This is a genomic window from Arthrobacter oryzae (assembly GCF_030812315.1).
GTDB classification, from domain to species: Bacteria; Actinomycetota; Actinomycetes; order Actinomycetales; family Micrococcaceae; genus Arthrobacter; species Arthrobacter oryzae_B.
Map to the genome: position 1 here is coordinate 1 of NZ_JAUSSM010000005.1, position 115,343 is coordinate 115,343.

General features: G+C 66.1%; 85 protein-coding genes and 1 tRNA gene (1 of these 86 running past the window's edge). 46 read left to right on the top strand and 40 right to left on the bottom strand.

Annotated features, from left to right (window positions below):
* Window positions 1-154: 154 nt before the first annotated feature.
* Both J2S97_RS11250 and J2S97_RS11255 read right to left on the bottom strand, forming a co-directional pair.
* A complete protein-coding gene (locus J2S97_RS11250; protein ID WP_307049385.1) occupies window positions 155-799 on the bottom strand; it encodes a GNAT family N-acetyltransferase in 645 nt (214 codons plus the stop codon).
* Window positions 800-826: 27 nt separating this feature from the next.
* Window positions 827-1,624, bottom strand: a complete 798-nt coding sequence (locus J2S97_RS11255; RefSeq protein WP_307049387.1) for a hypothetical protein — start codon at window positions 1,622-1,624, stop codon at window positions 827-829.
* 58 nt (window positions 1,625-1,682) lie between these two features.
* On the opposite strand from J2S97_RS11255, the gene J2S97_RS11260 reads away from it, so the two are divergent.
* Window positions 1,683-2,243, top strand: coding sequence for a prepilin peptidase (locus J2S97_RS11260; RefSeq protein ID WP_307049389.1), 561 nt, complete (start codon window positions 1,683-1,685; stop codon window positions 2,241-2,243).
* A gap of 37 nt (window positions 2,244-2,280) precedes the next feature.
* Window positions 2,281-2,751, top strand: coding sequence for an NUDIX hydrolase (locus tag J2S97_RS11265; RefSeq protein WP_307049391.1), 471 nt, complete (start codon window positions 2,281-2,283; stop codon window positions 2,749-2,751).
* Window positions 2,752-2,784: 33 nt separating this feature from the next.
* On the opposite strand, the gene J2S97_RS11270 is transcribed toward J2S97_RS11265, so the two are convergent.
* The 5 genes from J2S97_RS11270 to J2S97_RS11290 form a co-directional block, all read right to left on the bottom strand.
* On the bottom strand, window positions 2,785-4,416 hold the full coding sequence (locus J2S97_RS11270) for an MDR family MFS transporter (protein ID WP_307049393.1): 1,632 nt from the start codon (window positions 4,414-4,416) through the stop codon (window positions 2,785-2,787).
* Window positions 4,413-5,090, bottom strand: a complete 678-nt coding sequence (locus tag J2S97_RS11275) for a TetR/AcrR family transcriptional regulator (protein WP_307049395.1) — start codon at window positions 5,088-5,090, stop codon at window positions 4,413-4,415. Before J2S97_RS11275 ends, J2S97_RS11270 begins: the two co-directional genes overlap by 4 nt.
* Before the next feature lie 185 nt (window positions 5,091-5,275).
* Window positions 5,276-6,697, bottom strand: coding sequence for a class II fumarate hydratase (locus tag J2S97_RS11280; protein WP_307049396.1), 1,422 nt, complete (start codon window positions 6,695-6,697; stop codon window positions 5,276-5,278).
* A gap of 86 nt (window positions 6,698-6,783) precedes the next feature.
* The gene (locus tag J2S97_RS11285) at window positions 6,784-7,398 is read right to left on the bottom strand and encodes a carbonic anhydrase (protein WP_307049398.1); all 615 of its coding nucleotides are present in this window, start codon (window positions 7,396-7,398) and stop codon (window positions 6,784-6,786) included.
* A 9-nt stretch (window positions 7,399-7,407) separates the two neighbouring features.
* Window positions 7,408-8,115, bottom strand: a complete 708-nt coding sequence (locus J2S97_RS11290; protein WP_307049400.1) for a DUF4245 domain-containing protein — start codon at window positions 8,113-8,115, stop codon at window positions 7,408-7,410.
* A 194-nt stretch (window positions 8,116-8,309) separates the two neighbouring features.
* On the opposite strand from J2S97_RS11290, the gene glpX reads away from it, so the two are divergent.
* Entirely contained in the window at window positions 8,310-9,332 is a 1,023-nt protein-coding gene (gene glpX / locus J2S97_RS11295; protein WP_175417425.1) for a class II fructose-bisphosphatase, read from the top strand.
* Between the two features lie 76 nt (window positions 9,333-9,408).
* On the opposite strand, the gene J2S97_RS11300 is transcribed toward glpX, so the two are convergent.
* From J2S97_RS11300 to J2S97_RS11325, 6 genes are all read right to left on the bottom strand, one after another.
* Window positions 9,409-10,359 carry an endonuclease domain-containing protein gene (locus J2S97_RS11300; protein WP_307049402.1) on the bottom strand — a complete coding sequence of 317 codons (951 nt, stop codon included), beginning with the start codon at window positions 10,357-10,359 and terminating at the stop codon, window positions 9,409-9,411.
* A 190-nt stretch (window positions 10,360-10,549) separates the two neighbouring features.
* Window positions 10,550-11,497 carry a lipid II:glycine glycyltransferase FemX gene (locus J2S97_RS11305; RefSeq protein WP_307049403.1) on the bottom strand — a complete coding sequence of 316 codons (948 nt, stop codon included), beginning with the start codon at window positions 11,495-11,497 and terminating at the stop codon, window positions 10,550-10,552.
* A 4-nt stretch (window positions 11,498-11,501) separates the two neighbouring features.
* Window positions 11,502-12,752: a mannose-6-phosphate isomerase, class I gene (gene manA / locus J2S97_RS11310; protein ID WP_307049405.1), complete on the bottom strand. Its 1,251-nt coding sequence runs from the start codon at window positions 12,750-12,752 to the stop codon at window positions 11,502-11,504.
* 97 nt (window positions 12,753-12,849) lie between these two features.
* Entirely contained in the window at window positions 12,850-14,493 is a 1,644-nt protein-coding gene (locus J2S97_RS11315) for an LCP family protein (RefSeq protein WP_307049406.1), read from the bottom strand.
* 10 nt (window positions 14,494-14,503) lie between these two features.
* Window positions 14,504-15,097, bottom strand: coding sequence for a 5-(carboxyamino)imidazole ribonucleotide mutase (purE, locus tag J2S97_RS11320; protein ID WP_307049409.1), 594 nt, complete (start codon window positions 15,095-15,097; stop codon window positions 14,504-14,506).
* Window positions 15,094-16,287, bottom strand: coding sequence for a 5-(carboxyamino)imidazole ribonucleotide synthase (locus J2S97_RS11325; RefSeq protein ID WP_307049410.1), 1,194 nt, complete (start codon window positions 16,285-16,287; stop codon window positions 15,094-15,096). The genes purE and J2S97_RS11325 overlap by 4 nt, the downstream gene beginning before the upstream one ends.
* A gap of 184 nt (window positions 16,288-16,471) precedes the next feature.
* On the opposite strand from J2S97_RS11325, the gene J2S97_RS11330 reads away from it, so the two are divergent.
* Complete coding sequence (locus tag J2S97_RS11330; protein ID WP_307049412.1) at window positions 16,472-17,056, top strand: GtrA family protein; 585 nt, start codon at window positions 16,472-16,474, stop codon at window positions 17,054-17,056.
* A 6-nt stretch (window positions 17,057-17,062) separates the two neighbouring features.
* Here J2S97_RS11330 and J2S97_RS11335 read toward each other — a convergent pair whose 3' ends face one another.
* Entirely contained in the window at window positions 17,063-17,767 is a 705-nt protein-coding gene (locus J2S97_RS11335; protein ID WP_307049414.1) for a TIGR03089 family protein, read from the bottom strand.
* Window positions 17,768-18,182: 415 nt separating this feature from the next.
* Between J2S97_RS11335 and J2S97_RS11340 the strand changes: the two genes are divergently transcribed.
* From J2S97_RS11340 to J2S97_RS11350, 3 genes are read left to right on the top strand one after another with little or no spacing between them, the layout of a single operon-like run.
* Window positions 18,183-18,728: a WhiB family transcriptional regulator gene (locus J2S97_RS11340; RefSeq protein ID WP_307049416.1), complete on the top strand. Its 546-nt coding sequence runs from the start codon at window positions 18,183-18,185 to the stop codon at window positions 18,726-18,728.
* 29 nt (window positions 18,729-18,757) lie between these two features.
* Window positions 18,758-22,087: a glycosyltransferase gene (locus J2S97_RS11345; protein WP_373460546.1), complete on the top strand. Its 3,330-nt coding sequence runs from the start codon at window positions 18,758-18,760 to the stop codon at window positions 22,085-22,087.
* Window positions 22,080-23,870, top strand: coding sequence for a DUF5719 family protein (locus J2S97_RS11350; RefSeq protein WP_307049418.1), 1,791 nt, complete (start codon window positions 22,080-22,082; stop codon window positions 23,868-23,870). The genes J2S97_RS11345 and J2S97_RS11350 overlap by 8 nt, the downstream gene beginning before the upstream one ends.
* A gap of 7 nt (window positions 23,871-23,877) precedes the next feature.
* Here J2S97_RS11350 and J2S97_RS11355 read toward each other — a convergent pair whose 3' ends face one another.
* On the bottom strand, window positions 23,878-24,405 hold the full coding sequence (locus J2S97_RS11355) for a metallopeptidase family protein (protein ID WP_307049419.1): 528 nt from the start codon (window positions 24,403-24,405) through the stop codon (window positions 23,878-23,880).
* Between the two features lie 142 nt (window positions 24,406-24,547).
* Between J2S97_RS11355 and J2S97_RS11360 the strand changes: the two genes are divergently transcribed.
* The 4 genes from J2S97_RS11360 (at window position 24,548) to J2S97_RS11375 (ending at window position 28,401) form a co-directional block, all read left to right on the top strand.
* On the top strand, window positions 24,548-24,937 hold the full coding sequence (locus J2S97_RS11360) for a DUF3499 domain-containing protein (protein ID WP_307049420.1): 390 nt from the start codon (window positions 24,548-24,550) through the stop codon (window positions 24,935-24,937).
* Window positions 24,938-25,045: 108 nt separating this feature from the next.
* Window positions 25,046-25,342, top strand: a complete 297-nt coding sequence (locus J2S97_RS11365; protein ID WP_307049421.1) for a Trm112 family protein — start codon at window positions 25,046-25,048, stop codon at window positions 25,340-25,342.
* A 113-nt stretch (window positions 25,343-25,455) separates the two neighbouring features.
* Window positions 25,456-26,943, top strand: a complete 1,488-nt coding sequence (gene ahcY / locus J2S97_RS11370; RefSeq protein WP_307049423.1) for an adenosylhomocysteinase — start codon at window positions 25,456-25,458, stop codon at window positions 26,941-26,943.
* Between the two features lie 228 nt (window positions 26,944-27,171).
* Entirely contained in the window at window positions 27,172-28,401 is a 1,230-nt protein-coding gene (locus J2S97_RS11375) for a L,D-transpeptidase (RefSeq protein ID WP_307049425.1), read from the top strand.
* Between the two features lie 10 nt (window positions 28,402-28,411).
* Here J2S97_RS11375 and J2S97_RS11380 read toward each other — a convergent pair whose 3' ends face one another.
* Window positions 28,412-29,221, bottom strand: coding sequence for an RDD family protein (locus J2S97_RS11380; protein WP_307049427.1), 810 nt, complete (start codon window positions 29,219-29,221; stop codon window positions 28,412-28,414).
* A gap of 70 nt (window positions 29,222-29,291) precedes the next feature.
* On the opposite strand from J2S97_RS11380, the gene J2S97_RS11385 reads away from it, so the two are divergent.
* On the top strand, window positions 29,292-30,284 hold the full coding sequence (locus J2S97_RS11385; RefSeq protein ID WP_307049429.1) for a stage II sporulation protein M: 993 nt from the start codon (window positions 29,292-29,294) through the stop codon (window positions 30,282-30,284).
* Between the two features lie 151 nt (window positions 30,285-30,435).
* Window positions 30,436-31,701: a TIGR01906 family membrane protein gene (locus tag J2S97_RS11390; protein ID WP_307049431.1), complete on the top strand. Its 1,266-nt coding sequence runs from the start codon at window positions 30,436-30,438 to the stop codon at window positions 31,699-31,701.
* Window positions 31,702-31,812: 111 nt separating this feature from the next.
* Here the strand turns inward: J2S97_RS11390 and J2S97_RS11395 are convergent, their stop codons facing one another.
* Window positions 31,813-33,642 (bottom strand): AMP-dependent synthetase/ligase, encoded by a 1,830-nt coding sequence (locus J2S97_RS11395; RefSeq protein WP_307049433.1) that lies wholly within the window; start codon window positions 33,640-33,642, stop codon window positions 31,813-31,815.
* A 94-nt stretch (window positions 33,643-33,736) separates the two neighbouring features.
* Complete coding sequence (locus tag J2S97_RS11400) at window positions 33,737-35,443, bottom strand: dolichyl-phosphate-mannose--protein mannosyltransferase (protein WP_373460547.1); 1,707 nt, start codon at window positions 35,441-35,443, stop codon at window positions 33,737-33,739.
* A 174-nt stretch (window positions 35,444-35,617) separates the two neighbouring features.
* On the opposite strand from J2S97_RS11400, the gene rsmI reads away from it, so the two are divergent.
* Window positions 35,618-36,493 carry a 16S rRNA (cytidine(1402)-2'-O)-methyltransferase gene (gene rsmI, locus J2S97_RS11405; RefSeq protein WP_307049986.1) on the top strand — a complete coding sequence of 292 codons (876 nt, stop codon included), beginning with the start codon at window positions 35,618-35,620 and terminating at the stop codon, window positions 36,491-36,493.
* A 155-nt stretch (window positions 36,494-36,648) separates the two neighbouring features.
* Window positions 36,649-38,148 carry an NAD-dependent succinate-semialdehyde dehydrogenase gene (locus J2S97_RS11410; protein WP_307049435.1) on the top strand — a complete coding sequence of 500 codons (1,500 nt, stop codon included), beginning with the start codon at window positions 36,649-36,651 and terminating at the stop codon, window positions 38,146-38,148.
* A gap of 33 nt (window positions 38,149-38,181) precedes the next feature.
* On the opposite strand, the gene J2S97_RS11415 is transcribed toward J2S97_RS11410, so the two are convergent.
* The 3 genes from J2S97_RS11415 to J2S97_RS11425 are packed head-to-tail and all read right to left on the bottom strand — an operon-like array spanning window position 38,182 to window position 43,228.
* Window positions 38,182-40,710, bottom strand: a complete 2,529-nt coding sequence (locus J2S97_RS11415) for a DUF3488 and transglutaminase-like domain-containing protein (RefSeq protein WP_307049438.1) — start codon at window positions 40,708-40,710, stop codon at window positions 38,182-38,184.
* A complete protein-coding gene (locus J2S97_RS11420) occupies window positions 40,707-42,098 on the bottom strand; it encodes a DUF58 domain-containing protein (protein ID WP_307049440.1) in 1,392 nt (463 codons plus the stop codon). The genes J2S97_RS11415 and J2S97_RS11420 overlap by 4 nt, the downstream gene beginning before the upstream one ends.
* Before the next feature lie 14 nt (window positions 42,099-42,112).
* A complete protein-coding gene (locus J2S97_RS11425; protein WP_307049442.1) occupies window positions 42,113-43,228 on the bottom strand; it encodes an AAA family ATPase in 1,116 nt (371 codons plus the stop codon).
* Between the two features lie 177 nt (window positions 43,229-43,405).
* Here J2S97_RS11425 and J2S97_RS11430 point away from each other — a divergent pair, with 177 nt between their 5' ends.
* The 5 genes from J2S97_RS11430 to J2S97_RS11450 all read left to right on the top strand — a co-directional run bounded on the left by J2S97_RS11430 (window position 43,406) and on the right by J2S97_RS11450 (window position 49,768).
* Complete coding sequence (locus tag J2S97_RS11430) at window positions 43,406-44,293, top strand: TatD family hydrolase (protein ID WP_307049444.1); 888 nt, start codon at window positions 43,406-43,408, stop codon at window positions 44,291-44,293.
* 271 nt (window positions 44,294-44,564) lie between these two features.
* On the top strand, window positions 44,565-45,743 hold the full coding sequence (locus J2S97_RS11435) for a resuscitation-promoting factor (protein ID WP_307049446.1): 1,179 nt from the start codon (window positions 44,565-44,567) through the stop codon (window positions 45,741-45,743).
* A gap of 181 nt (window positions 45,744-45,924) precedes the next feature.
* Window positions 45,925-46,812: a 16S rRNA (adenine(1518)-N(6)/adenine(1519)-N(6))-dimethyltransferase RsmA gene (rsmA, locus tag J2S97_RS11440; RefSeq protein WP_307049448.1), complete on the top strand. Its 888-nt coding sequence runs from the start codon at window positions 45,925-45,927 to the stop codon at window positions 46,810-46,812.
* A gap of 82 nt (window positions 46,813-46,894) precedes the next feature.
* A complete protein-coding gene (locus J2S97_RS11445; RefSeq protein WP_307049450.1) occupies window positions 46,895-47,857 on the top strand; it encodes a 4-(cytidine 5'-diphospho)-2-C-methyl-D-erythritol kinase in 963 nt (320 codons plus the stop codon).
* Between the two features lie 84 nt (window positions 47,858-47,941).
* Window positions 47,942-49,768 carry an ABC-F family ATP-binding cassette domain-containing protein gene (locus J2S97_RS11450; RefSeq protein ID WP_307049452.1) on the top strand — a complete coding sequence of 609 codons (1,827 nt, stop codon included), beginning with the start codon at window positions 47,942-47,944 and terminating at the stop codon, window positions 49,766-49,768.
* Window positions 49,769-50,098: 330 nt separating this feature from the next.
* Here the strand turns inward: J2S97_RS11450 and J2S97_RS11455 are convergent, their stop codons facing one another.
* Window positions 50,099-50,698, bottom strand: coding sequence for a TetR/AcrR family transcriptional regulator (locus J2S97_RS11455; protein ID WP_307049988.1), 600 nt, complete (start codon window positions 50,696-50,698; stop codon window positions 50,099-50,101).
* Window positions 50,699-50,898: 200 nt separating this feature from the next.
* On the opposite strand from J2S97_RS11455, the gene J2S97_RS11460 reads away from it, so the two are divergent.
* The 13 genes from J2S97_RS11460 to J2S97_RS11520 all read left to right on the top strand — a co-directional run bounded on the left by J2S97_RS11460 (window position 50,899) and on the right by J2S97_RS11520 (window position 72,563).
* Window positions 50,899-50,970, top strand: a tRNA-Gln gene (locus J2S97_RS11460).
* 90 nt (window positions 50,971-51,060) lie between these two features.
* Window positions 51,061-52,587, top strand: a complete 1,527-nt coding sequence (glmU, locus tag J2S97_RS11465) for a bifunctional UDP-N-acetylglucosamine diphosphorylase/glucosamine-1-phosphate N-acetyltransferase GlmU (RefSeq protein WP_307049454.1) — start codon at window positions 51,061-51,063, stop codon at window positions 52,585-52,587.
* Entirely contained in the window at window positions 52,584-53,564 is a 981-nt protein-coding gene (locus J2S97_RS11470; protein ID WP_028270407.1) for a ribose-phosphate diphosphokinase, read from the top strand. Before glmU ends, J2S97_RS11470 begins: the two co-directional genes overlap by 4 nt.
* A gap of 219 nt (window positions 53,565-53,783) precedes the next feature.
* A complete protein-coding gene (locus J2S97_RS11475) occupies window positions 53,784-54,377 on the top strand; it encodes a 50S ribosomal protein L25/general stress protein Ctc (RefSeq protein WP_307049456.1) in 594 nt (197 codons plus the stop codon).
* A gap of 156 nt (window positions 54,378-54,533) precedes the next feature.
* On the top strand, window positions 54,534-55,118 hold the full coding sequence (gene pth, locus J2S97_RS11480; RefSeq protein WP_307049460.1) for an aminoacyl-tRNA hydrolase: 585 nt from the start codon (window positions 54,534-54,536) through the stop codon (window positions 55,116-55,118).
* Window positions 55,119-55,354: 236 nt separating this feature from the next.
* Window positions 55,355-58,087, top strand: coding sequence for a helix-turn-helix transcriptional regulator (locus J2S97_RS11485; protein WP_307049461.1), 2,733 nt, complete (start codon window positions 55,355-55,357; stop codon window positions 58,085-58,087).
* A 76-nt stretch (window positions 58,088-58,163) separates the two neighbouring features.
* The gene (locus tag J2S97_RS11490) at window positions 58,164-60,845 is read left to right on the top strand and encodes a helix-turn-helix transcriptional regulator (protein WP_307049463.1); all 2,682 of its coding nucleotides are present in this window, start codon (window positions 58,164-58,166) and stop codon (window positions 60,843-60,845) included.
* Between the two features lie 338 nt (window positions 60,846-61,183).
* Window positions 61,184-63,856 (top strand): helix-turn-helix transcriptional regulator, encoded by a 2,673-nt coding sequence (locus J2S97_RS11495; RefSeq protein WP_307049466.1) that lies wholly within the window; start codon window positions 61,184-61,186, stop codon window positions 63,854-63,856.
* A gap of 2 nt (window positions 63,857-63,858) precedes the next feature.
* Window positions 63,859-66,558, top strand: a complete 2,700-nt coding sequence (locus tag J2S97_RS11500; RefSeq protein WP_307049467.1) for a helix-turn-helix transcriptional regulator — start codon at window positions 63,859-63,861, stop codon at window positions 66,556-66,558.
* A gap of 564 nt (window positions 66,559-67,122) precedes the next feature.
* Window positions 67,123-68,556 carry a nucleotide sugar dehydrogenase gene (locus J2S97_RS11505; protein ID WP_307049469.1) on the top strand — a complete coding sequence of 478 codons (1,434 nt, stop codon included), beginning with the start codon at window positions 67,123-67,125 and terminating at the stop codon, window positions 68,554-68,556.
* A gap of 40 nt (window positions 68,557-68,596) precedes the next feature.
* Window positions 68,597-69,604, top strand: a complete 1,008-nt coding sequence (locus J2S97_RS11510) for a dTDP-glucose 4,6-dehydratase (RefSeq protein WP_307049471.1) — start codon at window positions 68,597-68,599, stop codon at window positions 69,602-69,604.
* Between the two features lie 80 nt (window positions 69,605-69,684).
* On the top strand, window positions 69,685-71,655 hold the full coding sequence (locus J2S97_RS11515) for an S-layer homology domain-containing protein (protein WP_307049473.1): 1,971 nt from the start codon (window positions 69,685-69,687) through the stop codon (window positions 71,653-71,655).
* Between the two features lie 146 nt (window positions 71,656-71,801).
* Window positions 71,802-72,563: a hypothetical protein gene (locus J2S97_RS11520; protein ID WP_307049475.1), complete on the top strand. Its 762-nt coding sequence runs from the start codon at window positions 71,802-71,804 to the stop codon at window positions 72,561-72,563.
* 11 nt (window positions 72,564-72,574) lie between these two features.
* Here J2S97_RS11520 and J2S97_RS11525 read toward each other — a convergent pair whose 3' ends face one another.
* Window positions 72,575-73,756, bottom strand: a complete 1,182-nt coding sequence (locus tag J2S97_RS11525) for a chitinase (protein ID WP_307049477.1) — start codon at window positions 73,754-73,756, stop codon at window positions 72,575-72,577.
* 647 nt (window positions 73,757-74,403) lie between these two features.
* Between J2S97_RS11525 and J2S97_RS11530 the strand changes: the two genes are divergently transcribed.
* From J2S97_RS11530 to J2S97_RS11540, 3 genes are all read left to right on the top strand, one after another.
* Window positions 74,404-75,798, top strand: coding sequence for a polysaccharide deacetylase family protein (locus J2S97_RS11530; protein ID WP_307049479.1), 1,395 nt, complete (start codon window positions 74,404-74,406; stop codon window positions 75,796-75,798).
* Window positions 75,799-75,862: 64 nt separating this feature from the next.
* Window positions 75,863-77,761 carry a polysaccharide deacetylase family protein gene (locus J2S97_RS11535; RefSeq protein ID WP_307049481.1) on the top strand — a complete coding sequence of 633 codons (1,899 nt, stop codon included), beginning with the start codon at window positions 75,863-75,865 and terminating at the stop codon, window positions 77,759-77,761.
* On the top strand, window positions 77,758-79,203 hold the full coding sequence (locus J2S97_RS11540; protein ID WP_307049483.1) for a glycosyltransferase family 2 protein: 1,446 nt from the start codon (window positions 77,758-77,760) through the stop codon (window positions 79,201-79,203). The genes J2S97_RS11535 and J2S97_RS11540 overlap by 4 nt, the downstream gene beginning before the upstream one ends.
* A 102-nt stretch (window positions 79,204-79,305) precedes the next feature.
* Here J2S97_RS11540 and J2S97_RS11545 read toward each other — a convergent pair whose 3' ends face one another.
* On the bottom strand, window positions 79,306-80,355 hold the full coding sequence (locus J2S97_RS11545; protein WP_307049485.1) for a hypothetical protein: 1,050 nt from the start codon (window positions 80,353-80,355) through the stop codon (window positions 79,306-79,308).
* 341 nt (window positions 80,356-80,696) lie between these two features.
* Between J2S97_RS11545 and J2S97_RS11550 the strand changes: the two genes are divergently transcribed.
* From J2S97_RS11550 to sufU, 3 genes are all read left to right on the top strand, one after another.
* Window positions 80,697-83,444 carry a helix-turn-helix domain-containing protein gene (locus tag J2S97_RS11550; protein ID WP_307049487.1) on the top strand — a complete coding sequence of 916 codons (2,748 nt, stop codon included), beginning with the start codon at window positions 80,697-80,699 and terminating at the stop codon, window positions 83,442-83,444.
* Window positions 83,445-83,567: 123 nt separating this feature from the next.
* Window positions 83,568-84,899 carry a SufS family cysteine desulfurase gene (locus tag J2S97_RS11555; RefSeq protein ID WP_307049489.1) on the top strand — a complete coding sequence of 444 codons (1,332 nt, stop codon included), beginning with the start codon at window positions 83,568-83,570 and terminating at the stop codon, window positions 84,897-84,899.
* Window positions 84,896-85,381: a Fe-S cluster assembly sulfur transfer protein SufU gene (gene sufU, locus J2S97_RS11560; protein ID WP_307049491.1), complete on the top strand. Its 486-nt coding sequence runs from the start codon at window positions 84,896-84,898 to the stop codon at window positions 85,379-85,381. Before J2S97_RS11555 ends, sufU begins: the two co-directional genes overlap by 4 nt.
* Here the strand turns inward: sufU and J2S97_RS11565 are convergent.
* A complete protein-coding gene (locus J2S97_RS11565) occupies window positions 85,378-85,602 on the bottom strand; it encodes a helix-turn-helix domain-containing protein (RefSeq protein WP_307049493.1) in 225 nt (74 codons plus the stop codon). The genes sufU and J2S97_RS11565 overlap by 4 nt on opposite strands.
* 197 nt (window positions 85,603-85,799) lie before the next feature.
* Here J2S97_RS11565 and J2S97_RS11570 point away from each other — a divergent pair, with 197 nt between their 5' ends.
* From J2S97_RS11570 to J2S97_RS11580, 3 genes are all read left to right on the top strand, one after another.
* A complete protein-coding gene (locus J2S97_RS11570; protein ID WP_307049495.1) occupies window positions 85,800-85,937 on the top strand; it encodes a hypothetical protein in 138 nt (45 codons plus the stop codon).
* Window positions 85,938-86,411: 474 nt separating this feature from the next.
* Window positions 86,412-87,917, top strand: coding sequence for a polysaccharide pyruvyl transferase family protein (locus J2S97_RS11575; protein WP_307049497.1), 1,506 nt, complete (start codon window positions 86,412-86,414; stop codon window positions 87,915-87,917).
* The gene (locus J2S97_RS11580) at window positions 87,917-88,900 is read left to right on the top strand and encodes a glycosyltransferase family 2 protein (protein WP_307049499.1); all 984 of its coding nucleotides are present in this window, start codon (window positions 87,917-87,919) and stop codon (window positions 88,898-88,900) included. Before J2S97_RS11575 ends, J2S97_RS11580 begins: the two co-directional genes overlap by 1 nt.
* A 54-nt stretch (window positions 88,901-88,954) precedes the next feature.
* Here the strand turns inward: J2S97_RS11580 and J2S97_RS11585 are convergent, their stop codons facing one another.
* The 3 genes from J2S97_RS11585 to J2S97_RS11595 form a co-directional block, all read right to left on the bottom strand.
* Window positions 88,955-89,176 carry an SCO4848 family membrane protein gene (locus J2S97_RS11585; RefSeq protein WP_307049501.1) on the bottom strand — a complete coding sequence of 74 codons (222 nt, stop codon included), beginning with the start codon at window positions 89,174-89,176 and terminating at the stop codon, window positions 88,955-88,957.
* Between the two features lie 5 nt (window positions 89,177-89,181).
* Entirely contained in the window at window positions 89,182-89,679 is a 498-nt protein-coding gene (locus tag J2S97_RS11590; RefSeq protein ID WP_307049503.1) for a DUF2505 domain-containing protein, read from the bottom strand.
* A gap of 68 nt (window positions 89,680-89,747) precedes the next feature.
* Window positions 89,748-91,226 carry an SDR family oxidoreductase gene (locus tag J2S97_RS11595; RefSeq protein ID WP_307049504.1) on the bottom strand — a complete coding sequence of 493 codons (1,479 nt, stop codon included), beginning with the start codon at window positions 91,224-91,226 and terminating at the stop codon, window positions 89,748-89,750.
* 191 nt (window positions 91,227-91,417) lie between these two features.
* Between J2S97_RS11595 and J2S97_RS11600 the strand changes: the two genes are divergently transcribed.
* The 4 genes from J2S97_RS11600 to J2S97_RS11615 all read left to right on the top strand — a co-directional run bounded on the left by J2S97_RS11600 (window position 91,418) and on the right by J2S97_RS11615 (window position 102,170).
* Entirely contained in the window at window positions 91,418-96,256 is a 4,839-nt protein-coding gene (locus J2S97_RS11600) for a peroxidase family protein (RefSeq protein WP_307049506.1), read from the top strand.
* Between the two features lie 493 nt (window positions 96,257-96,749).
* Complete coding sequence (locus tag J2S97_RS11605; RefSeq protein WP_307049508.1) at window positions 96,750-97,556, top strand: AfsR/SARP family transcriptional regulator; 807 nt, start codon at window positions 96,750-96,752, stop codon at window positions 97,554-97,556.
* Window positions 97,557-97,663: 107 nt separating this feature from the next.
* Window positions 97,664-101,341, top strand: coding sequence for a transcription-repair coupling factor (gene mfd / locus J2S97_RS11610; protein ID WP_307049510.1), 3,678 nt, complete (start codon window positions 97,664-97,666; stop codon window positions 101,339-101,341).
* A gap of 4 nt (window positions 101,342-101,345) precedes the next feature.
* Window positions 101,346-102,170, top strand: coding sequence for a metal-dependent hydrolase (locus J2S97_RS11615; RefSeq protein WP_307049511.1), 825 nt, complete (start codon window positions 101,346-101,348; stop codon window positions 102,168-102,170).
* Window positions 102,171-102,245: 75 nt separating this feature from the next.
* Here the strand turns inward: J2S97_RS11615 and J2S97_RS11620 are convergent, their stop codons facing one another.
* The 12 genes from J2S97_RS11620 to cobA form a co-directional block, all read right to left on the bottom strand.
* Complete coding sequence (locus tag J2S97_RS11620; RefSeq protein WP_307049512.1) at window positions 102,246-102,476, bottom strand: hypothetical protein; 231 nt, start codon at window positions 102,474-102,476, stop codon at window positions 102,246-102,248.
* Window positions 102,477-102,547: 71 nt separating this feature from the next.
* Window positions 102,548-103,279, bottom strand: coding sequence for a deoxyribose-phosphate aldolase (gene deoC / locus J2S97_RS11625; protein ID WP_307049514.1), 732 nt, complete (start codon window positions 103,277-103,279; stop codon window positions 102,548-102,550).
* A 92-nt stretch (window positions 103,280-103,371) separates the two neighbouring features.
* Window positions 103,372-104,271: an FAD-dependent oxidoreductase gene (locus J2S97_RS11630; protein WP_307049516.1), complete on the bottom strand. Its 900-nt coding sequence runs from the start codon at window positions 104,269-104,271 to the stop codon at window positions 103,372-103,374.
* A 161-nt stretch (window positions 104,272-104,432) separates the two neighbouring features.
* A complete protein-coding gene (locus J2S97_RS11635; RefSeq protein WP_307049519.1) occupies window positions 104,433-105,803 on the bottom strand; it encodes a patatin-like phospholipase family protein in 1,371 nt (456 codons plus the stop codon).
* Window positions 105,800-106,276, bottom strand: a complete 477-nt coding sequence (locus tag J2S97_RS11640; RefSeq protein WP_307049522.1) for a hypothetical protein — start codon at window positions 106,274-106,276, stop codon at window positions 105,800-105,802. Before J2S97_RS11640 ends, J2S97_RS11635 begins: the two co-directional genes overlap by 4 nt.
* Window positions 106,273-106,755, bottom strand: a complete 483-nt coding sequence (locus tag J2S97_RS11645) for a hypothetical protein (protein WP_307049524.1) — start codon at window positions 106,753-106,755, stop codon at window positions 106,273-106,275. The genes J2S97_RS11640 and J2S97_RS11645 overlap by 4 nt, the downstream gene beginning before the upstream one ends.
* Complete coding sequence (locus J2S97_RS11650; RefSeq protein WP_307049526.1) at window positions 106,752-107,750, bottom strand: acetoacetate decarboxylase family protein; 999 nt, start codon at window positions 107,748-107,750, stop codon at window positions 106,752-106,754. Before J2S97_RS11650 ends, J2S97_RS11645 begins: the two co-directional genes overlap by 4 nt.
* Window positions 107,747-108,811 (bottom strand): alpha/beta fold hydrolase, encoded by a 1,065-nt coding sequence (locus tag J2S97_RS11655; protein ID WP_307049528.1) that lies wholly within the window; start codon window positions 108,809-108,811, stop codon window positions 107,747-107,749. Before J2S97_RS11655 ends, J2S97_RS11650 begins: the two co-directional genes overlap by 4 nt.
* On the bottom strand, window positions 108,808-110,817 hold the full coding sequence (locus J2S97_RS11660; protein ID WP_307049530.1) for a hypothetical protein: 2,010 nt from the start codon (window positions 110,815-110,817) through the stop codon (window positions 108,808-108,810). The genes J2S97_RS11655 and J2S97_RS11660 overlap by 4 nt, the downstream gene beginning before the upstream one ends.
* Before the next feature lie 13 nt (window positions 110,818-110,830).
* A complete protein-coding gene (locus tag J2S97_RS11665) occupies window positions 110,831-113,593 on the bottom strand; it encodes a GMC family oxidoreductase (RefSeq protein WP_307049532.1) in 2,763 nt (920 codons plus the stop codon).
* 165 nt (window positions 113,594-113,758) lie between these two features.
* Complete coding sequence (locus tag J2S97_RS11670; protein ID WP_307049534.1) at window positions 113,759-114,931, bottom strand: uroporphyrinogen-III synthase; 1,173 nt, start codon at window positions 114,929-114,931, stop codon at window positions 113,759-113,761.
* 10 nt (window positions 114,932-114,941) lie between these two features.
* On the bottom strand, window positions 114,942-115,343 hold the final stretch of the coding sequence (cobA, locus tag J2S97_RS11675) for a uroporphyrinogen-III C-methyltransferase (RefSeq protein WP_307049537.1). 633 nt of this gene lie beyond the right edge of the window; 402 of the gene's 1,035 nt are visible here — the last part of the coding sequence; its start codon lies beyond the right edge, outside the window; the stop codon is at window positions 114,942-114,944.

The following is a 115,343-nucleotide window of genomic DNA, read 5'->3' on the forward strand; positions in this document are numbered from 1 at the left end:
TCGTCCCCCCAACCCCCCCCCGGGGCGGCGCCGGGCCGCCCGTGCGGGTTCCTCTTCTATAGGGTTGTTTTGGTGCTCATCATGGCGGGGTGTGGGGGGGGGGGGGGGGGGGGGCCCCCCCCCCCCCCCCCGGCCCCTTCGCCGTCGTCCGCTGCTAGAGCCCCAAGTACTTGGCAGTCGCTTCGTGGCCTTCCACCTTCAGGGTCCAGTCGGGGCGCTTGAATGATTCCGGGGTGACTCGGACCATTTGGACGTCCTGCCTGATGCCAGCCCAGGACCTGCGGGCCACACCGTTGAGTTCGTAACCGAGGGACCGGGAGACGCCCAGGGATTTTTCGTTCCAGGCGGCTGCCTCGGACTCTGCGACCTCCGCTTTCAGGTAGTCGAAGGCGTAGCTGACGACGGCGGCCCGCATTTCCTTGCCCATGCCCCGGCCGTGCACGGACTTCCTGAGCCAGGAGCCCGTCGTGACCGTGCGCAGGATTCCGAAATCCTTGGCCTCAATGTCCTGGCAGCCGATGATCTGGCCGTCGTGCCAGACGCCCAGGAGCATCGTCCAGGCTTCGGGAGTAACCCCGGCACGGCAGCGCCAGTACCACTGCGCCATGTTGGGGGCCAGTTTCTCGGCGGGAAATTCGTTCCACGGCGTGCTGAAGGGGCTGCGGCCTGGTTCGCTGATGCCCGAGAGCGCAGCTTCGACGGCCGCAGGGATGTCGTCGTCCCGGATCGGCCTCATTACCAGCCGGGGTGTCGTCAGGGTGAGGCCCAGGGGCGGCCAGATGTCGGAGAGGTCGGTCATCAGGGAAGCTTAGCCTCTGTGCAGCGCTCAACCAGTCACACGCCGCGGGGAGATGTCCCAGCTGATGTGGCGGCGGACGTCGGTCAGGTTCATGGATTCCGCGAGGAAGAGGTCATCCAGCATGTACTCGTCCACGGCCAGGATCCGGAGCCAGTGGCCGAAGTCCTTCCGTTCGTCCTCCAGGGAGCGGCTTGAAACGCACACTCCGGTGGCGAGGTCGATCCGGACGAGGTTGCGGCCCGGCCGGCACAGCGGCGCTTCGTGGTCTGACGGGGTGTAGGCGGCATTGGGAACCACGATGGTTTCCAGTGCGGGGCGCCCCTCATGGTCCACGGCGGTGATGGTGCCGAGTTCCACCGCGTTGGTGTTCGGAAATTCGATGGGAACCGGGGCGTTGCCGGCCAGTTCCACCGGATCCAGCGCCGCGGCGAAGTGTCCGTTACCGAAGCAGGGCTCGCCGTAGGCGGCTTCCGGGCGGCGCCGGACCAGGCCGCCGTCGTCGTACACGGGGGTGACCAACTGCGGGGGCAACAGCCACGACTTCCGGGTGGAACTGACGTAGAACCCGTCCTTTGAGTCATTGATTCCCGTGGTGCTGTGCAGCACCACACCGGCCGCGGACTCCAACCTGAGGGCGCCGGGCCGGCGCAGCCACGCACGCACGGTGTTGTCCGGGTCAGGGTCAGGGCCGTCGACGTACTCGAATCGGAGGGTTTGCCACTTCCAGGGCGAGGAACGGCAGAGGTTCCGGAACTTCATGGCCATGTCTGCGGGCCCATTCTGCTGACCGGTTTCCCCCTGGCGCCTCGCGTCCCATGTCGACATATCCACAGTTTACGCGCGGGCTCAGCGGCGGGGCGGGAAAATCCAGTAGCATCCGAGGGTGATCCAACGACTGGGCGAACTTTGGGAATCCACCCCGCTGGCCTTTTGGCTGGTGCTGGCGGCCTGCGCCTACTTCGGCGTGATGGCCGTGCGGCTTACCGTCATCGACGTCAGGCACCACCTGCTGCCCAACAGGATTGTGTTCCCGTCCTACGCCGTGGGAGGCGTGCTGCTGCTGGCAGCGGCGGCCACGGTGCTGGTATCCGGCGCCGACGTCGAGGCTGTGCCCGACGGCGCCGCCCGGCTTTTCGGGCTCCCCGGGGTTCGGATCCTGGCCGGGGGAGCGGTGCTGTGGCTTTTCTACTTCATCCTGCGAATGGTCTATCCGCCCGGGATGGGGTTCGGCGACGTGAAACTCGCAGGGGTGCTGGGCATGTACCTCGGCTACCTCGGCTGGGGGCACGTGTTCGCCGGGACCTTCGCCGCGTTCCTTCTGGGCGGCCTCTGGAGCCTTGGCCTGCTCGCCGCCCGCCGCGGAACGCTCAAATCGGACATCCCGTTCGGCCCCTTTATGCTGGCCGGTACGGCCGCCGCGATGCTGCTGCTGCCTGCGGGCTGAGAGTCTGGGCGATCCCTGCTGAGGTTAGGCTGAACGTATGCCAGCACCTGATTTCGTCCTCAGACTCCGCGAAAAAATAGGCCATGACCCGCTGTGGGTTCCCGCCGTGCGGGGAGTAGTTTTCAACGACGACGGCCACGTCCTGCTGGGCCAGCGCTCGGACAACGGCAGGTGGGCCCTGATCTCCGGAATGCTGGAACCCGGCGAGCACCCCGCGCCCGGCCTGGTGCGGGAGATCTTCGAGGAGACCGCCGTCGTGGCCGAAACGGAGCGTCTGGTGTCGGTGGGCGTTGTGGGCCCCGTGACCTTCCCCAACGGCGACGTGTGCGACTTCCTGGACATCGTGTTCCGCTGCCGCCACGTCTCCGGCGAAGCGCGCGTTAACGACGACGAATCCCTGGCCGTGGGCTGGTTTCCACTGGACGGGCTGCCGGAGCTCAGGCCCGGAGACCGGGAATGCATCCGACGGGCGATGCTGCCGGAGGACTCGGTCCACTACGAACCCTGAGCCTCCGGCAGCGCACTCCTGGCCGTTGGTGCTCTAAACGGTGGCGGACTGCCTGTCAGCTTCGACGCGTTCGGCTTCGAGGCGCTCAGCTTCTTCGCCGCCCACAGCCTCGCCGCGGGCCACCATGCCGGCCGTGTCAGAGAGGGGGATCTGCTTCAGGGTCAGGGCCAGCACCAGCGCGATGCCCAGGAACGGCAGCAGGTACCAGAACACCGGTGCCAGCGAGTCCGCGTATGCGTTCACGATGGCGTCCCGGAGCTGTTCCGGTAGCTGGCTCAGGGCCTGCGGGTCCAGCGTCTGGGTGGACTGCGCGGCCTGGTCGGCGGAAGCGCCGGCCCCGGTGAAGGCGTTGGTCAGGGACTCGGCGAGCCGTGAAGTGAAGATGGAGCCGAACACGGCCACGCCGAGGGAGGCGCCCACTTCGCGGAAGTAGTTGTTGGTGCTGGTGGCCGTGCCGATCTGTTCCGCAGGTACGGAGTTCTGCACCACCAGGACGATGACCTGCATGATGGAGCCCAGGCCGGCGCCGAACACGAAGAGCTGGACGCAGATCACCCAGATGGGGGTGTCGGCCGTCAGGGTGGTCAGCCACAGCATGGCGGCCATCGTGAGGGCAGCGCCCATGATGGGGAACATCTTGTACTTGCCGGTCTTGGAGATCCGGATGCCTGAGTAGATGGCCATGCCCATGAGGCCCGCCATCATGGGCAGCATGAGCAGCCCGGATTCGGCGGCGGAGGTCCCGGAGGACATCTGCAGGAACGTCGGGACGAACGCGATGGCGGCGAACATGCCAAGGCCCAGGGTGAAGCCGATGGCGGTGGAGTTCACGAAGATCCGGTTCTTGAACAGGCCCAGCGGGATGATGGGATCTTCGGCCCGGCGTTCCACCATGACGAAGGCGGCAGCTGCCACCACCAGGCCGGCACCGAACGCCCAGGTCAGCGGCGAATCCCAGCCTTCGTCCTTCTTGCCGCCGAAGTCGGTGAAGAAGATGAGGCACGTGGTGGCCGCGGAAAGCAGCAGGACGCCGAGGATATCGATCCGCTTCTCGGCCTTCTTGTTCGGCAGGGTCAGGGTGAACCACGCGATGGCGAACGCGGCGATGCCGATGGGGATGTTGATGTAGAAGGCCCACTCCCACGTCAGGTGGTCTACGAAGTAGCCGCCCAGCAGGGGGCCGGCGACGGCGGAGAGGCCGAAGATGGCCCCAAGCGGGCCCATGTACTTGCCGCGGTCCTTGGCCGGAACGATGTCTGCGATGATGGCCTGCGAGAGGATCATCAGGCCGCCGCCGCCGAGGCCCTGGATGGCGCGGAAAATCACGAAGCCCCAGAAATCGGTGGCGAAGGCGCAGCCCACCGAGGCGAGGGTGAACAGCGCGATGGCTACCAGGAACAGGTTGCGGCGGCCCAGGACGTCACCGAACTTGCCGTAGATGGGCATCACGATGGTGGTGGCCAGCAGGTAGGCGGTGGTGATCCAGGCCTGGTGTTCCACGCCGCCGAGCTTGCCCACGATGGTGGGCATCGCGGTGGAGACGATGGTCTGGTCCAGGCTGGAGAGCAGCATCCCGGCGATCAGGGCCGAGAAGGTGATCCAGATGCGTTTCTGGGTCAGCAGCAGCGGCTCGGCTGCAGCCTTGGGACTGACGGCGGTGCTCATTGGGGTCCTTCTGCGGAGGGTTGTTCTGGGGTGTTGAGGGGCTGCGAGAAGAGCAGCCGCGCCGAGGAGATGTTTTCCAGCAGCAGGTCCTGGTAGGACCGGGCGTTGCCTTCGGAGAAGTAGGCCATGCTGGTGTGCCGGGCAATGCTGCCCATGGCCACGACAGCCATCCGTACCACCGGATGGTCCGGGGCCACACCTTCGCGGGCGGCGAGGACGCGGGCAAAGTGGGCTTCGCGTTCCTCCGTGGCTCCGATGATTTTGAGCATCAGCTGGGGCTCTTTCTTGATGACGCCGATCAGCTGCCGCGTCTCCTCTTCGGAGGAACTCATCCGTTCGGACATCTTCAGGGCCAACTCGACCAGGTCCTGGAGGAGGGTGGGTGAGATCATGCCGGAACCGGAACCGGAGCCGGCGCCGCCGCGGATGAAGTCGGTGAAGATCTCCTCGGGGAGCTCGTCGTCGACGTGGCCGAGGATGGCGTCCTCCTTCGACGGGAAGTAGTTGAAGAACGTCCGGCGGGAGATGCCGGCCTGTTCACACACTTCCTCGACGGTGTAGCCGTTGAGGCCCCGTTCGGCCGTCAGCGACCGGGCGATGGCGCTGATGGAACCGCGCGTGGCTGCCCGCTTGCGCTCCCGCAGCCCGCCGTCACTAGTTGCACTATTATTCACAAAGTAAAGTTTTGCACTCATTCAGAATGAGTGCAAATTTAGGTTTTCCTGCTTAGAGTTTTTGTCCAGATAATGGGGGCTCGTGGGCCTCTAAGTCCCTTCGTTTGGACAAAAACTGCAGAGAACGACGGCGGCCGCCCGCCTTCGCTGGGAAGGTGGGCGGCCGCCGTCGTACTTCTGGGAAACTAGGCCTTGTGCGGCGGGCGGGTCATGGACATGACGTCAAGGGCGGTGTCCAGCTGCTCTTCGGTCAGCTCGCCGCGCTCCAGGAAGCCCATGGCCACGACGGTCTCACGGATGGTGAGGCCCTCGGCCACGGCCTTCTTGGCGATCTTGGCGGCGTTTTCGTAGCCGATGAACTTGTTCAGCGGCGTGACGATGGACGGCGAGGCCTCGGCGAGGAAGCGTGCGCGCTCCACATTGGCGGTGATGCCGTCGATCATCTTGTCGGCCATGACGCGGCTGGTGTTGGCCAGCAGGCGCACCGACTCGAGCAGGTTGGCTGCCATCACGGGGATGCCCACGTTCAGTTCGAAGGCGCCGTTGGTTCCGGACCAGGCAATGGCGGTGTCGTTGCCGATGACCTGGGCGCAGACCATGATGGACGCCTCGCAGATGACGGGGTTGACCTTGCCCGGCATGATCGAGGAGCCCGGCTGGAGGTCCGGGATGGCGATTTCGCCGAGGCCGGTGTTGGGACCGGAGCCCATCCAGCGGAGGTCGTTGTTGATCTTCATGAAGGAGATCGCGATGTTGCGCAGCTGGCTGGAGGCTTCGATGAGGCCGTCGCGGTTGGCCTGGGCCTCGAAGTGGTCGCGTGCTTCGGTCAGCGGCAGGCCGGTATCGGTGGCGAGCAGTTCGATGACGCGCTCGGGGAACCCGGCAGGAGTGTTGATGCCGGTGCCCACGGCGGTTCCGCCGAGGGGAACTTCAGCGACGCGGGGGAGGGAGGCGTTGATGCGCTCGATGCCGTAGCGGACCTGGGCGGCGTAGCCGCCGAACTCCTGGCCCAGCGTCACCGGGGTGGCATCCATGAGGTGCGTACGGCCGGACTTCACAACGTCCTTGAACTCCACGGCCTTGCGCTCCAGCGACTCGGCGAGGTAGCCGAGGGCCGGGATGAGGTCGTTGATCAGGGCCGATGTGGCTGCAACGTGCACCGACGTCGGGAAGACGTCGTTGGAGGACTGCGAGGCGTTGACGTGGTCGTTGGGGTGGACCACCTTGTCGCTTCCGGCGGCCTTGAGGGCACGGGTGGCAAGTTCAGCGAGGACCTCGTTGGTGTTCATGTTGGAGGACGTGCCGGAGCCGGTTTGGAAGACGTCGATGGGGAAATCGCCGTCGTACTTCCCGGCGGCAACCTCATCGGCGGCATCCGCGATCGCCTTGGCCAGCTCGCCGTCGAGCACTCCAAGTTCTGCGTTGGCCTGGGCGGCAGCCTTCTTGACCCGGGCGAGGGCCTCGATGTGTGCGCGTTCCAGGGTCTTGCCGGAAATGGGGAAGTTTTCAACTGCACGCTGCGTCTGTGCACGGTACAGGGCGTTCACGGGGACGCGGACTTCGCCCATCGTGTCATGTTCAATGCGGAATTCTTCAGTGGAAGTCATGGGGCTAGCTTAGGGCGATTGGCGGCCGGGACTAAAACCGTGAAGGGCTTGCGTCGGCGCCGGAAGGCGCCGACGGCGGTAGTCCCTTAGAGGTCGCCGATTCCCGAAACGAGGTCCGCCCGGCCCTCCGCGAGGCTGTAAGACAGGCCGATGACTGCGGCGCGCCCGGTCTCAATTGCGGTGGAAATCACACGCGAGCTGTCGACCAGCCGCTGCGAAGTCTGCTTGACGTGCTCCACCACCATGTCGTTGACCTCGGTCTCGTTGTTGCGGAGGGAGGTCAGGACGGACGGTGTGATCCGCTCGACGAGGTCGCGTATGAAGCCGACCGGCATCTTGCCCGTTTCAACGGCCGTCTTTGTGGCGCTGACGGCGCCGCAGCTGTCGTGTCCGAGGACCACGATCAGCGGAACGCCGAGCACGCCGATGCTGTATTCAAGCGAGCCCAGCACGGCGTCGTCAATCACCTGGCCGGCGGTGCGGACCACGAAGGCGTCCCCCAGGCCGAGGTCAAAGATGATTTCCGCCGCAAGCCGGGAGTCCGAGCAGCCGAAGATAACAGCGAATGGGTGCTGATTCTCAACGAGTGAGGAACGCCGGGACGCGTCCTGGTTGGGATGGGAGGATTCGCCGGCGACGAAGCGTTCATTTCCTTCGCGCAGTCGCCGCCAAGCCAGCGCGGGAGTCAGGTAAGTAGCCACGGGGCCACTTTACGGTGAAGGGGAGGCCGAGGGTGAAACCGTTGCGGCCGGGTTACTTTCCAGCGACTTCACGACGGCGTCCGCCAGGACCGCGAACTCGTCCAGTTGCGCCGTGCCTGTCAGGACGACGGTGGTGCCCTTGTGCTCGAGCACCATGCTCTTCTCGCCTTTGCCTGTATCCCGGAGTTCCCAATCGAGGCCCCCGGCGTTGCGGCTTCCCGTGACCGGGGCATTCTTCGTCTGCTGCAGAAGCCAGGTGGGATTAGCCCGCGCGGTCTGGACGAGGCCGATGAAGGATTCCTTGGGCGTGAGGTAGCCAACCTCCCACACGGGCACCCCGCTGCCCGTTCCGGACTCCCAGCGCGCGTAATTCGGACTGAATGTGTCGCCGGCTTCGGGCGCCACAGGTGTGAATCCCGCCACACCTGCGGCGTTCTGGGCGACGGCGCTGACGTTGACGTTGGGCCGGTAACCGTCGGACTTCGGCGAAGGGTTCATCAAGACGATGGGGAGAAATGCGGCGACACTCACGACCAGGGCGATGATCATCCCGATGACCGAGGCGTTGGCCCTTTTCGCCGCCGCAGCGCGGATAACGGGCTTAACCACGGGTGCATCGGCAGCGCCGGCGGTGCCCGCGGGGGAGCCGGTGCTGGGCGTCTGGGACTCGGGGGTGGACTTGTCCTGCGTTTCGCTCACGCTTCTATAGTCGCCCATGTGAACGCTGTTCTCACATTCGTGCCATTCCGCCGGTGAGGAAACGCCGCGTTTCACGGGGTGGTCATCCCATGACCTTCGGATGCTCCCGCGACTATGATCAGTACCAGAGGAATCACCGTGACGGACTGATACCGGCCGCACGGGTTCAATGATCGCCACTCGAAGAAGAGGTTCACGTGTCACCAGCGCCTATGACCCAGCAGTATTCCACGATTTCCCCGTCGCTTGCCGTTGGCATTGACGAGCCGGACCGAAACCTTGCCCTGGAACTTGTCCGCGTCACCGAAGCCGCGGCAATCGCCGGTGGCCACTGGGTAGGCTTCGGCGACAAGAACAAGGCTGACGGCGCAGCAGTCGACGCCATGCGTTCCTTCCTCCAGACCGTCCACTTCAATGGTGTTGTGGTCATCGGTGAAGGCGAGAAGGACGAAGCTCCCATGCTTTTCAATGGCGAGCACGTAGGCGACGGCACCGGCCCCGAGTGCGATGTCGCCGTCGACCCCATCGACGGAACCCGCCTGACTGCCCTGGGCATCAACAACGCCCTCGCCGTCCTGGCCGTCGCCGAGCGCGGCTCCATGTTCGACCCCTCCGCCGTGTTCTACATGGAGAAGCTCGTCACGGGCCCGGAAGCGGCGGACATGGTCGACCTGCGGCTCCCCGTCAAGCAGAACCTGCACTTGATCGCCAAGGCGAAGGGCGTCAAGGTCAACCAGCTGAACGTCATGATCCTGGACCGGGACCGCCACCGTCCCCTCGTGGAGGAAATCCGCGAAGCCGGTGCCCGGACCAAGTTCATTATGGACGGCGACGTCGCCGGCGCCATCGCTGCAGCCCGCTCCGGCACCGGCGTTGACGCGCTCATGGGCATCGGCGGAACGCCGGAAGGCATCGTGGCGGCCTGCGCCATCAAGTCCCTCGGCGGCGTCATCCAGGGCCGCCTCTGGCCCACGAGCGATGACGAGAAGCAGAAGGCCATCGACGCCGGCCACGACCTCGAGCGTGTGCTTTCCACCAACGACCTCGTCTCCAGCGACAACTGCTACTTCGCGGCCACGGGCATCACCGACGGCGACCTCCTCAAGGGCGTGCGTTACTCCAAGGACAAGGTCCTCACGCAGTCGATCGTCATGCGGTCCAAGTCCGGCACCATCCGCTTCGTGGACGGCGAGCACCAGGCCAGCAAGTGGGAAGGCTACGCCCGCAAGAGCTAGTCCCTCCGTTTTACGGAACGTCCGTCGTTGAGCGCGAACGGACACTTGAGGCCCTGAATCCTGGCGATTCGGGGCCTCAGGTGCCTGTCGGCGTCGATGATTGCCGTTCATCCCGAAACCTGATCGCTGCCTTGACCTTTTCGACCAGAAACGGTTTGTCGCCGTCGAGATCCTCCTTGAAGACCCTGACTTCCCGCCAGCCCAGTTGCTCAGTTACGCCCTGCCGGCGCGCGTCGCTGCGGGCTTGCCCCGGGTCGGCGTGGTGCGCGCCGTCGTACTGCAACGCGATCCGTTGCTGTGGATAGGCCGCATCAGGCCAAACGGCTGGCTGCCCCCAGCCATTCATGATGACGTAATTGAGCGTGGGTTCACCCAGCCGGGAACCGGCCAGGATCATCCTCATCCGGGTTTCCTGTGGGGAGTCGGCACCCACGCGGATTTCAGGCAGCGCGAGGCGTGCCGTCTTCATCCCTCGCATTCCCGGGTGCGCAGCCACCATCCTGCGTAGTTCTTCAATGCTGCAAAGTGCCGTTTTCGGCCTTGGAAAGTTCGGGCCGTGTGCACAGACCAATGAGTCACCGGCCGCGACCAGTTCGTCGACGGTCATGAGCGAGGCGAGGTCAAGCCACGTCCTTGCCGGCGAGGTGACCCGGACGCCGTCGTGCATTACAACTTCTCCTGCCTTGAACGTCATCCGGTGACCGACAACGTTGCGGCGCCGCGGCTTGCTGCCCTCCCGTTCCCGGGCAACGTGGATGCGCCAATCCTCCTGCATCCAGGCCGGAAGTCCGCACCCCCAAACACGGGCGCCCGAATGATGCGTCAGTACTGACGCGCCGTCCAGTTCTGTGTAGGCACGGAGGTTGGCTGCGGGGCCACCGGTTCCGGTCAAAGGGATGCGGATACCGCGCGACGGGATGACGACGTCGGGATGCCGCTGCCGCTTCCGGGTGACGCCGAGGTCCCTGGCAGCGTGAACAGTGAAGGAACCGCTAAGCAGTTCCTGCGGCAGAGGTGTTCTGGGCACACTCCAGTCTGCAACGGCCAAACGTGCTCGAAGGCGTTATCCACAGGGGGACTTCTTGGAGAAGCGCGAACGGACACTTGAGGCCCGGCCCGCCGTGCTCCGAAGGACTCAAGTGTCCGTTCGCGCTGGCAGCGAGGTCCTCAAGTGTCCGTTCGCGCTGGGGGAAAGGAGCGGGGCAGCGAGGGCCGGGTCAGTTGCGGAGGGCGCGCAGCTTTTCGCGGGCCTTCCTTGCCAGTTGGTAGGCGCCGTAGCGGACCTTCTTCACGGGCAGGTCCCAGGTGCCCGGGTAGGCGATCTCCCGCCCTCCGAATGACTTCTTGAACGCCGTGAACCCGGCCCATTTGTGGTTCGGCTGGTCCTCCGGGGCAACACCCCATAGGTCCACGTATTTCAGGCCCTTTTCCTTGGCGTCCGCCATGAGGGTGACCAGGAGCGGTATGCCGGCACTGAGCTTCCGGTGTGAGTCGTCCAGGGCCGCGTGGGCGTAGGTACGCGTGTCGGCGGAATCGTAGGCAAGGGCAGCGGCGATGGGGCCGCCGTGGCGTTCGGCGATGAACAGCGTCGCCGCTCCCGCAGGCATGAGGGAACGGGCCACCTGGCTCAGGTACTCATCACTCTGCGGCTTGAACCCGCTCCTTTTGGCCGTCATGTGCAGGAAGTTCAGCAGCACGCGGATATCCTCCGGATCCTGCGACGACCGGAAAGTCACGTCCTTCTTGTGAATGTTCCGGTAGAGGTTCCGGTTCACGGGTTTCATGGCGGCCAGAATGTCCTTGAAGTCCTGTTCGAGGTCCACGATCCAGCTCAGTTCCGGCTGCTGGCTGACCGGAGCGGGCTGCAGGCCGCGGCTCCGCAGCACGGTTTCGGACGCAGCAGTATCGATTCCGGCACTGACAGGTTCAATCCGGACAAACGCTGCCCTGCTCTTTCGGGCCACGGCCACGAGGGCCGCCAGCGCGTCGTCGAACGCTTCCAGGGAAGCCGCTACCGGACCGTACGGGGCGTAGAGGACCTTGCCCGCAGGATTCCTCTCCTCGACCGCCAGAAAGCTCCAACCCGGCCCCGATTGTTCGTGTACCGTGCGCCCGAGGGAACGCTGGAAATCCGCCCACTGCGGGGTCTGCAGGAAGTATTCCACCGGATCAGGACCCGACGGCCGTGGTCACGGCAAAGGCGACTGCGCCCTCGCTGGTGCCGGCAACCGGGTGTACGTTGATTGGAGCCTCCGCGGCGGGGAGGAAGGCGCTGGCCCCGCGGTCCAGGTGGAGGTCGCCCTTGGGGGAGTCCAGCAGGACCGAGCCCGACACCACGATGATGACGGCGGCACCGGACTGCGCCAGCGGAACGGCGCCGCCGTCCGGCTCCAGCACGATGCGCTGCAGCTGGAATTCGCGGAACGGCGGCCGGTAGAGTTCCTGGCCCAGCGCAGACACCTCAGGGTCCAGCATCGGCACTCCCACCGACTCGAACTCGACGGTGGCCAAGAGCTCGGGAACGTCCACGAACTTCGGCGTGAGGCCGCCGCGGAGCACGTTGTCCGACGAAGCCATAACCTCGATTCCGAGCCCGTGCAGGTATGCATGGATATTGCCCGCCGGCAGGTAGACGGCCTCGCCGGGGGACAGCGAGATCCTGTTCAGCAGCAGCGAGATGAGCACCCCGGGATCGCCGGGGTAGTGGCCGTGCAGGCTGACAACCGTCGACAGCTCGGTCTGGTACGGGGTCATCGTCAGCCCTGCCTTGAGGGCCGCCACGAGCTCGCGCACCGCATGCGAAACGGCGTGGCCCCCACCGATGAGCCTGGTGAAAGCAGCTTTCAGGGCATCGTGCTCAACCGGGGCAGAGAGGTCCTCGACAACCTCCAGGAACACCTGCGGAACGTCAACGGACATTTCGCGCATGGATGCCGTCAGGTGCTCGAAGAGCGCGCGGGACGAAGGCGCCGGGCGGAAGCCGCACAGCGCCTCGAACGGCGTGAGGGCGAAGACCATCTCCGGCTTGTGGTTGTCGTCCTTGTAGTTCCGCTCTGCGGCGGAACGGTCGACGCTGGCAGCCTCCTCGCGGGCAAAACCCGCCCGGGCCTGTTCCAGCGTGGGGTGCACCTGAAGGGAGAGGGGACTTTCGGCAGCCAGGACCTTGAGCAGGAACGGCAGGCGGGGGCCGAACTCTGCCACGCTGGCACCGCCCAGATGGTGTTCGGGATCGGAACTGATCAGTTCATCCAATGCGAGCGGACCGCCGTCGGCCGGGGTGGCCACAGACGGCGAGTCCGGGTGCGCGCCAACCCACAGTTCCGCTTCCGGGCCGCCGGAGGCCTGCCTGCCCAGCAGGCCGGCGATCGCGGTGGTGGATCCCCAGGCGTAGGGGCGGAGGACATTCTCAATTTCGTACACGGCCTGGTGTCCTTATCTCGTTGCAGCAGGCTGGCTGCTGCAGATTCATCGATGCGTGCTGGCCGCCTGGACGGCGGGAGGAGTTGGGAAAGGGCGCCTAAAGCGGGCGGCACTGGCCGTTGGTGGCCACGAGGTCCCGGATTGCCTGCTCGTTGCCCTCGCGCTTGAACTGGTTGAGCATCTCTTCCGTGATGGGCTCGCCATCGGGGGTGGTGGTCACCGGTGTGAAGTCCGACGCCGTCGGCGACGGAGCCGGCTGGGTCAGGGGAGCCGCCGGTGCGGCCGCCATGAGCGGGCCCGGGGCCGTTCCGGGCTGCACGATGCTGTCCTCCATGCCGGAAGTCCCGGCTGCCCCAGCCGACTTTTCGGACTGTGCGGCAAGCAGTTGGTCAACCTTCTCGTGGATCTGGTCGAAGTCCGGAACTGTGGAGAACGAGGCGTCGAAGTCCGGCGGGCCGATGGTCAGCCTGCTGACCTCCTGGCCCTTGGCCTTCATGGCCAGATCCACAAAGCTGCCTAGCTGGCTGGCGGAAATGTTGGAGTCGACCACCTTGGTGCCCGCATTTGCGATGTCTTCAAACTTGGAGAGCAGCGTTGCAGGGTCGAGCTGCTTCAGCATGGCCTGCTGGACGCACTGCTGACGCTGGATCCGGGCATAGTCGTCGACGAATTCGCGGGAGCGTCCGTACCAGAGGGCGTGGTAGCCGTTCAGGTGCTGTTCGCCGGCCGGGATCCAGCCGAGGGGCATTCCGTGGATGCCGTTGGCCTCGTCCACCATGTCGCCGCTCAGCGGCACCCAGCCGCCGGCCTTGATCCTGATGCCGCCCATGGCGTCGATAAGCTTCGCAAACCCGTCCATGTCCACCAGGACGTAGGCCTGGACCGTGATGCCCAGCGAACCCGACACGGCCTCGAGGGTCGCCTGGGCGCCGGGATCGGCGACGCCGGGGTAGAGATCCGCGTGTTCGTTGGTCACTTCGGTGTTGATCGCGTTGATGAGGCAGTCGTTGCCGCAGTCATAGCCGTCCGGGTAGATCTGCCGCATCGGCGAGCCCTCGCTGAACTGTGCGTTCTGCAGGTTGCGCGGCACTGAGATGATGGCGGTCTGACCGGTCTTGGCGTCGACGCTGAGGACGGACAGGCTGTCCGGACGGCGGCCCGTGCGGTCGTCGCCGGCGTCGCCGCCCATCATCAGGAAGTTGTAGCGGCCTTCCACCGGATCGATCGCGGGCCCGGCCGAGAAGATGCTGCCGATCGCGTTCCGGCTCACGTTCAGCACGTACGCCGCGTATCCCAGGGTGCCACTGCTGAGCACCATTGCCAGAACCAGGGCGACGCCGACGATGGGCCGCATCCCGGGTGCCAGCAGGACCGGCCGGATGAGCCGGAGCGTGTTGACGAACAGCGCTGCCCAGCCCAGTGCGAGCGCAACGAGGATGATGATGATCAGGAGTGAGGCCACCGTGTTGGTGAGGATGCCGATCAGCAGGGTGCGGTTGGTCAGTAACAGCACCAGCGCCGCGATCGCCAGGCCCCAGACGGCGAGTGTCACCCGGAGGGCGATCCTTCCAAGCTTGCGGTCGCCAGCCACGATCTGGGCGCTGCCCGGGACAAACAGGGTCAGCAGCAGCAGGACAAACGCACGCTTTGTCCTGACGGGCGCCGGAGCGTTCAAGGGGTTACGGACGGGGTCCGTTAGGGCCGGCTGCGGCGCCTGTGGACGGGATTGGCTGGTGGTCATCTGTTGATTCCTAACGGCTGCCCCGGAGAACGACGTTGCCGTCGGAGAATACTTCACTGACTTTGTGGCGCAGGTTCGCGCCCTTTCGGGTGGCGACGTCGTTGAGCTCCTGGGCGAATTCGATCAGGTCGCCCCGCAGGCGGACGGCTAGGTCGTCCGTCCCTGAGGCCAGCATGCGGACGGCAAGAAGCCCCGCGTTGCGGGCGCCTGCGATCGAAACGGTGGCCACCGGAACGCCGGCGGGCATCTGGACGATGGACAGCAGCGAGTCCATGCCGTCGAGCGTCTTAAGCGGGACGGGAACTCCGATGACCGGCAGCGGGGTCACAGAGGCGAGCATGCCGGGCAGGTGCGCAGCGCCGCCGGCGCCGGCAATGATGACGCGCAGCCCGCGCTCGTGGGCGGTCTGGCCATAGCGGATCATTTCCGTCGGCATCCGGTGGGCCGAAACCACATCCGCTTCGAAGGGGATGCCAAATTCGGCCAGGGCCTCAGCAGCGGCCTCCATGACCGGCCAGTCCGAATCCGAACCCATAACAAGGCCCACGATCGGCGCGGCTGAATCTGAGTCAGCGGCGTGGATTGAAGCTGTGCGGGTGCTCATGCGGTCTCCTCGGAGTCTTGCGACGTTCGGGCCGGCGTCCGGCCGTCACGGATGATGCTTGCGACGATCGTGGCACGCTGCCGGACCGAATCAACGTCAGATGCCGAAGCCCCCACCAGGTTGACGTGGCCGATCTTCCTGCCGGGCCGGACCGACTTGCCATAGCAATGGATCTTCGCGGCGGGCTCTGTGGCCATGGCCTGGGGAAAGGCAGAGTACAGCTCCTGGTTCTCGCCGCCGAGGAAATTCTTCATAACCACTACCGGGCCCAAGGCGTCCGTGGCGCCGAGGGGCAGGTTCAGGACCGCCCGCAGGTGCTGCTCGAACTGGCTCGTTACAGACCCGTCCTGGGTCCAGTGCCCGGTGTTGTGCGGACGCATTGCGAGTTCGTTGATCAGGAAGCCGGAGCCAACACCCGGAGTTTCGAAGAGTTCCACGGCCATGACACCGGTGACCCCGAGTTCGTTGGCGATGCGGATTGCCGCGTCTTCGGCTGCTGCGGCCACTTCGAGGGGGATGTCCTGGGCGGGGGCAATTACTTCGTCGCAGACGCCGTCCACCTGGATGGTGTGGACTACGGGCCATGCGCGGGATTCACCATCCGGAGTCCTGGCAACGAGCGCTGAAAGCTCCCGGCTGAACTCCACCTTGGCTTCAGCCAGCAGGGGGGCCATGGCCTCGAACCAGTCCGCGGTGTCCGCGGCTTCGGCTGCCGACCCGACGATGCGGACGCCCTTGCCGTCATAGCCGCCGCGCGGCGTCTTCAGCACCACGGGCCAGCCGGTCTTCTCGCCAAAAGCAACCAAGGCATCGACGTCGGCCACCGAGGCCCATACGGGGTTCGGCAGCTCCAGCCTGTCAATGGCGGCACGCATCACCAGCTTGTCCTGTGCGTGGACCAGGGCATCCGGGCCGGGCTGCACATTGACACCGGCCTCCTGGAGGGCCCGCAGGTGGTCGTTGGGGACGTGCTCATGATCAAACGTCATGACGTCCAGCCCCTTGGAGAACTCCAGCAGGGCGTCAAGGTCCTTGTAGTCACCTACCGGCGACGTCGGCACAGCGGAGACTGCGGATACGTCCTCGCCTTCGGCCAGGACACGGAGTTCAAAGCCCAGGGCCGTTGCGGCGGGGGCCATCATGCGGGCAAGTTGGCCGCCGCCAACTACGCCGATTACTGGAAAAGTCACAAGAGCCAGCCTACAGAAGAGCAGAGGCGTTACGGGCGTCCGCATCGTTTCGGCCCGGAATTTGCGTCATTTCGATGCCCGCGCAGTCCTGTGCTGCAGGGCCGTCGGGACTGCTCCCAGCCTTTTCGGGCTAAAATGGGTTCTTGGCCCTGTGGCCGGAAATCTCAGACGGCCATGGAGGGTCATGATTTACACACTTGCAGAACGTTTGCGCGGACTCGCCTCACTTTTCTGGCGTGAGGTGGCAAAGTTCGGCGCCGTCGGCGGTGTCGCCTTCGTTATCGACAACGGCCTGACGTACTTCCTGATGCACGGCCCGATGTCCGACAGCGAGGCCAAAGCCAGGTTCGTGGGCGCCTCGGTGGCCACGATCTTCTCCTGGATCGCCAACCGGTTCTGGACCTTCCGGCACCGCCGCCAGGATAACGTGATCCGCGAGTTCTTTATGTTCATCCTGATCAACGGCATCGGCATCGGCATTTCCACCGGGTTCACGGCACTGGCCAAATACTCGTTCGGCGTCACGGACAAGAACATGCTGTTCCTTGCCGGTGTGGCGGGCATCCTGGTGGCCACCGTGGTCCGCTTCTTCGCATACCGGTTCCTCGTCTTCAACAAGGAACTCGACGAAGAGCCGGCATTCTCGCATGACCACGAGATCATCGAGCTGCACCACCACCAGAACAAGCATGCAGTCCACGTTCCCGGCGGCGAGCCGGAGGCAAGGCTGAAGGATCCGGACCTCCCCAGCCCGCCCCGCATGAACTAGCGGGGATTATTCTCCCTGCACGCGTTCGTCGCTGAGGAGCTTGTCTGTCACCTTGACGTCAGCGTGGACCAGCACGACGGAACCGCCGTTATGCCAGGCGCCCACTGACTGGACGAGCGCCGCCTCGAGGCCGTCCGCGGCCCGGACCAGCAGACGCACCCCGGCGTCGTGGGCAGCCGCGAAGCCTTCGAGCAGGTCTGAGTGTGCGTAAGCGGTGCCGGTGGATGACACGATTGCCCGCGCCGAACCATCCGGGTCCTCATGCGCCATAAATACATCACCATGTGAGCGGACCTCTGAGCCAAAATCGACGACGCCGGGAGGCAGCTCTCCGGGCCAGCGCATGGCGAGTGCGGGAAGCGGGACGGCAATAACGGCGTCGAACGCCGATTCCGGGTAGCCGGATTCCGGCGAGTGTGTGGCGAGCAGTTCGGCGTCGCCGGAGTCCAGGACGACCTCCATCCCGAGTTGCCACGCGGCAAGGGCCAGGATCATGGACTTCCAGTGCGCGGGAAGATCCAGCCGCAGCCGCATCCCGGGTTCGGCGTCGAGCTCGTCCTGCAGCAGGTTGCTGGTCTTGGCGACCCAGTTGTCCAGGACGCGGCCGGACAGCTCCACCCTCTCGGCGTCGGGTCCGTACCAGGTCAGTCGCGGGGACGTGGAGTGGCCGGACCGCAGTGCAGTCATCAAATCGATCGCCGGTATGCTCATGCCAACATCTTGCCACGGCGCCTGCACGCGCGGGAGGTCAGTTTGGGGGCGGTGGGAAGCCGGGGTGAGCCGGGGAGAGCATCAAGCGTCATGTGATCTCTGCCACGCGTCGATAACTAACTTTGTTAGCTTAAATGAGGCGCGGACGGCGGAAATCCCGGAATTCCCGGAAAATTCACAGAAAACTAGTCAGTAGGCTGTCAAAATCGCGGAGATCCCGGCGAGTCGGCCGAAAAACCCCGGGCGTGGCGTGGCGGCGGATTGTGCTCCGAGTTGATTATTATCCCGCTGCCGCTTGACTCCCAACGACTTACACACGTGTAATTAGTTATCGAAAGCCATTGCGCAATACGGGCCACACAACCGAGTGTCCAGGTATGCAGGCAGGGGCAGCAACATCAGGAGGGACGCCATAATGGGGCAAGTTGAGCGTATCCATGAAGATGCCGTCGTCGCCGGTCAGGCGTCGGCAAAATACCGTTCACGGGGCGTGCCAAGCGATTGGTATGTAGATCCGGCCGATCCGGATGCTGCCGAGCGGTACAACCAAAGCACCAAAGATTCACTGCAGGACCAGGCCACCGCCTTCCTGGCAGCGCATGAAGCGCTCCTGGCAGGCAATCCGGACCAGGACAACGATCTGCATGATCCTCCGATGGAACTGCAGACCCTTCATTCGGGAACCACCGCGCAGCCGGTCTGGATCGGCCTTCCCTTCCAACAGGACTTCGACGACGAAGGCGAACTTGGGTGGCAGACGGACGCGCTCTGCGCACAGACAGATCCGGAGGCTTTTTTTCCCGAAAAGGGAGGCTCCACCCGTGACGCCAAGAAAGTCTGCGGCGCCTGCAACGTACGCTCACAGTGCCTGGAATACGCGCTGTCGAACGACGAACGCTTTGGCATTTGGGGAGGCCTCTCCGAACGCGAGCGCCGTCGGCTGAGGAAGCGGGCAGTCTAATTCTTCAAGTAGTACACGTCACCGCCGTTGTGGTCGCCCACAACGGCGGTGACTATCTCCCCACGACCCTGGCGGCTTTGTCGGAGCAGACCCGTCCGGTGGACGCCTTCATCGGCGTCGACACCGGCTCACGAGACAATTCCGTGGCTCTGCTTGATGACGCGTTCGGCGAAGCCAATGTCACTACCTTCCAGCAGGGGAGGGGCGGGATGGGGGACGCTGTCAAGGCCGGACTGGCTGCCCTCGCCCCTTGGGACCCGGAACGGCCCGGGGCCGACACGGAGTGGGTCTGGCTGCTGCACGACGATGCAGCCCCCGCCCCGGAAGCCCTTGCCGAACTCCTGCATGCCGTGGAGCGGGCACCGTCGGTGACCGTGGCAGGCTGCAAACAGCTGGACTGGCACGCCAGACGGCGCCTGATCGATGTCGGGCTTTCCACCAGCCGCTGGGCTGAGCGGCTGACCCTCATCGAGGCGGACGAACTCGACCAGGGGCAGTACGACGGCCGCAGCGACACTTTTGCGGTCAACTCCGCCGGCATGCTGGTGCGCCGGGACGTCTGGGAGGAACTGGGCGGCTTTGACCCAGGCCTGCCCGGCACCGGGGACGACGTCGACTTCTGCTGGCGCAACCGGCTGGCCGGACACCGCGTGGTGGTGGTGCCGACGGCGCGGATGTTCCATGTTTCGCACCGGCCGCATGCGCTGGGCAGCGCCAGCGCCGCCCGCAAGGCCCAGGTTCACCTGCGCCTCAAGCACGCGGTGCTTTGGAAGGTGCCGCTGCATGCGGCAGGGGCGCTGCTGGGGAGCCTCTTCAAGCTCGTCCTGAGCATTGCTGTCAAGGACCCCGGCCACGGATTCTCCCAGCTCACCGCAACGTTCGTTGCACTGGGCAGGCCCCGCTCCGTGATCCGCGGACGCCGCGAGGCAGCACGCACTCGGAAGATCCGCCGCTCGGTCATCAAAGGGCTCCAGACCCCGCGGCGCGAGGTCTGGGCCCACCGGCGTTCCCTCATTGAAGCCCTGGGTTCCGACGATTCGACCGAGGACGCCGCCAGGGCCGATCCGCTGGCCGAGCAGCCGAGCGGCGACTCCACGGACGATTTCGCCGCACTGACCACCTCCGATCGCGGCTGGGTGGGCAGCGGTGCCGTGCTTGCCGTGTTCCTGACGGCTGCGGCCTCGCTGATTGGGCTCTCCGGATTTTTCCGCGCCGAAGCCGTGTCCGGCGGGGCGCTGATTCCGCTCTCCTCGAGGGTTTCGGACATTTGGCACCACGCCACCAGCTGGTGGATCGGGCTGGGCGCCGGAATGCCGGGCCACGGCGACCCCTTCGCCTTTCTCCTGTGGATCCTTGGCCTGGCCGGCGGCGGGGATGCGAACAGCGCCCTGGCGTGGCTTCTGCTGCTGGCCATGCCGCTCTCCGGCCTCACTGCGTGGTTCGCCGCGGGCGGCCTGACCACGCGGCGGCGGTTCCGCCTCGTCGCCGCCCTCGTGTGGGGCGGAGCGCCCGCCCTGCAGATCGCGCTGAACCAAGGGCGACTTGGCGCACTCATTGCCCACATCATGATGCCGCTGCTGGTCCTGGCGCTGCTGCGCGCCACCGGCACCGCCCGGGGGCACGGCCGCTTTGCCGTTCCCGAAGCAGGGGACCGGCGGTTCATGGAAAAGCCCCCCGCCAAACCGGGCGTCAACGGAACCCCGTCCTGGACGGCCGCTGCGGCCGCCGGCCTGGCCCTTGCCGTTGTGGCAGCAGCGGCACCGTCGCTGCTGCTTCCGTCCGCCGTCGTGGTTGTCCTGGCCGGGATCTTTCTAGGCAGGCGCGGCCGCACCGTATGGTGGGCCCTGCTTCCCAGCGCCGCACTATTTGTTCCGTTTGGTATCTCTATCCTCGACCGTCCCCGGGCAATGCTGGCAGACCCCGGCGTGCCGCTCGGCTTTGACGCCGCGCCGTTGTGGCAGCAGATTCTGGGTCAGCCGCTCCATTTCGATGCCGACGGCGGCCTGGCCGGCCTTCCCGTGTTCGACGGATCCGCTGTCCCGTGGGCCCTGCTGCTGGCCCTCCTGATCGGGGCCCCGGTCCTGGCCCTTGCGACGGCGGCACTCTTTGTCCCGGGCAAGCGCACCCGCGTCGCCCGTGCCTTGTGGGTAGCAGGCCTGATCATCCTCGCCTGCGGCTGGCTCGCGGGCCACGTCGCCACCGGTGCCAGCGCCGACACCCTCGTCACGCCCTTCACGGGTCCTGCCGTGTCCGCGGCCGGATTCGTGCTGCTGGGCGCCGCCCTGATCGGGGCCGACGGACTTCTCTGCTTCGCGGAGAAGCCGGCTGCTGTCCCGTCCGCCCGCAGGATCGCCCTCAAGTCCGTGTCCGTCCTTGCCATGGTGCTGCTCCTCGCCGGACCCGTGGCCGGCCTGACCGCCTGGGCCGCCCAGAACCTTCTGCAGTCGGCGTCCGGGGCTGCCCCTGCGACGGCGGGAACCGCACCTCTGGGAACCGCCCGGCAGATTGCGCCCACGGCTGCCCGCACGCTTCCGGCCACGGCGATCGACCGCGGCCAGGGTCCGGAGCAGGCACGGACGCTGGTCATCGACACGGCGGAGGACGGCACCTTTGATGCCTCCATCGTGAGGGGCGCCGGAACCACCCTGGACGGGCTGTCCACCATCGCTGCCGCCCGCAACATCATGGGCGACCCCGGCCAGGAAACCGTCAGGGACGACGACGCCGTCACGGCAGCCCTGCGCAGCGTTGTGGCCACAGTGGTCGCCGGCCAGGGCGTTGACCCGCGACCCGAACTTGAACGCCTGGGAGCAGGATTCGTTGTCCTCCGGGCCGCGGACACCGCTGCGCAGCTGACCGCCAGCAGGATGGATGCCGTGCCCGGGCTTGTGGCCGTGGGGCAAACCAACGTCGGCTGGCTCTGGCGGATCAGCCCGCTCAACCAGCCGGTCATTGACGCCGCGGACGTAGCCCACCGGGTGCGCATCGTTGACGGCTCCGGCGCTGCGGTCGGGCTCCTGCCGTCCGGCCTGGAAACTGTTGACGCCGCTGTCCCGGATGGCCCTGAAGGCCGGCTCGTGGTCCTCGCCGAACGCGCTGATCCGGGATGGTCCGCATGGATGGACGGCCGGCGCCTGACGTCCACGGCGTCCGGCTGGTCCCAAGCATTCACCCTCCCAGCCCAGGCCGGCCAGCTCACCATCCGTTACGAGAGCCCCTGGGCAGCGTGGACCGCCGTCGGCCAGGCAGTGGTCATCGGTCTGACGGTACTGCTGGCAGTCCCCATGCCAGCCCGCCGGCCGAACACCGGCCTCTCCCGGGACGAAGGCTCCCTGCGTAAGGAACATCAGCATGCATAAGGACGAGAACGACGGCGTGCCGGAACCCACCCGGGACGACGTAGCCTCCGCGACGGGCACTGGAGCCCCGGTGAACGACTTTGACGCGGATGCCCACGACGCAGCGGCGATCTCTGACACAGACGCCAACGCCGGAGGGGCTGCTCCGTTGGCCGCCGGCCTGAAGCGGCTCAGCGGACGCGGAACCTCCGGACCTGGAAATTCCGGACGAGGAAATTCCGTCCGCGGAAGGGTTGCCGGGATCGCCTCCGCAGTGGCGATCGTGGCCGCCGCCGGCACCTTGGTTGCCGCGGCATCGATGGCGCCCCAGAGCGCCGGCAGCCGCCGGCTCGAAGCGCCGCTGACGGCAGTCCCTGCGGGAAGCAATGTGGGGATCTGCCCTGGCCCGGCCAGGCTGTTGGAAGGCACTCCCGTGGGCACCGATCCGCAGTTCAGCCCGGAGTCGGCTACTGCCAGGACCCTCGTCAATGCCGCCGTGCTGAGCACCAATGCCGGTGTGCTGCCCGGCAGCAGGCTGGCCGAACTGAACGGCACTGCGCTTGCCGAAATCGCCAAGGACCCCGGCACCCCCACCGCCGCGGCCACGCCTGCCGCACTGCTGGCAGGGGTTGTTTCCCAGCGGGCAGTGGATTCCGTCAGTGTCCTGAGCGCGGACGCCGTGGGCAACCAGCAGGCCACGGCCGGAGCCGTCATGAATTACACCGCCACCGACGGTGACCTCCAGGGGTCCGCCGCCGCAGGCTGCCAGCCGCCGTCCAACGATCTGTGGCTGGTGGGCGCGAACACTGCGCTGGGCCGGACCGCGGTACTGAACCTCAGCAACGCCTCCAGCACCCCGGCCACCGTCAGCCTGGACCTGTACGGTGCGCAGGGCCAGATCCAGGCGCCCGGCAGCAGGGGGCTGCTGGTGGCGCCAGGGACCACCCGTTCAATCGTCCTGGCCGGCCTGGCTCCGGACCAGGAAAAACTGAGCATCCATGCCCGCAGTGCCGGGGGACCGGTTACCGCTGTCATCCAGCAAAGCACCCTTCGCGGACTCACTCCCGGCGGCGTGGACTTCATTGTGCCGGGGGCGGCCCCCGCAACCCGGCAGGTGATGTCCGGGGTGGATATCCAGGATCCGGCTTCCGCCAAAGCCCTCACCGCCAAACAGGGGTTTGCCGACGCCGCGGCGGCCCTGCAGATCGCTGTTCCCGGTCCGGCCGATGCCGTGGTGGAGATCAAGCTCTACGGGCGCGACGGGCAAAAGGCACTGCCAGGCGGCGGCGTTGTCACGGCCAAGGGCGGATCCGTGACCGAGGTCTCCCTGGCTGGTGTCCCGGCCGGCCAGTACACCGTCGCAGCCAGCGCCGATGTCTCGTTCGCCGCCGCTGTTCGGGTCACACGCGGCCAGAAGTCGGAGAGCGCCACGGACTTCGCGTGGTCGCCGTCGTCCGCCAGGCTCGGCAGCCAGCATGTGGTCGCGGTGCCGCGCAGCGGAGAGCGGTACCTGGTCCTGGGGGCGCCCGATGACCGGGCCAAGATCACCTATACGCCGATCACGGCCGACGGCAAGGTCCGCACGGCCGCCACCGCGGACCTCGCCGGCGGTACCACGGCCCTCATCAAGGTTCCGGGCGAAGTGGGCGGGGCTGACGTGCTCGGGTACGTTGTGTCAGCATCCGGCGATGCCGCGTACGGAACGGTGCTGCTGGAGCAGGACGGGCGCGCGGACATCGCAACGGTCGCAGTGGCCCCCGGCGCTGCGGGCCAGGAGCAGGTTGCGGTAAAGCTGGGCTACTAGCCGGAGGCTAGTAGCGGCGCCGGTACACGGGGTCCAGTGTTTCCGGCGCGACACCCAGCATTTCGGCGGTGCGTTCCACCACGACGTCGTGCACCAGGTCCTGGAGTTCTTCACGGCTGGAGCAGGCGTTCTCGATGACCCGGCGATAGAGCGTGATCACCGGACCTTCATCGGCGGTGGCGGGTTCATACAGTCCCATGGGCGCGGGGGACCGGTCCGCAACCAGTTGTTCCAGGCCTTGCGGGATCTCGTCTACGGCAAACCTGACGCCGTCCAGGGGCTTTCCCCAGATGTCGTGCAGCCGCTGGGCGGAGTCCAGGACCATCTCGTCAAAGCGGTCCGAGCGGGTGCGGTATCCGGGCAGAGTGGGCAGCATCAGTTCGCCGCGCAGGCCGCGGCCGTGCCGGTTCCTGCGGCGCTCTCGAAAGCCCTTCCCGCGGGCCGCTTCCGCGGGCGTGGCGCTGTCCGCCGGCTGGCCGGCTCCCGGGTCAGCCAACCGGACCGTAAAACCCGGAACGTGGTGCGATTGCTGCATACATTGACTCTAAACCCGCCGCATGAAATACGCGACATAACCCGAAACGCCACACTGACCAGCCCGGCCTCATGCGACGCCACGGGACCCTGCGGACCGGAATGCACGGCAACGCCATTAACGGGGAGTAGTCTGTGATGTCGTGGGTGCTATTCGTCAATGTTCAAGATCGGCCTGCCGCAAGTCTGCGGTGGCAACTTTGACGTACGTTTATGCGGACTCCACAGCTGTCCTGGGTCCGCTGGCCACGTACGCGGAACCGCATTGTTACGATTTGTGCGAACAGCACGCCGGGTCGCTGACGGTGCCGAGGGGTTGGGAAGTGCTACGCCTGGCCATGCCGGCCTCGCCGCCGCAGCCGGGGCCCGATGACCTTTTGGCCCTCGCCAACGCCGTCCGGGAGGCGGCCCTGCGGCCGTCCGCCGCGGATGGGGCGCCGGGCCAGCGGTCGGCGCACGCCGCGCTGGAGGCCCCGCCCGTGACCGAAGGCACCCGACGGGGCCACCTGCGCATCCTCCGCGAACCGTCCTAAGCCGCGTCCCTCCTAAACGCGGTACAGCCGGGAAGCTTGTACGCTTGAAGCTGCAAATCCATCGGCCACCGGCGCGCCTGCTGCGGCGCCCATCAGGGAGCATCCACCATGCCAAAGATCAGTCCTGACTTGTTGTCTGTCCTGCGTTGCCCAGTCACTGGCTCCACGCTGGTACAGGAAGGCGATGAACTCGTCTCGACCGCCGCCGGCGAGTCCGGGGAAAAGCTGCGCTACGCGATCGAGGACGGCATCCCGCTGCTGCTGCCGCCGGAACTGCTTTCAGCCGCCAACGCCGCGTCGTCGGACCAGCACGACGGCGGGCAGAGCACTTCAGCGTCCGGTTCCAGCGCTACCGGTTCCGCATCCTCCAGTTCCGCCGCCGCGGGTCCCGCCAGCGCCGAATAACTGACCGGCCGGCCCATCGCGCGTCCGCCCGGCGTCGAACTTCCCATAGTTCGCCGAACGGCCGCGACTTTCCTCCGTTCCAGAATTTCCCCGGATACAACACTAGGACTCACATGACTTTCGATTACAAGGTTGCCGACATCTCCCTGGCCGAGGCCGGCCGTCACCAGATCCGCCTCGCGGAGCACGAGATGCCGGGACTCATGTCCCTGCGCGAAGAGTTCGGTGCCAGCCAGCCGCTCAAGGGAGCCCGGATTGCCGGATCCCTCCACATGACGGTCCAGACAGCCGTGCTGATCGAAACGCTCACCGCTTTGGGCGCCGAGGTCCGCTGGGCTTCGTGCAACATCTTCTCCACCCAGGACGAAGCCGCTGCCGCCGTTGTGGTGGGCAAAGGCACCGTTGAGAACCCGCAGGGCGTTCCCGTGTTCGCGTGGAAGGGCGAGACCCTCGAAGAATACTGGTGGACCGCCGAGCAGATCCTCACCTGGCCCGGTGCGGACAGCAACCCGGACCTTGGCCCGAACATGATCCTCGACGACGGCGGCGACGCCACCATGCTGGTGCACAAGGGCGTCGAATTCGAAGCCCTCGGGTCCGTACCTGCCGCAGCAGAGGACGAGTCCGAGGAAGGCCGCGTCTTCCTTGACGTGCTGAAAGCTTCCCTCGCCAAGGACCCGCAGAAGTGGACCAGCATCGGCTCCCGCCTTCTCGGCGTCACGGAAGAGACCACCACCGGCGTGCACCGCCTCTACCAGCTGGCTGAGCAGGGCAAACTGCTCTTCCCCGCCATCAACGTCAACGACTCGGTGACCAAGAGCAAATTCGACAACAAGTACGGCATCCGCCACTCGCTGCCGGACGGCATCAACCGCGCCACGGACGTCCTGATGGGCGGCAAGGTCGCCGTCGTCTGCGGATACGGCGATGTGGGCAAGGGCGCCGCTGAAGCCTTCCGCGGTCAGGGCTCCCGCGTGATTGTCACGGAGATCGATCCGATCTGCGCCCTGCAGGCGGCCATGGACGGCTACCAGGTGGCGAAGCTGGAGAGCATCCTCAGCGAGGGACACATCTTCATCACCACCACCGGCAACAAGGATGTCATCATGGCCGAGCACATGGCCGGGATGCGCGACAAGGCGATCGTGGGCAACATCGGCCACTTCGACAACGAAATCGACATGGCCGGACTGGCACGGATTCCGGGCATCAAGAAGGTGGAAATCAAGCCGCAGGTGCACGAATGGGTCTTTGCCGCAGACTCCGACACGGGAACGGGCAGTCGATCCATCATCGTCCTCTCCGAAGGCCGCCTCCTGAACCTGGGCAACGCCACCGGCCACCCGTCCTTCGTGATGAGCAACTCCTTCGCGAACCAGACGATTGCTCAGATTGAACTGTTCACCAAGCGGGACCAGCCCGAGGGCGAGCGGGAATACGAAAAGCAGGTCTATGTACTGCCGAAGATCCTCGACGAAAAGGTTGCCCGGCTGCACCTGGACGCATTGGGTGTGGAGCTGACGGAACTGTCCAAGGAGCAGGCCTCGTACCTGGACCTGGACGTTGCCGGACCGTACAAGCCGGACCACTACCGCTACTAAACCCGAGGCGGTCGGCAAACCGGCAGGAAAAACCACGGAGGAAGGGCCCCGGATCACAATCCGGGGCCCTTCCTGCAACATGCAACGGGTTCCGGCTTCCGTGCGATAAAATTGACCGGGCAGCGCTGGACGCTGCACGCAACTGAACACGCATCACAGCTGAAGATAACGACGCTGGAACACGGTATGGGGCTGATCAGAGGCCTGTCGGGGGACATGGAGAAGGTCATGACTGAAGTCCGCAAGCGTAAAACCATGAAGATCCTGGGCGTCGCCGCCATCTGCGCCGCGGTGGCTGCCGGCGGCATCGGCGTTGCCACGGCCCCCAGCTGGGCTGAGCCCGTTTTCCAGTCTGAGTCTTCCAGCCCGGTCCGGAACGAACCCGGGCTGGCTGCTCCGGTCGTCAAGGCCGTCGAGCTGGGCGTGACGCCCACGGACGGAGCCGCGGGGGTCAACCCGGCCGTCGCGCCGTCGGTTAAGGCCGTGAACGGAACGGTGAAGGACGTTGTGCTGGCAACGGCCGGTGGCGAGCCGGTCAAGGGCACCCTGAGCGCCGACGGTTCCACCTGGACCGCCCTGGACCCCCTGCAGTTCGACGCCGCCTACGAGTACGCCTTCACGATCGTGGACCAGGCAGGCCGCGAAACCAAGAAGACCCAGACGTTCACCACGGTGGCCACGGCAAACGAGGCCGACGCTGCCGTGTACCCGCAGAACGGTTCCACTGTGGGATCGGGCCAGCCGATTGAAATCGTCTTTTCCGAGCCGGTCCTGAACAAGGAAGCCATGGAGAAGGCCGTGACCGTCACTGCGTCCTCCGGCCAGGCAGTCGCCTGGCGCTGGTATTCCGACCAGCGCGTGCGCATCCGACCGGAGGCTTTCTGGGCCTCCGGCAGCCAGGTCACCGTTGACCTCAAGCTCTTCGGTGTGGATTTCGGGAACAAAATGATTGGCAACGTCGACACCAAAGTCAGCTTCAAGGTCGGCCCGCAGCGCGTCGCAATCGTGGATGACCTCACCAAGACCATGAACGTGTACTTTGACGGCCAGCTGGTGAAGACCGCCCCCGTGACCCTGGGCGACGCCGAGTGGCTCTCACCCACCGGGTACGCCGTAATCATGGAACAGGAACGCCATTCGAAATTCAACGCCGGCAGCATCGGCCTCAAGCCCGGTGACAAAGGCTACTACCCGCCGCTGACCGTCGAATACGCCAACAGGCTCACGTCATCGGGCGTTTACGTCCACCAGGCCCTCGAGTCGGCCTGGAGCTCCGTGGGCAGGGTCAATGTCTCCCACGGCTGCGTCGGGCTGCTGCCGGCTGACGCCGCCTGGTTCTTCAACAACATGAAGACCGGCGACGTCGTTCAGACCCTCAACACGGGTGCCCCGGCGGTTGAGCCGCTTGAGGGGTACGGCGACTGGAACATTCCCTGGGCACAGTACGCCAAGAGGTAGCTGCTGTGGCCTACGGGGTGTCCCGGCCGTAGGGGATTCGGTTCAGCCGTTCCCCCACGCCGGTGCTGCGTGCCCGTGCCCGGGTCAGCCGGCTAAGTTCCCGCTCGCGGCGCTCGACCAGGACTGCGGCCAGGTACTCTTCGGGTCCTGTGCCCGCAGGCGGCGGCGGGGCCACGCAGGCTGAAACCTCGTTGGCCAGCGAGGCCGCCATTGAGGCGCGCGACGACGGCGACATCCGTCCGGCCTGGCGGATGAACTGCGCGGACCGGCGGGCCACGGCGTCCGGTATCCGGCCGATGTCAGCCAGCGCGGCCCAGGACCTCAGGTGCGGAAGGACGAACGGGACGAACGGTGGTTCCGCGGGCACCCGGCGGCGGAGCGAGTAGGTTCCTGCCACCACATCGCCGAGCCGCTTGGACTTGTCGTTGAACAGCGCGACGGCGATTGCCAGTCCGCCGAACGTTACGTAGATCTCCAGGAAACCGATCAGGCCGCGGATCAGTGCGTGGCGGAACCGGATGGCGCCGCCGTCGTCCCGAACGATCCGGAGACCGGCGGCGAGCTTGCCCAGCGACAGGCCCCGGGTGAGGGTTTCCACTGCCACGGGGAGGATCACGAAGCAGAAAACCACACTGACCAGGACCAGTGTGCGCGCGGCCGCCCCGTCCAGGTCGCTGTAGGCGGACGCAATCACCGTCATCATGACGATGAGGAGGACCACGTTGGCAACGACGTCCAGAATCACCCCCAGCGCCCGCGCGGCGAACGACGCCGGGCGTAGCTCCAGTACAACTGCTTCACCTGTGATGATTGAGCTCAAGCCGGGTCCCCGTCCCTACACGCCACCTACGAACGCTCACAGTCTAATCCGGGCGCGCTAGGGTAGTGCCGTGGACATCGATGCGTTCTCCGCCGTTAACGGGGACAAATGGGCGCGGCTCTACGTGCTGGCGTACAAACGGCGGCTCAACGGGAGCGAAGCCGATGAACTGCTGCGCCTTTACCAGGCCACGTCATCGCATCTGTCCCTGCTGCGTTCCGTTGCGCCGGAGAGCGGGCTCTCCGCCCAGTTGTCGGCCACGCTGGCGCAGGCCCGCACCCGTTTCACCGGGGCACGGTCCAACTTCATGGACGACCTCGCCCGGTTCTTCGTCATCGCCCTGCCGGCGGCGTTCTACCGGCTCCGCTGGCTCACTGTCTGGTGCGGCCTGGCGTTCTGCCTGATCGCGGGCGCGTACGCGCTGTGGATCGCCACGTCACCGGATGCGCTCCGTGCCCTCGGTTCGGACGCCACCATCAAGCAGTACGTCGAAAGAGACTTCATCGACTACTACTCGGAGAATCCCGCGGCGTCCTTTGCGGGAGCTGTCTGGACCAACAACGCGTGGATCTCTGCCCAGGCAGTGGCCCTGGGCATCACGGGTTTCTGGGTTCCCATGATCCTGTTCGGCAATGCCCAGGGTGTGGGTGTCGCGGCAGGAGTTTTCGCCGCCGTCGGCAAGTCGGATGTTTTCTTCAGCTACATTCTTCCCCACGGCCTGATGGAGCTCACCGCGGTCTTCATTGCCTGCGCGGCCGGCCTGAAGATCTTCTGGGCGATGGTTTCGCCGGGGCCCCGGACCAGGGGCCAGGCCGTGGCGGCGGAAGGCCGCTCGCTGATCACTGTGGCACTGGGACTTGTCCTGGTGCTGTTCGTCTCCGGCCTCGTGGAAGGGTTCGTCACACCCAGCAGCCTTCCCGTGTGGGCCAAGATCAGCATCGGCGCCGCGGTACTGGCGGCGTACTGGACGTACGTCCTGGTCTGGGGCCGGCGCGCCTACCTTTCCGGTGCCAGCGGCGACCTGGACAGCGCGGATGCCGGGTACACGGCGTTGGCCTCCTGAATCCGGTCAGCCGAATCCCGTCATCTGAATCCGGTTAGGAACGGGGTGGCACCTCCCGCCACGGAGTGGCTGACGGTAGGCTCATCTGGAGATAAGTAGCGTTGCCTGGCGGTGTCAGGGCGGCGCGGACGCCTACGGAAGTGAAGCTGCAGTGACTGAGAAAACTCCCACCCCGCCGAATCGGCAGGATCCGCACGTGGACCCCGCCGACGACACTGACGAGCCTGCGTTCGACTGGATGAAGCCCGCCGGTGCGGGAGCAGGCACAGCGGCGACGGCAAAGGAACCGGCCCCGGCTGGAAAGTCCATCCCTGACGCAGGCAAGGACCAGCCGGCAGCGTCCGCCGGCACTCCTGCACGCCAAGGCGGCACCCCTGCACGACAGAGCGGCGCCTCCCCGGCTGTTGCATCCCAAGCCGCTGCATCCCAAACAGTTGCTTCCCCGGCCGCCGCATCCCGGGCCGGAATGCCGCGGGCTGCAGCGTCGCCCCAGGCCGAAAGCCGCGCGGACCGCAAGGCCGCGGAGGCCGCCGTCGAGCCTGGCGCTCCCGAGCCGCAGGGGAGGGGGACGCACTTCCGCGAACCACTTCCCACGTCCGCGCTCCAGATCCGCCCGCCGCAGGATGAGGTGGAGCGCCGGAACGCCGAGCGTGAACACGCCGCCAATACCAAACCCGTATTGCCCCGCGTGATGCAGGTACTGCTTGCTGCCTTCTACCCGCTGATCCTGCTGGTCCTGGCCGTGCGGGCCGTCACCAGCCCGCTGTTTCTGTGGGTGGAATACAACCGTCCCGGCTTCCCCGGCGACGGCTACGGCTTCAGCACCGATGACCGCATGACCTACGGGTCCTACGCGGTGGACTACCTCAGCAACTGGTCCGGCCCGCGGTATCTCGGCGAGCTGGTGAACCGCAGCGGCGATCCGCTGTTCCAGGAAGGCGAAGTCAGCCACATGGCCGACGTCAAACTGGTCATCCTCTCCACTTTCGCCGGGGGTGCGCTGCTGATCCTGCTGGCCATCATCGCCATCATCTACCTGCGGCGCCGCAGCACCGGGGGAGTCCGTCGAGGCCTGTTCGCCGGCTCCATCGTGACCCTTGTAATCATTCTGGGGCTCGGCACACTGGCAGCGCTGGGCTGGCAGCAGTTCTTCACGGAGTTCCACCGCATCTTCTTCGCCAGCGGGACCTGGACGTTCGCCTTGGAAGACACCCTCATCCGGCTCTTCCCGGGACAGTTCTGGGTTGACGCCGGGATCGTTATCGGAGCCCTCGTGCTGATCGCGTCCGTGGTGACGCTGGTCCTCACCTGGCCCACCAGGAAGCGCCGCGGCATCGCCAAGGACAGCACTCCCAAGGACGCTGTCGCCAAGGACGGGACCAAGGACGGGACCAAGGACGACGCAGCCGCGGTGTAAACAACGGCACCAGAACCAACTACAAATGAAGGCGACCGGCACGCGTGCCGGTCGCCTTCATTTGCCCTGTGCACGGGCTTGCCCGGTGCCCGGACCGCCCATGACGTTTTGCTAGCGGTACAGTCCGTTGATGTGCTCTTCGAAGTCGCTGACGACGGCGGCCCTTTTGAGTTTCAGCGACGGCGTCAGGTGGCCTGACTCGACCGTGAATTCAGCACTCAGCAGGGCGAAGCTGCGGATGGACTCCGCCTTCGACACCAGCTGGTTGGCCTGGTCGATGGCGCCCTGGACAGCCTCGCGGACCCGGTCATCGGACGTGGCTTCGGCAACACTGATGACCGGGATCTTCCGGGCCGCGCACCAGTTCTCCAAGCCTTCCGGGTCTAGGTTGACCAGTGCCGAAACGAACGGCCGCCCGTCGCCCACCACCACGGCCTGGGCCACGAGCTGGTGCTCCCGGATCTTTTCCTCCAGCGGTCCGGGTGCCACGTTCTTGCCGCCGGCGGTCACGAGGAGGTCCTTCTTGCGGCCCGTGATGGTGAGGAAGCCGTCTTCATCCAGGGAACCGAGGTCTCCCGTGCGGAAGAACCCGTCCACGAAGGCTTCCGCGTTGGCGGCCTCGTTGGCGTGGTAGCCCTTGAAGATGCCGATGCCCTTGACCAGGATCTCGCCGTCCTCGGCGACCCGGATGGTGGTTCCGGGCACCGGGATGCCTACGGTTCCCACTTTGGTCCGCGACGGGGTGTTGGCGGTGCACGGGGCCGTGGTCTCGGTGAGCCCGTAACCCTCGAGCACGGGGATGCCTGCGCCGCGGAAGAAGTGCGCGTCGTTGGAGCTCAGCGGGCTGGCGCCGGAGACGGTGTACCTGAGCTGGCCGCCGAAGGCCTGGCGGAGCCTGGGGTAGAGCAGCCGGTCAAAAACGGCGTGTTTGGTGCGGAGCATCAGGCCCGGCCCGGTGCCCGTTCCGCGTGCGGCAGCGTCGAGGGACCGGGAGTAGTCGATGGCCGCAACGGAAGCGGCGGCGAACAGCCGTTCCTTTCCCGCGAGGGCTGCCTTGTGGCCGGCACCCGCATAAACCTTCTCAAAGATCCTGGGCACCACCAGCAGGAAGGTGGGTTTGAACGTGCCCAGGTCCTCCAGCAGTTGGGCGGCACTGGAAGTATGCCCCAGGGTTACTCCCGCGCTGAGGCACACCACCTGGACGGCACGGGCCAGGACATGGGCGAGGGGGAGGAACATCAGCGTCCGGGCACCCTCCTGCCGCAAGAGCTCGGGTAGGAATTCAACGATGTTGGCGGCCACCAGGGCAAAGTTGCCGTGCGTTATCTCGCAGCCCTTCGGCTTGCCTGTGGTTCCGGAGGTGTACACCAGCGAGGCGACGTCGGCCAGGCCCGCGGTGCTGCGGTGCCGCTCCAGCTCCGCGTCGGTGACGCCGGCGCCGGCTGCGGCGAGGCTCGCCAGGTTGGGTGCGCCGCCGTCGTCGTCCATCCGCACAACAGTCAGCACAGCGTTGCCGAGCAGTTCGGAGTGGACCAGTACCCCGCCAACCAGCTCTTCCTTGGCCCGGTCCTCGACGAACACCCTGCGGGCGCCCGAGTCATGCAGGATCCATTCGACCTGGCTTGCCGAGGAGGTCTCGTAAACCGGAACGGTCACGCCGCCGGCAAACCAGATGGCGAAGTCCACGAGGGTCCATTCGTACCGGGTTCCGGACATCACAGCGACGGTGTCGCCCGGCGTGAGGCCCCCGGCGATCAGCCCTTTGGCAAGAGCCCTGACCTTGTCCAGGAACTGCCGGGCGGGGACATCAACCCACCCGTTGGGGCCCTTGCGGGAGTACACGGCGTGGGAAGGGTCCTTGGCGTGCTGCCCCAGCAGCAGGTCAGTGACGTTGCTGTCCTGATCCAGCTCCACGAGCAGTTCAGTGCTTGCTTCTCTCACAGCCAGTCTCCGTTCCGGATCCGTGATTCGACTTCCCGGTACCCCGTTTCCTCGTTCGCGGTTCCATCGCACGCGGCACCCCTGCAATACTGCCCTAGATCCAGGACGGCATCCACATCCGGAACCGCCAGTCCTGGTAGGGAATGAGTTCCGCGGTCCAGATGGGGTAGAAAAACGCCGACAGCAGCACGGCACCGGCAACAAACAGTGCCACCAGGTAGAGCCCGGATCGACGGCGCCACAGCGGGTCCTGACGCCGTCCGAGCGCCAGGCCCAGGCAGAATGTCAGGCCAAGTACCAGGAATGGTTCAAAGGACACGGCGTAGAAAGTGAACATGGTGCGTTCCGGATACAGGAACCACGGGAGGTAGCCCGCACCGACCCCGGCCAGGATGGCACCGGCCCGCCAGTCGCGGCGGCCCGCCCACCAGAAGAGCAGGATCACCAGCGAAACCGTGGCGCTCCACCAGATCAGGGGGTTGCCCACCGAGAGGATGGCGGACGTGCAACTGGCCACGTCGCACCCCGGGCTTCCCTGTTTGGGGGACTCGTAGAAAAAAGATGTGGGGCGCCCCATCACCAGCCAGCTCCAGGCGCTGGCCTCGTAGGGGTGGTCGGAGCTAAGCCCCTGATGGAACTTGTACGCCTCCAGGTGGTAGTGGGCCAGGGACCGCAGCGGACCCGGGATCCAGTCCCACTGGGCAGAGGGGTTGGTGTCGGCCCAGTGGCGGAAGTACGCATCCTTCGACTGGAACCAGCCGGCCCACGTGGAGACGTACACCAGGGCGGCAACAGGGACGATGCTCAGGAAAGCGGGAATGCCGTCCTTGATGATGCCGCCGCTGATCCAGCCCCGGATCCCTGCGATCCGGCGCGCGCTCAGGTCCCAGAAGACGGTCAGCAGCCCGAAGCCGGCCATGAAGAACAGGGCGGACCACTTAGTACCCACCGCAAGGCCCAGGCAGACCCCCGCCGCAATGCGCCACCAGCGGACGCCCAGCCACGGTCCGGAAACCAGTTGAAGCACCGACAGCCTGCCGTCCGTGGCGGCCGCGGACTGGCGGCCAAGCCTCGCTGCCAGCCGCCGTCGGCCGTCGTCGCGGTCCATCAGGAGCGCCCCGAAAGCGGCGAGGATCCAGAACATCAGGAAGATATCCAGCAGGGACGTCCTGGACATCACCAGATGGTGGCCGTCCACTGCCAGCAGGAGGCCGGCCGCGGCCCCCAGGGTCAGCGAGTGGAAGAGTTTTTGTGCGATCAGGGCGATCAGGAGGATGGACAGCGTTCCGGTCAGTGCTGCGCCGAACCGCCAGCCCAGGGGATTGTCAGGGCCGAACAGCCACATACCTGCCGCGATCATCCATTTGCCCACCGGCGGGTGCACCACGTACTCGGGGGACGCAAGGATGACTTCAGGATTCCCTGCCACGAAGGATTCGTTGGCCTTGTCCGGCCAGCCGCGCTCGTAGCCGCTGACCAGGAACGAATAGCCGTCCTTGACGTAGTACGTCTCGTCAAACACCAGGCTCCGGGGATCCTCCAGGCGGACAAAGCGAAGGATGCCGCCGATCGCCGCCGTGATGGCTGGAACCAGCCAGAACCACAGCCGCAGCGACGGCGGATAGTCCCGCCAGGTACGGATGCTTCCGAGTAGCCGTTCCTGCAGGGCGCTTTCCGTGAAAGCCTCCCGCGGCCGGCGGATCCACCGGTGCCCCTCGAGGTTTCGTCCCGATGTCCCGGACTCCGGCTGCACCGGGCTGGCTGAGTCGGCCTCGACAGGAGGTACGGAGGTCTGCGTCACGTGCCCATGCTACCTTTTGGGGCTGGAAGAGCCTGCCAGCAGTAGGCTGGTCGTGTGGACCAACAACTAAGCACTTCCCGCGCCAGCGGCTCCGATGACGCCAACACTTCCGAAGAAGCAGGTCCGACACCGTCTGCGACACTGTCCGGCGCGGCAGGTCCCGTGGAGGAAGCCGTGGAGGCGGCCGGGGAACCGGCGGCGCGCTCCACTGAAGGGCAGCCCGGCAGGATCGTGCTCGCGGCGACACCCATCGGCAACGTCGGCGATGCGTCCCCGCGGCTGGTTGAACTGCTCACCACTGCGGACATTGTCGCCGCCGAGGATACCAGGCGCCTGCACCGCCTGGTGCAGAACCTGGGTGTCACTGTGGGCGGGCGGGTGATCAGCTACCACGAGCACAACGAAGCGGTGAAGACCGCCGAACTCCTGGACCACGTGCGGGCCGGCAAGACCATCGTGATGGTGACCGACGCCGGAATGCCTGCTGTTTCGGACCCGGGTTTCCGGCTCGTCGAAGGCGCGGTGGCGGCCGGCCTGACGGTCACTGCGGTGCCTGGCCCGTCCGCGGTCCTGACGGCCCTCGCGCTGTCCGGCCTCCCCACGGACCGGTTCTGTTTTGAAGGGTTCCTTCCCCGCAAGGCGGGCGAACGCGCCTCCCGGCTGTCGGACCTCGACGCCGAACGCCGGACGATGGTTTTCTTTGAGGCCCCGCACCGGCTTGAGCCGATGCTTCGCGCGCTGCGCGAGCGTTTCGGTCCGGACCGCGCGGCTGCAGTGTGCCGCGAGCTGACCAAGACGTATGAAGAGGTCATCCGCGGCTCGCTGCGTGAACTTCTGCTGTGGGCAGAGAGCAACGAGGTGCGCGGGGAGATAGCAGTCGTAGTGGGCGGCGCTCCGGAGCGTGAGCCCGGAAAGCCGGAGGACCATGTTGCCGCCGTCAACGGCCTGATTGCGCAGGGAATCAGGCTGAAGGAGGCCGTGGCTGCCGTAGCCGAGGACGCGAAGGTCAGCAAGAGGGAGCTCTATTCCGCGGTCCTCGCAGCCCGCTAGAAACCGGGCGTGGGCCTTGTGCAGCTGCACAGCAAAGCCTGAAGTGCATAGTGCGCGCATGCATAGACGCTCCGGAGTGCGCGGCAGTACCGTGGCATTAAAGCAGCCCAGAGCTGAACCCATCCCCAACCCCAATTGCTGACGAGGGAGTCATCGTGACTGTAACTGCACAGCCCACCGTTACTGCGGAGCGCGAGAGCGAGCTGCTGGCCTCAGTTCCCACCGGACTGCTGATCAACGGCGAATGGCGCCCGGCTGCGTCCGGCAAGACGTTCGACGTCGAGGACCCCGCCACCGGCAAGGTCCTGCTGAGCATCGCTGACGCCGGTCCGGAGGATGGCAGGGCCGCCCTGGATGCGGCCGCTGCCGCGCAGGAGTCCTGGGCGAAGGTCCCGGCCCGTGAACGCGGGGAAATCCTGCGCCGTGCCTTCGAAATGGTCACGGAGCGTGCCGAGGACTTCGCTTTGCTGATGACCCTGGAGATGGGCAAGCCGCTGGCCGAGGCCCGCGGCGAGGTCACCTACGGCGCCGAGTTCCTGCGCTGGTTCTCCGAGGAAGCCGTCCGCGCGTTCGGCCGCTACTCGGTCTCCCCGGACGGCAAGTCCCGTCTCCTGGTTACCAAGAAGCCGGTGGGCCCCTGCCTGCTGATCACGCCGTGGAACTTCCCGCTGGCCATGGCAACCCGGAAGATCGCCCCCGCGGTGGCTGCCGGTTGCACCATGGTGCTCAAGTCCGCCAACCTGACGCCGCTGACCTCGCAGCTGTTCGCCGCTGTGATGCAGGAGGCCGGCCTGCCCGCCGGCGTGCTGAACGTCATCCCGACTTCGACGGCCGGTGCCACCACGGGCCCGCTGATCAAGGACTCCCGGCTGCGCAAGCTGTCCTTCACCGGTTCCACTGAGGTGGGCCGCCGGCTGCTCTCGGACGCGTCCGAAACCGTGCTGCGGACCTCCATGGAACTTGGCGGCAACGCCCCGTTCGTGGTGTTCGAGGACGCCGACGTTGACGCGGCCGTCGCCGGGGCGATGCTGGCCAAGCTGCGGAACATGGGCGAGGCCTGCACCGCGGCGAACCGGTTCATCGTGCACGAGTCCGTCGCGGACGAGTTCGCGGAGAAGTTCGCCGCGAAGATGGCGGACATGACCACCGCCCGCGGCACGGAAGCGCACTCCAAGGTGGGTCCGCTGATCGATGCGAAGAGCCGCGACAAGGTTCACGAGCTCGTCACAGACGCCGTTGCTTCAGGGGCCGTGGCCGTAGCCGGAGGCGGACCCGTGGACGGGCCGGGCTACTTCTACCAGCCCACCATCCTCAAGGGCGTCACCGAGGGCACTCGGATTCTGTCCGAGGAAATCTTCGGACCCGTCGCGCCGATCATCACCTTCGACACCGAGGACGAAGCGGTCCGCCTGGCCAACAACACCGAGTACGGCCTGGTCGCCTACGTTTTCACCCGCGACCTGAACCGCGGCATCCGGATGGGCGAGCGCCTCGAGACCGGCATGCTCGGCCTGAACGCCGGCGTAGTGTCCAACGCGGCCGCCCCGTTCGGTGGCGTGAAGCAGTCCGGGCTGGGCCGCGAAGGCGGCCTGGAGGGCATCGAGGAATACCTCTACACGCAGTACATCGGCATCGCCGACCCCTACGCCGGCTAGCAGCTCAGCAGGGCAAGTTAGGCCTGCAGCAGGTTAGCCCTTCCGCAGGCGCCGCAGGCCGTCGCGCACCGTCCGCCAGGACCGCGCGGCGGCCTGCCCCAGTTTGGCGGCGGCACGCGAGACTGCCCGGAAGGGCGCGGAGGCTATGAGTCCCCAGCGATTCATCACCGACGGCGGCAGCCACTCCGCCCGGAGCCGTTGGACCAGCCGCGAATGCCGCCGCAGGGATGCCTGGACCCGGACAATCCTGTCGGCGGACGAAGCCACGGAGGCTCCGGCAGCAGCAGGTTGCCCGCCCATCGCGGCGCTTTCAGGACTACCGGCCGGCCGGCCGTACTGCTGGCGTTCAAAGTCAGCGGTGAGCGACGCAACCGCCCGCGTACCGGCGTCGTCCGCTCCGTCCGGACCGCCCAGTGCCCCCGAATCGCGAAGCCTGCCGGAGAAGTGCCGGGGAGTTTCGCTGACGCCGGGAGCCAGGCCGTAGTCGGTGGCCAGGTCCCGCAACTCGGCCCAGGCCGCGGCGGCCGGGTTGCCGCCGGCGGACGGTGAGCCCCTGAGTCGCCGGGACCGCAGCCCGGCCCGCACCATCCGGGGCGAGGCGGCGAGCAGGGCAAGGAGCAGGATGCCGGCGGCCCCGTACAGCGGCAGCCTTTGCGCGTTCTGGGCTCCACTGGAGGAGTCCAGCCCGGGCAGCGGCACGGGCGTGGCGCCCGGCGTGGCTCCCGGCGTGGCGGCGTTGGACGGGATGAGGTCGTCGTTGTTTTCGTTGGTGCTGGCACCGCCGGGGGTGGCGGCCTGCGACGCGTAGTCCGGCACCACTCCACGCGAAGGCGTTGGCTCAAACGCAACCCAGCCGAGGCCCTGGAAGTACAGTTCCGGCCAGGCGTGCGCGTCCCTCGAATCAACTTCATATTCCGGCAGGGCCCCTTGCCCGGGAACCGAAACCGTGGCACCCGTGGACCGGCCGGGGGCATAGCCCACGGCGATGCGGCTCGGAATTCCTTCCAGCCGGGCCATGACGGCCATGGCCGAGGCGAAATGGATGCAGTAGCCGCTCTTCTGGGTCAGGAAGTCCGCGAGGACGGAGAGTCCGTTGCCGTCGTAACCGCCTTGGACGGGGGACTGCAGTGAATAGGTGAACTCGACGGAGCGCAAGTAATTCTGGATGGCCATGGCCTTGGCGTACGCCGTCCGGCTCCCCTCCGTCACCGTGTCCGTAGTGCTGCGAACGATGTCCGGCACATTGTTGGGCGGACGGATGAACTCCTCCGAAATCCCGCGGACGGGCGCCGAGGACTCGGCCAGCAGCTCCGACGTGAGCCTGGGGGCAGTCGACTGCACCACGTACTGCTGATTGCGCGAGTTGGTGTCCACGCCCTTGATGCTCAGTGTGGCCGGGTCCCAGCTCCACCGTCCGTCAAGGCCGTTGACCGCGTCCGGAGCGTACGGCACCGGCAGGTACGGGCTGGTGAAACGGCCGGTGTTGATCGCCGTGACCTGGCGGACCTGCTCGTCCGCGAGGATCTCGTAGCCGACGTCCATTCGGCCAACCCCCACCCGGCGGGAAGCCTCACGGTCGTCCGGCGACCAGGATTCGCCGTCGAACCGGTCCACGGTGACCGAGCGCAGGTATTGCGGGCGGCTGGCACTGGAGGCGTAGGTGATGCGCCCGTCGCCGGAAGGACTCCGCAGGCTGTTGCCCAGGCTGATCATGGGGTTGAGCCCGGTAGCGGAACCCCACGGATTCAGCCGGGACCCCTGCGGGAACGTGCCCTGGTCAAAGCCGGGAACGGCGAGGGGGAGGAGGAGCGTGATCACCAGGGCCATGCCGCCGGTGAGGGCTGCCCGGCGGAACTGTCCCGGATTGCGGGCGGTGTCGGCCGTAGTCCGGTTGTCCGGGGCGAACCACTGGCTGCAGGCCAGCATCATCAGGTATCCGGCTGCGGCAGCGGCAAACCCCCACAGCCCGACGCTCTGCGGCTTGACCATGGCCGGCACCACCAGGATCGCCAGGAGACCCAGCCCGCTGGTTGCCGGCAGGGCCAGAGGCACCGCGAGGGCGTCGACCAGGATGACCACCAGCCCCAGGACCGCGCACGTGACCAGCACGATGCCCGCGTTGGGCGCGACCGGGGAGCTTTCGGCCAGGACCGTTTCGCTTGCCCGCCGCAGGTACCGGCCCAGCTGCGCCATGGTGTCCTCGGATGGTATGAATCCGGCAATGCTGTCCCTGCGGAAAAACGTGAAGGTCAGGATGAAGACGAGGGACGCAAAGCCCCCCAGCGCCACCACGAACGGCTGAGCGCGCAGCGACCGCAGGACAGCCATGGCCAGGGCCACAACGAAGACGGTGGTCAGCACCGGCAGGTACCAGGCCCAGCCCCGGAGCACTCCGTTGAGGGTGAGGGCGGCGCCGGCAACTGACATGGCGACGGCGGCCGCCATCACCCACGGTTGCGCGCCGACCCGGCGTGACCGGGCAGCCGGGGCCGGTGACGGTGCCAGGACTTCAGGGGTGCGGCCGGCGTCCGCCCCGGAGTGCCGCTGGGGAGTCAGGGTCATCGGCTGACCCCCGTTCCGCGGCGCACATCCGCGGCGGCCGTGGCGGCTGCCGCATCGCGCTGGTCGAAGTAGGACCACGCCGCCGGCACCGACGTGCCCGGCGCGACGGCCACGGCCCGCCAGCCGCCGGACCTCAGCAACTCAAGGGCGGCCTGGCAATCGCCCGGATGGTCGGTCACGACAATCGCGAACGCGTTGGCCCCGAACCCCGCGGCCGCGGACAGGGAGCGCGCCTCCGCGGGCTGCAGATGTCCGAGGACGGCCAGGATGGGGCCCCGTTGCCGGTGGGCGGAGAGCTTGTCCATGAGCCGGTCGTCGAAGGGGTGCGGACCCGACTCAGTTGCCGCAGCATGGTGGGCGCCGGACAGCTGGATGGCGGCCAGGCTCTCCGCAATGGACTGCAGGCCGCCGGACCCGGTGTACTCCTCCGCCCCAGGTTCGGGTGCCGAAGGCGAGTGCAGGAACGCCGGTTCCCCCGAGGGATCGAGGAACCGCAGGGCATAATTCCGTTCCGCCAGGTGAGTGCTGACGGACATGGCCGCCGTTACGGCCCATTCGAACGTATCGCTGGTCACCAGGTCGTGGCCGTCCTCACCGGAGGTGGCGGAAAAGGCAGCCCCCGGTCCGCGCGCGAACGCGGCCCACCGCTGGTCCAGGATGATGGTGGCCTCCGGCGTGGTGACAGACTCCTCCTGCCGCACCATCAGGGAGCCGTGCCTCGCCGTCGCGGCCCAGTGCACCCGGCGCATCGGATCCCCGTGGCGGTATTCGCGGGTCATGACGTCGTCGTCGCTCGGATTTGCGCGGATCCGCGTGGCTGTGACGCCATCGTTGCCGCGCGCGCCGGCCAGTCCTGTCGCAGGGAGCTCGACGGCGGCGGGCGTCACGGTCAGCGTGTCGCCGTCGTCGATCGCGTGGCGGTGCAGGGAGAGCCCGAAGGGGTCCGTGAACTCGGCCGTCACCGGGCCGATAACGAACTGTCCCCGTTTGCCGGAACGCAGGTGGTATTCATAGCGGCTGGTCCCGCCGACGGCAGAGCGGGCCGGAAAGCGGAAAGCCGGCGAGTCGCCGAACCGCGGCGGAAGGTGTTCCTCCATGACCACCTGTCCGGTGGCTATCCCGGTCCGTGCCACGGCGAGCCGCACCGTGGTGGTGGATGACGTTTCCACGCTGGCGGGGCTGAACTCCCGGTACACCTTGAACCTGGGTTTGAGGACGCGGATCCCGGCGAGTGAAACCAGGGGCAGGACGATCAGGAGGATGCCGAGCGTGAGCAGGTCCCGGCGGCCCATCACCTGGGCTGCCAGGAGCGAAACCACGCCGGCGGCCAGCAGCCCCCAGCCCCGCGTGCTGAAGAGGTGTCCCGGAAGCCTGTCCGTCAGGGCCATCGTGGTGCCTTCGGCTATCGCGTGTGCCGCAGGTCCGGACCGCTGCGCTGGCCGCCGCCCCGGGACGGCGTGGACATCTCCTGCGGCACCGGCAGCTTGGCCAGGATGCTGCGGACGACGCTGTGCGGGGTTTCCCCCGTGCTGGCGGCCTTGCGGTCCAGGATGATCCTGTGGGCCAGCACGGATTCGGCAACGCTGACGACGTCGTCGGGGAGGACGAAGTCCCGGCCCTCCAGTGCGGCGGTGGCCTTCGCCGCCCGCAGCAGCTGGAGCATGGAGCGCGGACTGGCGCCGAGGCGAAGCATGGCACTTTCGCGCGTGGCGCGGCCGATTGATACCGTGTACTCCTTGACCGCCTGCGAAACGTAGACCCGCTGGACGGTGGCGATCATGGCCGCCACATCGGCCGAGGTAACGACGGCGGTCACCCGGGTCAGCGGCGACGTCGCCTGGTGCGTCTCCAGCATTTCGATCTCTGAGTCCTTGTCCGGATAGCCCATGGAGATCCGGGCCATGAACCGGTCCCGCTGGGCCTCAGGCAGCGGGTACGTCCCTTCCATCTCGATGGGGTTCTGGGTGGCCACCACCATAAAGGGCTCATCCAGCTTGTAGGAGTCGCCGTCCACGGTGACCTGGTGTTCCTCCATGCATTCCAACAGCGCCGACTGGGTCTTGGCTGAGGCACGGTTGATCTCGTCACCGATGACGATGTTGGCGAAAACGGCGCCTGGCCTGAATTCGAACAGCCGCGACGCCTGGTTGTAGATGGAGACGCCGGTGACATCGGAGGGCAGGAGGTCCGGAGTGAACTGGATCCTGCTGACCGAACAGTCGATGGTGCGGGCGAGCGTTTTTGCCAGCAGGGTTTTTCCCACGCCCGGAACGTCCTCGAGCAGCAGGTGCCCCTGGGCCAGGAGGACCGTGAGGGCAAGCTTCGCGGCCTCCGCCTTGCCATCGATCACGGTGTTGATGGCGGACAGGATGCGCTCGCTGGCGTTGTGAAAGGCCTCAGCCTCCATGGCCGGGGGCTTAAGTCCGTTGAGTTGGTTTCCGACAATTCCCGCGCCGCCAGGGAAGCTTTGCCCTTCCGGGGGTGCTTCGCTTACTGTGGTGCGTCTGTGGGAGTCCATCGGCAGCCTTTCAGCCCTGGGGGAAGCCTGGAACGGGTTGGCAAGGAACTGCCGGCGCCCGCCGTCGGGCGTTCGCCCGTATGCCTACCAGACTACTAACACAACTGCCGGACCTGACAGAGAGTTCCGGTATTTCCCGGCAGGAGCCGGAGGTGCCCGGGAGGCTAGGGTAGAAGGATGAGCACCCCGTTGACGCCAGCCCCGTTTCGTGCGCCCGGAAGCGACGGCTCCGGCCGGCACGGCTATCCGCCGGCACCGGAGCCGCTGCCCGTCCCGGTCATGGACAACCACACGCACCTGGACTTTCCGAACGCCGATGTGACGGTGGACGTCTCTGCGGCCCTGGACATCGCCGGCTCGGTGGGCGTCCAGGGTGCGGTGCAGGTTGGCTGCGACCTCGAGTCCTCCAGGTTCACGGTCCAGGCCGTCGACCAGGATCCGCGGCTGCTCGGCGCCGTGGCGATCCACCCGAACGACGCTCCGGACTATGCTAAGCGCGGCGAACTGGAGGATGCGCTTGCCGAGATCGAAGACCTTGCCTCGCATCCCAGGATCCGAGCGATCGGCGAGACGGGCCTAGATTTCTTCCGCACGGAGGGGGAGGGGCTGAAGCACCAGCGGTACTCATTCCGCCGCCATATCGACATCGCCAAGCGGCTCGGCCTGACGCTGCAGATCCACGACCGCGACGCCCATGACGACGTCGTCCAGGTCCTGCGCGAAGAAGGCGCCCCGGAACGCGTGGTGTTCCACTGCTTCTCCGGCGACGAAGAGCTGGCCCGGACCTGCAACAACGAGGGCTGGTACATGTCGTTCGCCGGCACCGTGACGTTCAAGAACGCGGCCAACCTGCGCGCTGCGCTCGCGATTGCAGAACCCGCCCGGGTCCTGGTGGAGACTGATGCCCCTTTCCTGACCCCGCATCCGTTCCGCGGCCGCCCCAATGCCAGTTACCTGATCCCGCACACGGTCCGGACCATGGCGGAATTGACAAGCACCGAGCTGTCCGGACTTTGCGCCCAAATCGCCGAAAATTCCGTGCGGGCATACGGATCCTGGGACTGAGCGCGCCCCCATTCAGGGAGCAGTCAGGAATACCAGGTATGCACGGAATCTTGGTTGCTTTATAACGCTTCGGTTACAGTGGATAACTATTAGCCGGGGTCGGGGAAGGCCTTCGGATAATTTCACTCAGTTCCGGGCACGCCCTAGCGGCGGGTCCATGCAGTCCTGAGTATGGCGGCGCACACGTCTGCTGCGAACATCCGGACCTTGTCCGGAGTTGCCCTGAGGGTGTTTGCGTCGGTGGGTGATGTGCGTTATTCCCCGTGCCCGGATGGTCCTAGAGTTACGGGCAATCGTGGTCAAGTTCTTCACTTCCGACGGTAAATTCAGTTTCGTCAAGGTCGGCGCCCAGCTCGTTGTGCTCTCTGCACTCGTGCTGGGCCTCGTGGCCTTCGTAGGTAACAACAAGACAGTCACCCTGAACGTGGACGGAAAAGTCAGTTCCGTCCAGACCTTCGGCGGGACCGTAGGCGAAGTGGTCAAGAGCGCCAAGGTGGAGTTGCAGGGCGCAGACCGGGTTTCCCCCTCGGCGGACGCCCGCGTGGAGGACGGCTCGGTCATCAACGTCAATCTCGCCAAGGCCGTGAAGATCAGCCTCGACGGTGCAGAGAAGACAATCAACACCACCTCGGCCAATGTCGAAGGACTCGTCACCGAACTGGGTGTGGCCAGCGCCTCGGAAGTCTCCGTGCCTAAGGACGCCCAGCTGGCCGTCTCCGGATCCTTCGTCTCCATCTCCACGCCCAAGACCGTCAGCATCCTGGCGGACGGCAAGGCGTCCAAGACCACCACCACTGCAGCCACTGTGGCCGACGTCCTCAAGGACGCGGGAGTCACCGTCGGTGCCGGTGACAGGCTCTCCCAGCCCCGCAACGCCCACGTAGTCAATGACATGGCGATCAAGGTGTCCCGGGTTGATTCCTCGAAGACTGCCGCCACCACCGAGGAGGTTCCCTTCGAGACGCTCAGTTCCGAAAGTGCGGAGCTCTTCGTGGGCGAAAAGAAGGTCACCCAGGCCGGCGTTCCCGGCAAGGTGGACAAGAACTTCAAGCTGGTGCTCGTGGACGGCCGCGAAGCCTCCCGGACCCTGGTCTCCGAGACCGTTTCCGTCCAGCCAGTGACGGAAAAGGTCGCGGTCGGGACCAAGGAAAAGCCGGAGGCCGAAGCCGCCGGTGCGAACACCGGTGCAGCAGCCCCCGCCATGATGAACGAAGCCATGTGGGACAAGATCGCGCAGTGCGAATCCACCGGCAACTGGTCCATCAACTCCGGCAACGGTTACTACGGCGGCCTGCAGTTCGACATCCAGACCTGGATCGGAGCCGGCGGCGGCGCGTACGCACCCAACGCCAGCCTCGCCACCAAGGCCCAGCAGATCGACATCGCCAACCGCGTCTACGCACAGCGAGGCCTCCAGCCCTGGGGCTGCGGCTGGGCAGCGACCAGCTAACTGACCTGCCGGCCGCCCGCCGGCAAACCACACTAACCCTGCACGACGGAACATTCCGCCGCGGCAGCTGACCACCGCCGCGGGGAATCGAAGGTCGGGTCCGGAAAACCGGGCCCGGCCCTCGCCGTCCCCGGACGCGCACCGGCGCGGCCGCTGCAGGCCAACGGGATAGGATACCTAGGTGACTGAACCGACCCCCGCTGCCTCCGGCACCGCGCCCGCACCCCTGCTGGGCGCCTCCGATGTCCGCCGGCTCGCCGAGGAGATCGGAGTCCGCCCCACGAAGACCCTGGGCCAGAACTTCGTCATCGATGGCAACACCATCCGCCGGATCGTGGCCGCTGCTGACATCCACGCCGATGAGACGGTCCTCGAGGTCGGTCCCGGGCTCGGATCGCTCACCCTCGGACTGCTGGACGCAGCCAAGGCTGTTGTCGCCGTCGAGATTGACCCGGTGCTGGCGGCGAAGCTGCCGGGCACTGTGCAGCAGTGGCGGCCGGATGCCGCCAAGGACTTCCACCTGGTGCTGGCGGACGCCATGAAGGTGACCGAACTGCCCGTTGAACCGACAGCGCTCGTGGCGAACCTTCCGTACAACGTGGCGGTGCCCGTCGTCCTGCACCTCCTGCAGCACTTCCCGAGCCTCCGGCACGGCCTGGTGATGGTCCAGGACGAGGTCGCCGACCGCCTTGCCGCCGGTCCCGGATCCAAGACATACGGCGTGCCGTCGGTGAAGGCCGCCTGGTACAGCAGCATGCGCAAGGCCGGGGTGATCGGCATGAACGTCTTCTGGCCGGCGCCAAAGATCCACTCGGGGCTTGTGGCGTTCACCCGCCGTGAGCCGCCTGTGACGTCAGCAACCCGTGAACAGGTCTTCGCCGTGATCGACGCCGCTTTCGCCCAGCGACGGAAAACCCTGCGGGCGGCCCTCGCCGGGTGGGCCGGAAGCGCAGCTGTTGCCGAACGCTGCCTGCTGGCTGCGGGCGTGGATCCCACCGCCCGGGGCGAAGTGATCGATATCGCAGCGTTCGCAAGGATTGCCGAAGCCCGCCAGGCCCAGCAGGGTTGAGGCCGGACGGCGCTCCCGCATTGTGCGTCCTTGTCCGGGTGCATGCTTGGAGCCTGACACTGCCATGCCATAGCTTGGACTCATGAACGCAGTGAGAGGGCGCTTTGCCGCGAGGACGGTCCGGGTTAAGGCTCCCGGCAAAATCAACGTCTCGCTGGATGTGGGCCCGCTGCGTGAGGACGGCTACCATTCCGTTGCCAGTGTCTACCTGGCAGTGTCCCTCTATGAGGAAGTGGCCGCCACCAGCACCGTCGCGGAGGGGATCACCGTCAGCATCAGTCCGGCCAGCACGCTGGACCTTGAGGATGTGGACATTCCGCTCGACGAACGGAACCTCGCCTATAAGGCGGCCGCCATTATGGCCGACGTGTCCGAGCACTCCACCGGCGTCCACCTGGAGATCACCAAGCGTGTGCCGGTGGCCGGCGGGATGGGCGGCGGCTCAGCCGACGCTGCCGCCACGCTGCTTGCCTGCGACGCACTGTGGAACAGCGGACTGTCCCGCGATGAGCTGGCCCACCTGGCCGCAGAACTCGGAGCCGACGTCCCGTTTTCCCTACTCGGCGGCACCGCCGTCGGCCTTGGGGTTGGCGATGAGTTGTCTCCTGCGCTGGCCAAAGCGCAAATGGACTGGGTCCTGGTCACGGCCGACTATGGGTTGTCGACGCCCGACGTCTTCAAGACCCTGGACCGCCTCCGCCTCGCCGAAGGCGTGGCTGCAGAGGAGCCCACCGCCGTCGACCCGAAGATCCTGCAGGCGCTGCGCAGCGGCGACGCGGACGCCCTCAGCCGTGTCCTGGTCAACGACCTCCAGCGTGCATCCATTGAGCTGGCGCCGGGGCTGCGCGATACCCTTGGGCTTGGTGAATCCTGCGGAGCCATCGCCGGACTCATTTCGGGCTCCGGCCCCACGGTCGCCCTGCTCACGCACAGCCCCGCTGCAGCGGCCGGGCTCGCCGAAGACCTCGGCCATCACGGCCTGAACGCCCTGGCCGTCCACGGACCGGTGCACGGGGCGCGCATCATCTCCGATACGCTCCTTTAGTACCTTTTGAACCAGTACCTTTTGAACCTTGTTAACCCATAGCGTTCAACTCCTTACAATTTCCACCGAAGAAAGCAGTTCCCAGTGGCTCACCTGCTCGGCGGCGAGAACCTCACGGTCTCGTATGCAACCCGCACCGTCCTCGACGGCGTTACCCTCGGCCTCGAAGAGGGTGACCGGATCGGCATGGTGGGCCGCAACGGCGACGGCAAGTCCACCCTCATGCGCCTGCTGGCGATGCGCTCCACCCCTGATTCGGGGCGGGTCACCAAGCGCAGCGAGGTCAACATCGGATACCTGGACCAGAGCGACGTGCTCGACGGCGACCTGACGGTCGGCGCCGCCATCGTCGGCGACCAGGCTGACTACGAGTGGGCCCGCAACCCGCAGATCCGCGAGGTCATGGGCGGACTGGTGTCCGACGTCGACTGGCACGCCAACGTGCATGCGCTCTCCGGCGGCCAGAAACGGCGCGTGGCCCTCGCGAAGCTGCTGATCGAAGACCATGACGTGATCATGCTCGATGAGCCCACCAACCACCTCGACGTCGAAGGCGTCGCCTGGCTGTCCCGCCACCTGAAGACCCGCTGGCGTGCCAACCAGGGTGCGTTCCTGGTGGTCACCCACGACCGCTGGTTCCTCGATGAAGTCTGCAACAAGACCTGGGAAATCCACGACGGGATCATGGACCCGTTCGAAGGCGGCTACGCGGCCTACGTCCTGGCCCGGGCCGAACGTGACCGCTCGGCTTCGGTGATGGAAGGAAAGCGCCAGCAGCTCGTTAAGAAGGAGCTCGCCTGGCTGCGCCGCGGCGCGCCCGCACGCACCGCAAAGCCCAAGTTCCGCATTGAGGCAGCCAACGCCCTGATCGCCGACGTCCCGGAGCCGCGCGACTCGATGGCGCTGAGCAAGATGGCCACGGCGCGCCTCGGCAAGGATGTGCTGGACCTTGAGCACGTCTCCCTGGACTACCTCGGTGGCGACGCCGGGCAGAAGCTCTTCGACAACATCACCCTCCGCCTCGCACCGGGGGAGCGGCTGGGGCTGGTCGGCGTCAACGGTGCCGGCAAGACCACCCTGCTGAAGCTCCTCAACGGTGAAATCCAGCCCACGTCCGGCAAGGTCAAGCGGGGCAAAACGGTTGTCACCGCCGTGCTGACCCAGGAGGTCAAGGAACTCGACGACGTCAGCGACCTGCGCGTCATCGAAGTGATCGAGCGCGAAAAGCGGTCCTTCAACGTCGGCGGCAAGGAATTCAGTGCCGGCCAGCTCGTGGAACAGCTCGGCTTCACCAACGAAAAGCAGTGGACCCCGGTCAAGGACCTCTCCGGTGGCGAACGCCGCCGGCTTCAGCTCCTGCGCCTGCTCGTGGGTGAACCCAACGTGCTTATGCTCGACGAACCCACCAATGACCTCGACACGGACACCCTGGCGGCCGTCGAAGACGTCCTGGACGGCTGGCCGGGCACGCTCGTTGTGGTGAGCCACGACCGCTACCTGCTGGAGCGCGTCACGGACCACCAGATGGCGTTGCTGGGCGACGGCAAGATCCGCGCCTTGCCGCGCGGCGTGGACCAGTACCTTGAACTGCGCGAAGGCGCCCTGGCCGGCTCCACCATCACCGGCGGAGGCAACCCCGTGACCGGCGCGAGCGGCAGTTCCGCGACGGCCGTCGCCGGCGCCTCCGAAGCGGAGAAGCGCGACGCCCGCAAGGCGAAAAACCGGATTGACCGCCAGCTGGGCAAACTGACGCAGCAGGAAGACAAGATCCACACCCAGATGGTCAAGAGCACAGCCGACAACGACTTCGACACGATGGCCGAGTTGAACAAGAAGCTGAAGACCCTGGCCGAAGAACGCGAAGCCCTGGAACTCGAATGGCTCGAGGCCCTGGAAGTCCTCGGCGAATAGCCCACACTTAGTCCCGCCAGCGGTGCTCGCCTTGGGTACCGGAGCCGGTTCTTCGCCGTCGCTTAGACACGACGCGTAGAGGGCATTCCGGTCGCTGGGCGACCTCCAGGCCCTGACGCGTCGCGATGCGCTCCTTTCCGAAGGACCGCCTCCGGCGAGGAACGTCACTTCCCGCCGTGGAACAGTGGGCAACGCGCGAAACCTTCGGCAATTGCATTCGTGGGACGGCGCGGCGGACCTACTTAGGGACTGTTGGCGGGCGCGGGCGCGAACGGAACTTTCGGCAATAGCGGTGCGAAGGGCCGCTGCGCCGCGAAGGCGACCGGGAGATTAAGCCTCGGACTTCAGCTCGGGTTCCTTTTGCAGGCCGGTGAGGCCGTTCCAGGCGAGGTTCACCAGGTGGGCGGCCACGGCGCGCTTGTCCGGTGTCCGGCTGTCCTGCCACCACTGCCCGGTCATCGCCACCATCCCCACCAGCATCTGCGCGTACATGGCGCCGTCGGCCGCACCGAAGCCGCGGCGGGCGAACTCGTCCGACAGGATGTGTTCCACCCGTGCCGTGACATGGGAGAGCAGCGTGGAGAAGGCGCCTTCGGGCTGCGACGGCGGGGCGTCGCGCATCAGGATCCGGAAACCGTCCGTGCGGTCCTCGATGTACGTCAGCAGTGCCAGCGCGGCCCGCTCCACTTGGACCCGTGGCTTCGCTTCGTCCGTCAGGGCGTCGTTGATGGCAGCCAGCAGGATCCTGAACTCAAATTCCACCACCTGGGTGTAGAGGCCTTCCTTGGACCCGAAGTGCTCGTAGATAACGGGCTTGGAAACGCCTGCCGCGGCGGCAATCTCTTCGATGGTGGTGCCGTCCAGGCCGCGGACGGCGAAAAGGCCGCGTCCGATGTCAATCAGCTGTGAGCGGCGCTGCGCCCCGGTCATGCGGGGCCGGGGCACGTACCCGGGAGCCCTGACGGGCCTGCCTGGATGGTTTCCGGCACCATCGGGTGCACCGTTGATCTTGCTCACCGTCCAATCATGCCTTAACGGGAATGTCTTAGGAGAGAGCACCGAGTCGCAAGAGCGCCGACCTTCGTGGCAGAATTGGTTCTCGTGCCACGGGGCTGCGGGTCCGGGCACGGTCCGCCCTGGTGTAATGGCAGCACCCCGGCCTTTGGAGCCGTGGAGTATAGGTTCGAATCCTATGGGCGGAACTGCCGCTGTACGGGTCGTGTATCCGGGACAGGCCGGCAAGGTGTGAAAGTGCGCGCAACTGAGATCCACCAAGCAAGGAGAGCCTGTACGTGAGCCCCGAGACAACCGGCCCCGCCGCCGTCATCGTCCTAGCTGCAGGTGCGGGCACGCGGATGAAGTCGCGGACCCCCAAGATCCTTCACGAAATCGGCGGCTTGTCGCTGGTTGGCCATGCCCTGCGTGCCGCCCGCACCATCGACCCACGTCAGCTTGCCCTGGTGGTCAGGCACGAGCGCGACCTCGTGGCTGCGCATGTGTCCCGTCTCGACCCCGCAGCGCTGATCGTTGACCAGGATGCAGTCCCCGGCACCGGCCGCGCCGTGCAGGCGGCGCTGGAGGCCCTCGACGCCGGCGGTCCCCTCGACGGCACCGTTGTGGTCACGTACGGCGACGTCCCGCTGCTTTCGGCGGAGCTGCTCGCCGAACTGGTGCTGATCCACGAACACGAACGCAACGCGGTCACCGTCCTGACCGCAGTCCTGGACGACGCCGCCGGTTACGGCCGCATCCTGCGCGCCGCAGACGGCACCGTCACGGGCATCCGGGAGCACAAGGACGCGTCCGACGAGGAACGTGGGATCCGCGAGATCAATTCGGGGATCTACGCCTTCGACGCCGCGGTGCTCCGCGACGCACTGCTCCACGTCACCACGGATAACGCGCAGGGCGAGATGTACCTGACCGACGTCCTGGGGCTGGCACGGTCAGCGGGCGGCCGCGTTGCCGCAGTTGTCACCAACGACCGCTGGCAGGTCGAGGGCGCGAACGACCGCGTGCAGCTTTCGGCGCTGGGCGCCGAGCACAACCGCCGCACCGTCGAAGCCTGGATGCGGGCCGGCGTCACGGTCGTGGATCCCGCCACCACTTGGATCGACTCCACGGTGACCCTGGCAGAGGACGTCCGCGTCCTGCCCAACACCCAGCTGCACGGTGCCACAACGGTGGCGAGGGACGCCGTCGTCGGCCCCGATACCACGCTGACGGACGTTACCGTAGGCGAAGGCGCCAAAGTGACCCGGACACACGGTTCCGGTTCCACGATCGGCGCCAACGCCAGCGTCGGGCCGTTTACCTACCTCCGCCCCGGCACGGTGCTGGGGGAGACCGGCAAGATCGGCGCCTTCTACGAGACGAAGAACGTCACGATTGGCCGGGGCTCCAAGCTGTCGCACCTCGGGTACGCCGGTGACGCCGAGATCGGCGAGGACACCAACATCGGCTGCGGCAACATCACGGCCAATTACGACGGCGAGCACAAGCACCGCACCGTGATCGGCTCGGGCGTCCGCACGGGTTCCAACACTGTCTTCGTGGCTCCGGTCCAAGTAGGCGACGGCGCGTACAGCGGTGCCGGCGCAGTCATCCGCCAGGACGTTCCCGCAGGCGCGCTGGCAATCTCAGTGGCCAAGCAGCGGAACGCCGAAGGCTGGGTCATCTCGCACCGCCCTGGCTCCATCTCAGCAGTACTGGCCGAAGCCGCGGGGGCAACGGCGCCGGTCAGCGAAACAGCCGCGGCACAGCCGCCCCTGGATTCCTCAAGCACCCCGGCACCTACAGAAGAGGGCAAGCAATCATGACCGAAATTACGGCACGCGGCGAGAAGAAACTGGTTCTCGCCGCAGGGCGGGCACACCCCGAGCTTGCGCGGGAGATCGCCAAGGAGCTGGGCACTGAACTGCTGCCGGTGGATGCCTACGATTTTGCGAACGGGGAAATCTACGTGCGCGCCGGGGAGAGCGTCCGAGGGACCGACGCCTTCGTCATCCAGGCGCACCCGGCACCGCTGAACAACCACCTCATGGAGCAGTTGATCATGATTGATTCGCTGAAGCGGGCATCCGCCAAGCGCATCACCGTGGTTTCGCCCTTCTACCCTTACTCCCGCCAGGACAAAAAGGGCCGTGGCCGCGAGCCGATTTCCGCCCGACTGGTGGCCGATCTCTACAAGACTGCCGGCGCCGACCGCATCATGAGCGTTGACCTGCACACCTCGCAGATCCAGGGATTCTTCGACGGCCCGGTGGACCACCTCATGGCCATCCCGCTGCTGGCCGACTACATCCGCACGCGGGTGGCAGCGGATAACATCACTGTTGTCTCGCCGGACACCGGCCGCGTCCGTGTGGCCGAACAGTGGGCTGAGCGCCTCGGTGGCGCCCCGCTGGCATTCGTCCACAAGAGCCGCGATCTCACCGTTCCGAACCAGGCCGTCTCCAAGACTGTTGTGGGCCAGATCGAGGGCCGCACCTGCGTGCTGATCGACGACATGATCGATACCGGCGGAACCATTTCCGGTGCCGTCCAGGTGCTCAAGAACGCCGGAGCCAAGGATGTCATCATCGCGGCGACCCACGCCGTCTTCTCCGACCCGGCCGCACGCCGGCTGGCCGAATCAGGCGCCCGTGAAGTGGTGGTCACCGACACGCTGCCTATTCCGGCCGACAAGCGCTTCGCGCAACTGACAGTGCTGTCCATCGCTCCGCTGATTGCCCGCGCCATCCGTGAGGTGTTCGACGACGGCTCCGTCACCAGCCTTTTCGACGGCAACGCCTGATCCCCGTACCCGCCAAAGCCGGCGTCGGGCCCGTTTTCAGTAACCGGGCCCGACGCTGGTAGGCTGGTCAACGATACCTTGGCGAGGGAGAGCAGTCTCCGTTATCGACTGGGTCTGAATCTCCCTTCTTGAAGGGCCGCCCACGGGCCGCCCGGCGTTGAAGGTCGCAAACAGACCTCCGCCCTTGCTGAACACCGTTTAGATTTCAAGGAGATTTACATGTCTGAGCAGAAGCTCGCAGCAGAAGTACGCACCGAATTCGGCAAGGGTTTCGCCCGCCGCGCACGCATGGACAACCGGATCCCGGCCGTTATCTACGGTCACGGCGCAGAGCCGATCCACATCACCCTGCCGGCCAAGGCCACCACGCTGGCTGTCCGCGCTGCCAACGCCCTGCTCAACCTGGACATCAACGGCGAACAGCACCTCGCGCTCGTCAAGGACATCCAGCGCAACCCGATCAAGCAGATCATCGAGCACATTGACCTTCTGACCGTCCGCACGGGCGAGAAGGTTACCGTCGACGTTCCCGTCCACGTGACCGGCGAGCTTGCACCGGGCAACGTGTACAACCAGGAAATGACCGTCGTGTCCCTCGAAGCTGAGGCAACGCACCTGCCCACCGCCGTCGAGGTCAGCATCGAAGGCCGCTCCGCCGGCGAGCACATCCACGCTTCCGACCTGGTCTTGCCGAAGGGCTCCGTCCTGCTGGCTGATCCCGAGTCCCTGGTAGTGAACATCTCCGAGGCCACCGAGGTCTCCGAGGAAGAGGCTTCGGCCGACACCACCGAAGGATCCTCGGCAGCCGAGTAATTCCGGCAGCCCGATTTTCGTGGCCGGGCCCCTGCCGGGGCCCGGCCACTGCCGTATTAGAAGACCCCCGCCGCAACCTCAGCCGCATTGCTGCAGGCCTGGCGCAGCCGGCGCACTGCCTTAGCGGCCGGACCCTGACCACCCTAGGATTGACGCATGACTGACACCTGGCTGATCGTAGGCCTCGGCAACCCCGGCACCGAATACAGCAAGAACCGGCACAACGTCGGCCAGATGGTGCTGGACGAATTGGCGCGCCGGGTAGGGGGCAGCTTCAAAGTGCATAAGGCGCGCGCCCACGTGTTGGAGGGCCGGCTCGGCATTGGCGGACCGCGCGTCGTGCTGGCCAAGCCGATGAGCTACATGAACGTCTCGGGCGGGCCGGTGTCCGCGCTGGCGAAATTTTACGACATCGATCCGGAGCATGTGGTCGCCGTCCATGACGAGATCGACATTCCCTTTAATACGGTCAAGCTGAAAATAGGCGGGGGCGAAGGGGGACACAACGGCCTGCGCGACATTTCGAAGGCCCTGGCCACCAAGGACTACCTGCGGGTCCGCGTCGGAGTGGGACGCCCGCCGGGCAGGATGGACACCGCGGACTTCGTCTTGAAAGATTTCGCCGCCGCCGAGAAAAAAGAGCTCCCGTTCCTCCTGGATGACGCCGCGGATGCCGTGGAGACCGTGGTCACGGACGGCCTGCCGGCGGCACAGCAGAAATATCACAGTGCAGTTCAGTAACTTTGCCACGCAGCCGGCCTGAATGGCGGTAATGTGCGGGTGGGGGACACGCTGCGGTTAGTACCTGGCAATTGGTTAACAAGGTCAATTAAGTCGCCTAATTGTTTAGTCATATCTGCTATGGTAATTTTCACATTCAAGGTCTTGTTGCCTCGTTTGGCGGCATCGGAAAACTAAAAACCCGACGGCGCAGCCAAGTCGCATCAGCTGGAGCCACGAAGGTAGCGTGATCGATCGTGCTTGCATCACACGGCTCTGAACATGGGGGGCTGCTGGAGACTGAACGCCGGGGCATGGGCGCCTCAGAGCGTCGTAAGTGGTCGTCCCTTGTGCGGCAGGAAATCCAGGCCACCGTTGTTTCCATCCTCGAGGAAAGCGATCTTCACGGTGTCGTCGTGGTCGGTGCCCAAGGAGTCGGCAAGTCCACCTTCGCGCGTGCTGTAGAAGCCAAGCTGGTGGGGAAGACGCATGTAATCCACCTGCACGGAACATCAACCGACCCGGCCATCCCCTTTGGCCAGTTGGCCTTTCTCGTGGCCCGGCTGCCCGGCCATGCGCTCGAATCACCGGGCGAAATCGTCCACGGCATTTCCCGGCTGATCCGCGAGGACGCCGCAGGACGTCCCGTCCTGGTCGTGCTGGAGGACCTGCCGGCCATCGACAGCATGAGCACGGCAGTCCTCATGCACCTCATCCTCAGCGGCGCCGCGAAGCTCATGGTCACCGTCCGCAACGTAACGGACATGCCCGAAGACCTGATCCGGCTCCTGCGCAACAATTCACTGGAGGAAATCCGGCTCGAGGTTTTTTCCCGCCCCGAAGTGAGCAAATTACTTGCCGGAGTATTGGGGCGTCCGGTGACGGCCACAGCCGCCAGTTCGCTCTATGCAGCGAGCGGCGGAAATCCCCTAGTGTTGCAGGCCATCGTTATTGAGCAATTGCGTTCGGGCAACCTCCACCTGGCCGGAAAGGTCTGGGCGCTCAGGGGGGAAATCAACCTTGCGGAAGCCGACGCCCTGGTGGACCTGGTCAGGTCGAGGCTGGCAAGGGAGTCGCCCAAGGTCCGGGAGGGGCTGGAGTGGCTTGCCCTGATCCGACGGGTGCCGCTGTTTGTCCTCCTCGACGTCCTGGATCCCGCTGTCGTCGCGGATCTGGAAAAGGCCGGCTACCTGCAGGTCGGCGAGACCGGACGGCGCTGGGTCACCCTGAAGGACGACTACGTCGGTGAAGTCATCCGCGGCTGGATGGACCTTCCGCGGCGGAAGGAACTGCACCAGCTCGTGGCAAGGGTTGTGGGGGCAACCCCGGCGGAGATGGATGTCGAGGAACTCCTCGGCTACGTGGCCTGGACGCTCGATTGCGGCGAACCCGTGGAGCCAGCCTTCGCGCTGGCCGCCGCCGTCGCGGCAAACCGGCTTTTTGACCCGATGTTCGCCCTTGAGGCCCTGGCCCAGATCCGCGTTGAAGACCCGCACTGGGCGGAGGCAGCGCAGCAGCGGGCCGCCGCCTACATGACACTGGCCGAGCATGAATCCGCCGTGGCCGTCCTGGAGGAAGTCACGGACGAGCAGCTTTCCGGGCTTCCGGCCGCAGCCTACGCCAACTACGTCCTGGATTTCTGCAGTTCGCTGCTCTGGGTCCACGGCGGGTACAGCCGGATCGGAGGCATCCTGTCGGCGGCACGGCACGAGCTGGCCCGGCGGGAGCGGGCATCAATCGGCAATGAGACGCCAGCCGACTTTGCCCGCGCGCATGAGCTGATCAGGCTCGCGGAATTCGAACAGATGGTCCACCAGGGGGACTACCAAGCCGTTGCCGAAGACCTGGAGCGGGCCTATAAGGAAGACGGCGATCCGCTGTACGTCCTGAACTGCGCCTGCCTGCTGACCATGGCCTGGGCAGTCCTTGGCAGGGAAGCGGACGCGATGGCCCTGGCTGCCGAGATTCAGCAAAGGATGGAGCAGTCCAACGTTGTGCCCGGCATGCTGAGCTGGCGGGCGGAAGGCCTGTTCGCCGCCCTCCTCTGCAGCGGCCAATGGGAGGACTGCGTCAGGATCCTCACCGAGGCCTTGGACCAGAAGCCAAAAATCATGCAGTACCTCGGCGGGGCGGCCGAACTCGCGCTCGGCGTGGCCTACACCTATGCCGGTAGGGCCGACCTTGCCATCGACACGTTGCTTGGTGCCCAGGCGCAGCTGGAAATCAGGCGGAGCTACTACGGGCCAGCCCTGGCCTGCTCGGCGCTTGCCTTCGCCTATGCCCAGGCAGGTGACATCCAGGAGTCGCGCAATTTCCTGGATTTGGCGGCGCAGGAGGAGCAGCATGTCGCGTGGTTCACTTCCTGGATGGCAGACTTCTGCGTCCGGATGGCCAGGCGGTGGCTCAAGGATCCGGGAGCCAAACAGAAGCTGATCGAGTCGGCCCACGAAGACATTTCCAAGGGGCGGACAACCACTGCCTCCATCAGCCTGTTCGGTGCTACGGTGCATGGAACGGAGGAAGAGCTTGTCCTGTTGATCGAAATTTCCTCCCGCCGGCAAGGAAAAATGGCCAGCGTCAACCGTCTGGTCGGGGAGGGGAGCAGAAAGAAGGACTCCAAGGTCCTGCTTCAGGCGGCGTCCCTGGCCCAGGAGCTCCACCTCGATGCGGTGGAGTCCCGGTGCGTGGTCCTGGCGCTGGACATTGCCAGGGAAAAGGGAGATTCCCAGTCCGCCCGGGCGGCCCAGCATCGCCTGGACCGGCTCGTGGAGACCCTGCCGGTGCTGCCGCTGATGCCGCATACGGTAGGACCGGAATTGACCGAACGGGAACGGCAGGTTGCCAGGATGGCCAGTCAGGGGTTGAGCAACAAGGAGGTTGCCAACCGGCTGCAGCTTTCCATCCGGACTGTGGAAGGCCATCTCTACCAAATCTTCACGAAAATGGGGATTTCATCGAGGAGTGAGCTTGAAGGATCCGCTCAAGTCTGATGGGAAGGTTTCGGTGCGGCCGCGCGCCGGGACCCAGCGTCAGAATGCTGGTGAGCCCTGGATAGACCGGGGGGACATGTTGTCCTCAGTACAGGACGCACTTGCGTCGGATGACTGCTGGGCAGTTTTCGTCGTGGGCGACGCCGGGCTGGGAGCATCCTCGCTGCTGGCGCAACTGAATAGCGCAGGAAAAGGCCGGACGGCGGTCATGACAGTCCACGGGAGCCCGTCACTGGCGCCCGTTCCCTATGGGGCACTGTCCCCGTACCTGTCTGACCTCTCCGTTGAGGACGTCACGTCAAAGGTAGCCGTGCTCAGGGCCCTGTGGGCGCACCTCGAAGCCGCCAGGAAGAATCCGGGACCCGCCTTGCTGCTGGTTGATGACGCCCACGATCTGGACACCGCGACGGCGGAAATGATTTCCGAACTGGTGCAGGCAGGATGGGCCAAACTCGTGGCCACCTGCATCCCGAGGCCCGGCATACCCCAGCCCCTTCTCCGGCTCTGGCACGACGGGACTGCCGAACGGTTCGATATTGCCCCGCTGACCCTGGACCAGGGGCACCGTCTCTGCGAGGCGCTGCTCGGCGGCAAAGTCCTCAACAGCACATCGCGTGAATTCTGGCAGGAAGCCGGCGGGAACACGCTCCTGCTCAAAACCCTGGTCCGTGAAGCCCAGCGTTCCGGTGACCTGATCCAGCGGAACGGGGTCTGGCTCAACGCCGGTTCCTCGCATGTCCGTACCCTGGAACTTACCGCCGTCGTCAAGGTCCAGCTCATGCGCATCTCGACCGACGGCCGTGAGGCGCTGAACCTCATCGCCCTCGCTGAACCTGTCGATAGAACCCTTGTCGGCGAAATCGCGGGTGAGCCGGCAGTCAAGGAACTGCTGGACCAGCGCTTGGTGGTCCAGTCCGTGGATAGCGAACCAACTCTTCGGCTGGTCAGCCCGGTCTACGGGGAAGTGCTCCGCAGGATCGTTCCCGCGGCCCGGAGTCTTCAGCTGCACCGGGAGCTCGTGTCCCGCATGGAAGTCTCTGCGGACAAACCGGAGTCACTGCTCCGCATGGTGTCCTGGTCCTTGGACTGCGGCGCGGAAGTGCCGGGCCGGCTGCTGATCCGGGCCGCTGTGCTTGCCTGCAAACTCTTCCAGAGCGAGACGGCCCTTCGCATCGCCTGGGCCGTCCAGGACCCCGAACTGCAGCAGACTGCCCGGGCGGTGATGGCCCGATCGCATTACAACCTCGGGCACTACGAAGAAGCCGCCGCCCTTTTGAACATCAACGTCGACGCCGGCAGCGGCCTCACGCACATGGTAGTCAACAGCCTCCTGCGATCCGCCACGCGGACGGCGCTCGGGCATCCCGCCTCGGAGATTGCGGACGATGCCCGCCGGCTCCGGCAATGGGGCGATGAAGAGGCCGCGGCCAAACCCGCGGACGCGCCCGGTATTCTCGCGGCCACGGCACGCCGGGCAACGCTGGTGGAACTCATGGCGCACTCGCTGTCGGGCGACTACCGGCAGATGGGCCCCCTGCTGGCTGAACTGCTGGAGGCCGGCAGCTCGGCGGGGGAGCCCGACGGCGCCCTCACCAGGTCAATGGCGCTTGCCCTTCAGGCTGAGCGGCTGTGCGCGCTGGGGTATCCGCTGCAGGGGCGCCAGCTCGCCATGGATGCCTACGGCCAGGACCAGCCGCCCGACAACGACATCTTCTTCCTCCCTGAGTTCATCGTGGTCCGGCTCGTCGCCTGCGACCTCGCCGCCGGGGACTGGGCGGAGGCCCAGCAGCTCCTGGCGGGCTACGCGGATACATCTTTCGGCTCCGCCATGGTTTCGTTCAGTGGCGCAGCCTACGTCGTGATGGGCTACATAGCAGTCCGGCAGGGAAAACTCGCCGACGCCCTGGAGCTCCTGACCACTGGCCTCGAGGCCCTCCGCGACAGCGATCCCCAGCAGATGTTCCGGCTCTGCGCCGCCATGGCCTACTACGTCGCGGCCACGCAGGGCCGCAACGCGGAGGCCGACAGGCTGAAGCAGGACTACGACGCCTGGGGCGAGCGCGGCATGCACCTGGTGACGGCCTTTGGCCGCGATTTCCTCGCTGCCGGTGACGAACACCTGCGCGGCGACGGCAGCGGAATCGCTGCCCTCAACAAGAGTGCGGAGGAAGCCGAGGAACAGGATGCCCGCCACCTGGAACTGCACGCCCTCGCCATGGCGCTGGCGCTAGGCGACACCACAAGGCTGGAAAGGCTGGCTGCCGTTGCCGGCTCAGTAGAGGGCCCCTGGGCAGGAGCCCTGGCAAAGTACTGCTCCGCACTCTCCGACGGGAGTGCGGAACAGTACCTCCGCGCGGGGGACGCCCTTTATGCTGCCTCTGTCTTCCAGCTCGCCTCCGACGCCTACTCAGCTGCCCTGGCCTCATTGGACCGCAGCCGGAACCGGGAGCTGGCGGCCATGGCCCGCGCCGGCGTTGCCCGGTGCAATGAAGAGCTGGGCCACGCGGGCAGCGAGGCCCAGCCGGACACGGTGGCACCCATCCTGACCAAGCGTGAGCGGAACATTGTTGCACTGGCAGCCACGGGCCTTAGCGACCGCATGATCGCGGACAAGCTGCAGATCTCCGTTCGCACGGTGGAAGGCCATCTGTACCGTTGCTACCTGAAGCTCGGCATCGCCGGACGTGACGAGTTGGCCGCGGCCGCCGGAATTGTTGAAGATACGGCGAATGGGGACACCAGGAAGCCCGGGAAATAAGTACCTGGCCGCCGGGTACTACTCGTTGGCGGTGCCGAACCGGCGCCGCCACGGCGGACGCGTTAACTATTTGGCCGCCCGACGGCCCTGGTTTATCGGGTTCCCGGCGGCTAGCAGCGTCCCTGGGGCCTCCCTGCGTAGCCCGACAACGCGATCGGGGGTACCTGCCTTCCAAGTACAGGTATGAGTAACGGGCAAATTCGAGTACTCACTACTGGTGTCCGCGGGCGTCCCAGCTGGTTAATTTGGGTTACCAGGAATCGCTAATAAATACAGAGGTCTCACTCATGTTGACAGCCGATAGCGTGGCCAGTACACACGCCACCAGATCCGCCGGAATGACACGGAGCGCCGCATGGCCTTTGATCGGTCGGAAGCAGGCTGTCAGCGACATTACCCGTGCCCTGGCCGAGTCCACCGGGGGAGTGCTGGTAACCGGGTCCTCGGGCACCGGGAAGACCTTCCTCACCACCCACGCCCTCAAACAGTTCCGCGACGATTCCCTGGTAGTAACGCTCCGGTGCAGCGCAGCCCTCTCCCGATCACCCTACGGCGCACTCAATATGCTGTTAAGCGACCTGGAGCCCGGGTACTTGAACCACCCCGTCCTGGTCCTGTCCGGACTCATGCGGCTCCTGCGCGAACGCGCCAACGGAAAAACCGTTTACCTCTTTGTCGACAACGCCGGCGAAGCTGACGAACTGACCGCCGTGACAATCGCGCAGCTGGCACGGAACCGCGCCGTCCGCCTGGTCCTGACGTGCTCGGACCCGCTGCGGCTCTCGGCCGAGATCTCAGGACTCTGTGATGGCGGGTTCCTCACTCGCGTAAACCTCGAACCGCTGTCCTTCCGCGAGGCTGTCAGCTGGCTGGAGGAAGGCCTCAGCGCCAAAGTCTCGCACTCCGCCGTCCAATCGCTGTGGGCGGCCAGCGACGGCAACCCGCATTACCTGAAGATGCTTGCGATGGAGCTCGCCGATTCTGGTTCCCTGGTTGTCCGGGACGGCGTCTGGGTGCTGACGGCGGAACACCATGTTCACGGACGGGCGATCAGTGACTTGATCGCCACGCGGCTGGGACGCATGGGCGAGGCTGACCGGCGAATCCTGGAAATCCTGTCGCTGGCGGAGACGCTGCCCCTGGATACCTTGCTCACGCTTGTTGACGCCGACGATGTGGACGCCCTCGAAGAGCGCGGAGTTCTGGCGGTCGAGGACTCCCTGCCCCGCCGCGTCAGGATCCAGAGCCAACTGGTTGCCGATGTGGTGCGGGAGAATGTCCCGCCGGGCCGGAGCAACGAGCTCCGCGAAATGGTGTTGTCTGCTGCAGCACCTTCCCTTCGGACGCCAGCCACGGAACTGCCGTTCGCGGTCTGGGCCCTCGATTGCGGCGCAGTGTTGTCGACGGATGAAGCCCTCTCCGCGGCACGACTCGCCAACCGACGACTGGACGCTGCCCTGGCGCTGCGGTTTGTCCGCACCATCAAGGCACATGAGGAGCTAGCCGCGGCGGTCACCGAGGAGGTCACGGCGCTGATGACGCTCGGCGAGGTCGAGGAGGCCCTGGCAGTGGTCCGCCGACATCGCGAGGTGTCACGGGGTGACCCCGCGCTCGCGGAATGGATCGGGTTGCTCCTGGCGGAGAGCTCGGTGTTCCTCGCCACCCCTGATGCCTGGCAAGAGGCCCCGGATTCCCTAACCCGGGCACGGAAGGTACTTTACGAAGACTCAACAGGTCCGGCCGCCGAACTGTCGGTGCCGGACCTCCGGCGCATCCGGGAACAGCTGACGCTGGCCGAAGCCGAAGCGGCAAGCTACGCCGGTACCTACCGTGATATGGCTGCCAGCCTTGCCGAAGCCCTGGACAACGTTGAATTCCACAGCGCGGAATTCCGGCTTCAGGCAGGCAGCTGGCTGTGCGAAGCCTGGGCCGTGACCGGTCGACAGTCCGACGCCGCCGATCTCGCCGAACAGCTGAAGCTGCAGTGCCTGCGGCCGGAAATTCCGGTGGCTATCGCCCAGTCAGTGATCTCGCGGCTGCGCTTCGCCTACCTGGTGGCCGGCCGGTGGGACGAGGCGACGGAGACGCTGCCCACCGAGGACTGGCTGCCGACTTTCGCCGTCTACCGGCGGTTCAGCGCCACCGAAGTGCCCGAGGCGATCTGCGCCTGCATGCAGGGCCGCGGACGCGACGGGCTGGACCTGCTAGTTCCCGGCATCAGCCAGCTGCGGATCCAGGACAGCGACGGCATCCTCACACTCGCCTGCGCGGCGGCCGCATATGCCTCGGCCCTGCAGGGTGAACGCGAGCAGGCACTTGGCTACCTGGCAGAGACGGCCTCCGGCTCCAGGCGGAAAACATGGAAGGTTTCCAGGGCGGAAGGGTACTTCACGGCGCTGGCGCGGGCGGAGCTGGATGGCCCGCGGACCGGGATTGAGCAGCTGCTGCGCCTGGCAGACGAGGACCGCGCCACGGGTACGGTGGGGCATGAGCTGCTGTGCCTGAGCTCGGCCGTCAGGCTGGGAGAAACCGCTGCAGCGCCGCGGCTGCTGGATGCCGCATTAAACAGCCAGGGACCCTTTGCGGAACTGTGCACGCAGTACGCACGGGGCGTAATCTCCGGCGGAGCTGACGAACTCATGGCCGCCGCCAACCTCGCAGCCCGGCTGCACAATGACAGATTTGCCCTGGACATCGCCGAGTCGGTCCTGAACCTCGACCAGGCGCGGCTCGAGAGAAGCCTGATCCGCCAGGCCAAGCACCTGGCGGAAACCTGCCGCAGGAAGTTGCGGACGCCGCAGGACGGCAACCACGACAGGCTCACGCTCACCGCACGCGAACTCCAAATAGCGCAGCTGGCTGCAGCCGGAGCGAGCAACAAGAGCATCGCGGCCCAGCTCCACGTTTCGGTACGGACGGTCGAGGGCCACCTGTACCAGATCTACGGCAAGCTAAAAATCGAAGAGCGCTTGGAGCTTCCGGTAGCCCTTGGCAGTACAGGAGATAACTAGCCATGACTGAAACCACCCTCGCGGCAGAGCGGCTGATCGGGCGCTTCGGCATGGTTGCCTCGGTTGTTGATTGCCTGGTGGACGCGAACGGCCCGGGCGCCCTGATCCTCGGCGACGCCGGCATCGGCAAGACGGCGCTCACCAACGAAGTGCTCTTTGAGCTTGGCAGCCGCGTCCGTCCTTTCTACGTCTATGCGGGGCCGTCGCTGTCCGAGGTTCCCTACGCGGCCCTTGCCCCTTTGCTGACCGCTTTGACACCCGGTCAGACGGACCAGCCCCGTGCCGTGCTTAAGGCGCTCGTGACGGAACTAAATCCGCACGGCCAAAGGGACCAGTCGCAGGCCGTGCTGGTGGTCGAAGACGCGCACCACCTGGATGACAGCAGTGCCGCTGTCATTGCGCAGTTGGCTGCCGCGGAAGCCGCCAGGGTGGTGCTGCTGTGCAGGCCGCACCCTTCGCCGCCGCCGGAAGTGCTGTCGATGTGGTCGGAAGGGCTGGTGGACCGCTTCGAGCTGCAGCCGCTGACCAAGGACGAGGTCGAAGAGCTCTGCACCCGGACGCTGGGCTCACCGCTCGTGCCCAGTGCCAGCGCCGTCCTGTTCAGGTCATCCGGCGGAAACCCGATGTTCCTGCTGGAACTGATAGCCCACGCCAGGAGCCGCGGCCACCTGCTGCGGCGCAATGACACCTGGGTACTCCTGGGCGAGCCGGGAGCGGCCACCGTACGGCTGATGGACCTGGTCAGGAACCAGATCATGCAGTTGAACCCTGACCAGCGGCAGGCCCTGGAATCAGTGGCGCTTGCCGAAGCCATCCCCTTAAGCGTCCTGCAGCGCGCCAGCGACAGCCGCGCCGTCGACGAACTCAAGGAGCTTCAGTTCATCGCGATTTCCGCAGACCCGGCGAGGCACGTCCGCCTGGCGCAACCGCTGATCGGCGAGGTGATCAGGCAGCTGGTGCCGACCGCCCGCAGCGTGACCATTCGACGGCGGATCGTCAACCTTCTGGACTCGCGCCCGGAGACACTGGACGGCAGGCTGCGGCACGTCACCTGGGCACTCGAGTCCGGTGCAACCGTTCCCGACGCCGACATCCTGGAGGCCGCGCAGCTGGCGAACCGCCTGTTCATTCCCGAATACGTGGAACGGGTAGTGGGCGCCATCAGGGAGCCGTCCCTGAAGCTCGCAGCACAAGTGGAACTTGCCCGCGCCAAGCTGTACGGCCGGGATCCGCTGGGAGCCAGCCTGTGCCTCGAAGGCGTGGTGGAACAAGCGACCGATCTGCGCACCGTCCGGCAGGCTTCCATGCTGGCGGCCCAACTGGCCGCCGGGCATCGCAACGGGCCGGAGGCTGTGCTGCGGGCCGCCGATGCCTGGGCCGAGGCCGTCTCCAGGCTGGAAGAGGCCCATCCCGGGTTCGATGCCAAAGAGCTGGAGACCGCCCGGCTGGGCAGCAGGCTGCTGGCCCTGGAGGGCTACCAGGCTGCTGGACGCCACGTGGAAGCAGAGCCGGAACTGCAGGAGATCTGGGAATCCACGGACGACGACGAGTCCCGGCTGCTGGCCGGCACGCTGCTGGCCGAGTCACTGGCACTTACGGGACGGGCCGTTTCGGCACTCCAGGTGGTGATGGTGGTCGAGGACATCCTCGCCGCCAGCGGTGACCGACGACTTGAGTACGCCGAGTTCGTGATGCGGCGCTACCTGCTGGCGCTGCTCCATGCGGGGGAACTCGATGTCCTGGATGACTATCTGCAAAACCACATCGCCCAGGCCTCCAACTCCCTGATCTACTTTGGCGGGATGCTTCACCTCGCAGCCGGCAACGCAGACCTCCGGCGGGGCACCATCGGTGCCGCCCTGCCAAAACTAAGCCAGGCCGCCGAAGTGCTGCGCCTCTCCGATGCCGGCGGTGACCTGCCCGATGCACTCGCGGCCACCGCCTATGCAGCGTCCATCCTCAACCGGACGGACTCGGCCAAGGCAAATGCCGACGCCTACGACGCGCTGCTGTCGGACCATCGCCATGCCTCGCTGCTGGGGCGGGCCTATGCCGTGGCAGCACGGGCCGAACGCATCGGTGTCCAGGCTTCCGTGTCAAAGCTGATGGCCCTCGCCGATGCCGCCGCCGCGTCCGGCTTCCTCAGCTATGAAGTGGAGATCCTCTCCCTGGTGCTCCGGCTCGGCGACTTGTCAGTGGTGCCGCGCCTTGCCGCCACGGCGGAAGGCTGCGAAGGCCGCAGCGCGGAATTTGTGGCCGCGTACTGCCGTGCGCTCGCCGCGAAGGACGTCAACCGGCTCGTGGAAATGAGCGATGCCGCGGCCCGGGACGGCCTGGACCTGGCCGCCGCGGAATGCGCTGCCCACGCCCTGCGGATACTGGAGACCAGGGGGGACAAACCCCGTCAGTTCGAGGCCCAGAAGCTTGTCAAGCAACGCAATGCAGCCCTCAACAAGACCGGGTCCTCCGCCGCTGAGATGCCGCCGGACCTGCACAAGCTGACGCGGCGCGAGCAGGAAATCGCAGCCCTTGTCCAGGCCGGGGCGAGCAATCGCGAGATCGCCCTTCAGCTTGGGCTTTCGCTCCGGACCGTGGAAGGCCACCTGTACCGGATGTTCGCGAAACTCGGCATTAGCCACCGGGAAGACCTGGCCATGGTGGCCTACGGTGCCCGCCACGCCGGGTTGCCCGGCACCGCGTAGTTACGTCATCCCTGAGCTGAACGGCACGGGCCCGGGAACCGGGACCGCCCGACGTCGGCTTCCGGCTGCCGGCCAGCCCCTGAGCGGCTGCCCGTGAAGGTAGTAAGGCCGCCCGGCTGCCCGTAGAAATCTTCCTGCGCGCCGAAAACGGAGCCGCCACTCATTTCGCGCTGCCCCCAAACGAGTACTGATGCGAGTAGTGGGGGCGGGCCGGGCGCGTACCACCCAGTTCCGGCCGGTGATGCACCCGCAAAGACGGGTAGAGCCCACTCGCGCCCCGGCAGGTGGTTGGTTAATACGCTGTAGCTTGTTGGGCCGCAGGCAAATATTGGGGAAAGAAGTGGGTCTCTAAATGCATCAATCAGCTGACACTTGGCTTTCGGAATTTCATGTGGCTATCCACCTGGAAAGATCCTCCAGGGCGACCAGCATCCCGCCGATGGCGGGTACCCCATTCGAGCCGGCGACGATCCGGGCAGCGTCTTCTGAGACCGGGATCTGCCAGTCTTCGTCGCCGGCTTTCTTACAAACGGGACAAATCGAATACCGGGAGGTCGGTTTAGCATGACACCGAACACCAAGCTAAAATCCCATAAGGCACCGCTGACCAGGGCAGCCCTTCCACCGCTGCTTGAGGATTCCCGGGAATGGCCGGAAAACGGAGCCGGAGCGCCTGAAGGGGCGGCGGAAGCCGTTGAATCACAGGCCCCGGCGAGCGAAGCAGATGCCCAGGATCTCACGTTCACTTTTGACGTCGCAATTGTCGGACTGGGCTACGTCGGCCTGCCGACGGCCCTCGCCATCAACGCCTCAGGACGGCGTGTCCTGGGACTGGACGTTTCCGAGAACAGGCTGGCGGTAATCCGGTCCCAGCAGGCAGACCTGCTCGACTCGGACAAGGTCCGCCTCAACAACGCACTTGAGGATCCCTCGTTCATGATCAGCACGGATCTCTCGCTGCTGGCCCGGGCAGCAGCAGTGGTGGTCTGTGTTCCCACTCCTGTGGATCCCTACCTGGTGCCGGATCTCGGGATTCTCCGGGCAGCCTGCGCTTCGGTGGTTGAATTCGCGGTGCCGGGCCAGCTGCTGATGCTGACGTCGACCACCTACGTGGGTTCCACGAGGGACCTCCTGGCCGTTCCGCTGGCTGCCAAGGGCCTTATCCCCGGCAGGGACGTCTTTGTGGCTTTCTCCCCGGAGCGCATCAATCCCGGAGTGGACGCCTTCTCACACGAAGACGTCCCGAGGGTGGTAGGCGGAGTCACACCGGCTTGCGGTGAAGCCGCAGAGGCGCTGCTGCAGGCCAGCACCAAGCTGGTGCACGTCGTGCCCTCCGCAGATGTTGCCGAGATGACCAAGCTCGTCGAAAACACCTTCAGGGCAGTGAACATCGCCCTGGCCAACGAGTTCGCGGATATTTGCCACGGCCTCGGCATGGAGGTCATGGACGTGATTGATGCGGCCTCGACCAAGCCCTACGGCTTTATGCCGTTCACCCCCGGGCCGGGCGTCGGCGGCCACTGCATCCCCTGCGACCCGCACTACCTGCTGTGGCAGCTGCGGAAAGCCAGGGTCACGGCACCCGTCATCGAACACGCCATGGCCGGCATCGCCGGAAGGCCCCACCAGGTGGTGGAAAAGGCCCGCCGCATCCTGTCGGACCGGAACCATGGAATCTCCGGCGCGCGCGTCCTGGTCCTTGGCGTGGCCTACAAACCCGACGTTGAGGACCTCCGCGAATCTCCGGCACTGGAAATCATCGCCGCGATGATCGCCGGCGGCGCTGACGTGGCGTACCACGACCCGTGGTGCCCCACCGCTCCGGACGGCCAAGGCGGTGCTCTGGAGTCCCTGGAGGATCCGTCGGTCTGGGACGCAGATCTGGTGATCCTGCACACGAGGCACGCCGCAATGGACATCGATTGGCTGCGCGAGGCGCCGGCCGTCCTTGACACCACCTACCGGCTACCCGCCGGCACGAACGTCACCCGGTTGTGATTCCAGCGGTTTCGCTGGTCTTCAAAAGAAAGTAGGAGAAGTGAAAACAGCAATCACCGGCGGAGCCGGCTTCATCGGGAGCCATCTCGTGGAGCACCTCCTCGCGGCCGGCGACAAAGTCACGGTGTTGGATGACCTCTCTACCGGCCGCCTGGAAAACCTCCGGACTGTGATCGGCCACCGGGATTTTCATTTCGTCGAGGGCAGCATCCTCGACCGCGCGGCGGTGGACCGGGTGGTGGCCGGCGCTGACCGGGTCTTCCACCTGGCTGCCGCCGTCGGCGTGAACCTGATTGTGGAGCACCCGCTGGAGAGCCTGCGGACGAACATCCACGGCACGGAAGTGGTGTTGGATGCCGTGCTGGAATCCGGTGCGTCGCTGCTGCTGGCATCCACCAGCGAGATTTACGGCAAGAACACTTCGGACAGCCTGTCCGAGGAATCGGACCGGATCCTCGGCTCGGCGCTCAAGTCCCGGTGGACGTACGCGGCTGCCAAGGGAATCGACGAGGCGTTCGCGCACGCCTACTGGCGGCAGTTCGGGCTTCCGGTGGCGATCGTACGGCTGTTCAACACGGTGGGTCCGAGGCAAACGGGGCGGTACGGAATGGTGGTGCCGCGCCTGGTCAAGCAGGCGCTCGCCGGCGAACCCCTGACGGTTTACGGCGATGGCCACCAGACACGGTGCTTCTCCTACGTGGGCGACATCGTCCCCGCCATCACCAGGATTTCCGAGGAGGAGTCCGCCTACGGCAATGCCTACAACCTTGGCGGCAGCTACGAGATTTCGATCCTGACCCTCGCCCAGAGGATCGTCGAACTGCTTGGCAGCGAAAGCCCCATCACGCTGGTGCCCTACGAGCAGGCGTATGCCGAGGGCTATGAGGACATGCGCCGCCGTGTACCCAACAACAGCAAAGCGAAGGATCTGGTGGGCTTCGATCCCAAGACCACCCTGGACCAGATCATCCAGAACGTGGCGGCCGACCACCGCCCGGTAAAAGCGCCCGATCCACTCGGGTGGAAAGTCACGATGGCGGCCAACTAGCCGTCCGTGAGGTGCCGCGCCGGACGGGGGGCGGCAACCGTCAAAAGTTATGTGCACCTTCGACGAGAGAGTTGAGTTCCATGACGCTTCTGCAACGCTACACTGCGGCCTCGGAGCCCCGGCACAGGGCTGAACGGCCGCCCGGCCGGCGGAAGTCCCGCTGGCTGGCGGCTTCCACCACGGTGGCCTTGGCCGCCTCCCTTTTGGGGCTCACTGCCCCGGCCGCCAATGCGGTCGGCGAAACGGTCGTGACGCTGACGTTCGACGACGCCAACGCCGACCAGATTCCTGCCGCAGCCAAGATCAATGCGCTGGGCATGCCCGGCACGTTCTTCCTGCCCTCCGGCTACATGAACCGTCCGAATTATATGACCACAGCCCAGGCCCAGGCCCTTCAGGCCGCAGGCAACGAGATCGGCGGCCACAGCGTGACCCACGCTGACCTTGCGGCAGTGGGACCCGATGAACTCGCACGTCAGGTCTGCGGCGACCGGGCCACCCTGTCCGGATACGGGCTGGACGTTCAGAACTTCGCTTATCCGTTTGCGTCGTCAAACCCGAGCGCGGAAGCCGCTGTGGCAGCGTGCAACTACAACAGTGCGCGCGGCCTCGGCGATATCCGGAGCAAGGTTGCCGGTTCGGAGACCTTTCCGTTTGCCGAGTCACTGACGCCGGCGAACCCCTTCTACACCGGAGCGCCCGACCAACTCGATGAGACCTGGACCCTGGCGGATATGCAGACCTTGGTCACCCAGGCTCAGGCGAATGGTGGCGGCTGGGTCCAACTCACCTTCCACCACATCGGGACGGGCATCGACCCCGTCTCTGGCGTGAAGGATCCCCTCACCGTCAGCACGGAGGTCTTCAACCAGTTCGCGGACTGGCTGGCAAATCAGGAGGCCACAAACACCACCAACCCGGTGCAGGTGAAGACGGTCAAGGAAGTCATCAACCAGCCCACCAAGGCTGTGATTGCAGGTCCTGCGGCCCCGGCACCCCAGACCACCGGCAACCTCATCAAAAACCCAAGCCTTGAGACCCCCGGATTGAACGGGTCACTTCTCCCGCGGTGCTGGCAGGGCGGCGGTTACGGAACCAACACCCGCACCTTCTCGAACGTGTCACCGGGCCACGCCGGTACAGCCACAGCCGCGCAGCAGCTTGTGGTGTCGGGGTACGCCACAGGAGACGGCAAGCTGCTGCCCCAACTGGACACAGGGGAGTGCGCTCCGAGCGCCACCCCCGGACACGTCTACGAGGCCAAGGCCTGGTACAAGGCGGTGGGCGGAGTAACGCAGTTCGATGCGCACTACCGGACGGCCCAGGGTGCCTGGGTTTACTGGACGTCCAGCCCTTGGTTTGCCGCATCTGACACTTGGGTGCAGGCCAAGTGGGATACGCCGGCCGTTCCTGCGGACGCGACGGCCATCAGCATCGGGCTAAACCTGTTTGCCAACGGCACGCTCACCACCGACGACTATGAGTTGTACGACAAGGCGGGCATTAAGACGTTCAGCGACGTTGCCACCACCAACCAGTTCTACAACGAGATCAGCTGGCTATCCAACAACCTCATCACCCAGGGGTATGCGGATGGCACGTTCCGGCCGCTGACGTCGATCAACCGGGACGCCATGGCAGCCTTCCTCTACCGGCTGGCGGGCAGCCCGGCTGTCCCGGCCAATGCCCCGACGTTTACGGACGTAGCGCCGAGCAACCAGTTCTACAACGAGATCCGCTGGCTTGCTTCGCGGGGGATCTCCACCGGTTATCCGGACGGAACCTACCGGCCGCTGCAACCCGTCAACCGTGACGCCATGGCGGCGTTCCTTTACCGCTACAACGGCAGCCCCGCCGTTCCGGGTACTGCACCAACGTTCCCGGACGTCACCTCGGGCAATCAGTTCTACAACGAGATCCGCTGGCTCGGAGCGACGGGAATCACCACGGGCTATCCGGATGGTACGTTCCGTCCGGTGCAGCCCATCAACAGGGATGCCATGGCCGCCTTCGTTTACCGCTACAACCTGAACTTCCCCAAGGGCATGTAGGGCCGCCCGGCAGGTAGGTTCCCAACCATTTAGTTCCCAGCAATGGCACGGGCGGCCGTGCATCCGGAAAGTCCCCGGATGCGCGGCCGTCCTCGCCGCTGTCCTGTCCGCAACACCGCAGCCCCATTTGATTCGGGGGATCAGAGATGAAACATCGAGGCTCCGTGCGCAACCGCCGCCTCGGCGGAATTGGGTCAGCAGTCCTGCTGCTGGCAGTGGTCGCCACGGCCTGCACGCCTCCGAAGCCGGAACCACAGGGTAAGTACCCCTGGCATACGAATATTGTGGCCACCACATTCTGGGTGGGGGAGGTCTTTGACCCCAACGCAGCGGACGGCAGCCAGGTTATCTCCACCTATGACTCGCAGTGGATGAAGAGTTACGGCGGCTGTGATGGCAGGGTAACGTCCGGCGGCTGCGAGACCGAGGCGAGATCGAGTGCAAATGGTTACGCGCCCAGCAGCTTCAAGCCCAAGGAGAACCCCTTCTACCTGGACCTCCCCTATGACGACATCAACAATGCGGCAGCCTTCCGCGAGCGGGCCAGCGTTATTCCCTGGGCCAACGACGAAGGGTACAGAGGCCAGGCCACCAACCGCTCCTTCAGCTACATGAAGAACCGCTGGGTCAAGATCCGCAAGGACGGCAAGGAGTGCTTCGGCCAGATCCAGGATGCCGGCCCGGGGCAGTACCAGGACAAGGAGTACGTCTTCGGCTCGAACGACGCGCGGCCGGTCAACCGGGAGTTCAACGGTGCCGGCATGGACGTGTCGCCGGCGCTCAATGGCTGCCTGGGGTTCAGCGACCTGGACGGCGAATCGGACAGGGTCGACTGGCAATTCGTGGAGTTTGAGGATGTTCCGCCGGGCCCCTGGCTGGACGTGGTCACTACGAGCCAGGTGAAGTAGCCGGCAGGCGTTCAGCCCATCCTGCCCGGGAGCCCGGATCCCAGGAGATCGGCGAAGCGCGTCGTGCCCTGGTCCACGCCGCTGCAGGTGAAGCTTGCGTCCGGCCCCTGCTCACTGGACGGGCAGGGAGCGTCGCGGTTGAGCGACCACATCGAGAGACGCTGGACCCCCAATTCCACTGCGTAGTCTTTCAGTCCCCGGGCCGCCTCCAGTTCGAAGATCTCGCCCGGCAGGTCATTACGTCCGATCATCGGTGTCAGCCCGATCTTCTTCCAGATCTGTTCGCGGCTAAGGTTGATGCCCGCGCGCTGGTAGACGATGCCCAGCTGGTCGTGGGTGGCGCCTGCCGCCGCCTTGGCCGCCTCCAGCATCCCTTGGGAACTGCTGCGGCTGGCACCGTAGTTCATGGTCATGATGTTGACTCCGGACAGCCGGACACCTGCCTGGAGCATCTGCTCCACGGCGGCTATGCCGGCGTCGGTAAGGCCGCGTGGAGAAGCCGGCAGCGTCAGCCAGACGGCGAGCTTTTGGCCCGACGCGTTGCGGTCCCCCTGCAAGGCAGCCACTGCCCTGGCCCGCCGCTCGCCGCCTGCCTGGTCAAGGAGGTCCGCGCCCTCCAGATCGAAGTCGATGAACGACGGCTCGTAGCGTTCAACAACGTCCCGGTACGCTGTGCGGAGTTTTCCCTCGTCTTCGCATGAGGTGGCCAGCTCACGGTTGAGGGAACCCCCAAACGACACTGCGGCCGACCCGCCCTGCGACCGGAGCACGGAAAGCCGTTTGTCCAGACCCAGGGCGGTTCCGGCCTTTTCGAGGCCGTAGCCGGCACCCCAGCTGGGCACGCAGGAGTCCTCGGGGGAGGCTATAAGGAACGCCAGGACCACGTCCCTGGTGCCCGGACCGGAGGACTCTTCAAAGGCGTAGGGCGGCGAGACAGTGACGTCCACATACCCGGCGAACCACGTCGGCTGTGCGGCCCCGGTGGCCAGGCCGGACCGCCACGTCCAAAAAAAGATGACGCAGGCCAGGATGGTGGTCACGGCCAGGGCCGCCATTAGGGGCGTTGAGGGTTGCCGCTGCCGCTGCCGCAGCCCCGGCCTTCGGCGGGAGCGGAATCCGCCGGGAACCGGTGGCGGTGCGCTCTCCTCTTCGGCCTTGGCAGCCGGATCCGAGCCGCGGTTTAGTGCTGTCATTTTAGATCCCACGCCCCCCTCTGGTGTACTTAGACACCATTTCACCACGGCCTGCCTAGTGGCAGTGTCTGACCGCAAGCCAACACGGGTGTTGTCAGGTGCACATCGAGTACCAATTCGGGTAGTGGACGAGTGGCGCCGGGGCTGCCCGTCGCCTGCCGCACGCAAAGACGGGTAGGCACCACTCGTGCCGCCGAACGCTCTCCTTCATAGGCTTTGGATGTCGGATAGATACAGAGTTCCGGGGGAGAGTCGGGTCTCAAAATGGGAATGGACGCACTATTGCGGGCGAAAGCACGCAACCATGCCCCTCAACAGCAGTTCATGACGGTCAAGGCGGCAGGATTGTCCCGGCCGGTGGAACCAGCTGTTGCTTTCTCTCCCAGTCCTGCCGACACCGCTGCCGTGAGGCAGCCAGCCCTGGCGCACAGGCCCGGGGCCCATGAGCGGGGGTCGGTGGCGAACAAGCCTTTGAGACCAAGGCTTCCCCCCAGTCGTCACCGACCCCTTCGAGGTGTCAATCCATGAATCACTGCGGCCTGGGGGGATCCTCTTGCGGCCGGGCATTACGGATGTAAGAGGGGATATCTGTCATGAGGCAACGGCTGGAACCATTGGGGGGTCAGGGCGATCCGCTCCGGTCCGGGTTGACGAGGCAGCGAAAGCGGACGACGCTCTGGGCAGTCTCGTGGCTGGGCGTGCTGGCCCTCCTGACCGGGTCCGCCGCCCTTGCGCCGAAGGAAGGCCCGGCGCCGGGCGGAAATGTGCCAGGGCCACTGAAAAACTTTTCGGCACCCGTGGACACCAGCCTTGCGCTGACCACTGTCACGCTGACATTCGACGGCGGGCGGGCCAGCCAGCTGGCCGCTGCCCGGGTGTTGGAGACCCACGGATTGCGTGGGACGTTCTTCGTCAACTCAGGCTTTATGGGGGCAAAGGACTACATGACAGTGGAGGACCTTCACACCCTCGCCGCCGACGGAAATGAGATCGGCGGCCACACGGCAACCCTTGCCGACCTGACGGCATTGGATCCGGATGAGGCCAGGCGGCAGGTCTGCAATGACCGGACCAATCTGACTGATTGGGGATTCAAGGTCACGTCGTTCTCCTACCCCTTCGCCGCGAAGTCACCCGAGGCCAAGGCCATGGTGGCCGGCTGCGGCTACAACAGCGCGCGTAGCCAGGGCGATCTCCGCAGCCGGCTGGGCTGCACGGATTGCGCCGTCTCTGAAACAGTCCGGCCAGCAGACGTCTTCAGCACAAGGTCGACGCCGGAAGTCGGCTCAACATGGACCATCAATGACCTGCAGCAGTCAGTCATGCAAGCAGAGACGACCGGCGGCTGGCTGCAGCTGAGTTTCTTCGACATCGATGACAGTGGCAGCCCGCGGTCCATCAGCCCGGCACTGTTCAGCGACTTCGTTTCATGGCTGGCCACCCGCACCGACGAGGGCACCACGGCCATCCGCACCGTCCACGACGTCATCGGGGGAGGGGCCAAGCCTGCGGTTGCCGGCCCGGTTGCTCCGCCGGCACCGCCGGGCGTCAACGCGCTGCGCAACCCCGGCTTGGAAGCACCCGGAAAATACGGACTTCCGGAGTGCTGGCAGGTGGCCTCCTATGGCGAGAATTCGCACGTACTGAGTACTTTGACCCCTGGCCGCAGCGGGGACATCGCACGCCGGCTGGATGTTACCGGCTATGTATCCGGCGACGCGAAGCTGCTGCCTGTCCTGGATCTGGGGGCCTGTGCGCCGAGCGTCGTTCCCGGCCACAGCTACACCCTGCGGGCCTGGTACACGTCCACGGCATCCACGCAGTTCGAGTTGTATTACCGCAACAAGGTTGGCACCTGGACCTACTGGACAGCCAGTCCATGGTTTCCCGCCAGCTCTGCCTACCGGCAGGCTGAATGGACTGCACCACCGGTGCCGGCAGACGCCGTCGCCATCAGCTTTGGATTGAATCTGTTCAGCGACGGGGAGCTGACGACGGATGACTACGAGATGTTAGACACGGGGGCGCCGGTCGCTCCGTAATGCCCCCGCCCGTTGCCAGTCCAGAGGCTCCACGGGCTCGAAAACAAGAATCGAGTCGATTCCCATGAGGTTGAAAACTTCCGGGCGAATAGCAGGCCAGACTGACGTGGACGCCGGGCGGCACGGACTGCGAAAATGGGCACGCACGGCCGTGACGGCGATGGGCATCATGGCCCTGGCGGTCTCGGGACTGACCACGCTGGCCTTCCCGGCCCAGGCGGCGGCGCCCACCGTGGTTTCGTTGACGTTCGACGACGGCAACGCCAACCAGATGACCGCTGCCCAGATCATGAACAACTACGGGCTGGACGGGACCTTCTATATTCCTTCAGGGAATGTAAACAATGCCGGTTATATGACAGTCGCGAACCTTCAAGGTCTGGCAGCCAGTGGTCACGAGATCGGCGCACACACCGTGACCCACTCCGATCTGACGACCCTGCCCTCAGACGAGGTCACCCGCCAGGTATGCAACGACAGGGTCAACCTCACCAACTGGGGTTTCCGGGTGACGAGTTTCGCCTATCCTTTCAGCGCGGTCAATCCGGCCGTGCAGACCACAGTGAAAAACTGTGGCTATAACAGCGCACGTGCGCTCGGAGACCTTCAATCCCGCTTTGGATGTTCGGGGTGCGTTTTTGCGGAAACCGTTCCTCCCCAAAATCCATTTCGCACCGCGGCTTTGGATCAAGTGGATAGCCCGTGGACACTGGCTGATTTTCAAAATAGCGTGACCAGAGCTGAAAGTGCGGGTGGATGGGTCCAATTTACTTTTCACCACATATCGTCCACGCCCGGCCCGCTCAGCATCAGTCCTACGCTCTTCACTCAATTCGCTTCTTGGCTAAAAACCCGGCCCGCCACAACAACCGTCAAGACGGTGGACCAGGTCGTCGGCGGCACCGTAAAGCCTGCCGTCTCCGGCCCGGCATTGCCTCCGACGCCATCGAGCGGCAACCTGGTCAAGAACCCGAGCCTCGAAACCATGGCCAGCGGTGCGCCCCAGTGCTGGCAGGCGGCCGGCTACGGCACGAATTCGCGTACCTTCAATACAGTGAGCCCGGGACGCACAGGGTCGACGGCAGGGCGTCTGGTTGTGACGGGCTATGCCAATGGCGATGCGAAATGGCTGCCGTCACTGGACCTCGGCGGATGCTCGCCGACAGCAACGCCCGGGCACACGTATACGCTCGGCGCCTGGTACAAATCCACGGCCAACACCCAGTTTGCCCTCTACTACCGGACCGGCCTTGGATACTGGGTCTACTGGACCTCGAGTCCGTGGTTCGGGCCTGCCACAACCTTCCAGAAAGCGAGCTGGACAACACCTGCCCTGCCCGCGGGAGCCAGCGGCATCAGCTTCGGGCTCAACCTCTTCAGCAACGGAACGCTCGTCACGGACGACTACGAAATGATCGACACCGCCTCGTCCCCACCGCCCCCACCGCCACCGCCGGCGCCGGCCGGTACGAACCTGGTGCAGAACGCCAGCCTTGAAACGGCGGGCGCAGGGTCGACGCCACAGTGCTGGCAGACCGCCGGGTACGGTTCGAATACCGCGTCCTTCAGCACCGTGGCCACGGCCAGGACCGGGACAAAGGCCGAACGCCTCGTGGTGAGCAACTACGTGAACGGTGACGCGAAGCTCCTGCCGGCCCTGGACTCCGGCTCGTGCGCGCCGGCTGCAGTCGCTGGCCGTACCTATTCGCTTCGCGCCTGGTACACCTCGACGACGGTGACGCAGTTCGCCGTGTATTACCGGAACTCTGCCGGTACGTGGGTCTACTGGACCTCCAGCCCGTGGTTTGCCGCCGCAGGCTCCTATACGCAGGCGAGCTTCACCACCCCCGCGTTGCCCGCCGGCGCAACCGCAATCAGCTTTGGGCTGAGCCTCTTCAGGAACGGCACCCTGACGACGGACGACTATGCCATGTACGACACGATTGGAGCGCCGTCACTGTGATAGCCGTCTACGTTGTCCTTGTCCTCGGAATCAGCACGGTCTTCTGGTCGTTTGTTGGGCTGTTGCGCCTGGCCAATGAGCAGTACATCCGCCGGGTGGCGCTGGGGCCCCCGCTGAGCGGGCGAGCGCTCAGGCTCCTCCAGCGGTGGCCGCTGGCCAACCGGATCGGTGCCGGCGTCCACGGCGCCCACACCCTGCCGGCGCCACGGGCACACCGGGGGCAGTTCCAGCGGGAGCACGGCCGCCACCGTGCCAGGGACCCCAGGATCATGCCGGCACATGTTGCGATACTGATTGCCGCCCACAACGAAGCGCTGGTCATCAGTGAGACCATCCGGGCCGCCGCGGTGCTGGTGCCGCTCCGGAACATCCACGTGATCTCGGACATGTCCACGGACGACACTGCAGCCATTGCCCGCGCAGCCGGCGTCAAGGTTCTGGAACTCGAACCGAACAGGGGGAAAGCCGGCGCGCTTGCCGCAGGGATCGCCCATTTCGAGCTGTGCCGGAAATTCAAGGTAGTAATGATGCTTGACGCGGATACCCGGCCAACGCCGGACTATCTGGAGACGGGCCTGCCGCTCTTCCTTGATCCCGCCGTGGTTGCCGTTGCCGGCCGGGCAAAGTCGATCATGACGCCGCCGGCCCCCACTGCGCTTGGCCGTTTCCTGGTGGCCTACCGGGAACGGCTCTACGTCGTGGTGCAGCTGCTGCTCAAATATGGCCAGGCAGCCAGGGGAGCAAACGTCGTATCCATCGTGCCCGGCTTCGCGAGCATGTACCGGACAAATGCACTCGCGAAAATCAAGGTGCTGGCACCCGGGCTGGTCATCGAGGACTTCAACATGACGTTTGAAATCCATGCGAAGAAGCTGGGGCGGATCGCGTTCCACCCCTCAGCCGCCGTGGCCTATACGCAGGATCCGGACAACCTGCAGGACTACACCAGACAGGTCCGCCGTTGGATCCTCGGCTTCTGGCAGACGGTACGCCGGCACCGGCTGCAGGCCGGAAAATTCTGGTTCGTGCTGGTGTTCTATATCGTCGAACTCGTCGTAAGCTGCATGTTCTTCGTGTTGCTGATTCCGGTCTTCCTGCTATCACTCGTAGCGGCGATGCAAGTACAGGCGTTCGGCGAGAACGGCGAATCCTTCCTGTACCTCTCCGGACTCATGCGTCCGCAGGACGTCCTGCTGGGTGTCCTGCTCCCGGACTTCCTGCTGACCGTCGTCGCGGCGGTGGCACTCCGCCGGCCCGGCATCCTGCTGATGGCGCCATTCTTTCCCTTCATGCGGATCCTCGACTCGGTCATTTGCCTGATGGTGCTTCCCCGGGCCTTCTCGGCGGCGTCATCGGGGGTGTGGGTCAGCCCCGTGCGGCGCGTCCAGGGGGAGGCGCTCGAACTCGAGGAGGCCACGGCGGGGGCGGGAGTCACCCGCTAGCGCCGTCGTCGGGCCCCCTGAACCGGAAACGAAAAGCGCCCCTCCCGCAGGACCATCAAGTCCTGCGGGAGGGGCGCCTTTGCGTTCACCGCGGTGCTGCGGTTACCAGCTCACACCGGAAGTGGTTTGGACGTTCAGCCACGGTCCTGCCGGGACATCTGCGCGGTCAACAAACCTCCAGGAGACGTGATCGCCGCTGCCGTCCAGCTCGGCAAAGCCGAGGCAGCCGTTCAGTGCGGGAGAAACATCCATTCCCGCGCCCTGGGTGCCGTCGGCGGAGAAGTCGGTGTTGGCCGGGCGGGCATCGGCCGCACCGAAGACATAGTTCGCGTCATGGTATTCGGACCCGCTGGAAGGACCGGCATCTTCGATCTGCCCGTAGCAGACATTGCCGTTGGGACCGGTCATCTGCACCCAGCGGTTCTTCATGTACGAGTAGTTGCCGTCTGCGCAGTGGTCGACACCGGTGGCGGCGTTGTCCGCGGCAGCCCACGGGATGACCTGGCAGCGCTGCTGGAACGCGACGCTGTCATTGACGTCGTCATAGGGCAGGTCGAGGTAGAACGGGTTCTCCAGCGGAGCGGGCTGGTTCTTGGGGAAGTACCCGTTGGAGGCGTCGCGTGCTTCCGTGGCGCACGTGAACGAGCTGCCGGAGCCGGAGCTCACGCCGTCGCAGCCGCCGTAAATGCTGCCGGGGCAGCCCGAGGCCGAATCCGGCGTGGTTCCGGCATTGATCCCGGTGTGTTGGAAGGCCCACTGGCCGTTGTATGTCGAACAGACCTGGGAGCCGTCGGCAAGGTTGGCGTTGAAGATTTCGCCCACCCAGAAAGTGGTGCTCACGACGTTGGTGTGCAACGGGTACTTGCTGGCGGCCGGTGCGGCGGCGGGGGCTGCCGCTGCCACGGCAACGGTGGCAGGAGCTGCAGGAGCTGCTTCCTGGGCGGAAACGGCAGCGGGTGCAGGTTCCTCGACGGGAGCCGCAGCCGGAGCCGAACTAGGTGACGGTGATGTCTTCGCCGTTGCCGGCGCTGCTTCTGCGCTGGCCGATGAAGGACTGGTGGAGGCCGACGGGCTCGGCGCCGTTTGCGCGGCGCAGCCGGCGGTCAATACTCCGATAAGGAGGATCAACACAGCCATGATTGGGGTGGTCATGTGTTTCATTTTTTTATTGGGATACATATCTGTCGGGGACATTAACAGGGTTGGCCGATGCCCGTTAAAGGGCACGCCAAGTACGGGTCATGACCGCCAGATCGGCGCGGCTGTGGCCGCGCCGAAAAATCGTTGCCGGAGTGAAAACCAGCTGCGCCGCTTACTCCCCAGAAGCAGCCAGCGGGACCGTCAGGAGACCCGTAGAGACCGTTAACACCCGCTCCACTTTACACGGATGCCTGTGGGTAGCCTGAACGGTCCTGCGGGAGGCGGGCCGGGATATTCGAGTAGTCACTACTCACGCCAACACAACCAGTAGCTAGGTAGCGTAGGACTTGCTAATGCCGGCAGATGGGTTGGGGGCGGTCCGGAACTTCACGCTCCGCGGCAAAGGAATCGACGCAACCATGGACGTTTGGGCAGGAAATTCACCTTTCCCCCGGGTCATTCGGGTGACCGAACTGCGGGCGGCCATCGACGAACTCACCGGCTCCGAGAGTTCAGGAGTCATTGTTACGGGGGCTGCCGGCTCAGGCCGGACCAGGCTCCTTGCCGCCGCCGCTGAGGCGCTTTCCGGACAGCTGACAGTTATCGCCCACAACATTCCCGAATCCTGCCGCCGGATGAAGTTCGGCATCGGCAGCGTGTTGGCGCCGGCCTTGCCCGCCGGGTTCAAGGTGTCTCCGCTAACCATTGTCAGGGCCTGCCGCGATGCCCTGCGAAGCCAGGACCCCGGAGCAACCGGGATCCTGCTGGTCCTGGACAATGTGGACCACCTTGACGGCACATCGCTGTGGGTCCTGAACCAGCTTCTCGCAGAGCCGGACATCAAGATGCTGGCAAGCCACCGTTCCGACCGGCAACTGCAGATGGAACTGATGGAATCCGTGGTGGCCAGGCAGCTGTCCGTCGTGACCCTGGAGGAACTGACGCTGGAACAGCTCCGGACCTTCCTTGAGTACCGCTTGCCTGCCCGGCCCTGCCGCAACCTGGTGCGGGACATCCACGCGGCCTCCGGCGCCAACGCGTTAACGGCCAGTTGGCTCGTCGAAGAAGCTTTGGCGGGCGGGCAGATTGTGGAGCATGACGGCAGTTGCGCCATGGCCCATCCACCGGGACCGGGTGAAGCGCGGCAATTTGACCTGGCCCGGCGGCGGATTGAGGCCCTCCCGCCGGTCCAGCGCCAAGTGGTCGAATTCCTGGCGGCTGCTGATCCGGCTCCGCTGTCCGTCCTTGCCAGGGCGGTGCCGCCGGAGGCGCTGGCCGCATTGGAACAGCGCCACGTGATCCGACTTCAGATCAGAAGCGACGGCGGGGCGGACGTCACCCTGAACCACGAGGTCGAGGCCAGCGCTGCCCGGCATTTCCCCGGCGGGGTGAAGCCGTTGGAGATGCAGGACAAAGCTTCCGCCATCTCCGGCCGTCCGGGTGAGGAGTCGCTGTGGGATCTCCTGCGGCGGGTGGAGGCCGCATTGGAAGCCGGATGGGCTGTTCCGGACCTGGATCTCCTGGCTGTGGCCACCACCGCAAACAACCTCTATGACAGCGAGCGGGCGCTGCGGGCGGCCCAAACCATCAAGGCACCCGAGCTCCAGCTGATGGCGCAGACGGAGGCCGCCCGTGCCCTGTTCCACTCCCGGCAGTACGGCAAGAGCGCGGAGCTGCTCCGAACCCTCGTGGAAACGACGCCGGCAGTCCTCAGCATTGAGTTCGCCCGCGCCGTGGCACTGCTTCTGCAGGCGTTGATGCCGACGGATCCCGGCCGCGACGCGCTCAACTCGGTGCTCGACACGGCAAGGCGGCGCTTGAGCCTGGCGGCCGCCGCATCGGTTGGTGATACGGCAGCCGACACCTACCAGAACGCCGTCCAGGATGAGCTGGACGTCCTGCAGCTGTTCCTGGAGGCACGGGAAGGAAACTGGCCCAGCCCGGGCGGGGAACTCTTCCACCGGCTCTGTCCCGCCGGCTTCTGCGAAGCCGGACACACCGGTCCTGACCACGCACCGGGAACCCACGCCGGCATCCTGCTCCTGGCGCTGGCCTCGCAGGGACTGTCCGTACGGGGAAAGTCCGCTGACGCCGTCGAACTTTCCACCCGGGCGCTCAACGCGGTGGAGCGCCTGCCACGGTGCAGCGTTGATCTCCACTCCACGGTGCTGACCATCCACGCCTCCAACCTGACGAGGGTGGGGTGCGTTCCCGGGGCCGCGGCCGAACGTCCCGGCAACAACTGGATGAGCTATCCGGGAGGTCCTCTTCAACTTTTCCGGGCCATGATGTTCTGCCGCCACGCAGCCGCCGGCCGTGCAGCGGGGCCCGCACACGGTGCGGGCGGCGGAACCACCGGTGACCCGGATGACCTGCTTGCTCTCACGCTTGGCGCGCAGGCCACGGCCGACTGGCTGGCGTGGGACCTGGCGCAGGTGCCCGGGCGTGCGGTTTCGCCGGCAGACGGCAGGGCCACCGACGGCGACGTCGCGGCCAAGCTCGCCGAAACCTACGCCGCCGTGGCCCGGCCGGCCGTTACCGGGGCCGCAGGTCCGCCCCCGAGGACCCTCCGAAAGCCCGCCAAGGCGCCCGGCGGCGGCAGCAGGGGCCGCAGGGCACTGGAACTCCTGAACCTCGGGGTGACGGCACGGCCTGAGAAGCCGGGCATTGAACAGGCCGCCGACGGGGCACCCGAATGGCGGTGGTCGAGCGATGGAAACAGCGGGCCGGTACCCCGTGAAGCCCTGCCCCGTGAAGCCCTATCCGGTGAGCCGCTGCCCGGTGAGCCGCTGCCGGGCGAACCGCTGGAGTGGCTGCCCGGCGGCGGGGGCCGGCGGGCCGGACGGAGCGCCGAGCGGACTTCCGGCGGAGCAGCGAAGAACAGGCTGGCCGTGGCCGACCCCGCCAGGCTTTCACTGCGGGAACGTGAAGTGGCAGTTCTTGTCGTCTCAGGCATGGGGAGCGCCCGCGTCGCGGCGGAGCTCGGGATCGCTGTGAATACGGTGAACGCCCATCTGCAAAGGATCTACGGCAAACTTGGGGTTTCCCGGCGCCAGGAGCTCGCTGAACTGTGGAAGAGCCTGGACGGGGCAGGGCAGTGATGCCGGGCGGAACCCGCGCCGGTCAATAGTGGGACAATTGAGGAGTAGCACCGCGGACCCAAGCGGTGTGCCTGGCCGCGGCACTGAGCTGTCGGCAGGTCTTGCCTATCAAGGAGCTCCAGTTTGGTCATGGTATCCACTCCCGCTACCGCAGACACCCAGGTCGCGCTAAGCGAAGTCGAGGTCCTGCGTATCCGCAACGACTTCCCGGTGCTGGATCAGGAAGTCAACGGCAGCCCCCTCGTTTACCTGGATTCCGGTGCCACGTCGCAGAACCCGCGCAGCGTGCTCGAAGCCGAGCAGGAGTTTTACGAACTGAGGAATGCGGCGGTGCACCGCGGCGCCCACCATCTGGCCGTCCAGGCCACCGACGCGTTTGAGGACGCCCGGGCAACCGTGGCCGGCTTTGTGGGCGTTGCGGAGGACGAGCTCGTCTGGACCGCCAATGCCACTGCCGGGCTCAACCTCCTTGCGTACGCCTTCTCCAACGCCAGTATCGGCACTGTCGGCGGCGAGGCCGGCCGTTTCGCCCTCGGCCCCGGGGACGAGGTGGTGGTGACGGAAATGGAACACCACGCGAACCTGATTCCGTGGCAGGAACTCTGCCGGCGCACCGGAGCCACGCTCAAGTTCATCCCCATCGACGACGACGGCGCGTTGCGGCTTGAGGAGGCGTCCCGCCTTGTCACCGGACGCACCAGGATCCTTGCCTTCACACACGCGTCGAATGTGCTCGGAACCATCAACCCGGTGTCCGAGCTCGTGCGGCTGGCGCGGGCAGTGGGCGCCCTGGTGGTGCTGGACGCCTGCCAGTCCGCGCCGCACCTACCCTTGGACTTCAAGGCCCTCGACGTCGATTTCGCCGTTTTCTCCGGCCACAAGATGCTGGCTCCCACGGGCATCGGCGGCGTCTACGGGAGGCGGGAACTCCTGAACGCAATGCCACCGTTCCTTACCGGAGGCTCCATGATCACGACCGTGACGATGGAAAAAGCCGAGTACCTCCCTGCGCCGCAGCGGTTCGAAGCCGGCACACAGCCCATCTCGCAGGCGGTGGCGCTCGCTGCTGCGGCGAACTACCTGCGCGAAACAGGCATGGAACGCATTGCCGGCTGGGAAGCCTCCCTGGGCCAGCGGCTGGTCCGCGGGCTGAGCGCCATCGACGGTGTCCGCGTCGTGGGGCCGGCGGCAGGCGTTGAACGGCTCGGCCTGGCCGCCTTCGACGTTGCCGGCGTGCACGCGCACGACGTCGGACAGTACCTGGACAGCAAGGGCATCGCCGTCCGCGTGGGGCACCACTGCGCGCAGCCGCTCCACCGCCGGCTGGGCCTGACCGCCACCACCCGGGCGAGCACGTACCTGTACAACACCACTGACGAAGTGGACCTCCTGCTTGAGGCTGTAGCCCAGGTCCGGCCCTACTTCGGTGTAGCGGGCGCGGGGGCATCCAAATGAGCGCGCTGGATGCGATGTACCAGCAACTGATCCTGGAGCATGCGAAGACCCGCAGCGGATCAGACCTGACGGCTGACCAAGCCGCGGCCATGCCTGAACAAGCCGGGGTGGGGCAGTGTCATCAGCTGAATCCGGTCTGCGGCGACGAGATAACGCTTCGCCTTGAGCTGGAGGCGGCCGGAACGCAGCCGACTGTGAAAGGCATCCACTGGCACGGAGACGGCTGTGCCATCTCAATGGCCTCCGCCTCAATACTGACCGAACTGTCCGAAGGGGCGACGCCGGGGGAGCTGGATGAAATGATCGGCCATTTCAGGGAGCTCATGCGCTCACGCGGCCGGTTGGAGCCGGACGAAGAAATCCTGGGTGATGCGGCGGCCCTGGCGGGCGTGGCAAAGTATCCGGCCAGGGTCAAGTGCGCCATGCTGGCGTGGGTGGCTGCCGAGGACGCCCTGCGGCAGGCCGTATCCACCAGCAGTTAGGTGCGGCCAGCGTCCGGGTTCTCTTCATCCGCCAGTGTTGAGTGGTGCTGGACGTAGTCTTCGATGGCGTGCTCGGGGACCCGGTAGGACCTGCCGAACCGGACTGCCGGCAGATCGTGCGCCTTGACGAGCCGGTACACGGTCATCCGCGAAAGCCGCATGACTTCTGCGACCTCGGAAACTGTGAGGAAACGGGTATTGGAAAAACCTTCAGCGGCCACTGTTCTCAGCTCTCCTGCGACGTAGTTCGATCCTGAGGACGTACTTGAATCCTGAGATAAACGTCGCTGAGCCGATCGCCGATCTTACCGCTACTTTATGGCATGGTGAGCTTGATGTGAAGAGCGCACAGCAATGGGGATAAAGACAAGTAGTGACTACTCTAGTGGCGTCCGGGGCGTCCCAGTAGCCTCTTAATATGGCTGATATCCAGGACGACGGTGAATGGCGGCAAACGCAGCACAGGATTCGCAGGGCGGAAATTGTGTGCGTTATAGCGCTGGTGGTGCTTACGGCGCTCACCATCATTGCCGGCTTCTCGGATTTTGTCCGGTAGCTCCGAAGGGGTGGGATATCAGGCAGTGCAAACAAAAACTCCGGCAGGTGGGGACCAACCGGAGCTTTGATTGTGTTGTGGAAATTTGATTAGTGGGGAAATACAAGAATTACCCACGCGATAAGCCCCAATAGAGTAAGGGCGAAATATAACGACCAATTTCTACGGTCGTTTTTACGGTGGCTTCCGTGCCAAACCCGCTCCATATCGTTCGCATCCATAGCAGAAATCTATGGCTTATCACGATCAGATAACAGCGTGGCCTCCACCTCATTTATGCCCCCGCCTACTCCATTTTCCGCGCGAGGTACTCGAGTGTCCGGCGACCGCCGGGTTGTTTCCGGATACGTCGGCTGTCCGGGCGGGAGGACCGGCAAAGGCGGTAGTCTGGTTGCGCGCCAGCGGTCCGTGCACGTTACGTTCCCGGCTGCGCAATCAGTCAGTCAGGTAGTAGCAGTAGAAGAGGACCGTCAAGTGAAGTTCGTGGTGCAGGGTGATCTGGGCCAGGGGGCTTATCACGTCGGCGATGAGGCAATGACGGTTGCCGCGGTGGATGAGCTTTCCAAGCGGACCGATGCGTCCTTTGTGCTGCTATCCCGCGACCCGCAACAGACGGCTGAACTTTACGGCACCGGTTCTGTGCCAACCATTGAATTCCCATGGCCGCCGGCCGAACGGAGCGCGCATTTGGAGCGGGTACGCCGTGCCGCCCGGGGCGACCGTGCCGCCCTCCCGCCAGCCGATCACGTTTGGGGCGTTATCGAGGAAGTGGCGACCTCTGACGGCGTACTAATTGCCGGCGGCGGCAACATGAACTCCCTTTACGGCTGGCTGCTGTACGAGCGCGCCGCGGTCGGCATCATTGCCAGGGAATTGGGCAAGCCGCTGGTGGTCAGCGGCCAGACCTTCGGCCCCACCCTGCTGCCGCAGGACCGGAAGGTGCTCCATGAACTCCTTGATTGCGCCGCGTTGGTCGGCGCCCGCGAACCTGTTTCGTATGCCTTGGGGTTTGAGTTCGGCCTCGGATCGGAAAAGCTTGTCCGCGTGCTCGATGACGGTAGCTTCCTGCCGTCGCAGGTGGACCCCGTGCCGGCGGCCGTGGCTGCCGGCCTGCCGGAGGACGGTTACATCGCAGCAACGGTCGGCCCTGATGCCTGGCGGGAGGGAACACGCACCCTGGACGGGATCGCAGCGGTGTTGGACCGGGCCGCACAGCTGACACGCCTGCCGGTTTACCTGCTGCCGCACATGGGAGCCCTCGGATCTGCAGGCAACGGCCCGGACCACGATTCCCACCGCACCGTAATGGCGCACTCCCGCTCTGGACAACTGAAAATGCTGCCGGTCCTGCCTGTCCGCACGGCCGCTGCCGTGACCGCAGCCGCCGGTCTGGTGATTACCAACCGCTACCACCCCGCTGTATTCGGCTTGGCCGCCGGCGTGCCGGTAGTCTCCCTGGCGAACGACGCCTACTCGGACATCAGGCTCTCGGGCGCCCACGGAAACTGGGGACTCGGCGATTGGGCGCTGCCGCAGCCCAGTCTTTCCCCGGGCGGAGTGGACGAAGCCGTGGCGGAGGCCTGGAACCGGCGTGACGAGATCCGGCGTCATCTGGACGCGCTACGGCCCGGATTCGAGCGTTCGCAGGCGGACTGGTGGGATGCCGTGGCTGCGGTCCTGGCGGGCGGGGGCAAGGGCGGCTATATGGGGCTGGAGGAAGCACGGCCCCTTCGTTCGCGGCAACCCTGGTCCGGCCAGGCCTCTGCCCAGAGGACGCTGTTCCGCACCTTGAGCCTGGAAATCGGCCGACTGTGGACTGACTGGGACGACGTACGGTCCCAGCGCGATGTACTCAACCATGAACGCGATGAAGCAATACGGGAAAAGGACAGAATCCTGGAATCACGAACATTCAAGGCAGCGGCGCTGCTGGGCCGCGGCGTGAGCTTTGCACGCCGACTGACCGGAAGGAAGCAGTGATGGCTGACGGCCGCGTTACGGTGGTGGTGCGGACAAAGAACCGACCGGTCCTGTTGCACCGCGCCCTGGAGAATATTGTGGGCCAGTCCTATCAGGATTTTTCCATAGTCGTCGTCAATGACGGCGGGGATCCGGCTCCGGTTGATGCTTTGGCTGAGGGTTATGGCCACCTTCCTGCCGGGAAACTGACCGTGATCCACCACCCGGCGAGCAAGGGTATGGAAGCGGCCACCAACGCAGGCATCGCGGCGGCGACGTCCGAGTATGTTGCCGTGCATGATGACGACGACCGGTGGCACCCGGACTTCCTGCTGAAGACTGTTGGCCTGTTGGACGGGAAGGCCAATGCCCAGGGCGTCGCGGTCAGGACGAACGTGGTCTACGAGGAAGTCCGTGACGGCATAATCGTGGAGACAGGCTCCTTCCCGTACTGGCCCGAACTGCAAGCCATCACGCTGACGGACATGCTGCGCATCAACAGAATCGTGCCCATTTCATTCCTGTATCGCCGGTCCGTCCATGACGAGGTCGGCTTCTACAACGAGGAACTTGACGTTGTGGGGGACTGGGAGTTCTACCTGCGGTTCCTGCAGGCCCATCCGATGGAACTGCTCGACGACGAGCCGCTGGCGTTTTGGTGCCAGCGTCCTGCGGCCAGCGGCGACATGGGCAACAGCGTCATTGCCGCCGCCGCAGAGCATGCCAAGTTCGACAGCCTCGTGCGGGATGCCTTCCTGCGGCGCGAGGCCGGAAAAACCGGAGTGGGCTACCTGTTGTACTTGGCTCAGTTGAGCGGGCAGCAGGAGGAGGCCGCGGCGGAAGCGCGGCTCCTGGCTGACAGGGTTGTGTCCACACTGGAGGACCTCAACCGGAGGATTTCGGTGCTGGAGGAGACAGTGGTCCGGCGGACCAGTGTTTTCGAGTTCGTGGGCAGGCCGGTCCGGGTGGCAGCCCGGTTGTGGAAGTCCCGCCAAAAGAACTAGGACGGTTCCTTCCGGCCGGAGCGTGCCGGCCGGAAGGAACAGCCGCCCTGGCGGCTAGGCGGCCAGGCCGGCGATGCCGATCGCCGCCGTGGCGGCACCGAGCACCATGGAGACGGACACCAGGACCACGTGCACCGTCAGGAACTTGGTGGCCTTACCTGCTGCGTCCCGGGCCCGCGGGTCCTTCATCACGCGCCGCAGGAACTGGGGCCAGACCACCAGGGACCAGACGCCGGCAATGATCAGGATCCAGGCAAGTGCTACGGGGAGCTGCACGGGGGTTAGTGGCTTTCCAGCCAGGCCTGCGCCTGCTGCGACTGGATGTTCAGTGCCTTGCCCACCATGGGCTCGGCCGCATCGGCGATCTTGCCGCCGAGGAACGGGACCGAGGAAGTCACGCTGCCTTCAAGCTCAACGCGGGTGCTGCCGCCGTCGGCGATGAGCCGCTGCACAGCGCTCACGTCGAGCGGTGCACCGGCAATCTTCAGGCTGATATTGCTCTGCCGCGAGCCGTCCGCAGCGGGCGCTTCCCAGGTCTCAAGCTGGGTTACGGTGAGGCTTTCGCCCACGAACTTGCGGGCAATCTCCGGCAGCCGGGTGGTGGGCAGGGTGCGCACCGAAGTGGTGCTGAAAGCGCCGGCAACATCGCCGTCGACCTTGAATGATTCAAGGGTTCCGCCAACCAGTTCACTGGTGTGGCGTTGGAAATCTTCATTGGCGAACACCGCCGCTACGCGATCGACGCTGTGCGGCAGGGTGGTGGAAGCACTCAGTGCCATTGTTCCTCCATTGGTTGGGGGTATGGGCCATGGTTTTTGCCTCACACATCCTACGTTGCGTGCCCCGCCTACTCCGATTCGGCCGCCTCCAGCTTCTGCGCTGCGGCCGTGATGTTGTGCGACATCGCGGGAAAGATGACGCTGTGGAACGGGAGCACGGCGAGCCAGTACAGCCGGCCGCTGAGGCCCTTCGGGAAAAAGATGGCGCGCTGCCTGTACCGGCTGCCGGTGCCGTCAGGTTCCACTGACAGCTCCAGCCAGGCACGGCCCGGGGCGCGCATTTCGGCCCGCAGCCTCAGCAGCCGGCCGCGGTCGATCCGCTCGGCACGCCACCAGTCCACCACCTCTCCCTCGGCAAGCAGGTGCGGGTGCCGCCGGCCGCGCAGCAGTCCGGCCCCTCCGGTCAGCTTGTCCAGCCACCCGCGGACCCGCCACGCCAGCGGCAGCGAGTACCAGCCGTTGCGGCCGCCGATGCCCTCGATGATGGTCCACACATACTTGGGGTCCACCGGGCTGGAATAGCTCCGCTCGTCGACGTACACCCGGTGCCCGGACCAGTCGGGGTCGCTCGGCAGCGGATCGGCATCCGCGCCCGCGCTGGCCCAGGTCGTTTCCACCTGGGCGTCGCGCTCCTTGCCCAGGGCGAGGGCTACGGCGCGCCGGTACGGGGTCAGGCCGGCCTCAGGCACCGGGATGTACGTGTCGATGTCATGCTCCCTGGACACGGCGTCGTGTTGCAGCGACTGGACCAGGGGCAGGGCCATGGACAGCGGGATCGGCGTGGTCAGGGCAACCCACATACCGGCGAGTTTTGGCGCGGGAATGGGCAGCGCCAGCACCACGCGGTGCGGCAGTCCCGCCTCGGCAGCGTACTCCTGCATCATTCCCGCATAGGACAGTACCTGCCGGCAGCCGATGTCGAAGGTGCGGTTGATGGGCCCTTCCAGGGATGCGGCGGCGACGAGGTAATGCAGAACGTCCCGTATCGCGATGGCCTCAATCCTGTTCCGCACCCAGCTCGGCGCCGGCATAAGGGGGAGGGTTTCTGAGAGGTGCCGGATCATCTCGAAAGACGCCGACCCGGATCCGATAACGACTCCGGCCTGGAACACGACAGCGTCCACCGGACCCGTGAGGAAGACCTTGCCCACGGCTTCGCGGGACCGCATGTGTGTTGAGAGTTCGGCGCCTTCCGGATGCAGCCCGCCGAGGTAGACGATTCTCGCCACACCGGCGTCGGCTGCGGCCTTTGCGGCGGTTTCCGCCATGGCCTTCTCCTTGGCCTCGAAGCCGGCGCCCGCGGCCATCGAGTGGACCAGGTAGTAGAGCACGTCGACGCCGTCCAGCGCTGCGCGGAGCACGTCGCCGTCGTCGAGGCTGCCGGGGATGACGTCTACCTGCTCCAGCCACGGCACGCCGGCGATCTTGGCCGGGGTCCGGACGACGACTTTTACCGTGTGCCCGGCCTCGAGGAGCCGGGGGACCAGCCGACCGCCGACATAGCCGGTGGCACCGGTGACAAGCACGGTCTTGGGGGTGCCGTTCATTGGATCTCCTCGGAACGTTGCTGGAAGGCGTCGATGCAAAGCCAGCTTAGCAATCCAAGTTTTTCCAAAGGCTGCTGATCAATGCTGGGCCCATCCAGTGAACCGAGCAACCACGTTGAGGGGGGAGCCGGTATGAAGTCGATGGAGGAAAGGTCATGGCTAAACATCGCAAGTCCCGAAAGGGGGACGGCATGCCGCATACACAGGGCTCAGCGGCCGGAGTGACCCGCAAAGTCACAGCCGGTGCGCTGGCCCTGTTGATTGGGGCCGGGGTTGTCCCGTCCGTGCTGGCGCCAGCGGTTTCCGCGGCTCCGACGGGCCAGGGTTTCACGCTCAATGCCGGTGATATGCGGTTCATTCTCAAGCAGATCAAGATCGCCGAAAACCACGCAACCAAGGAGGACGCGCAGGGGAACGATGTTGCCGGCCAGCCGCTGCTGGGCAACGGGCCTAACCAGATCGCCAGCCCCCTGCTGCCGTATGGGCTGCGGACCGTGGACGGTACGGACAACAACCTTGTTGCCGGCCAGGAGCACTATGGCTCAGCCAGCCGGGAATTTCCCCGTCTGTCGGACCCGGAATGGCGCACTTCGTCAGGCGGACAGAACTACGAGTCCGTCAACACCAATGTCACCGACAGCGGGCCGCGGTTCGTCAGCAACGTGATTGTTGACCAGACCGTCACGAATCCCGCCGCCGTGGCCGCCGCCGGCAAGGCCCACCGCACGGTCAATGACAGTCCCACCGCCGTTCCCTGTGTCAGCGAGGGTGTCCCGGAGAACTGCGTGCCGGCGGGTGAAACCCTCGACATCCCCAACGTCACTACCGACTTTGGCCTGTCCCCGCCGTACAACGGCATGTTTGCGCTCTTTGGCCAGTTCTTCGACCACGGCATCGACTTCACCAAGAAGACCAAGAACTACGTCATGATGCCGCTGTCGCCCGATGATCCCCTGTATGTCCCGGGTGGCCGCACCAACTTCATGCTGCTCAACCGGGCCGAGAACCAGCCCGGTCCCGACGGCGTCCTGGGCACTGCCGACGACGTGCAGAACGGCACCAACACGGACTCGCCGTGGGTGGACCAGAGCCAGACCTACTCCTCGCACTCGTCGCACCAGGTCTTCCTGCGCCACTACACGCTGAACGAGAACGGCGACCCCGTGTCCACGGGCGAGCTGATCGAGGGTGCACCCGGCGGCATGGCCACCTGGGCTGACATCAAGGACCAGGCACGGACGATGCTCGGCCTCGAGCTGTCCGACGTCGACGTGGCGGACATCCCCAAGCTGGCGACAGACCAGTACGGACGGTTCCTGCGGGGGCCGAACGGACTCCCGCAGTACGAGACCGCTACCGGTCGCGTGGAGGGCAACCTCGCCGCCCCCGTGGCGCCGCCCGCCAACGTGGAGCGCATCGGTATCGCGTTCCTGGATGACATCGCCCACACCGCGGCGCCCTTCAACTCCCAGACCGGCGCACCGCTGCAGCCGGACGGCGACGGCGACGTCAACGACGTCAATGTACCGCGGCCGGCCGGCGAGTACGACGACGAAATGCTGGACAAGCACTTCATCGCAGGCGACGGCCGCGTCAACGAGAACATCGGCCTGACGGCCATCCACCAGGTGTTCCATTCCGAGCACAACCGGCTCGTCGGCTACATGGAGGAGCTCGTCACGTCGCTCAACCTCGACGTGAATGAATGGAAGCTCCCCAACGGCGAATGGAACGGTGAACGCCTGTTCCAGGCTGCCCGGTATGTAACGGAGATGGAATACCAGCACATCGTGTTCGAGGACTTCGCCCGCAAGATCCAGCCCGGTATTAACCCGTTCAACGTCTTTACCCAGTCGGACACCGGCATAGATCCCGCCATTCACGCCGAGTTCGCCCACGCCACCTACCGGTTCGGGCACTCCATGCTGACGGAGACCGTGGACCGGAAGACCAACGACGGCACCGACATCGGAATGCCCCTCCTCGATGCCTTCCTGAACCCGCCGGCCTACTACTCCAGCCCCAACGGCACACTGACGCCGGAGCAGGCGGCAGGCGCGATCGCGATGGGCATGACGGACCAGGTGGGCGCCGAACTGGACGAATTCGTCACCGATACCCTGCGCAACAACGTCCTGGGCCTGCCCCTGGACCTCGCGTCGCTTAACATTGCCCGCGGCAGGGAAACAGGGGTCCCGTCACTGAACAAGTTCCGCTCCCAGCTGTACGCCCAAACCGGTGAGTCCTCGCTGAAGCCCTACACCAGCTGGGTGGACTTCGGCCAGAACCTGAAGCACCCGGACTCCGTGGTGAACTTCATGGCCGCCTACGGCACCCACGGCACCATTACGGCGGCCACCAGCATCACGGACAAGCGCATTGCGGCCCAGCGGCTGTTCGACATGGACACCGCCGATCCTGCCACGCCCGCGGACGCCTACGACTTCGTCAACAGCGCCGGCGCCTGGGCAGCACAGCCTTCCGGGCTGGACAGTGTAGACCTCTGGGTAGGCGGCCTGGCCGAGTACCAGAACCTGTTCGGCGGCCTGCTGGGATCGACGTTCAACTACATCTTCGAACGCCAGATGACGGACCTGCAGGACGGCGACCGGATGTACTATCTGTCCCGCACCTCGGGCCTGAACCTGCGGACCCAGCTGGAAGGCAACTCGCTGGCCGAGCTGATCATGCGCAACACCGACGCCTCTGCCCTCAAGGCTGATGTGTTCGGGGTGGCGGACTGTGAATTCGAGATCGGCCGCATCTCCGCCGGCACCGGCAACTCCGTTGCCGACGACCTGGCATCCGCCTGCGACGAATCCGCGCTCCTCATGAGGATGTCCGACGGCACCATCCGGTACCGCGTCAGCAACACCGTGGACCGTCCGGGACTCAACGCCCAGTCCACGTTCAACGGAACCTCGCTGGGGGACAGGATCTGGGGCGGCATCGACAACGATACGTTCTGGGGCAACGACGGCAACGACATCATCGAAGGCAACGACGGCGCCGACACTGTTCTCGGCGGCGACGGCAACGACCGGATCACCGACTCGCACGGCGACGACGTCCTCAAGGGCGGCAACGGAAACGACGCCATCGACGCCGGCCCCGGCCTGGACATCATCATGTCCGGTGAGGGCGATGACTTTGCCAACGGCGGCCTCAACGGCAACGAAACATTCGCAGGCGAAGGCAACGACCTGGTCCTCTCCGGCGACGGCCCCGACGCAGTGTTCGGCGGCGGCGGTGACGACTGGCAGGAAGGCGGAAATGCCAACGACCTGCTCCAGGGCGACAGCGGAGCACCGTTCTTCGACGACATCAACGCACCGGGGCATGACGTCCTGATCGGCGATTCCGGCGAAGACGACTACGACGCTGAAGGCGGCGACGACGTCATGGTCGCCGGCCCCGGCATCGAACGCAACCACGGTGTTTTCGGCTTCGACTGGGTCACGCACGCCCGCTCCGTCGAACGGGCCGACTCGGACATGAGGCAGATCATCGTCGACGGACCGAACGCACTCAAGGACCGTTTCCTGCTCGTCGAAGCCCTCTCCGGCTGGGACAAGGACGACGTACTCCGGGGCGACGACGAAGTGCCGTCAGAGCCGAACACAGAGGTCAACGTCGACGGCCTGACCAACGAGCTCGATGCCGCCGGCATCGCCCGCATCAACGGCCTGGCCGCCCTGCTCCCGGCAGGCGCAACGACTTTCGGCGCCGGCAACATCATCATCGGCGGTTCGGGCAGTGACGAGATCTGGGGCAACGGCGCCGATGACGTCATCGACGGCGACAAATGGCTCAACGTCCGGCTCAGCGTCCGCGACGCACAGGGCGCCGAGACCAGGTCGGTGACGACCCTGTCGGAGCTCCAGGCGGACATCATGGCCGGGAACATCGATCCGGGCAACGTCGAGATCGTCCGGGAAATCCTCTCCACCCCCGGCGACGGCGACATCGACACGGCAGTCTTCTCCGGAGCAATGGACGAATACGACATCACCACCGCCGACGGCGTGACCACCGTGTCCCACACGGGCGGCAACGGCGACGACGGCACGGACAGGATCACGAACGTCGAACGGCTGCGGTTTACCGACCAGACAGTGAACCTCACGGCACCCGTGGTCCAGGCTCCGGGAGCTCCGGTAATCGGAACGGCCGTGGCGGGAGACGCGTCAGCGACGGTGGCCTTCACTGCACCGACAGCAGGGTCCCCGGCTGAGTCCTTCAGCGTGGAAGTCCGCACCGGCACCACCGTGGTCCGGACCATCGACGATGTGCCCGGAAATGCCACCAGCCACCAGATCACCGGCCTGACAAACGGCACGGCATACAACTTCCAGGTGCGGGCGGTCAACGCAGCCGGCGAGAGCCCCTGGTCGGCCTCGTCCAACGAGGTGACGCCACGGGTACCGGCCTACGTTCCTCCGGCGGTCTCTCCGTTTGCGGATGTCTCCACCACCCAGCTGTACTACCTGGAGATGGCGTGGCTGGCAGACCAGGGCATCTCCACGGGCTGGACTGAAGCCAACGGCACTGTGACCTACCGCCCGCTGCAATCCATTAACAGGGATGCGATGGCTGCCTTCCTGTACCGGATGGCCGGCTCCCCGGAGTTCACGGCACCCGCGGTCTCACCGTTCGCTGACGTGTCCACGGGCCAGCAGTTCTACAAGGAAATGGCATGGCTCGCGGACCAGGGCATCTCCACCGGCTGGACTGAGGCCAACGGAACGGTGACGTACCGTCCGCTGCAGTCCATCAGCCGGGACGCGATGGCAGCCTTCCTCTACCGGGCAGCAGGTTCGCCGGAGTTCACGGCACCGGTTGCGTCGCCGTTCGTGGATGTGTCCACAGGCCAGCAGTTCTACAAGGAAATGGCATGGCTGGCAGACCAGGGCATCTCCACCGGCTGGACTGAAGCAAACGGTACGGTCACGTACCGGCCGCTGCAGCCGATCAGCAGGGACGCTATGGCGGCCTTCCTTTACCGGATGGGCAATCCGACGGCCGGCTGACAGCCTGAACGCTCACAAAGCAAAGACAGGCCCCGGGGCATCCGGGGCCTGTCTTCGTGTTTGATTCTTCGCTCCTTGTGGCTTCTGTGCAGTACTTGCTCACCTGTCACTCCAGGCTCAGGAATTACTCGGCCAAGAGCTTTCCTGTACTCGGTTGGCCGCTCCCGACCTACCCGTCGGTAAAGACGGGTGTACGTGTCTTTGCCCCCACGCAAAGACAGGTAGGAGGATCGCTTTGTGGGCCCCTTCACCCGTGTCACGGTGGTTTTGGAAAGCCGGAATGAACAGCACCGCACCGCTGGTTCATCCGACCGGAAGGCATCGGCCAGCTTCGCATGCCAGGGGAAAAATGGAGAAAATCGTGGGGAATACTCCTGAATCATCAAAGGCCATATCTGTTCGGCTGTTTGGCATGTTCGAGGTCCGGCGCAACGGTGCGTCACTGTCCGCCGTCGATATGGGCGGATGCAAGCCGCGGCACATATTCGAGATATTGCTTCTGAATTTGGGCAGCCCCGTGTCCAAGAGCCGGATAATTGACATTCTTTGGGGCTCCAGCGCCGGCGGCGGAACCGTCGCAACACTGGAAAGCTATGTCAGCGGTATCCGCCGCGCGATCCAGCCGGGCAACACCAAGGACGGCCCGCTCCGTACTGCCAATGGCGGCTACCTCCTGGATCCGCAGCTTGTTGACCTCGACCTCTCCAAATTCCGCCAGCTGATCAGGAACGCCGCCCAAGCCTCGCCCGAGGAGGCCTACCCCCTGCTGACCGAGGCCCTGGACCTGTCCGCGGATCCGCTGCTTGGCTCAGAACTGGCCGCAGATTGGGCCGATGAGGCGAGGACACGGCACTTGGCCGATAGAGTGGCTGCCCAGATCCACGCCGCGGAAACGGCCGCCCTGCTCAACCGGCCTACGGAATCCGTCCGCATGGCACGGGCAGCCGTGGCGTCCGACCCACTCAACGAGCGGGCATGGACAGTGCTGGTCACTGCCTACGAACTGGCCGGGCTGCCTGCCGAAGGACTGTCCGCGTACGCGCGCTGTCGGCGGATCTTTGACCGTGACCTCGGCTGCGCCCCGGGTCCGGCGCTGCAGGCAGCGCACCTGAGGCTCCTGCGCCAGCACGCGGAGGCAGACGTGGAGCTGTCGGAAGTCATGGCCGCACTGCTGTATCTGGGGGAGACCCTGAGCGGCCGCAGGCAGCCAGCCGGATTCGCCGCCGAGGCCGGCCTCACCCGCGAACATGCCGGACGCATCGTTGACTCCTTCCTCCAGAGGGCCCGGGCCGCTGTCTGACGTGCTCCCGGCTCCGCGGTCGCGGTAGGCTGGGAAGACCCGGGATTCTCGCGAATTTCGGGTCTTCGTGTTGCCTGCTTTCCCGTGATCATTCAGGAGCTTCTGCCATGAGCCTCAACGGCCCGTCCCTCACAGGCCTGCGCCGCGCGCTCGCCGGAGACAAGACCTTTGCCCGGGTGCAGGCTGAAGCGTCCCGAAGCTTTGGATCCCGCAGCGAGGACTACCAGATCAGCGCACCTGCGGGCCTGCGCGCGGCACTGCTGGCGGAAATGTCCGACGGCCTGGCGGCGCTCACCGCCCCCCATGCTGGCTCTGAGGGAAACAACGACGACGGCGGAGCGCCCCTGGTGCTGGCCGTTACCGCCACCGGACGGGAAGCGGAAGACCTCACCGCAGCCCTGCGGGCCTACCTGCCGGCCGATGCGGTGGTTGAATTCCCGAGCTGGGAAACCCTTCCGCATGAGCGGCTGTCCCCGCGCTCGGACACCGTGGGCCGCCGCCTGTCCGTGCTGCGCAGGCTGGCGCACCCCAAGACGGCCTCGGGAGGGCCGATCCGTGTGGTGGTGGCTCCTGTCCGCGCGGTGGTTCAGCCGATCGTGGCCGGGCTCGGCGAGCTGGTTCCCGTCACGCTGCGGGTTGGCCAGGAAGTCCCCTTCAGCGACGTGGTGCGCAGCCTCGCCGACGCCGCCTACGCCCGCGTGGACATGGTGACGCACCGGGGCGAGTTCGCCGTCCGAGGCGGCATCCTGGACGTCTTCCCGCCCACCGAGGACCACCCCGTCCGGGTGGAGTTCTTCGGCGATGAGGTGGACCAGATGCGCTGGTTCGCCGTCGCCGACCAGCGGTCACTGTCCTCGCCCGGCCTGCACCACCCCACCGAACTGCATGCCCCGCCGTGCCGCGAAATCCTGATCACCCCTTCCGTGATGTCCCGGGCCGCGACGCTGAAGGCCCAGCTGCCAGCCGCTGCCGACATGCTGGAGAAGATTGCCGGCGGTATCACGGTGGAAGGCATGGAATCGCTGGCCCCCGTGCTGGTGGATGAAATGGTTCCCTTCGTGGAACAGCTGCCCGCCGGGTCCATCTCCGTGGTGATCGAGCCGGAAAAGGTCCGCACCCGCGCCCACGACCTTGCGGCCACCAACGAGGAGTTCCTGGAAGCGGCATGGTCCACGGCGTCGGACGGCGGCACGGCACCTCTGGATCTGAGCTCGCAGGCCTCAGCGGCCCTGCATTCGGCCAGCTTCCGCTCCCTGACGGACACCCGCAGCTCCGCCCTTGGCCAGGAAGTCTCGTGGTGGTCCATCACCTCGCTGGCCACCGATGAAGAGCTGACGCCGGACATCAACGTGCTCAACCTGCATGCCCGCGAGCCCCGCGGCTACCAGGGCGACGTGGCGGAGATGATGGAGTTCATCGGCTCGCACGTCCGGGACCAGTGGCGCATCGTCGTTGCCACGGAAGGTCCCGGGCCGGCCCAGCGGCTGGCCGAACTTTTCCACGACGCCGACATCCCGTGCGCCCGGGTGGACTCGCTGAATGACGAACCGCAGGCGGGCCTCATCGAGGTGACCACCGCCGCCGTCGGACGCGGTTTTGTCCTGGACGGGCTCAAACTGGGGCTGCTGACGGAGGCGGACCTGCTGGGACGCACGTCCGCCGGTTCGACGAAGGACATGCGGCGCATGCCGTCCAAACGGCGGAATGCAGTGGACCCGCTGCAGCTCGTGGCCGGGGACTCCGTGGTGCACGAACAGCACGGCATCGGCCGGTTCGTGGAGCTGATCCAGCGCAAGGTGGCGGGAGGCGGCGACGGCGTCCGCGAGTACCTGGTCCTGGAGTACGCCCCATCCAAACGCGGGGCTCCCGGCGACCGGCTCTTTGTTCCCACCGACCAGCTGGACCAGGTCACCCGCTACGTGGGCGGCGATACTCCGGCGCTGAGCAAGATGGGCGGCGCGGACTGGGCGAGCACCAAGTCCAAGGCCCGCAAGGCGGTCAAGGAGATCGCCGGCGAGCTGATCCGGCTTTACTCGGCCCGGATGGCCTCCCGCGGCTACGCTTTCGGCCCGGACACCCCTTGGCAGCGGGAACTGGAGGAGGCCTTCCCGTACGTGGAGACCCCGGACCAGCTGACCACGATCAACGAGGTCAAGGCGGACATGGAGCGTGAGATCCCGATGGACCGCCTGATCTCCGGCGACGTCGGGTACGGCAAGACCGAGATCGCGGTCCGTGCAGCGTTCAAGGCCGTGCAGGATGGCAAACAGGTGGCCGTGCTGGTGCCCACGACGCTGCTCGCCCAGCAGCACTACGAGACCTTCACCGAACGGTTCTCCGGCTTCCCGCTGATCGTCAAGCCGCTGTCCCGCTTCCAGAGCGGCAAGGAGGCCAAGGAAACCGCTGACGGCGTCAAGAGCGGATCCGTGGACGTCGTCATCGGCACGCACCGGCTGCTGTCCAAGGACTTCGGCTTCAAGGACCTCGGCCTGGTGATCGTGGATGAGGAGCAGCGCTTCGGAGTCGAACACAAAGAGGCGCTCAAGAAGATGCGCACCAACGTGGACGTCCTGGCCATGAGCGCCACCCCGATTCCGCGCACCCTGGAAATGTCCCTGACCGGGATCCGCGAGACCTCCACGCTGGCCACTCCGCCGGAGGAACGGCACCCGGTGCTGACCTACGTGGGTCCCTACACGGACAAGCAGACCTCCGCGGCGATCCGCCGCGAGCTGATGCGCGAAGGCCAGGTGTTCTTCGTCCACAACCGGGTGTCCACCATCGACCGCACTGCAGCGAAGATCCGGGAACTGGTCCCGGAAGCCCGCGTGGAGGTGGCCCACGGCCAGATGTCCGAAAGCCGCCTCGAGCAGATCATCGTGGACTTCTGGGAGAAGCGCTTCGACGTCCTGGTGTGCACCACCATCATCGAAACCGGCCTGGACATTTCCAATGCCAACACCCTGATCGTGGACGGCGCGGACAAGTACGGCCTGTCCCAGCTCCACCAGCTGCGCGGACGCGTGGGCCGCGGCCGCGAACGCGCCTACGCGTACTTCCTGTACCCGTCGGAGAAGCCCCTGGGTGAGGTGGCGCTGGAACGGCTCAAGGCTGTGGCCACCCACAACGAGCTCGGTGCAGGCATGCAGCTGGCCATGAAGGACCTTGAAATCCGCGGCGCCGGCAACCTGCTCGGCGGCGAACAGTCCGGCCACATCCAGGGTGTGGGCTTCGACCTCTACATCCGCCTCGTTGGCGAGGCGGTGGCGGACTTCCGCGGCGAGGCCGAGGAAAAGGCCGCGGAGATGAAGATCGAACTGCCCGTCAACGCCCACCTGCCGCACGACTACGTGCCGGGCGAGCGGCTGCGCCTCGAGGCCTACCGCAAACTGGCTGCCGCCCTCACGAACGAGGCCATCGACGAGGTCCTGGCCGAACTCGTGGACCGTTACGGCGAGCCGCCGCTGCCCGCCCAGAACCTGATCGCCGTCGCCCGCTTCCGCGTGGGAGCCCGCGAAGCCGGGCTGTCCGACGTCGCCCTGCAGGGAAACTTCATCAAGTTTTCGCCGGCGCAGCTGCCCGAATCGAAGACCATGCGGCTCAACCGCATGTATCCCGGGGCGCAGTCCAAGCCTGCCCTCGACGCGGTGCTCATCCCCAAGCCGAAGACCGCCAAAATCGGTGGCCGGGACCTGCAGGACGCCGAGATCCTGGAGTGGGCCAACGGAGTGATCCGGAACATTTTCTCCGACTCGGCAGTCCCTGCAACACCGGCGGTGAAATAAAAGAATGATGGGAGGGCATCACGCCGCGTCGGGAGCCGCGGCGTGGGTAGCTATTGCGTCCACGGGACCGTACACCCTGGGCTGGTACCCGCTGGACGCCACCGGAATCCTGATTGGCGGCATGGCGACGGCGGGAACTGCGCTGATTTGCGACTGGGACCACCGCCACAGCACCGTGGCCAACTCGCTGCCGCCGCTGTCCAACGTGATTGCCGTGGGCATTGAAAACGCCAGCGGCGGGCACCGGCAGGGTACGCACTCGGTGCTCGGGGCGGCCTTCTTCGTGTTGCTCGCCACATTGGCCGGGCAGATCCAGCTGCAGACGGACTGGGGGCTGCTCTCGGTGGGCGCGGGACTGCTCTGCATGTTCATGATCAACATTGCCGCGAAGGCGCTCAAGCTGTTCCCGAAGGCCGGCTTCATCAGCAACTGGCTCTTCGCCCTGGCCATGGCCGGGCTGGTGACCTGGTTCGCGCCGGACCAGTGGACGTGGCTGCCGATCTCGATGCTGACCGGCGTGGTGGTGCATATCGTGGGAGACATGATCACCACCGGGGGAGTGCCGTTGCTGTGGCCGATCGTGATCAAGCCGCCCAAGTTCCTGCGGAAACTGCCGGTGCTCAACGACATCTGGAAGTCGAACGGCGCTTTTTCCATTCCGCTGCTGGGGCGGGCGGGCTCCAAACGGGAGTGGCTCGTGCTGATCCCCGTGAGCGCCTACGCCATGGTGGGAATGTGCGTGGCGGCCTGGGCGCTGGCCAAGTCGCACTACCCGGCAGCCCTTGCATTCGGAAGCTCCCTGGTCAGCGGCCTGCTCGGCACCGGCTAGCCGCTGTACCAACGCTCTTAAATGGCTGAAGCCCCCGGGAGATCCGGGGGCTTCAGCTAGTTTTAGTTGTGGGTCCTAGTGCTCGCCGGCAGAATCCGAACGGCCCAGGACGGTCTGTGGGATCCAGAACGCTGCGGCGAAGAGGCCCAAGCACACAGCCATCGGCCACGGGTTGCCCAGCGTGAGGAACGACAGCGAGTAGATGGAGCCGAGGAACAGGGCCATCATGATGACGAAAATGACGATGCTGGCTGCAAGGTTGTTCTCGTTCTGAGGGGTCTTGGGGCTATCAACGGTCTTGGACATTCATTCCTCCTCGGCCCCGCAGGGCTCAAAACGCCCCGAAGGGCTCAAAAACTGTGGCGCTGCCGGATCTGTCAGTACGCGGACGAACCCTGTTCGCCCTTGACGATCGCGATGCCGGAGCTGGCGCCAATACGTGTTGCACCTGCAGCAATCATAGCCTGAGCATCGGCCAGCGAACGCACGCCGCCGGAGGCCTTGACCCCGACATCCGGACCTACCGTGCGGCGCATCAGGGCCACGTCCTCCACCGTGGCGCCTCCGCCGTTGAAGCCCGTGGACGTCTTCACGAAGTCCGCGCCGGCCTCCACCGCTGCTTCGCAGGCGAGGACCTTCTGGGAATCGCTGAGCAGCGCGGTCTCGATGATCACCTTCAGGATGGCGTCACTGGCATGCACGGCCTCGGCGACGGCCCGGATGTCGTCCACCAGTGCGCCCTTGTCGTCGGCGCGTGCCGCCGCAATGTTGATCACCATGTCCACCTCGTCGGCGCCGTCCAGCACGGCGCCCCGGGCTTCGAAGGCCTTGACGTCCGTGGGAGTGGCACCCAAGGGGAAGCCCACCACCGAGCAGGTCAGGACGCCTGAGCCCTTAAGGGCGGTGGTGACGGTCTTGACCCACACCGGGTTCACGCAGACGGATTTGAAATGGTACTCGACGGCTTCGGAACAAACCTTGAGGACCTCCGCTTCACTGGCCTCCGGCTTCAGCAGCGTGTGGTCGATGAAGGAGGCTATTTCTGCCGGTGCGGTGGTCCCGGCTGCGGCGGCGTCAGGCATGCCGGCCGCGGTGGCTTCGTTGCTCATGGTGGTCCTTCCTGGTGGGCCTGCGGGGCCTCGTGGGCAACAGGCTCCGTGTTCTGCGTGGCTTCTCAGGTGACCATCTTGCCACAACGGCACTAGGCAGCTGCGGGGACAGCTTCCTGCAGGGTGGCCTGCATGAGCTGGGCAGCGCAGGCGCCCGCGGCCGAGCCGGAGGCGACGAGGAGCCCGAGGCGTACACCGTCGAATGACGCGGCATCGCCGATGGCCCAGATACCCGGGACGGACGTCCGGAAATCCTGGCCGATGACGATCCCGCCGTGCGCTGCCGTCTCAAGGCCTGCGCTGGCTGCCAGCCCGTCCCGCGCCACGCGCTCCTCCGCGAGGACCACCAGGTCGCCGTTCATGCTGCTGCCGTCGTCGAAGACAATCCCGGCGGCGGGTACTGCAGAGCCGGCAATAGTCGGGACCACCGAGGCAGGCCGGAGCGTGGTGCGGATGGGGCGCACCCCGCGAGCCCGCAGGACCGCTTCCGCCTGGCCCGCCTCGGGACCGGTTCCCACCAGGATTCCCAGCGGCCTCCGGCCGAGGACCCGGGTCACTTCCTTGACGGCGTCACCGATCCGGGCGGCGTCGTCGATGGTGGAGTAGCTGAGGCAGCGGCTGGCGCCGTCCACGGGCGACAGGGCGGGGGCGGAGCCGGTGGCAATGACCAGTTGGTCGTAGCTGAACTCCATGCCGTCAGCGGTGGCCACCATGCGGTTGGCCGCATCGATGAAGCTGGCCGGCTGGCCGAAACGGACCGAAACCTGGGGGAGCGCCGCGAGTTCCAGGAGTTCGGACGGGGCGTCGTCGCGGTTGCTGAGTACGGTGATGCTGCCGGCGAAGCGGGACCGGTCCAGCTGGCTCACCAAGGCCCGGGCAGCCGGTCCGGCACCGGCGATGACCACCCGCGGCAACGGGGACGACGCCTGGACCGTGGCGGAGGAGGAGGAGGAGGAGGAGGAGGAGGAGGAGGACGGCGCCGGAGCGGACATGTGAAGGCCCTTTCGCTGGTGAGGCCCTTGTTTGGCCCGGTTGGTGATGGCACCAGCGTAGGCTTACGGTTTTTCGCGGGTGTTTCCCGGTTGTTGCCGCAATGTCCCTGTACGTTCGACGCTGTTTACCGCGCGGTAACAAACGTGTCCGGCAGCACAGATCAGCCATAGCGGCGGAACGCCTCCCGGAGTCCTCCCGCTGCCACTTTCCCGACGACGGCGGCCCGCTCGCCGGGGCCGTGGGCGCCCGCCGGCTCCACAGAGGCGATGAGGGCCGCCGCGTCTGCCAGGTCCATGGTGACCGGAATATCCAGCAGCGATCCCACGGTGAGCCGTGCCTGCCTGGTGTCCTCCCATGCATCAGGTCCGGGGTCGTCGTGGAAGATCCTGGCCAGGGATAAGCGGTGCCAGGCGCCGCCTGCCCGGACGGAAGCGCGGTAGGTCACCGACTCCCCCCGGACATCCACGCGTCCGCCCGCGAGGAAAACCCTTGGTCCGAATGGCGCGTGGTCCAGGAACCCGGTGAGCCTGGCCGGTGCCGCTGAAGGGTCGAGGGGCAGGGCGACCGTGACCGTGAGCCGAACGTCCTGGCCGACGCCGTCCTGGCCGTCGAACCGCCGGCCGCCGAACCGCTCAGTGAAGCGGATGCCGGCAGGCGGCTCGGCCATGGCCGTGCAGGAGGCGTCCTTGGGCAGGCCTTCGGCAGTCATTCCCTTGAGGTAGTTGCGGGCGTCGCGGTAACCCATGCCGATCAGCGTGTCCGCATCGATCCGGTTCAGGTAGAACTCCGGATCCAGCGGCAGCGGGTTTTCCGGCTTGACCACGTGGAGGGTGAAGTCCCGGCCCGCCGCCTGCGCGGCCTCGAAGTCGGCCACGAGGGCGCCCATGGCGCTCATCTCGATCATGTGGACGTACTGCTCCAGCGGACCGTCGCCCCAGTATCCGGTGTTTCCGATGCACCAGACCAGCCAGACCTCGTCGGCCCCGCGGCGGAGGGCCTCGCCCACGTTGGCGTCACGTATCCAGACCGCATCTGTCCAGATCTGCCCGTCGCGCCGCAGCGGGGTGAGGAAAATCGGCAGTGACATTCCCGCCGCCATGAGTTCGGCATCCACGTCACGTGCGTCGATGGCATGGCAGCCTTTCGCGGTGAACTCCGCCACGTTGAACGTGCCTTCGACGGCGCCGGGCAGGGCGGCACGGCGCCGGACCTCGCCGTCGTCGATCCCAAGAGCCGGGAAGACCTTGCCGAGCAGGCCGTCGGCGTCGCCGATTGCGGGCAGCGACCACGGCCCCTTCACGTAGTCGCCCAGCGGCAGTGCCGAGCCGAAGTCCTTGACATTGACGCCGGACCAGTTCCGGCACATCTGCTCGGGCGAGACCCCGGAGAGCAGCATGCCCGCCGTCAGGATGCCGCCGGACGTCCCGTCCACGTGGTCAAAGTGCAGCCCCTCTTCAGCCAGCGCGCGCACCACTCCGGCCTGCCAGGCGACGCGCATTCCGCCGCCGGCCAGGACCAGCGAGCGCTTCACGGCCGTGTCCCCGGTCCGGCCCCGTGGTCACGGGCGCCGTTCTCCCAGTAGATCCGGCGCAGGTAGATCAAGCAGAGTGCCGCCGTCGCCAGGTCGAAGGCAGCCACCGAAAGCGCGACGGGTGCGAAAACGCCGTTCAGGACACCGACCGCGACGGCGGCGCAGGCCCCCGCCTTCTGGATGCCGGACCACAGCACCACTTCCGGGGCCGGCTTCGGACGGAGCAGTGTGTGCAGCAGGAGGCCGCCCACCACCACCATGAACATGCCCACCGTGGCGAACAGTTGGCGCGCCGCCGTCGTCGGCTCCGCTCCCAGCAGAGCCAGGACGGTGCCGCCGAAGGGTATCTGCACCGCGCCGGAAAAGACGGTGACGACGGCGATCGCGGCCAGGACGGCGCGCAGCGGATCGGCCGCGATCCAGGTGCCAACGCCGGGGAAGTGCGCCCCGGACGGGCGTGCTGCCCCGCTCATGCCCAGGCCTCCCACAGCCGGCCCCTGTCCACCAGCAGCCAGACGGTGGCCAGCCAGGTGAGCGTGGAGACGTAGAAGCGGATGTCGTTGAGCAGCATCCAGCGGCGCAGCAGGGAACGCAGCTCGGTGTCATCGGCAAAGTCTCCGCCGCGGATCCTGATATTGACCGGAATGATCATGGCCTGGCCCACCACCGTGAGGACAATGATCCCGGCGAGGCAGAGCACCGCGGGGATCAGCCGCACCGTGCCCCATTCCGTCCAGACCAGGATGATGCCGGAGATGAACATCGGCGGCACCACCACGGTGAAGAATTTGGTGGCCTGGCGCGTGGGGATGCCGAAGTGCATGTCCACGTTGCCGCGGTCCAGGGATTCCCACGTGGGGTAGAGGAAAAACTTCAGGACCCACATGGTGCCCACGTACATCGTGGCGCCGAACAGGAAATACAGCGCGTTCAGCAGCAGGAGCCAGTTCATGCCGCGCCTCCGCCAGGGGCAGCGCCGCCGCGGGTGGTGTCTTCCCTGCGGGCCGTCGCACTGCTGGCCGTCGCACTCCGGTCCGGCGCGGGCAGCCATTCCTGGCCCTGGCCCAGCCCTGCCACCGATTCGAGCGGGTCACCGCCGGGGATCCGGGCGGCGTCCTCGGTGGTTGCGGCGGTCAGGAACCACGCCTCGTAGTGGTCGTCCAGCACGCCATGGGCTTCGGGGAGGTACGCGGTGAACACCGGTTTGTCCGCCGGCTGGAGGGATTTCAGGGCGGACACTCCGGGCGCATCACCCAGCACCAGCCGCGCCTTGGCGTCGCCTCCCAGCGCGATGTCCCCGGTGGCTTCGAAATAGATGTCGGACTTCATTAGCATCCCGCGGAAGGCACAGTAGTTGGAGGCGGCGAGCTTGAGCGGCAGGCCCATCGGCCTGGGGCGTTCAATCTCGATGAAACAGCCCAGCTTGCCGCCGTCGTCGTACTGCGCGGAGACGGTGTCGTCGGTGACTACGAAGTCCAGGTTGGCCTGGTGCTTCGGCATGCCCCAGATGCCCTTGCCGCCTTTGACCGAGACCTCGGTGCTGACCGGCAGGTCCACCACATACTGGCCCAGACCGAAGGTTTTTTGGAAGACGAGCGGCAGGAGCGGAGGCACCGGCCGGGAGCCGTGCGTGACGGCGATCGCCAGGGAGTATTCGATGTACTTGCCGATGTCCGTTGACCGGTAGTTCACCACGGTGACCACTAGCAGTCCCTTGCCGCCGAGGCTGAACGGCCGCAGTTCCGTGCCCGGCAGGACGGCCGCGGCGGCCCGCCTGTTGATGGGGAACGCAGCCATCAGTACGGGGGAATCGTCCGAATTGACGGGCATGGAGTACTTGATGCCGTCCACCATGGCATGCTGTCCACGCAGGCGTTCCTGGCGGTGCGGCACGGGGGAGGGCACCAGCCTCAGCAGGGATGCAGCCAGTCCGATGAGTCTGTTCATCTGTTCAGCTCCTTGATGATGATGGGATAGGTGTCCGCCCAGGCGCGGGCACCAAAGAAGACATCCAGGTGCCCGTAGCCGGACAACAGATGCAGCGAGTCCTTACCGGGACGGTGGCCCTGGAAGAAGCTGAAGGTCCGCTCCTGGCTCTCGGGCAGGAAGCAGCGGTTGTTCCGCCCCGCCAGGAACGAGAACCTGGCGTCCGTCTGCGGGGCTTCGGCCAGGAAGTTCGCGGGCAGTTCAGGGTGGTTCCCCGCGGCCACGATGCGCCGGGCCAGAACGCTGCGGCCCATCTCGGACAGGAACGTGAACGGGACCTCGGCAAACTCCCCGCTGATCCAGCTGTGCGTGGCCTCGTCCAGGTTCTCGTGCGACCACAGTGCGGGCCGGCCGCTGCCATACGTGAAGCTGACCAGCCGGCAGACCAGGTTGTCGCATTCACGGTGGGTGGCCTTGACCATCGACCTGAGGATCCGGGAGAAGTACCCGTTGGACTTGTAGCCCCATGCCGGGGAAAGGTACGGCGTGAACGGCTTCAGCACCTCCGCCAGATACGTGATTTTCACGACCGACCACAGCGGAATCACGGGATGCAGGGACACTGCGTTGGAGACCACCGTGTCCACCCGGGGCAGGAGGCCCGCAACGGCCGCCATGGTGAAGGAGACCGAGCCCTGGCAGTGGATGACCGCCTTCAGGGTTTCGGCGCCGGTTGCCTTCAGGACGTAGTCGACGGCGGCGGGGTGGTCGTACACCGCCGCATCCCCGAGCGTCCAGGAGAGCGGTTCAAAGTCGATGGACGCCCGCCAGTTCAGGAGCCAGACGTCCCACCCGTCCTCGAGCAGGGCATCCACCAGTGTCCGGGGCAGCGGCGGGCGGAACAGCTCGGCCCGGACCCCCGCTCCGTGGACCAGCAGCACCGGCCCCTTGTCCGGGGCGCCGGCGTCGGGCGGCACGGCGGAGGTGACGTGGACCAGGGTGAGCGGCGTCCCGTCCCCGGCAGGGAACGGGATCACTTCGGTGACGTGATCCGCCCGGGTGATGGTGCGGGGGCTGTTCATGGCGGAAATCCCTCCCTGGCAATGGTCACGGGCGGTTCGAATAGCCGGAGCGGGGGGAGCCCGTCGGCCGGCACCGGGCGGAGGCCGCCGTCGCTGCCGGTTCCCAGGTTCCAGTCTCGGCAGATGCGGTCCACTGCCACCGGATAAACCGTCAGCGTGCCGTCGGCGGCAATCCGGATCCGCAGGAAACCCTTGTGGTCCTCGATGGCCTGGCCGGACATTGCCCACGCGGCCACCTCCCCGCCGGGTGTGCCCAGGATGAAGAAGGCGAACGCCTCGCTGCCTGCCGTGAAACCCACGACATAGATGATGGCGAGCACCAGTCCCAGTGTCAGGAAGGGGGGCCAGTCCCCGCGCCAGGGTATGAGGAGTACGACGGCGATCCCCGCCGCAAGCGCCGAAAGCTGCCAGAACGCGCCCCGGGCAACGGTGAACCCGGCGCCGGTTTCCCGCGGATCCCGGGCGAGACCGAGCGCAGTACCAACGGCGGACACCAGCAGGAGCAGCAACAAGGGGACGGCGGCGATGGCCAGCACGAGGAGCACGGTATTTCCTGCCCTGAGGCTGAGCAGGCTTTCCACGAAGGACAGGCCGCGGAATGCGCTGAAGACCGTCCAGAGTGTCAGGGCCGCCACCACGTGGACTACGCCGATGGCTGACCCGAAGCCGGGATTCCGCACCGGAAGCCAGAACGGCGAGAGGGGATTGGCCAGGCGTCCGCGGAAGTGCCGGGACTCCGCCATGCCGGGGAACGTCCCGGGAGCCAGGACAAAGCGCCTGCCGGAGTCAGGGTCACTCATTGAGGGTGCCGAAGCCAACGACGGTGCCGCGGCGGGGAGCGCCAGCTCAGCGGGCAGCCCCTGCGCGTCCGCCAGGAAGGCGCCGCCCAGGCCGCAGGTGATCAGCTGGGTCCTGCGGGGGTCGGCGGCCGGGCTGTCTACATGGTCCGGGCCGTCTTCAGGGTCCGGGCCCGGCGTTGTTTCCTCGTAGCGCGAGTAGTGGTGGAGGTCCCCGGTGAGCCACAGCCTCACAGCGGCCCCGGTTGCTTCGAAGGTCCCGGCACGGCGGTTAAAGCGGCGGCGGAGGTAGTCCTGCTCGAAGAAATGCACCTGCCGGAACGCATCGGCGTCCTCGCCGCCCTCCACCCAGTACGGGGCGGCCACGCACAGGATGATGGCGTCGCCCGGAAGTAGCCGTGCGGTCACCGCGTTGTAGAAGTAGTCCAGCTGCGGCTCGTCGATGTACTGGCCCAGCTGGCTGTCCAGTCCCACCAGCCACCACCCCGGTTCGTCATCGCTGCCGGTGAGCCGAAGGGCAAAGTAGCTGCGCGTCTGGATGGTCCGCCAGCCGCCGATGTTGCGTTGCCTGGTGAACAGCCGGATGAAGGATGTCAGGCCGTCATACCAGTCATGGTTGCCGGGAAGGGCAAGCAGCACGCCGGCGCCGCCGGGGGAACGGCCGCCCGGCAGCGCCGTCCGGTAGGGCCCCACCATGCGGTCCTCGTAGGCGGCGGGCGACGCCACCGGGTACACCTCGTCGCCGCCGAGCACCAGCACCTTGCCGCGCTGCAGGTCATGCCCCTCGACGACGAGCGATTTCTCGGCCAGCAACGAGGCCACTGTGTAGGTGGAGTCAAAGCCGTCGCCGAGGTCCGCCGTGAAATCGAGCCACAGCGCGGCGGTCCCTGCGTCCCCGGCACCGTTGCGTTGACCCGGGTCTTGTCCGTGCGGTTCCCCGGCCGACGCTGCTGTCGGTGATCCGGGCAGTCCAAGGTCCCGGACGACGGGCTGCGCGGGCTGGCCGGGTACAGGCAGTCTTTCCAGGTCGAGCTCGTAGCGGGGAAAGCCGCCCTCGAGTTCGCGCTTGTCGCCGAAGTCGGCAAAGACGGACGCCAGGACAACCCTGACCGCGGTCCTGCCGAGTTGGGCAGGGGCGAGCCAGCGCACGGCGTCCCGGGGAGTGAAGCCAAGTCCGTTGCTGTGCTGCGCCAGCTCCCTCCGCTTCATGCCCCGTGGCCCTTCATCGCCGGCCGGGGGACTTGGAGGTACCCCTGCCTGCCCGCAGCGGAGACGGGACGCGGCCCGCTGATCGGCCGCTCGTCTGGCGGACGTACACCTGCCAGAGCTCACCCAGGAACAGCTTGCCGAACGCGGCAAGGGCGCTCGCGGGAGCCGGGCCCACCGCGCGGAAGGTGGTCAATTGCCGGGCGAAATCCCACGGCCGGATGTACAGCATTCCTGCCCCCGCGACGGAGTTTTCGTCCACATAATGCGACTTCGGAGCCCCGGAGGTCGCATTATGTGGACGAAAACTCGTGGGGGTCGGGCCTAGGGCGGGGGCTGTTGGGTCCGGCGGCGGAACATGGCCGCGGAGGACGGTGACATACAGCGTGGTGGTGTCCCCCCAGACGTCGAAGCCTGCGTCGTTGCTGACGTCCTTGTGGCCCACGAAGGTGAGCGGGGTTCCGCCGGGATCGCGCAGCCACAGGCGGTAGAGCATCTTCCGTCCGGTGGCGGCACTCATCGAAGAACTGATGGTGGCATCCCCATCCCCGCCTGTAGCGCCCTCATTGACGAAGAGATTGAACCAGCCGCGTTCCACCGGGAGGCGGCCGCCGAACTGGTCAGCGAGGACATACCCTTCCGCGCTCGCCGGATGGAGCGGATCCTCGGTAAACACTTCGATATCGGCGGCAGTGATGGTGAGCTCGAACATCATCCGACGGCTGCGGTCGCGTCCCAGGCTGCCTCCGATCACGGGGTCGGCTACTCCGGCGCTGAACCACCCGTGCATCTGTTCGGTGAAGCTGACGGACGTTGGCCCTGTCGCCGCCGCCTCGGCGTCCTCCTCGACTTCAGCCTCCTGCAAGGCCTCACTAGCGGTGGACACCGGGGCTCCCGGCAGCCTGAGGCCACGGCTGGCGACGCTGGGGACAAACGGGCGTTCCTCTTCCGGGGCCTCGGCACCTTTGGTGGCGTCCGGCACCAGGGCGCGAAGGGGCCCAGGACCGTAGGGGGAAGCAGGGTAGTCGGGAGCAGCATAGCCTGCATTGTCCAGCCCGCCCCGCGCCACATCCCGGTGTCCATCCCCTCCGGCTCCCTTGAGGATCCGGTGGCACGCACGTTCGGCAAAGGCTGCAATGGTCAGGGCGGGGTTGGCCCCCACCGGTCCGGGCATCGCGGCGCCGTCCACCACGTGCAGGCCCGGGTATCCAAAGACCTCGCCGTACGGATCGCAGACGCCTTCGCTGCTGTTCCTGCCAGCCGGGGCGCCGCCCAGCGGATGCACCGTGATGACCCGCTTGCTCCACCAGAGCGGATTCTGCTTGAAGCTGCCGCCCAGTTCCTTGGCGATGGCCTGCATCGTGGCCTGCATCCGGCCGAAGTACGCGGCCGAGGTGGCGAGGGTCCAGTTGATGGCCAGCCGGCCGCCCTGGAGGGTCATGACGCCGTCCGGTATGTCCCTGCCCATGCCGAGCAGCGGCACGGACGACGCCGAGAGCCGGCCGTCGCCCAGGGCGGCAGCAAGATCGGCGGAGATGTTGGAGCGCTGGGCGTGGAAGAGCCTGTCCTTGAGGAGCTGGACCATCACTTTGCCGGCGCGTTTGGCCACCTGGCGGAACTGCCCCGTCTCCAGGAGCCAGTTCATGAACGAGGGGTAGCCAGCGTCCTCGATGTAGTAGCCGCGGCCCTCGCCGCCGTCGGTGGAATCGGCTGTGCGGATGGCTGTGGTGATCACCGGGCCGCTGCTGCCAGAGAGGGTGCGTGTGGCGCCGTCGGGGTCTTTCGCGTCCAGGACGAAGCCCAACAGGTCACCGTTGCCGCTGAACCGCGTGCCCAGCGCTGCGCTGAGCGCGGGCAGCGACGCACGGTTGCGCAGCAGCAGGAAGGTGGTGCCGAAGGTTCCGGCGGCGAGCATGAGCCGGCGGCAGTGGATCACCCGTTCCTGCAGGAGCCCGGGCGCGCCGTCGTCGGGATCGTGGATGACGTAGCGGACTTCATAGCTGCCTCCCGGCAGGGGCCTGATGCCCCGGACGTCGTGGCGGGTCCGGATGTCGGCTCCGGCGGCCTTTGCCGCGGACAGATAGTTATGGTCCAGCGTGTTCTTGGCGCCGGTGTTGCAGCCGATGTCGCATTCGCCGGAGAGTGTGCAGGTGGTGCGCACGGTGCCGTCCCCGTGGACGCTTCCGTACGGCTCGGGTGCCAGCGCCTGGTTCCTGACGGGGGCGGCGCCGGGCGCGGGGGAGAAGGTGACGGCGATGGGCGGCCGCGTGATGCTGAGTCCGAGGGTCCCGGCTGCGGTTTCCATGGCCACGGTCTTCGGCGTGTCCTTGTAGGGATAGGGCACCGGGCGGAGCATGGCCTCGGCCGCGTCGTAGAAGGGATCGAGGTCCTGCCGGCTGAACGGCCAGGATTCGTAACCGCCGCCGGGCACGGGGGCTTCCTGGACGAACCAGTTCTCGTCCTTGCGCAGCAGCACATTGGCGTAGATGAGAGAACCGCCGCCCAGGCCGCTGGAGACGATTCCTTCCAGTCCCCGGAACGTCCAGGCGTCAAACAGCCCGTAGAGTCCTTTGTCCGGGTCCCAGAAGTTCCGTCCCATTTCGGATGGCGTCCTGGCGAAGCTTCCCGGCGGGTACGCCTTGCCGCGTTCCATGAGGACCACGGACTGGCCCGCCGCAGCCAAGCGGTAGCACGCTACCGAACCGCCAAAGCCGGATCCCACCACCACGGCGTCCACAGACTCCGCGGGATCATCGTCGCTTTGCACCACCGGTTCCACGCAATTCCTCTCGGAAGAGCTGACTCGCCGAACGCCCCTGCGGCAGCGCACCTGGAGGGTGCGGAAGCGGCAGCGGGGCGGTCACACGCAAACCATAGCGACATGTTCCCACTGCGGACCGGGTCTGTCCACGGACACCGGGCAGCCGGCGCCGGCAGGGAACCGCTAGACGCGGATCCGGTACCCGCGCTTAACGACGGTTTCCACCATCCGGCCGTCCGGAAGGGAGGAGCGCAGCCGGCTGACGGTCATGTCCAGTGCGTGCACCGAGCCGCGCAGTTCCAGCAGGTCGGAGAGTGATTCCCGGGACAGGACGGCACCCTCGGCACCCAGGAGGGCGCGCAGCAGCAGGAGCGGTGCCGGAGCCATTTCGACAGGTTCCCCGTCGATCCGCAGTGACCGTCCGCGCAGTTCCACGTTGCCGGACCGGGTGTCCAGGCGGCGCACGTGGTTCAGGGCAAGGTGTTCGCAGACGAGCCGGATGAGGGCACCCATCCGGAAGCGTTCCGGAACGAGCGGTGACAGCCCGGCGTCGAGCAGCGGCTGTGCCGTGATGGGACCGACGACGGCGGTGGTGACCGTGGTCTTGAGGGCTTCGACGAGCTGCTTGTAGAGGCCCATTTCGTGGGCGGTGCTCCACATGGCGTCGACGGCCGGCGCGCTGGTAAAGGTCAGGACGTCCAGGTTCCCGCTGCAGGCGGCCTCGATCAGCCGCGGCAGCTTGTCCTCGCCGTCGGGCTTGACCCAGCGGTAGGGCGTAACGGTGAGGACGGTGGCGCCGGACATCTTCAGGCGCTCAAGCTGGCGGACGTCCGTGTAGCCGTGCAGCTGAATGGCCACGGTCTTGCCGCGGACGCCTTCCTTCAGCAGCATGTCCACCAGGGTGGCGGTGGTTTCGTCGCTGCTGATCCCGACGTCGGCGAGTCCGGCAGCACGGACGGCGCCGCGGGCTTTGGGCCCGCGGACAAACATCCGGCATGCCGCGAGGGTCTCCAGCAGTTCATCGCCGATACCGGACGCGTCGGCCGCCTCGCACCAGCGGCGCATGCCGTAGGCGGTGGTGGCGATGCAGAGGTCGGGCCGGGCGGCGATGATGGCCTTGGTGTCGTCGATGAGCCGCATGTCCTCCTGCACCGGCGCGATCTTGAGGGCGGGCGCATGCAGCACCTCGGCTCCGCGCCGTTCCAAAGCCTCGATCAGGTCCTGGGAACGCCGGTGCGACGTGACGCCGATCCGGAAGCCCTCCAAGGGCGAATCGGGGGCGTCGGCAGCCGGAGAGTCCTGCGGGCCGGACGCCGGGGGCACGGATGCGGCGGCAATAGTGTTCATGGCGCTCATGGTGTTACTTTCACGATCCCATCAGTGACGCTGCGAGGCGGTTGAGATCGGCCGCCGCCTCAGCGTGCCCGCGGTTGGCTTCAGCCACCCGCACCACCTCGCCGATGACCAGCACTGCCGGGTTAGTGCAATCGGCGGCCGCTGTGACAATCGTACCCAGTTGGGCGATGGTGGTGCGCTGGCCGGGGCGGTAGCCGCGTTCGATGACGGCCATCGGCATGTTTGCCTTCATGCCGGCGCGGCGGAGGCCTGCAGCCAGGTGGTGCAGGGTTCCGATGCCCATGAGGACCACAATGGTGCCGCCCAGTCCGGCGAGGTGGGTGAGTTCCTTCTCGGTCAGCGGCGCGTGGCCGGAGACCACGGTGAACATGTGGCTGACCTCACGGTGTGTGACCGGGATTCCTGCCGCTGC

Coding starts and splice junctions, on each gene's coding strand:
- J2S97_RS11250 (WP_307049385.1), bottom strand. CDS start 799: ATGACCGACCTCTCCGACATCTGGCCGCCCCTGGGCCTCACCCTGACG.
- J2S97_RS11255 (WP_307049387.1), bottom strand. CDS start 1,624: ATGTCGACATGGGACGCGAGGCGCCAGGGGGAAACCGGTCAGCAGAAT.
- J2S97_RS11265 (WP_307049391.1), top strand. CDS start 2,281: ATGCCAGCACCTGATTTCGTCCTCAGACTCCGCGAAAAAATAGGCCAT.
- J2S97_RS11270 (WP_307049393.1), bottom strand. CDS start 4,416: ATGAGCACCGCCGTCAGTCCCAAGGCTGCAGCCGAGCCGCTGCTGCTG.
- J2S97_RS11280 (WP_307049396.1), bottom strand. CDS start 6,697: ATGACTTCCACTGAAGAATTCCGCATTGAACATGACACGATGGGCGAA.
- J2S97_RS11290 (WP_307049400.1), bottom strand. CDS start 8,115: ATGGGCGACTATAGAAGCGTGAGCGAAACGCAGGACAAGTCCACCCCC.
- glpX (WP_175417425.1), top strand. CDS start 8,310: ATGACCCAGCAGTATTCCACGATTTCCCCGTCGCTTGCCGTTGGCATT.
- J2S97_RS11315 (WP_307049406.1), bottom strand. CDS start 14,493: ATGACCACCAGCCAATCCCGTCCACAGGCGCCGCAGCCGGCCCTAACG.
- purE (WP_307049409.1), bottom strand. CDS start 15,097: ATGAGCACCCGCACAGCTTCAATCCACGCCGCTGACTCAGATTCAGCC.
- J2S97_RS11330 (WP_307049412.1), top strand. CDS start 16,472: ATGATTTACACACTTGCAGAACGTTTGCGCGGACTCGCCTCACTTTTC.
- J2S97_RS11335 (WP_307049414.1), bottom strand. CDS start 17,767: ATGAGCATACCGGCGATCGATTTGATGACTGCACTGCGGTCCGGCCAC.
- J2S97_RS11340 (WP_307049416.1), top strand. CDS start 18,183: ATGGGGCAAGTTGAGCGTATCCATGAAGATGCCGTCGTCGCCGGTCAG.
- J2S97_RS11350 (WP_307049418.1), top strand. CDS start 22,080: ATGCATAAGGACGAGAACGACGGCGTGCCGGAACCCACCCGGGACGAC.
- J2S97_RS11355 (WP_307049419.1), bottom strand. CDS start 24,405: ATGCAGCAATCGCACCACGTTCCGGGTTTTACGGTCCGGTTGGCTGAC.
- J2S97_RS11365 (WP_307049421.1), top strand. CDS start 25,046: ATGCCAAAGATCAGTCCTGACTTGTTGTCTGTCCTGCGTTGCCCAGTC.
- ahcY (WP_307049423.1), top strand. CDS start 25,456: ATGACTTTCGATTACAAGGTTGCCGACATCTCCCTGGCCGAGGCCGGC.
- J2S97_RS11375 (WP_307049425.1), top strand. CDS start 27,172: ATGACTGAAGTCCGCAAGCGTAAAACCATGAAGATCCTGGGCGTCGCC.
- J2S97_RS11415 (WP_307049438.1), bottom strand. CDS start 40,710: ATGACCCTGACTCCCCAGCGGCACTCCGGGGCGGACGCCGGCCGCACC.
- J2S97_RS11420 (WP_307049440.1), bottom strand. CDS start 42,098: ATGGCCCTGACGGACAGGCTTCCGGGACACCTCTTCAGCACGCGGGGC.
- J2S97_RS11425 (WP_307049442.1), bottom strand. CDS start 43,228: ATGGACTCCCACAGACGCACCACAGTAAGCGAAGCACCCCCGGAAGGG.
- J2S97_RS11430 (WP_307049444.1), top strand. CDS start 43,406: ATGAGCACCCCGTTGACGCCAGCCCCGTTTCGTGCGCCCGGAAGCGAC.
- J2S97_RS11435 (WP_307049446.1), top strand. CDS start 44,565: ATGGTCCTAGAGTTACGGGCAATCGTGGTCAAGTTCTTCACTTCCGAC.
- J2S97_RS11445 (WP_307049450.1), top strand. CDS start 46,895: ATGAACGCAGTGAGAGGGCGCTTTGCCGCGAGGACGGTCCGGGTTAAG.
- J2S97_RS11455 (WP_307049988.1), bottom strand. CDS start 50,698: ATGACCGGGGCGCAGCGCCGCTCACAGCTGATTGACATCGGACGCGGC.
- J2S97_RS11470 (WP_028270407.1), top strand. CDS start 52,584: ATGACCGAAATTACGGCACGCGGCGAGAAGAAACTGGTTCTCGCCGCA.
- J2S97_RS11475 (WP_307049456.1), top strand. CDS start 53,784: ATGTCTGAGCAGAAGCTCGCAGCAGAAGTACGCACCGAATTCGGCAAG.
- pth (WP_307049460.1), top strand. CDS start 54,534: ATGACTGACACCTGGCTGATCGTAGGCCTCGGCAACCCCGGCACCGAA.
- J2S97_RS11490 (WP_307049463.1), top strand. CDS start 58,164: ATGTTGTCCTCAGTACAGGACGCACTTGCGTCGGATGACTGCTGGGCA.
- J2S97_RS11495 (WP_307049466.1), top strand. CDS start 61,184: ATGACACGGAGCGCCGCATGGCCTTTGATCGGTCGGAAGCAGGCTGTC.
- J2S97_RS11500 (WP_307049467.1), top strand. CDS start 63,859: ATGACTGAAACCACCCTCGCGGCAGAGCGGCTGATCGGGCGCTTCGGC.
- J2S97_RS11505 (WP_307049469.1), top strand. CDS start 67,123: ATGACACCGAACACCAAGCTAAAATCCCATAAGGCACCGCTGACCAGG.
- J2S97_RS11515 (WP_307049473.1), top strand. CDS start 69,685: ATGACGCTTCTGCAACGCTACACTGCGGCCTCGGAGCCCCGGCACAGG.
- J2S97_RS11520 (WP_307049475.1), top strand. CDS start 71,802: ATGAAACATCGAGGCTCCGTGCGCAACCGCCGCCTCGGCGGAATTGGG.
- J2S97_RS11525 (WP_307049477.1), bottom strand. CDS start 73,756: ATGACAGCACTAAACCGCGGCTCGGATCCGGCTGCCAAGGCCGAAGAG.
- J2S97_RS11535 (WP_307049481.1), top strand. CDS start 75,863: ATGAGGTTGAAAACTTCCGGGCGAATAGCAGGCCAGACTGACGTGGAC.
- J2S97_RS11545 (WP_307049485.1), bottom strand. CDS start 80,355: ATGACCACCCCAATCATGGCTGTGTTGATCCTCCTTATCGGAGTATTG.
- J2S97_RS11550 (WP_307049487.1), top strand. CDS start 80,697: ATGCCGGCAGATGGGTTGGGGGCGGTCCGGAACTTCACGCTCCGCGGC.
- sufU (WP_307049491.1), top strand. CDS start 84,896: ATGAGCGCGCTGGATGCGATGTACCAGCAACTGATCCTGGAGCATGCG.
- J2S97_RS11570 (WP_307049495.1), top strand. CDS start 85,800: ATGGCTGATATCCAGGACGACGGTGAATGGCGGCAAACGCAGCACAGG.
- J2S97_RS11580 (WP_307049499.1), top strand. CDS start 87,917: ATGGCTGACGGCCGCGTTACGGTGGTGGTGCGGACAAAGAACCGACCG.
- J2S97_RS11590 (WP_307049503.1), bottom strand. CDS start 89,679: ATGGCACTGAGTGCTTCCACCACCCTGCCGCACAGCGTCGATCGCGTA.
- J2S97_RS11595 (WP_307049504.1), bottom strand. CDS start 91,226: ATGAACGGCACCCCCAAGACCGTGCTTGTCACCGGTGCCACCGGCTAT.
- J2S97_RS11600 (WP_307049506.1), top strand. CDS start 91,418: ATGCCGCATACACAGGGCTCAGCGGCCGGAGTGACCCGCAAAGTCACA.
- mfd (WP_307049510.1), top strand. CDS start 97,664: ATGAGCCTCAACGGCCCGTCCCTCACAGGCCTGCGCCGCGCGCTCGCC.
- J2S97_RS11615 (WP_307049511.1), top strand. CDS start 101,346: ATGATGGGAGGGCATCACGCCGCGTCGGGAGCCGCGGCGTGGGTAGCT.
- J2S97_RS11620 (WP_307049512.1), bottom strand. CDS start 102,476: ATGTCCAAGACCGTTGATAGCCCCAAGACCCCTCAGAACGAGAACAAC.
- deoC (WP_307049514.1), bottom strand. CDS start 103,279: ATGAGCAACGAAGCCACCGCGGCCGGCATGCCTGACGCCGCCGCAGCC.
- J2S97_RS11630 (WP_307049516.1), bottom strand. CDS start 104,271: ATGTCCGCTCCGGCGCCGTCCTCCTCCTCCTCCTCCTCCTCCTCCTCC.
- J2S97_RS11640 (WP_307049522.1), bottom strand. CDS start 106,276: ATGAGCGGGGCAGCACGCCCGTCCGGGGCGCACTTCCCCGGCGTTGGC.
- J2S97_RS11645 (WP_307049524.1), bottom strand. CDS start 106,755: ATGAACTGGCTCCTGCTGCTGAACGCGCTGTATTTCCTGTTCGGCGCC.
- J2S97_RS11650 (WP_307049526.1), bottom strand. CDS start 107,750: ATGAACAGACTCATCGGACTGGCTGCATCCCTGCTGAGGCTGGTGCCC.
- J2S97_RS11655 (WP_307049528.1), bottom strand. CDS start 108,811: ATGAACAGCCCCCGCACCATCACCCGGGCGGATCACGTCACCGAAGTG.
- J2S97_RS11660 (WP_307049530.1), bottom strand. CDS start 110,817: ATGAAGCGGAGGGAGCTGGCGCAGCACAGCAACGGACTTGGCTTCACT.
- J2S97_RS11670 (WP_307049534.1), bottom strand. CDS start 114,931: ATGAGCGCCATGAACACTATTGCCGCCGCATCCGTGCCCCCGGCGTCC.